A 115,343-nucleotide genomic window follows, 5' to 3' on the forward strand; every position below is an offset into this window, starting at 1 on the left:
GTTTCTCGAGCGCATCGGCGCGGACCGCGGCTATGGAACGGCGGCGGTAGCCGGAGTGCTGATCGCGCTCGGTTTCGTCAACCTCATTCCGGCGCCGCTTGCCGCATTTCTCCAGCGGCGCCTCAACCCGCGCACGGTGCTTCTCTGCGGGCCGCTCCTGCAGGCGGTCCTGGCCCTTCTCATGACGCAAAGCCAGTCTTTCGTCCCTTATGCGGCCGGTGCGATGTTCTTCGCCGCCGTGATGATCTTCACGCATACCTTCGCCTTCGGACTACTGGCTGCGCTCGATCCCAGCGGCCGCGCGGTGGGCGCTACGCCAGCAATGGTGATGATCGGGGCGGCGGTGGGGCCGATCCTCGGCGGGACCATCGTCAAGCTGTCGGGTTATTCCAGCCTGGGCTTTGCCGCGGTGCTCATCGCCGCCTGCGCGGTGGCCTGTTTCCTGCCGCGGCGGTCCGACAATGTGGTGCCGGCGCGTTCCTGACTGGTTCCGGTCGAACGCATCCGGGCCGGGCTCCTTGTCGATGTATCGATGTTTCCGTTAGTTCGAATCGGAAGAAACGATTTTTAAGGCGCATCGTTCGTCGATATGATCATTGCAAGAAAAGTGCTCGTACAGAGCCGATAACGATCCAGGAGACCTCACCATGAAACCATCCCAGCCAAGTACCGGCTGAGCGCAACCAGCACTCGATCACGACAATCCTGGCTGCCCCCCATGGGCCGGCAGTGGCCGCGCCACGTCCGTATGCGGCGTTGACGCGCAACGCAATCTATCGAAACAACGCAGCGGTCCACAAGCTGCGCGGGAATAACCAGACTGGAGACTCCATGCCACACTTAGCAAGCCGTCACGCCTGTTCGACCCCTGGAAAAGCAAATCACGCAGTACTGTTGCTGGCGCTGGCATTCGGCGCACTGCTGACCCTGCAGGACGCCGGCGCTTCCGAAATCGACACCGGGAATCCTGACCTGAAGCTGCGCTGGGATAACACGATCAAGTACAGCGCCGCATTTCGCCTGAAGGACCAGAGCCCCGTGCTGGTGAGCGGGCCGAATGCCACGAACGGGGATGACGGTGACCGCAACTTCGGCAAGGGCCTGATCTCGAATCGCTTCGACCTGCTGTCGGAAATCGACCTGACCTACAAGAACGTCGGCGCCCGCGTCAGTGGCGCCGCGTGGTACGACTCGGTCTACAACCGCGATACCGACAACGATTCGCCGTTCACCTACAACGCCCTGTCGGTGCCGCACACGAAATTCACTGAAGCGACCCGCAAGCTGCACGGCCGCAAGGCGGAGCTGCTCGAAGCCTTTGTGTTCGCCAACGGGGAAATCGGCGGAATGCCGGTTTCGGTGCGGGCAGGGCGCCATGCCCTGGTCTACGGTGAAACGCTGTTCTACGGCATGAACGGGATCGCGGCGGCCCAGCAGCCGATCGACGTGGTCAAGGGGCAATCGGTTCCGAACACCCAGTTCAAGGAATTGATCCGGCCGGTCGGGCAGGTGTCGGGGCAGATCCAGCTTGCCTCGAATCTCACGCTCGGCGGCTATTACCAGTACCAGTGGGAAGAAAACCGGCTGCCGGGTTCCGGCAGTTACTTCAGCACCGGCGATAACATCGGACCCGGCAACGAAAGTCTGATCATTGCTGCGCCGCCCGCCCCGCGCAGCCGCTACCGCGGCGACCTCGATGCCAGGGACTCGGGGCAGGGCGGCATCCAGCTGAAGTGGTCGCCCGAGGGCAGCGATATCGATCTGGGCTTCTACGCCGCCCGCTATCACAGCAAGTCGCCGGACATCGTGCTGTCCCTGGCCCGGACCCCGACCGGACCATTTCCCGCCACGTACCGGTACTTCTACCATGAAGGCATCCGGACCTTCGGGCTCAGCGCCACCCGGACGATTGGCCAGTTCAATGTGTCCGCCGAAGCGTCGGTGCGCCATAACACGCCGCTCAGCCACGCCGGATCGGCCGACCTGTACGGCATCGTGCCCCCGGCATTCGGCGGCCCGGCCGCGCCGGCCGACAACCGCCGCAACACGGTCTATCCTGTGGGCCGGACCGCCCACCTGAATGTCTCGACCCTGGCCGCGCTGGCGCCCAACGTCATTTCGTCCGAATCGATGCTGCTGGCCGAATTTGCCTGGAACCGCGTTACCAGCGTCACCTCGCATGCCGATCACCTCGATCCCAACGCGACGCGTGACGCATGGGGAATGCGGCTGGTCTACACCCCGACCTACCGCCAGGCGAGGCCGGGCCTGGACGTCGATGTTCCGGTGGGCCTCGGCTACACGCCAAAGGGCACTTCAGGCGTATTCGGCTCGGTGTTCGGGCCTGACAAGGGCGGCGACATCAGCGTTGGCATCAACGCTCGCTACGAAGACGCCTGGCATTTCAGTCTCAGCTTTACCCACTACTACGGCGCCGCCGCGCCGACGGCGGTCCCTGACCACGGGGCCGCCGTCTACACCTACAAGCAGGCGCTGAAGGACCGCGACTTCGCCTCGGTGTCGCTGCGCCGTACATTCTGATCAACAGGGAGACACGATATGAACTTCAAGCGAGCAATTGTGACGGCAGGCTTCGGCGGCCTCATGGGCATCCAGGGCATGGCCGGCGCCGCAGTCAGTGCCGACGAAGCCGCACAACTCGGCAAAACGCTGACACCGCTGGGCGCGGAGAAGGCCGGCAACAAGGATGGCAGCATCCCGGCCTGGGACGGTGGACTGACAAGGCCACCGGCCGGTTTCAAAGCCGGTGGTCGGCGCGACCAGGACCCGTACGCGGGCGAAAAGCCGCTGTATTCGATCACCGCGAAGAACATGGACCAGTATGCTGACAAGCTGAGCGACGGGGCCAAGGCCATGCTCAAGAAGCATGCGAGCTACCGGATCGACGTCTACCCGACGCACCGGACGGCGGCGGCTCCCCAATGGGTGTACGAGAACACACTGAAAAACGCCGGCACGGCCAAGCTGAACGACAAGCAGGTTCCGGTGGGGGCCCATGGCGGCATTCCGTTCCCGATTCCGAAGAACGGCGCCGAGGCGATGTGGAACCACCTGCTGTCGTGGCGCGGCGAGAACTGGCAGTTCAACAACCGTGCCTACCTGGTCACCTCCGAAGGAAAGCCGGTGATGACGGTCGATGGCATTGCCGCCCAAAGCATGCCTTACTTCTACAAGGATGCGACGGCGGGATCGGCCAATGGCAATTACTGGAATATACGCCTGGTCAACGCTGGGCCGCCCATCCGGGCCGGAGAAGCCATCCTGGGACGCCAGAACCTGGATCCGGACCGCGATGTCGGCTATGTCTACCTGGCCGGGCAGCGCCGCACCCGCAAGCTGCCCAATGCCTGCTGCGACACCCCGACCCCGGCTACCGCCGGCGTGATGAGCTTCGACGAGATCAGCGTCTTCGCCGGGCGCCTGGACCGTTTTGACTGGAAGCTGGTCGGCAAAAAGGAGATGCTGATCCCCTACAACAGCAACCGTTCGCTGGCGGGCAAGGACATGGACCTGATTAACGGCAGGCACCTCAACCCCGACATGGTGCGCTGGGAGCTGCACCGCGTGTGGGTGGTGGAAGCAAACGTCAAGCCGGGAGTGCGCCACGTTGCGCCGAAAGGCCGGTACTACCTCGATGAGGATACCTGGGTAGCCGTCCTTGGCGACCGCTGGGATGCCAAGGGACAGCTGTGGAAGACCATGTGGCAGCTGCCGGTGACGATGCCGGACCTGCCGGCGACCACCGGTATCACCTTCGGCTTCTATGACCTGCTGTCGAATACCTGGTTCGCCAACCTGGTGCTGAATGAAAAGCCCGAGCAGTACAAGATCATGCCGCGCTACTCGGACGCAACGTTCTCGCCGGATTCACTCAATAGCGGCGTGCGCTGATCCGGACTGGTCGATTGGCGCCGGCGAGGGGTAGAACCATGCCGGCGCATTGTGGAGCAATTCATGCATTTCAAGCGTTTGATCCTTGCATTGGCCGTGGCATGCAGCTGCGCTGCAGCGCCGGCCGCAGCCGCCTCGACTGCGCCGGTTGCCGATCCTGTCATGCGGCCGGCCCAGATGGTGCGCCAGCCGGCAAAAGCGTACCTGACCGGTGTCACCCAGGCCGGCAAGCGCATTGTGGCGGTCGGCGAGCGCGGCATCATCATCCTGTCCGATGACGGTGGTGCCTCGTGGCGTCAGGCCAAGGTGCCTGTGAGCGTGACCCTTGCCGCCGTGCAGTTCCCGACACCTACCCATGGATGGGCCGTCGGCCATTACGGCGTCATCCTGCATAGCCGCGACGGCGGCGAGTCGTGGACCCGGCAGATGGACGGCACCCGGGCCGCGCAACTGATGTTGCGCGACGCCCAGGCGCAGCCGGCTGCTGGCGGTTCGGCCAATGAAGGATATCTCGCCGAGGCGCAGCGCCTGGTGGCGGATGGTCCCGACAAGCCCTTCCTCGACCTGTATTTCAAGGATGCGCAGAATGGGGTCGTCGTCGGGGCCTACAACCTGGCGTTCCGCACCCGCGATGGCGGCAAAACCTGGACCCCGTTCTCGCGCCTGCTGGACAACCCTCGCGGAAACCACATGTACGCAATCAGGGCATCCGGCGACGACGTCTATATCGCGGGCGAGCAGGGCCTGCTGCTGCGCTCGACTGATGGCGGGCAGCGCTTCGAGCGCATCGAGTTGCCCTACAAGGGCAGCTTCTTTGCGCTGGGACTGATAGGCGGCCAGGTCACGGTTGCCGGGCTGGGCGGCAATGCCTTGCGGTCCGGCGACAGGGGGGCAAGCTGGGAGAAGCTTGCAGTGCCGCTGCCCGTGTCGATCACCGCCATGAGCAGCGTGCACGGCGGCACGCTGCTCATGGCCAACCAGGCGGGGATGCTGCTCCGCGCGGCCCCGGGCAAGCCGCTCGCGGCCCTGAAAACACCGCCACTCGCGCCCCTGAGCGACGTGCTCGTCCAGCCCGACGGCGCGATTGTAACAGTCGGCATGTCCGGCGCTGTACGTCTTCCCGCCCCATCGGGCCCGATCCACGATCCCGTCGCCGCAAAATGATGCCCACACCACCGTTTACCCATGGCGCCCCCGGTGCCGCGCCGTTCGATGCGCAGTCCGGTTCATTCCTCGAACGCCTGCTGTTCAACCACCGCCTCGTTGTCGTGCTGCTGTGCGCCATCGTCACCGGCCTGCTCGGCTTCCAGGCGAGCAAGCTGCGCCTGAATGCCAGTTTCGAAAAGGCGATCCCGACCGGGCATCCCTATATCGTCAATTACCTCAAGTACCAGAAAGAGCTGAGCGGCCTGGGCAATGCCGTGCGCATCGTCGTCGAGAACCCGCAGGGCAGCATCTATGATGCGCGCTACCTGGCGACGCTGGCGAAGATCAACGACGCCGTCTTCCTGCTGCCCGGTGTCGATCGTCCGTTCATGAAGTCGCTGTGGACGCCAAACACCCGTTGGGTGGGTGTCACCGAAGAGGGACTTGAAGGCGGGCCGGTCATCCCCGACGGCTACGACGGCTCGGCCGGCAGCATGCGCCAGCTGGCAACCAATGTTGCCCGTTCCGGTGAGAGCGGTCAGACCGTGGCGCATGACGGACGCTCAAGTGTCATCTACGTGCCCTTGCTGTCCAGCGACGCCGAGGGCAAACCGCTTGACTACCAGACGCTGTCGGCTGATCTCGAAAAGATCCGGACGCAATACGAGCCACAGGGAGTACGCATCCACATTACGGGCTTCGCCAAGATCGTCGGCGACCTGATCGACGGGCTACGGCAGGTACTGCTGTTCTTTGCAGCGGCAATCGCCATTGCTGCCGCCATGGTGTTCTGGTACACCCGGTGCGTACGCTCGACCGTGCTGGTGGTGCTCAGTTCCCTGGTCGCGGTGGTGTGGCAGCTGGGCCTGCTGCCGACCCTGGGGTATGCGCTCGACCCGTACTCGATGCTGGTGCCTTTCCTGATCTTTGCGATCGGCATGAGCCATGGCGCCCAGAAAATGAACGGCATCATGCAGGACATTGGGCGCGGCGCGCACAAGCTGGTGGCGGCGCGCTGCACCTTCCGGCGCCTGTTCCTCGCCGGCCTCACGGCACTGCTGGCCGACGCGGTCGGGTTCGCTGTGCTGCTGATGATCGATATCCAGGCGATCAAGGAGCTGGCGATCGCCGCCAGCATCGGCGTCGCGGCGCTTATCTTCACCAACCTGATCCTCTTGCCCATCCTCCTGTCGTACACCGGAGTGAGCGCCAGGGCCGCCCAGCGCAGCCTGCGTACCGAAGACGCCGTTGACACGGGCGGCGCAGGCGGCCGGAAGGAAGGGCTGTGGCGCTTCCTCGACCTGTTCACCCGCAAGCCGTATGCCACCGTGGCCGTCGCCTGTGCCTGCGTGCTCGCGGCCGGAGGCGTTTTGATGAGCCAGCACCTGAAGATCGGCGACCTAGACCCTGGCGCACCGGAATTGCGTCCCGAATCGCGCTATAACCGCGACGTCGCTTTCCTGAGCGCGCACTACGGCGCCAGCAGCGACGTCTTCGCCGTGATGGTGAAAACGCCGGAGAACGGCGGCTGTTCCAGCTTTGACGTGCTCCGGCGGGTCGACGCGCTTGAGTGGCAGCTGCGCCAGCTCGACGGTGTGGAGTCGGTCAACACGCTGGCGCTGCTGAATCGCCGCATGCTGAGCGGCCTGAACGAGGCCAACCCGAAATGGTATGAGCTCGTGAACAACCAGGGCATGCTTAATTCGGTCACGGCCGGCGCGCCGCGCGGCCTGTACAACGAGTCCTGTGGACTGCTCACCATGTACCTCTACCTGCAGGATCACCGCGCCGATACGCTGGCGCGGGTAGTCGATCATGTGGAGCGCTTCGCGGCTGCCAACAACACCGCCGACATCCAGTTCCTGCAGGCCGCGGGTAATGCCGGCATCGAGGCCGCAACCAACATCGTCGTCAAGCGTGCCTGGTACGAGATGCTGTTCCTGGTGTATGGCGCAGTGACCGTGCTCTGCTTTATTACCTTCCGCAGCTGGCGTGCAGTCGTGGTCGCGGTGCTGCCACTGATGCTGACCTCACTTCTGGCGGAAGCCTTGATGGTGGTCCTCGGCATCGGCGTGAAGGTTGCCACGCTACCGGTGATCGCGCTCGGCGTCGGCATCGGGGTCGACTATGCGCTGTACATCCTGAGCGTCATGCAGGCGCGCATGAAAGAGGGAATGAGCCTGTCGGACGCTTACTACCGCGCATTGCTGTTCACGGGAAAGGTCGTGATGCTCACCGGTGTGACCCTGGCAGTTGGTGTCGCGACCTGGGTGTTCTCGCCGATTAAATTCCAGGCTGATATGGGCATCCTGCTCGCCTTCATGTTCCTGCTGAATATGATCGGCGCCCTGGTGCTGTTGCCGGCGCTTGGTCACTTCCTGCTGCGCCCGGTGGGTGCAGCGGCACCTGGGCCGGGCGCCACCGGCCAGACCAAAGGCATTGCGCCTTCACAGGATGGTGTGCTGAACGGACAGGCGTCCATCAGCTGACCGGTCCTCGGACGCAAAAAAAGACGCCGAGGCAGGCGTCTTTTTTTGCGGCATTGTCCCGTCCTGAAATCGGTTGTCTAACTTTGCCTTATTCAAGGAGAGCGAGATGGCGATTGAGGGAAAGCGTACCCAGCGCGACTACACCCTGGCTTTTAAACTAGGGTGGTCGCCTCGGTCGAAAAAGGGGAAATAACCTACGGACAGGCGCAGAAGAAGTTCGGCATCCAGGGTCGAAGTACGGTGCTAGTATGGTTGCGGCGATACGGGCAGCAGGACTGGAGCCCGCTGGCTTTGCAACTGGTACGGGCCCATGCAGACATGACACAGCCTCTCACCCCTGAGCAACGGATCAAGCAGTTGGAAGCGGAGCTGGAGACATCCCGGCAGCAGTCGCTCGTCTACAAGACCATGCTCGATGTCCTGGCCAGGGAGCATGGGGTAACGGTCGTAAAAAAGCCTTCGCCCGAACAACGCAAATCCTCGCGCAAGAGGAAGGCCTGAGCGTCAGTCGGGTCTGTCAGTTGTTCGGGATTAGCCGGCAGGCGCACTACAAGCGCATTCATGCAGAAATTGGACGTGCCGCACGTTACCGTGTTGCCGAGACAATGGTGCAACAGGTGCGGCTGCGTCAGCCCAAAATGGGCACGCGCAAGCTCTACTTTTTACTCAAAGCCCAGTTTGCCAGTGCCGAGCTGAAGCTCGGACGCGACGTGCTGTTCGATGCACTGCGGCGCGCCAGGATGCTGGTGCATCCGAAGCGCTGCTATCGAAAGACAACGAACTCGAAACACTGGATGCACAAACATCCGAATCTGGTGAAGGCACAACCCAGGCCAGCAATGGCTGAACAGTTGTGGGTCGCCGACATCACCTATATCGAAACGCGGGAAACGACGGGCTATCTCAGCCTGGTAACCGATGCTTACTCGCGTCGGATCATGGGGTATCACTTGCACCCCAACCTTCATACCGACGGAGTGCTCAAAGCATGGAACATGGCGCTGCGCTGCCGAAGCACCGAGCGTCAGCTGATCCATCACTCGGACCGCGGCCTGCAGTACTGCTCGGAATCTTACCAGCAGGCCCACCGTCAGCATGGCGTCTTGTGCTCGATGACCGATGGCTACGACTGCTACCAGAACGCTCTGGCCGAACGGGTCAACGGCATCCTGAAGAGCGAGCTCCTGACTACGATGCCTCAAAATCTGGAGCAGGCCACCACCATTGTGCAGCAGGCTGTCCACATCTATAACCATGAGCGCCCGCATACGGCGCTCCAAAACAAAACGCCCGATGCAGTGCATCGGGCGTCAGTGATACAAAATCCAAGGGGTTAACGAAAAAGGCCGTGACCCTGTCAACCTACCTTAGGACGAGACACATACTGTTTCAAAAAGCCTCGGGCGCCTGGCGACACCGCGGCGGCTGCGGCGTCTTTATCGGGAGGTGGTCTCTGCAACACAGGCGTTGCGTTGTTCGCCAAGTCCCGTAATCGACGCTTCCATGACATCGCCATCACGCAGGAAACGCTTGTAATGGATACCGTTCCCGGCCGGCGAACCAGTGCAGATGACATCCCCCGGCCAGAGTTGCACGCGGCTGGAGATGTATTCGATCTGGCGAGCGATATCGAAGATCATGTCGGATGTGCTTTCGTCCTGCATGACCTCGCCATTGAGCTTCAGGACGATCTGGAGCTGCTTCGGATCGGCCACGAAAGCGGCTGGCACCAGATAGGGGCCGAGCGGGAGGAAAGTAGGGGAGTTCTTGCTCGAGACCCAGTCCGTCCCCATGGCCTTCGGCTCTTTGCACCAGATCAGGTCGCGGCTGGTGATGTCATTGGCGATCGTATAGCCTGCGATGTAGTCCGCAGCCTGTTCGCGCCGCACATGGCGCGCCGGTTTGCCGATCACGACCGCCAGTTCCAGTTCCCAGTCGGGCTGGCTGGCCAGGGCAGGCAGGATGACCGGGTCGTATGGCCCGGTGACGGCAGAGGGGAGCTTGCTGAAGACGTAGGGCGAGCCCGTCGTTGCGCGCTCCTGCATCATGTTTTCAGCATAGGTGCGATGTTCCGCAGGCGTCATTCCCTCGGTTCCCGGATGGGCGCCGGGACCCATGCTGACCAGGATATCCACGACGTGCTTGAAGTAGTTGGCGCCAGTGCAGAAGATCTGGCGTGGCAGGTCGACGGGGGCATGTACCTTCAGGCTGGATACCGGTGCCCAGTCGAGCGCGCCCCCCTGGTCGGCCAGCGCGAGCGCGTCGGACAGCGCCGCGAAATTGGTGTGCCAGTTTTGGAGCAGGGCGAACACCGATTCGCTGCCGGTCAGCTGCAACCCGTTGCCATCAGCCAGCTTCTTCAACGTATGCAGGGCAATGACCTGGTCCCCACGGATGAGGCCTGCGAAAGGCTGGGATCCCGCGGCCGAAAAGGTGCCGAGACTGAAGCCGGCCTGGATGTGGGTGTCTGTCATATTACGGATTCCTTCGTTTGTAAGTAATGCTGGATTCGCTGGATTCAGGCGGTTTGATAGCGCCCCAGTATAGGGACGGCGCGGCCTGTTGACGAATGCAGAATTCCGTAAGGACCTTCCTGAAAAACCGATAGGTGGCCCGACGCCGTCAGGCACTCCGGGCGTGCACGACCCATCGGTTCGGCCGATGCCAGTGATCGGAAAAATCATTCCGGCGACAGAGACGGGATCGGTAGAATCGGCCGGATTCGCACCGCCCTCGGGGAGGGTCGCTAGCCAACTCACGACCAGGAGAACACATGCTGTTTCACCAATGTACGCCGCAGTGCCCCAGCGATTGCCCGGCGGGCCACGCCGCCCTCGTGCAGGACCCATTGCGTGGAAAGGCCAGGACCTTCACCGTCGACCTCCACTGCCATGCGCTGTTCCCGGAAGTCGAAAAGCTGGTTGCCGGACTGCCGCAGAAGCTGGCCGAGCCGGAAATGATGCTGCGCGCGATGGGCGCCGCGACGGTGGAGTACAACAACAAGGTAATGCTGCCCCAGGCCGGGCCGAAGCTGACCAGGCTCGATGAGCGCCTGCGCGACATGGACGCGATGGGCGTCGACATGCAGCTGGTGAGTCCGACCTCGACCCAGCACTACTACTGGGCCGAGCCGGAACTGGCTGCCGAGGTGGTACGCATCCAGAACGATGGAATAGCGGAACTATGCGCCACGCATCCGGATCGCTTCCTGGGACTCGGCACACTGGCGCTGCAGCATCCCGCGCTCGCGATCGAACAGCTCGAGCATGCGGTACGCAAGCAGGGCCTGCGCGGCATGGAGATCTCCACGATGGTCGCCGGTAAAGAGCTGGCGGACCCCATGTTCGAGCGCTTCTGGGCCAAGGTCGAGGAACTGGGCTGCATCGTGTTCATCCATCCTTTCGGGACCACGCTGGGGACACGCCTGGACCGCCATTACCTGTCGAACGTGATCGGGCAGCCCATCGAGACCACGATCGCACTGTCTCACCTGATCTTTGGGGGCGTGCTGGACCGCTACCCGGGCGTGAAGATCCTGGCGGCGCACGGCGGCGGCTACCTTCCCTCGTACATCGGGCGCTCCAACCACGCCTGGCATGCACGGCCCGACGCGCGCAGCTGCGCCAAACCGCCGGGTGAGTACCTGCGCCAGATCTGGTTCGACAACCTCGTGTATGAACCCGAGGCGCTGCGGCACCTGATCGAGGAAGCCGGTATCGGCCAGGTGGTGACCGGTACGGACTATCCCTTCGACATGGGCCAGTACGGGCTTGCCGGCCTGCTCGATTCGGTGCCCGGCTTGTCGCAGGAAGACCGTGAGTGCATTGCCTACCGCAACGCAGAGCGCCTGCTGGGCCAGGGCTTGCGGCCTGCAGGCTGGCAGGCGACCGTCCCGTCCTGAGCTCGTTCCGGCAGCGCAGCAGCGCTGCCGACACCAGCACGACCCGCAGCGCCGGAGGGTCGGAGAATCAACATTCCCGCTACATCCTATCGGTAACTCCATTTCAGGCTGAATGGCCTGCGCCGGCGTTCGCGCGCTTGCGGCGCAGGCAGGAGGCGCGCAGCTACTCATGCCAAGGCATTTACCGGGCCGATAGGTTGTATCGGAATAATCCATTTTACGGATCAGGTGCCCCTCCCTACAGTGAGCCATCCCGGCGCTGGCCAGTGCCGGGAACATCACTTCATTGACGAGCCTATTCGAGTACCAATGTTCAAATACTTCCCTACCAACTACGTCTGGAACCTCTCGGTCGACCTGGCCATCGAGATGGGCGCGCGTATCGGCGAAATCGAGGAAATGTGCGCGCCTTTGCAGGAAGCGGCGAAGCAGCCGGACGCCGCCGGGACCCGCGCGTTTCGCGAGACCTGGTCGCAAATGGCCGACAAGCTGTGTGGGCTGGCAGAAGAGGACGAGTCGCGTGGCCGCCTGATTTCGGCCGGCGACAAATATGGCCGTGCCGCGACTTACTACCTGACCGCCGAACGCCTGCAGGCACATGGCGCGCCGGGCCGCTTCGAGCTCTACAAACGCGTCATCGATACCTTCAACCGCGGCATCAAACTGGCTGGCGAAAACTGCGAGCGGATCGAGATCCCCTATGGCGATGCCCATATCTCGGGCCTGTACGTGCGCGCCGATGGCGTGGACGGTCCGGCGCCGATCCTGGTCCAGGTCAATGGCCTCGATTCAACCAAGGAAATGAAATACCGCGTCGGCCTGCCGCAATGGCTGGCCAGGCGCGGCGTGTCGTCGCTCGTCATTGACCAGCCGGGTACCGGCGAAGCGCTGCGGCTGCACGGCATGCCTGCGGTGTTCGACAGCGAGCGCTGGGCCAGCAAGGTGGTCGACTGGCTCGAGACCCGCGCCGACGTCGATGCAAAACGCATCGGGCTGGAAGGGGTGTCGCTGGGCGGCTACTACTGCCCGCGCGCTGTCGCCTTCGAGCCGCGCTTCGCCTGCGGCGTGGTCTGGGGCGCCAACCACGACTGGCGCGACGTCCAGAAGAAGCGCCTGGCGAAGGAAGGCAGCTTCCCGGTGCCGCATTACTGGGAGCACGTGCGCTGGGTCTGGGGCGCGAAGGACCAGGAAGACTTCATGCGCATCGCCGAGAACGTCCATCTGGACGGCGTGCTCGACCGCATCCGTGTGCCCTTCCTGGTCACCCATGGCCAGAAAGACTCGCAGATTCCGCTGCACTGGGCCGAGCGCACCTACGAACAGCTCGTCAACAGCCCGAAGCGCGAGCTGAAGGTCTTTACCGAGCGCGAAGGTGGCGTCCAGCATTCCAGCTTCGATAACTCCGCGAACGCAGGCGCGTGGATCGCCGACTGGGTCGCCGAGACCCTGGGCGGACGCACTGCCTCGTGAACCGCACCATTTCATCATTAAAGGACATCGCATGAATATCATTGGACCAGACGCACTGCTGTTCGGCGTCGACGACGTTGCCGCCTGCGCGCAATACCTGACCGATTACGGCTTGAGGCCCGTCGACGTCGACAGCCGGGGAGGGCGCTTCGAGGCGCTGGATGGCACGGGCATCGTGATCGCCCACAAGGACGACCCGGCGCTGCCGCCCGGCATGGGTACCGCCAGCATGCTGCGCAAGACCGTGTACGGCGTAGCCGACGAAGGCACCCTGGATGCAATCGCCGCGGAACTCGGACGTGACCGCGACGTCCGGCGCCTGCCGGACGGCAGCATCGAATCGATCGACGACATGGGCTTCGTGCTGGGCTTCCAGGTCAGCGTGCGCCGTCCGCTCGACCTGCCCGCCGAGGCGATCAACGCACCCGGGGCGCCTGCCGGGCGCCCAGCCAATGTGGTGGGCGTGGATGAGGAGGCGCTGGCGCTGCCGCGCACGCTGTCGCACGTGGTGTATTTCGTCCCCGATACGGCCAAGGCCGAGGCCTTCTATAAGCGCCTGGGCTTTTTCTGCACCGACCGGCTGCTCGGCGCCGGCCCTTTCCTGAGGCCGGCCGGCAACGCCGACCACCACGCGCTGTTCGTGATCCAGACTCCGCCTTTCATGAAGGGGTGCGAGCACTTCGCCTTCCACATGGGCGGCCCGACCGAGGTGATGCAGGCGGGAACACGCTTCGTCAACAAGGGCTACCAGTCGTTCTGGGGCCCCGGCCGTCACAAGATGGGCTCGAACTGGTTCTGGTATTTCAACAGCCCGCTTGGCTGCCACGTCGAGTACGACGCCGACATGGACATCCACGACGATGCCTGGACCGCGCGCGCCATTCCGATGGACGCCGACGCATCGCAGCTGTTCCTGTTCGAGCAGCGCGACAAGTGGGCGCCGGGCGGCCCCCCTCCGGGCGCGGGAGGCGCCGGTGAGCGCCATTAAGAACGAAACCGTGGCGGCATTCCTGTGCCGTAGTGAGGAACTGGCCGAAGGTCATTCCCGCGGCTTCGACCCATGGGGGGAAGGGCGCGACACGGTGCTGCTGGTGCGCCACGGCGGCGATGTCTATGGCTGGCGCGACGCCTGTCCCCACCACGGCGGCACGCCCATGGCGTGGCGCAAGAACGAATATCTGAACGCGGACCGCAACCGCATTGTGTGCGCAGCACATGGCGCCCAGTTCGACATCGCGAGCGGCAAATGCACGCTCGGACCCTGCCTTGGGCAGTCGCTGCAGCGCGTGGATATCTTCATCTCGACGGAACAACACATTTACATTCGCCGCACAAGCGGAGAGGAGACAGGGCATGACATCCAAGGCTAACAAGATACTCATTATCGGAGGGGGCTTCTCCGGCATGGCGGCGGCAATCGAACTGCGCCGCCAGGGTGTCGACGTCGAAGTGGTCGAGGTGGACCCGGACTGGCGATCGTACGGGGCCGGCATCAGCCTTGGCGGAGCCACCTTGCGCGCATTCCGGCGGCTCGGCGTGCTCGACGCATTCATCGCCCAGGGCGCGGCGACGGACAATGTCGAGATTTTCATCCCGACCGGCGTCAAGGTTGCCACGTTGCCGACGCCGCGCCTCGCCGGGCCTGACGTGCCGGGCAATGGCGGGATCATGCGTCCGGTGCTGGCACGCATCCTGGCCGAAGCGACCCGGGCGGCAGGTGCGACGGTACGGCTGGGCTGCACCTTCACCCACATCGAGCAGGATTCGGACGGCGTCGACGTGACATTCAGCGACGGCAGCTGCGGGCGCTACGACCTGGTGATCGGCGCCGACGGACTGTATTCCAAAGTGCGGGAAACGGTGTTCCCGGATGCACCGAAGCCGAGGTATACCGGCCAGGGCGTGTGGCGCGCGGTGCTGCCGCGGCCCGAGGCAGTCACGGGCACCATGATGTGGGTCGGCCAGAAGGTCAAGACCGGCCTGAATCCGGTGTCGCGCGACGAAATGTACCTGTTCGTGACAGAGGACCGTGCCGAAAATACCTACGTCGCACCGGCGGACTTCCTGGCAAAGCTCAAGGGCCTGCTGGCAGGCTTCCCTGCGCCGATGATGCAACAGGTCGCGCAGCAGCTCGACGAGGGCTCGCAAATCATCTACCGCCCGCTGGAAAGCCTGTTGATGCCACGTCCGTGGTACCAGGGACGCGTGGTGCTGGTAGGCGACAGCGTGCATGCGACGACGCCGCATATGGCCGCCGGCGCCTGCATCGGGATCGAGGACGCGATCGTGCTGGCCGAAGAGGTGGGCAAGGGAGTCACCGTTGCCGAGGCACTGGCGAGCTACCAGGAGCGGCGCTGGGAGCGCTGCCGCATGGTGGTGGAAAACTCGGGCAGGCTGGGCGAGATCGAAATCGCCGGCGGCGACAAGGAAGAACACGGAAAAATCATGCGCGAGACCTTGATGGCGCTCGCCGGCCCGATCTGAAGGAACCAATATGACCCGCCAATTCATCGACCTGTCGATCTTCCTCGAGAACGATGTGCTGTCCGATCCGCCGCCGCTGGCGCCGAAGATCACCTACCAGCAGCATGCCGAAACCTTACCGGGGTTCATGGCCATGATCCCGGGCACTACGCCTGACGATTATCCGGATGGCGAAGCTGCCGCCGCCGAATGGGTGACGATGACCACCCACAGCGGCACCCACCTGGACGCCCCGTACCACTTCCATTCGACGATGGATGCGAAAAACGGCGAGAAGAAGGCCTCGATCACGATCGACGAGGTGCCCCTCGAGTGGTGCTTCCAGCCCGGCGTGAAGCTGGACTTCCGCCATTTCCCCGATGGGTACGTTGCCACGGCGCAGGACGTTGAAACCGAACTGAAACGCATCGGCCACGAGCTGCAGCCACTCGACATCGTCGTGGTCAACACCCGTGCCGGCAGCCGCTACGGCCATACCGATTTCGTCGAGGCCGGTTGCGGCATGGGCTATGAAGCCACCATGTACCTGCTCGAGCGCGGGGTGCGGCTGACAGGCACCGACGCCTGGAGCTGGGACGCGCCGTTCTCGTACACCGCGAAGAAGATTGCGGAAACGGGCGACACGTCGCTGATCTGGGAAGGCCACAAGGCCGGCCGTGACATCGGCTACTGCCACCTCGAGAAGCTGCACAACCTGGAAGCACTGCCGGGCCACGGCTTCTTCATCAGCTGCTTCCCGCACAAGGTGCGCCGCGGCTCGGCCGGCTGGACGCGGGCGGTGGCGATCATCGACGACGCGCTGCTGGCGCTGCCGCGCAACTGAAAGAGATGCCATGAAATTTGCCACTTACCGCAACGGCCACCCCGATGGTTGCCTGATGGTCGTGTCGCGCGATCTTGCCTGGGCGCTCGATGCCAGCGGCCTGGCGCCGAACCTGCTGCAAGCGCTGCAGGACTGGGACATGATCGCCCCTGAACTGGAGCGCCTGTCCGATGCGCTCAACGCGGGACGCAAAGCGAATGCGATGCCCTTCGATCCGGCGCGCTGCATGGCGCCGCTGCCGCGCACCTTCCAGTGGTGCGACGCCTCGGCCTTCCTCAACCATGGCCAGCTGATGGAACGGGCCTTCAATACCGCGCCGATTCCGGACTTCGACACTATCCCCGTGATGTACCAGGGCGCGTCGGACGATTTCCTCGGACCCTGCGATCCTGTTCCGATGCCGGACGAAGCGCTCGGCATCGATTTCGAGGGCGAGTTCGGTGTCGTGACCGGGCAGGTCGCCATGGGGGCACCCCCTGAAGTCGCCGAGCGCGCCATCCGCCTGGTAGTCCAGCTGAACGACTGGAGCCTGCGCAGCCTCGCCGCACGCGAGATGCGCAGCGGTTTCGGCTTCCTGCAGGCCAAGCCTTCGACCAGCTTCGCCCCCGTCGCCGTGACACCGGATGAACTGGGCGAAGGGTGGCGCGATGGCCGCGTGCAGCTTGACCTGGAAGTGACCTGGAACGAAGAACGTTTCGGCTACCCAAACGGGGGCGAGATGCATTACAGCTTCGGCGAGCTGCTGGCCCATGCGGCGCGCACCCGCAAGCTTGGCGCCGGGACCATCATTGGCACCGGCACGGTATCGAACGCCGGCGGCCACCGGGGCTCGGCTTGCATCACGGAGCGGCGCGTGATCGAGATCCTGGAGCAGGGCGCGCCAGTTACGTCCTTCATGCGCTTCGGCGACCGGGTCCGCATGTGCGCCCGCACGCCGGCCGGGGAGGCGCCATTCGGCGCGATCGACCAGTGTGTCGTGCAGGACAGCGCCGTAGAAGCCGCCTGACAGCCTGCCTTTTTCCCATTGCCGCCCCGGCGCGCCACAGGGCATGCCGGGGCAGTACGCCAACCTATCTGATTCTGCAATCCTACGCATTCGAATTATCGATTGGACACATCGTTGTCCTGCGCATAGGATTTCCCCGGGTGGGAATGGTAGCGGTACCGTGGTCGGCTACAGTATGATGGCCCGACAATAACAGACAGGCGCATGCCTGCGGAGGAGATCACATGGAAGTAGTCCGTTTGCGCGCGCGCCCCCTTGCGTGGGCCGTGTTTTGTCTTGCTGTGCCGGTCCTGAGTGGCTGCGCCGCGCCAGGCACGCCCAGTCAATCCGGACAGCCGGTCATCGGGGTACGCAGCAAGGCGATCCTGGACGTGGATGGTTACCGTTTCCGCGACGCCAACGGGAACGGCCGGCTCGACGCATACGAGGACTGGCGCCTCGGTGCGGATCAGCGCGTTGCCGACCTGCTCCCGCGCATGACGCGCGAACAGAAGGCCGGCATGATGCTGATCGATACCCTGAACGCGGGCTGCGCCGGCGGGCTGGCGGGCACCAAGGCCGCCGACTATGTCCAGAAGCAGAAGATGACGCGCTTCATCTTGCGCAACGTCGCCGGCCCCAGGCCGGATGCCTGCGACGGCAGCGTTAAAGAGAGCCGCGCCGGCTTCACCGTGACGCCGCGCCAGTTCGCGGAATTCCAGAACGGCGTGCAGGCCCTGGCCGAAGCCGAGCCGCTTGGCATCCCGGCGCTGTTCAAGGACAATCCGCGCAACCACTACAACAACGACCCGCGCTTCGGCATTTCCGGCGGTGCAGGCGCGTTCACCGAATTCCCGCGCGAGGCGGGGCTGGCCGCGGCGGCATTGGGCACCGGTGACATGTCGCCCATCCGCTCGCTTACCAAAGTGATGGGGGCCGAGTTCCGTGCGCTCGGCCTGCGTGGCGTCTACGGCTACATGGCCGACCTGGCGACCGAACCGCGCTGGTACAGGATTTCCGAGGCATTCACGGAAAATTCCGACCTGAATGCCGACATCATGCGTGCACTGGTAGGCGGGCTGCAGGGCGGCCCCCTGAATCCGGCTTCGTCGGTCGCGCTGACCATGAAACACTTCCCGGGCGGCGGTCCGCAGGAGCAGGGACTCGATCCGCATTACTCATTCGGAAAGAGGCAGGTCTACCCGGGCGGGAACTTCGGTTATCACCTCAAGCCCTTCAAGGCTGCCATCGATGCCGGGCTGGAGGCAATCATGCCCTACTATGGCGTGCCGATCAACGTGACCTACGAAGGCGTTACCTACGACCAGCTCGGATTCGCCTTCAGCAAGCAGATTGTGAACGACCTGCTGCGCGACAGGCTCGGCTTCAAGGGCTACGTCAACTCCGACACGGGCATCATCAACGAACGCGCCTGGGGACTGGAGGGCAAGACGGTGCCCGAGCGGGCGGCGGCGTCGGTGAATGCGGGCGTCGATGTCCTGTCCGGATTTAACGAGAACAAGGTCGTCCTCGAGCTGGTGGCGCGCGGCCTGGTGCAACAGGAGCGGGTGGACGAAGCAGCGCGCCGCCTGTTGTTGGCGCAGTTCAAACTCGGCCTGTTCGAGAATCCCTACGTGGACGCAGGCCAGGTCGATGGCGTAGTCGGCAGCGCCGCGCATCGCGCCGCGGGACTGCTGGCGCAGAAGCAGTCGGTCGTGCTGCTGCAGAACAGCACGCAGGGCACGGCGGGGCTGTTGCCGCTGGCGGCGGGCAAACGGGTGTACACCATGGGGATGGGCAAGGCCGACGTCGAGCGTTACGGCTACCGGGCTACCGACGGAAACTATACCGCCCCGGGATCGCGTCCGAGCGCGGCGGGACACGACGCGGCAATCATCCGGGTCCAGGTGACCAATCCGATGAAGGTCACGCTTGCTTACCGCACGAAGCAAATGGGAGCCGATGCTTCCAAGCTCAACCCGCGGACCAGGAAAGCCTGGGGCGCGGAGGACCCGTGCATCAGCCACCCCGGGCAGAACGCGAAGTGCGTCGACGATCTCGGCATGCTGTTCGGTGGCTCCTTCCCGTGGGAGGCCGACAAGCTGTCGTTCACGACCATGGCCGCCTCCGAATCTTGGCAGATATCGCCGTCGCTGGCGGATATCCAGGCCGTGATGCGCGAAGTCGGCGCCGAGCGCACGGTCCTCGCCATCTACTTCCGCCAGCCCTATGTGCTCGATGAAGCCAGTGGCCTGAAAAATGCGGGCGCCGTGCTGGGCACCTTCGGCGTGACAGACGTGGCATTGCTGGAAGTCGTCAGCGGCAAGTTCAAGCCCCAGGGCAAACTTCCGTTCGCACTGGCGAACAAGCTCGAGGCGATCGTCAACAAGCAGTCGGATGTGCCGGGTTATTCGGCTGCGGACACGCTGTTCCCCTATGGCTTCGGCCTGAGCTACTAAACCATCGATCTGCCAGGGAGACAGGGATGATCAACAGAAGGCAGTTTCTCGGTGTGGCGGCAGGCCAAGGGGTGCTGGGCGCGCTGGCGGGGCCAGCGTTCGCACAGGCGCCCAAGGCCTTGACCCCCGCCTATGGACTTCAGCTTTTCACGCTGTTCGACGTGCTTGACGCCGATGTGACGGGTACCTTGCGGCAGGTCGCACAGATCGGCTATCGCGACCTGCAGTCCTCGTACAGCAAGCAAGGGGGAATCTACGGCATGACGCCCAGGGCCTTCGCGGCCCTCGTGAATGAACTCGGCATGACGTGGTCGTCGCATCACGTCCCTGGCGGGCCACGCAAGGTCGACCCTAAGGCAGCGCCGCGTCTTGACGCCAGCGGCAAACCGGTGGTCTATCGGAAGTCGCTGAATCTCCGTGACAACCTGCATGAAATCATCGATTACATTGCCGATGGCGGTCCACGCTACCTGGTGTGCGCCGGTGTACCCACCGACACCCTTGCGGAAGTCCATGCCTCGATCGAGATGCTGAACCGCGCCGGGGAGGCTTGTAGGAAGGCCGGGCTGATGCTCTCACTGCACAATCACGAGGCGGAGTTCAAACCGTTGGGAGATACGACCCCCTACGAATTGCTCTTGAAAGGCACTAGTCCGGAGCACCTGACGATGGAACTGGACATCGGCTGGGCGGTCAAGGCCGGGGTCGATCCTGTTGCCTTGTTCAAGCGGTATCCGGGGCGCTTTGGTCTCTGGCATGTCAAAGACATGGACGCCAAGCGCATGCTGCCGACGCCGCTGGGGCAGGGCATGATCGATTTTCGACCCATCTTTGCGCATGCGGCAATAGCCGGCATGCGGCATTACTACGTCGAACACGATTTCCCGGCCGACCCCATGGCCAGCATCACCAGCAGTATGCACTACCTGAAGCGGATTCTCGGAAATGCCTGAGGTATTCCGCTGGCAGGACTTCATTACTAAGGAAACTCAATGATTTTTCAACCCTTCTTTCACCGGGTCGCCGTATTGTTGGCTGCAATCACGCTGTTTGGCGCAGGCGTGCACGCGGCCCCGGCGGCGGCGCCCGCCCCTGTTCCGAGCGGACGGACCGAAACGCCCCTGATGCAGGGCTGGCGCTTCGCTTTCGGGGACGAACATACCGAGAAGTCCGATGGCAGCAACTGGCAGGTCGTTAATCTCCCGCACACCTGGAACCGGATCGGCGGACATTCCACCAAGGCCGCCGATGCGAACGACAAGCGGGGTAAAGGCTGGTACCGCCTCAGCTTCACTGCCGGCGCCGCGGCAGCAAAGCCGCGTCGTTCTTGGCTGCAGTTCGATGGCGCCAGTATCGTCAGCGACGTATGGCTCAACGGCGTGCACCTGGGCCGCCATCACGGTGGCGTATCGGGTTTCCGGTTCGACGTCACTGATGCCCTTCGCACTGGCGATAATCTGCTGGTGGTGCGTACCGATAATACGGCTCCGGACACGAAGGGCGCCGCCACTGCCGAAACGCTGCCGATGGGGGGAGACTGGTTCATGTACGGCGGACTGTACCGCAAGGTGTCGCTGATCACCACGGCTCCCGTCCACATCGAGCTGGGCGACCACGGCGGGCCGGGGGTGTACGCCCGTACTGTGTCCGTGGAGGCTGGGCGCGCGCGCGTGGAGGTCACCGCCAAAGTGCGTCACAACGCCGGTGCCACGCAGGCAGTCCAGGTTCGCACCTCGCTCCTGGATGCCAGGGGCAGGGCGGTTGCGTCCAGCACGCAGCCCCTCGACATGGCGGTTTCGTCGCTGCAGGAAGTCAAGAGCAGCCTCGAAGTAGCAAAGCCCCGCCTGTGGAACGGCGTCGCCGATCCCTACCTGTACACGCTGCGCGTAGACCTGTTATCCGGTGCACGCACGGTGGACACGGTGTCGCAGAACTTCGGCATCCGCACGATGCGATTCGACCCGGACAAGGGCTTCTTCTTGAACGGCAAGCCGTTGGCGCTGCGGGGTGTCAACCGGCACCAGGAAACCGGGGCGAACGGCTGGGCTGCGACGGATGCCGAGCTGGAACGGGACTACGCCATCATCAAGGAAATCGGCGCCAATACGGTGCGGCTGGCACATTACCAGCACCCCAAGGCTGGATATGACCTGGCGGACCGGATGGGTCTTGTGGTCTGGGCGGAAGTGCCGCTGGTACTGTTGTCGGCCCCCTACGGCGAGCCGACCGCGACCCCGGGTTTCATCGCCAATGCGGAACAGCACCTGCGCGAGCTGATACGCCAGAACTTCAACCACCCGTCGATCGCCGTCTGGTCGATCGCGAATGAACCAAATCTCGGCAACGTGTGGATGCGGCCCAAACCGCTGACCGTGCCCCTGCTCAAACGCCTGGCGGCATTGGCCCGGGCGGAAGATCCGTCGCGGGCGCCGGTGCTGGCCAGCTGCTGCGGGAACCTGCCGGGCTCCCTGATGCCGACATCGAAGGGGCCGGGACTCGATTCGCCGCCAGAAGCGGTGGACGTATACGGGGTCAATGTCTACTTTGGCTGGTACTATTCGACCGTTTCCGGCCTCAGCGCGTATCTCGACGAGATGCATGCGTTCTACCCGAACAAGGCCATGAGTGTGACCGAGTATGGCGCTGGCGGCGCGCTGTCCCAGCACACCGACAATCCCCTCGGCGGCCCGATCGTGGCCGGTGGCCGGCCTCACCCGGAGGGCTTCCAGTCGTATATCCACGAACATACCTGGCCCCAGCTGCGCGACAAGCCTTACCTGTGGGGGAGCTGGCTGTGGAACATGTTCGATTTCGGTACCGCGATTCGCATGGAAGGCGACCTCGTCGATACCAATGACAAGGGCATCGTCAGTTTTGACCGGAAAGTGAAAAAAGAGTCCTTTTATTTCTACAAGGCGCACTGGAATCCTGAGCCGATGATCTACCTCGCAGGCCACCGTTACACGGAACGCGCCAGTCCGGTCGCGGACGTCAAGGCCTACACCAATGCGCCGAAGGCGAGCCTGTCCGTCAACGGGCGCGACCTGGGCAGCGTGGACTGCGTCGAACGGATCTGCCTCTGGCGCAACGTCGTGCTGGCAAAGGGCGACAACGACATGCTTGTCAGCGCCTCGGTAAAAGGCAAGACCCTGCGGGACCGTGCGGTATGGCGACGGGCCGATGGTCCGGGCACGTATCGCGTCCTGGCAGGGCAGCTAGGGGTGATGCAAACGAGTGCCGGACTCTACGGTTCAGACAATTTCTTCAACGGCGGCGAAGGGCAACTGCTGAACCCGCCGGCACGCGGCACCCCGCCGCCGCCGAAAGTGGTCGCCGGCGCTGCCGACCAGGCCATGTACCTCGCTTACCGGACCGGCCGCTTCAGTTACGCGCTGCCGCTTCCCAACGGAGAATACAACTTGACGCTGCGCTTTGTCGAGCCTGTGGAGAGCCAGACCGCAGGCAAGCGGGTGTTCGACGTCCGGGTGCAGGGCAGCGTCGCTCTGGCCGACCTGGACATTGCAGGCCAGGCCGGCAGCATGAAGGCACTTGAACGTACTGTTCCGTTGCGCGTGAACGATGGGAAGGCGATGATCGAATTCATTCCCAAAACTGGCGTGGCGATCCTGTCCTCGTTCAGCATCGATCCACGCTGACATGTAGCCGGGAGGAGCGCGCCGGCGGCGACGGCTCCTTCGGGTGGGTGCTTCGCCGCATCCACTGCTGTGCCCGAGGTCCAGCCAATTGCAGATGCCGGCGTCCCGGCCCGGCCACTTCCCGAACATATCCCCGGTTTGCTTGCGTCACGTGGCGCACCGGATAGCGCTACCAATGTGTTGGTCAGCGAGGCGCCCGTGCAGCCGCCAGACGGAAGCACGGTCCTGCGCGGTCAACAAGCGCTGGCCGAGCGCCATTCGACATGCACCGAAAGAGGGCGTTCACCTATCTGATTCCTCAATCCAGTGCATCTGAATTCTCGATTGGACATAGCTCTTCTTCAGCAACTACGATTGCCTTATCCGGTAATGGTACCGGTACCGAAAGAATATGATGTCAATATCCTCCAACCAAATTTCCCGCGGCACGTCGCCTGTCGTCCGTGACATGCGGGTTGTTCCGGTAGCCGGCCGCGACAGTATGCTGCTGAACCTTTCCGGCGCCCACGGTCCTTATTTCACCCGCAACCTGGTCATCCTCACCGACAGCGCGGGCAATACCGGCGTCGGCGAAGTCCCCGGCGGCGAAGCCATCCGCCAGACTCTCGAAGATGCATCTACACTCGTCGTCGGCCAGGCCGTCGGCAATGTCAATGCAATCCTGAACAAGGCGCGCGCCGCTTTTGCCGACCGCGATGCAGGCGGACGCGGCAACCAGACCTTCGACCTGCGCGTGGCGATCCACGCAGTGACGGCGCTCGAAGCCGCCTTGCTCGACCTGCTCGGCCAATTCCTCGGGCTGCCCGTATGCGCGCTGCTGGGCGATGGGCAGCAGCGCGAACAGGTGGAGATGCTGGGCTACCTGTTCTACATCGGCGACCGCGGCGCCACCGATCTTCCCTACGCTAGCGATGCCGACAACAGCGACGCCTGGCTGCGCCTGCGCCACGAAGCTGCCATGACGCCCGAAGCGGTCGTGCGACTGGCGGAAGCGGCGTACGAGCGCTACGGCTTCCGCGACTTCAAGCTGAAAGGCGGTGTGCTGCGCGGCGAAGAGGAAATCACGGCCGTGACCGCGCTGGCCGAGCGTTTCCCCGAGGCCCGCGTGACCCTCGACCCGAACGGGGGCTGGTTGCTGAAAGACGCCATCCGCCTGTGTCGTGACCAGCATCAGGTGCTGGCCTATGCGGAAGACCCGTGCGGGGCAGAGAACGGCTACTCGGGCCGCGAGGTGATGGCCGAATTCCGCCGTACCACCGGCCTGCGGACCGCCACCAACATGATCGCCACCGACTGGCGCGAACTGGGGCATGCAGTGCAGCTGCAGTCGGTCGACATCCCGCTCGCCGATCCGCATTTCTGGACCATGCAAGGTTCGGTGCGCGTAGCACAGCTGTGCCACGAGTGGGGACTAACCTGGGGCTCGCATTCGAATAATCACTTTGATGTATCGCTGGCCATGTTTACCCATGTGGCCGCGGCGGCGCCCGGCAAGATCACTGCGATCGATACGCATTGGATCTGGCAGGACGGCCAGTACCTGACCCGTAACCCGCTGCAGATCCGGGACGGCAAGGTCGATGTACCTGCGGCGCCCGGCCTGGGCGTCACGCTCGACATGGATGCAGTCGAGGCCGCGCACCAGGCCTATCTCAACATGGGCTTGGGCGCGCGCAACGACGCCGTCGCCATGCAGTACTTGATCCCGGGGTGGACCTTCGATCCCAAACGCCCTTGCCTGGTGCGCTGACACGCCGCGCCACCACGCCTACACCAGTAAAACTATTCAAACAGCAGCGCCTTGGAGGAGTCAACAATGAAGCATCATTCGTCCCGCCCCGCAGTGAAGTGTTCGGTCATCGCCATCCATTCGGCACTGGCAGCGCTCGGCGCGCTTGCGCTTTCTGTGCCGGCACATGCACAGACCGAGAGCAGCGCCCCCGCCACACCTGTCGAATCCCAGACCCCCGCCGCGGTTCCCGCGGAGCCGGTACCGGCGCCCGCCGAAGCTGCAGCGCCTGCCACGGGCCCGATGCAGTCGGTGGTCGTGTCCGCCTCGCGTATCTCCCGTGCAGGCTATTCCGCCCCGACGCCCACGACGGTCATCGGCGCCGCGACGCTGGAACAGCGCGCCACCGTCAATATTGGCGACGTGCTCAACGAGATCCCCGCGTTCCGGGGCAGCCAGACGCCCGCGGGCGGCGGGCTCGCTAATTCTGGTCAAACCCTGGCCGACCTCCGTGGCCTCGGCGCAACGCGTACGCTGGTCTTGCTCGATCGTCACCGGCTTCCGCAGACGAATAACGGCGCCGGGATCGACCTGAGCATGATTCCAACCGTCCTGATCCGCACTGTCGACGTGGTGACGGGCGGCGCGTCTGCCTCGTACGGTTCCGACGCAGTTTCCGGTGTCGTCAATATCGTTCTGAACGACTCGCTCGAAGGCGTGAAAGGCAATCTGCAATACGGCGCGACGCGTTACAACGACGCCAGGGACACGTTTGGCGGTCTTGCGTGGGGCGGCAGCTTCGCGGGCGGCAAGGGGCATATCGTCGTCGGCGGGGAGTACAACAAAAACAGCGGCACGGACATCTTCAACGACGAGCGTGAATGGGGCAGAGAGAGCTACATCAACTTTGCGTTTCCAAATCGCGCGGCCGGCGTGGCTGCCAACATCATCGGCAAAAATGGATTAGTGGGCAACGGCACGACCGGCGGTCTGATTCGCACGAACGGTCCTCTGCTAGGCCTCGCATTTGTCAAGGCGCCGAATGGCGCCACGACGACTGCACGATTCTCGCCAGGCCAGTACGGCAATTTCAACACTTCGCAGGATATCTTCACCGATGAGGCAAGGGCCGCCAACGAGGCGGCCGGGATCACTCACCGGTATACAACACAGCTTCGCCCACAGCTGGAGCGTGCAAACTTTCTGACCAAAGTGAGTTACGAGTTCAACGACCGTCTCAGCGCCTACGTCCAGCCATTGTTCTCGCATACGCGAAGCGGCAACATCCTCATTACGCGGCGCGATGGAGCCGGCGCCGGACCAGCGCTGCCGATCGCGCGCGACAACGCCTACCTGGTACAAGCCTTGACGCCGGCGCAGCTGGCGCTCGTTCCTGCCGGGGGTCTTTCGATCGGCTATCTCGGCAATGATTTTGGTCCCGTAGTCAGGGAAACTACGCACGACACCAGCTATATTTCAACCGGCCTGAACGGCAAATTCGGCGAGACTTGGGAATGGGACGTTTCGTATCAGAACGGTCGCGACAAGGCCAATACCGATTACGTGAACAACATGATCAACGCCAATTTCAGAAACGCGATCGATGCGGTTATGGTCAACGGCCAGGTGGTCTGCCGCAATGCTGCGGCTCGCGCTGCCGGATGCGAACCGCTGAACATCCTTGGTCAGGCGAGCGGAACTCCGGGCGCTTTCAACTACATCAGGGGTACTGCATCCGGAAAAACCGTCTCACGACTCAGTGAATTTTCGGCCAACGTGCAAGGCGAGCCGTTCTCGAACTGGGCCGGTCCGGTCTCGGTTGGCGCCGGTCTCGAACGACGTAAGGAATCGCTCGTGACGACGGTCGATCCGCTGTCGCAATCGACTGGCTGGCTGACTGGGGCAGGGGCCAATTTGCAAAAGGCGAGTGTCACTGTCAAGGAAGTGTATGCCGAGACGATCGTGCCCTTGCTGAAGGATGTGCCGTTCGCCAAAACGCTCGATGTCAACGGCGCGGTACGCCGCACCGACTACAGCAGCTCGGGCATGGTCACTACCTGGAAGGGCGGCCTGACGTGGGAGCCGACTGCGGACTTCCGCCTGCGCGGGACCCGCTCGCGCGACATTCGTGCACCCAACCTCGTCGAGCTTTATACGCCGACTGCGCCAAGCTTGCCGCTGCCGGCCGATCCGCGTCCAGGCGTCGCTGCGATCACGAACACAGCCGGCGTCACAGTCGGCGGGAATCCCAACCTGAAACCGGAGATTTCCAACACTGCCACTTTCGGTATTGTGTTCCAGCCCAGTTACCTGAAGCGCCTGAGTGTCTCGGCCGATTATTACCGGATCAACATCGAGGGCGCGATCACCGCCACCGCCACGCAGAACGTGGTGAACAACTGTTTGCTCGGTGGCGTGTACAGCGGGAATTCGTATTGTTCACTGATCAGCTTTGCCAACAACGACGTGGTGAGGGGGCAGATCACCGGGGTTCGGGGAACGACTGCCAACGTGGCGGAGTTCAAAACCCGCGGCGTCGACATGCAGTTGTCGTACAGGCAACCGCTTGGCGAGTGGAGCTCTGCACTCGACGGAACGCTTGGCATCAATATTCAAGGCACGCGTGTACTCGAGTACAGGACTTCGACGGACGTTTCGGCGCTGTACCCGGAGGGAATCAATCGCGCCGGTCAGACGGGGGCCGGTTTCGGAGGCCCTGCCGGCTTGCCGAAGTGGATGTGGACGACGGCGCTCGACTATAAGTGGAAACGCCTGTCGGTGAATGGCCAGGTACGTTACATCAGCCGCAGTCATCAGAACAACGGATTCATTGGTCCTGACGAAGCCGGCTACAGCCCTGCGGCCGTCAACAGCGTTAACAACAACATGGTCCCTTCCTACACACTCGTAAACGTGGGGGCGAGTTACGACTTCGGCGGGGAGTCCGGCCGTCGCGAGCTTTACTTCACGGTCAACAACCTGCTGGATCGCGATCCGCCGCCGCCGGCCAACCAGAACGCCTACTACGATCTCGCCGGACTGACGTTGAAGGCTGGTGTGCGCTTCAGCTTCTAGTAATCCTGATGGGGGCTCGACTGTCCCTGGTCGAGTTCCCACCTCCCACAATGAGGCGTGCTGCCAGGGCTCACAAGACCTGTCTGCCACTACAGGAATAGAAGTGAAGAAGTTAGATCTCGCGATTGCCGCGCTTGCTTGTTGGAAAATTACAGCCAGTGCAGCGCCTGATTTCTATCATGTTTTTAATGTACACCGATGACCAAACCATTCAAGAGAATTTTGTTCACTGGCGCGGCCGGCAACCTGGGCTGCCGGCTACGGGAGCGACTGCACGAACTCGCCGATATCGTGCGCTTGTCAGATATGGCGGACCTGGGGCCGGCCGGTCCGGGCGAGGAGGTGGTCCAGTGCGATCTGGCGAACCGGGACGAGGTTTTCAGGATGTGCCAAGGCGTGGATGCCGTCCTGCATTTTGGGGGCGTCTCCACCGAACTCGAATTCGAGCCGATCATGCAGGCCAACATCCTGGGGCTAGTCAACCTGTATGAGGCGGTCCACACGCTGGGCATACGGCGCGTGGTGTTTGCCAGCACCAACCACACCATGGGGATGTACCGCAGCACCGACAGTGTCGACGCTACCATGCCGACCCGGGCGGACGGTTACTACGGCGTGTCCAAGGTGTTCGGCGAATCACTGTCGCGCTACTACTGGGACCGTTTCGGCATCGAGACCGTGTGCCTGCGCATCGGCTACTGCTGGCCGGAGCCGACCAACTATCGCCAGATGGTAACCTGGCTCGGTCTCGACGACATGGTACAGCTGCTGCGACGCTCCCTGATCACGCCACGCGTTGGACATACCATTGCCTTCGGCGTATCGGACAACCCTGGGCGCTGGTGGGACGATCGTCATTCACGCCATCTGGCTTATCGGCCTACCCAGAGCTCGAGCGCGTTCGCGCACCTTATCCCCGAAGCCGTCGACTGGTCGGACCCGGCGGACATCACGTTGACGCACCAGGGCGGGGTGTTCCTGACAAACGGACCGAAATACAGGCCCTGATACATGACCGACAAGCCAGATTCACCACTGCCACCAACCACGCGACGCCGCCGCAGGCACGGTGGCCTGACGCTGCGCGACGTCGCCAAACTGGCGGGAGTCGCCCCGATCACGGCCTCGCGCGCGCTCAACACCCCTGACGCGGTATCGCCGGAGATCCTGGCCCGCGTGCGCGAAGCGGTCGAACGTACCGGCTATGTGCCGAACATCCTGGCCGGTGGCCTGGCTTCGCGCCAGACGCGGCTGGTGGCAGCGATCGTCCCTACCATCTCCAGCCCGGTATTCCTGGAAATGATCGAGGCCCTGACCCGGTCGCTCACTGCCGCCGGCTACCAGCTGATGCTGGGGCAGAGCGGATATGCCGATTCACGCGAAGAAGAACTGCTGGAAGCGATTATCGGCAGGCGCGCCGATGGCGTAGTGCTGACGGGCGTGTTGCGCTCGCCGCTCGCGCGGCGACGGCTGCTTGCAAGCGGTATCCCGGTCGTGGAGACCTGGGACCTGACACCAACGCCCGTCGACATGCTGGTCGGCTTTTCGCACAGCCGGCTCGGCAGCGCGGTTGCGGCCTACCTGCATGAGCGGGGACGGCGCCGGGTGGCCATCATCAGCGCCACCGACGAGCGGGCTCGCCAGCGCACGGATGCCTTTATCCAGACCGCACAGGCGCTGAAACTGGCCGGCCCCGACGGCCAGGTCCCTGCACGCTACGTCGCCGCGCCGACCACCGTAGGGCATGGCCGCACCGGCCTGCGCGAGCTGCTGGCGGCGCATCCCGACATCGATGCGGTGTTCTGCAGCTCGGACAGTCTCGCCCTGGGCGTCCTTAACGAGGCACACGCTCAGGGCATCGCGGTTCCCGGGCGGCTGGGCGTGATCGGGCTGGGCGACCAGGGCTTCGCGCGGGACCTGTCGCCAGCCCTGACCACCGTGCGCATCGACGGCAACTTGATCGGGGAGACCGCCGCCCATTACATCCTCGAGCGCATTGCGGGACGACAGGTCGCCGAGCCCGTATGCGACATCGGTTTTACCATCGTTGAACGATCCACCATCTGACACATCTCTTTCGGCAACCCGGCCCGCTGCGGCATCGGATGCCACGTTGGTCCAACATTAACAACAGAAAGGTCACACATGCGTCGCTTGAATCACCCGCTCCTCAGAGCATTGGTTACGTCAGTTGCCGCACTGGCCATCGCCAGTCCCCTTGGCGCCCTGGCGCAGCCGGCGGGAACGTCCGCAGGAACGCCTATCGCGGTTCCCACAACACCAGCGGCGATCAGGCTATATCCTGGCGTCGCGCCAGGATCCGAAGGCGCGACCCAGGTCGAGCAATGGACGCAGTTTGCAGACGGACGCCGGGCGCGCAATATCACCGTGCCGGTCCTGATTCCGGTGCTGCCTGCTGCAGGCAAGGCAAATGGTACCGCCGTCATCGTTGCACCGGGTGGCGCTTTCCGCTTGCTGTCCATGGACAACGAGGGCCATGCGGTCGCAGACTGGCTGGCGCAAAGGGGAGTGAGTGCATTCATCCTGAAGTACCGCGTGGTCGAAACGCCGGCAAAGGAAGAAGACTTCATCCGTGAGCGGCGCCGTGGCGTGGCTTCTGGCGGACGCCTCGAGACCTTTCCATTGGCAGTGGATGACGGCCGCCGGGCTGTGCAATTGGTCCGGGAAAACGCCTCCCGCTGGGGGCTGAATGGCGGGCGCATTGGCATGATCGGCTTTTCCGCGGGCGCCATGACCACACTCGAAGTGGTGTCGAGCCCGAACGCTGTCAACCGCCCGGACTTCGCCGCATTGATTTATGGCCCCATTGAGGCGCGGCCCGTTGCCGCGGATGCGCCACCATTATTCATTGGACTGGCGGCAGACGACCCCCTGATTCCGCATGGAGATTTCGGGCTGGTCAGCTCCTGGAAAAAGGCGGGGAGGCCGGTGGAACTGCACTTCTATGAGCGCGGCGCACATGGTTTCGGCATGAAGAAGCTGGGCTTCACCAGCGACATCTGGCCGGAGCAGTTCTGGGCCTGGATGCGGATGCGCGGCCTTGTGGGGCAATAAGCTCGGTACCACCATTCAGGCCATGTGAGCCCAGGCCAGCGCCACTAGTCCACCAGTGGCGCTGGTCCTGCTCGCTACGACGGCGAGCAGCAGGCTGCCCTATTTTCTCTTAGGCCGAGATGCGCTGGCGCGGCAAGGCAAGCACTTGTCCACTGACGGCTGGCTCGACCGATGCGGTTGCCGTATCGTTGCATGGCTCGGTGCCTGCGATCTCGATTAACATGTTGCGCAGCCAGATGTGCGACCGGTCCTGTTCCAGGAAGCGGTTCCACTGCATGGACATTTCAACCTTCGGAAATTCGATCGGCGGCGCAAGCAACCGGATCGGGTAATAGCAGGCCAGCATGCGCGCTAGCCGCGTGTGCATTGTTGCGATGCGGTTGGTGCCGATCACAAAATGTGGCAGGCTGGTGAAGTTGGCCGTCCACACCTCGATGCGGCGGTCGTAACCACTGTCCTTCAGGAAGTGCTCTTCAAAACTCGTGTTCGCCGTGCCGAACCGGGAAGATACGTGGCCAAGCTGCATGTACTCGTCGAGCGACAGTGTCTCGCCGATCAGCTTATTGCCGGTCCAGGCGATGCAGGTATAGGTTTCTTCGAACAGCAATTCGGTTGGCTGTGAATCCGACATGTACCGTTTCGGCAGGATCACGAGCTCGACTTCGCCGCGCTCGAGCTGCTCGGCGGGCGCCGACGTCGCCAGCGAAATGTTGATGGAAATGCCGGGCGCTTCCACGCTGATACGGCGGCCGAGCTCTCCCAGCAGGACAGTCGACACAAAGTCGGAAGCCAGGATACGGAACTCGCGCGTGGCGGTCGCCGGATCGAACTCCGGCTTGACCTCGATGGTGCGCTGGATCTGCAGCAGCACATCCCGTACCGGTTCGATCAGGCTGACGGCGAGCGGGGTGAGGCTCAGGTTGCGCCCCACGGGCATGAGCAGCTCATCCTTGAAATAATCGCGCAGGCGCGCCAGAACGCCGCTGGTGGCCGACTGGCTCAGGTTCAGGCGGCGGGCCGCCCGGGTGATGCTTTTCTCGCTGAGCAGGGCGTCGAGAGCGACGAGAAGGTTGAGGTCTAGGCGGTTGAAACGCATGTTGTCTCCTGGTTCTGGCGCGCGTGTCGTGCCGTGCGCTCTTGTTTTTCGATAATGCCACACACGTGCGCGGACGTCATCGCCTTCAACGGCTTTACAGAAGCGTATCCAATGCTCGTAAGCATTGCATTCTCCGATATCAGGTATCGGTAAAGCCGATACTGAACCGGGCAGCAACTGGCCGGACCCGGCATTGCGGCTTCGTCACGCCGACTCGCGCACCTCCGGCAAGGCCAGCGGCGCCCGGCTTTGCCCATTGTTCTCATTGACCAGCTTCGCCAGCAAGCCCATGAACAGCTCCTGCTCCTGCGTGCCGAGCGGCGCCAGCAGCCGCTGCCTCAAGCGTCGCGCGCCAGGCACGAGGTCGTCCAGCAACTGCCGGCCTGCAGGCGTGATCGTCAGGGCGCGTTGTCGCCGGTTGTGCGGAATGACCTTCCGCTCGAGCAGCCCCTTTTCCTCAAGCCGGGCGCAGACGGTGGCGCCGGTCGAGGTATCGATCGCCGCTATCCCGGCCAGCGATACCTGGTCAATGCCGGGATGCTCGGCCAGTCCACTCAGGATCGCGTACTGCACCGGTGTCAGCGCTCCCCCCATTTCGTCGTGAAACATCGAGACCGAAATCTGCTGGGCCCGCCGCAGCAGGTGGCCCGGGTGCTGGTACAGGACAAGCATCGAACTCCGGTCGTCGAGCACGTTTTCTGTTGGCATATGTCCAGTTGTTCCCCAGTGCGGTGCACCGTTAAAAATACTTGAAAAGATAGTTTACTTCGTACCGCAAACGCGTGATACTTTTCTGACGTTCAGTGTACTTAATATAAATCGAATACAGCAAAGGAGACAAGGATGTTCCCCAAAAATGCGTGGTACGTGGCCTGCACCCCTGACGAGATCGAAGGCAAGCCCCTCGGCCGCCAGGTCTGCGGCGAGAAGATCGTGTTCTATCGCGGCCAAGGCGGCAAGGTAGCCGCCGTCGAGGATTTCTGCCCGCACCGCGGCGCGCCGCTGTCGCTTGGCTTTGTCCGCGACGGCAACCTGGTGTGTGGCTACCACGGCCTGGAGATGGGCTGCGAAGGCAAGACGATCAGCATGCCGGGCCAGCGCGTGCGCGGGTTTCCTTGCATTCGTAGCTATATGGTGGAGGAGCGCTATGGGTTTATCTGGGTCTGGCCCGGCGACCAGGCGCTCGCCGATCCCGCGGCCATCCACCACCTCGAATGGGCGGACAATCCCGAGTGGGCCTACGGCGGCGGCCTGTACCACATCAACTGCGATTACCGCCTGATGGTCGACAACCTGATGGACCTTACCCACGAAACCTATGTCCACGCTTCGAGCATCGGCCAGAAGGAGATCGACGAGGCCCCGGTGACGACCAGGGTCGAGGGCGAGCAGGTGGTGACCAGCCGCTTCATGGAGAACATCATGCCGCCGCCGTTCTGGAAAGCGGCCCTGCGCGGCAACGGCCTGGCCGACAACCTGCCGGTCGACCGCTGGCAGATCTGTCGTTTCAATGCACCGAGCCACGTGATGATCGAAGTCGGCGTCGCACACGCCGGCAAAGGCGGCTATCACGCGGATGCAGCGCATAAGGCGTCGAGCATCGTCGTCGATTTCATCACGCCGGAAACCGAGACCTCGCACTGGTATTTCTGGGGGATGGCGCGCAGCTTCAAGCCGCAGGATGCGGAGCTGACCAACATGATCCGCGAGGGCCAGGGCAAGATCTTCGGTGAAGACCGCGAAATGCTCGAACTGCAGCAGCAGAACATCCTGCGCCACCCTGAGCGCAGGCTGCTGATGTTGAATATCGATGCCGGCGGCGTGCAGTCGCGCCGCATCATCGACGCCTGGCTGGCGCGGGAGCAGCCACAGCCGCAGCCGCAGGAGGTTGCGGCATGAGCACGATCAAGGTGAGGGTCGCCAACAAGGTCATCGAGGCCGATGGCATCTGCAGCTACGAGCTTTTGCCGACGAACGGCGCGGCGCTGCCGGGCTTCGAGGCCGGCGCGCATGTGGACGTTCACCTGCCGGGCAGCCTGGTGCGGCAGTACTCGCTCTGCAACGCCCCGCACGAAACCCATCGCTACCAGATCGGCGTGCTGCGCAACGCCGATTCGCGCGGCGGTTCGCAGGCGATGCACGACCACATCGACGTCGGCTCGGTATTGACCATCAGCGCACCGAAGAACCACTTCCCGCTGGTCGAGGCGAAACGTACGCTGCTGCTTGCGGGCGGGATCGGCGTGACGCCGATCCTGGCGATGGCGGAAGCGCTGGCGAAGAAGGGCGCGGCGTTCGAACTCCACTACTGCGCGCGTTCGCGCGAAAAGGCCGCGTTCAAGGAGCGCCTTGGTGCCTCGCACTTTGCCGGCTGCGTGCAGTTTCACTACGACAGTGACGAGGCTGCACAGAAGCTCGACCTGCCTGCAGTGCTGGGCGCGCCGGACCCGCATACGCACCTGTACGTGTGCGGGCCGCAAGGCTTCATCGACTACGTGCTGGGCACCGCAAAGGCACACGGCTGGCCAGCGCCGCAGCTGCACGTCGAGTATTTCAGCGCGGCGGCGGTGGACACGACCGGCGACCAGGCTTTCGACGTCAAGCTTGCATCCAGCGGCAAGGTGGTGACGGTCCCGCCCGGGAAGTCGGTGATCAAAGTGCTGCTTGATGCCGGCGTTGACATTCCGTACTCATGCGAGGAGGGCGTCTGCGGCACCTGTATGACCCGCATCCTGGAAGGCGTGCCCGAACATCGCGACATGTACCTGACCGAGGAAGAACAGGCCGCGAACGACCAGTTCACGCCATGCTGTTCGCGGGCGAAGACGACGATGCTAGTGCTCGATTTGTGAGGATCGGCACGGTGGGCAGCCGCGACGTCACCGTATCAATTACATCTGATCACGGATCCCTGGTGCGCCAAAAACAGCGAAATTCTAAACAACTGGTTTTGGCGAAACCAATTGCAGCGCGGCGGACTCGGCTCGCGCATTCCGCGGCGTTCCGACGAGCGTAGTGCAGCCTTGTTGCGGTGCGAGGCGGTACTCCTTGGGCGAAACGGCGAAGCGTTTCTTGAACAGGCGCCGCACACCTTGATCCAGTCATGATTTCATTGATCTTTAACGACATTGAAGTGGCGCGCGCCTGGTCGAAGCACTGGCGCGCCAGGCGACCTCCTGCACGGCATGCCAATTACGTACTGTGACCTGCTCACGCTGGCGCTCCCTGCATCCGAAGGACGCCGTCCTTGGCCGCGTAGTAAAGGTGGACATCGGGCCCAAGCTGTTGTTCGTCGAAGGCTTCTGCGCTGCCCGCGAGGCGGGCCGCGTAGAGCCTCTTCACTGGACGACATCGACGATGACGCGTTTGTAGCGTGTAAGTCGTGGTGTGCCGTGGTCAGTCAGCGCCAGGATGATATGTATCGTCCCCGTTCCAGGTGGGCGCACGCGGCCAGTCGGCACGATGAAGAACGCCTTCTGCTGGTCGGAGCCGTTAATCTTTAGCGGTTGGCCCGAGATGGCGCTGGAGACGACGAAAGTGCCGGGCTCAGGATAGTAAAACCAGTTGTACGACAAGGCGTCGCCGTCCGGGTCGCTGCTGCCGACCGCACTCAGGTCGACCCGCTGGCCGCGCTTGGCCGTGATGCGATCCGGATGGCCAAGCGCTGGCAAGGGCGGGTGGTTCGCGCCCGAATAAGGCTTGATGGTCCAGTCCATGCGCGCCGCGAAATCATTCTGAAACGCGCCGCGCCAGCGCCACACTGTCGCGTGGTTACTGGTGTGCCACTTCCCGTCATTGCCCAGAACCTCGTCTTGGGCGTCGGTCCAGATCGGCCGCGTTTCTTCTTGCGTAAACCATCGCTGTTTGCGCGGTGTGTACAGCTCGTAGCGCCCGCCCCAGCCGCCCCAGTCCGGACGTTCCGGGTCGCTCAGGCCGTTTGAGATGAGGTTCAGGAAGGACGGGGTATCGCCCTCCATCAAATATTCCCATTGGGGGTATTCGGCCCCAAGCGGGCCCTTGCGGCGTACACTCCACCCGAGCCATTGGTTCGACACGACAGACGCATCGCCACCGGCAAAGCGACCATGGAAATCATCGCCAGAGATGCCGGACCAGGTGGCGTGGTGGTAGGCGCCTGCCATATCTACGCCGGGGCTCACGATGTAGTGCAAACCGGGGAAGTTCTGGCGCAGCCAAGGGCCGGTGTCGTCTTGGCCGGAGATAGCGTATACGCGCAAGCGCGCAATAAAACGTGCCTGCGCTTGTGGCGTGCGCGTGGCGCGTACCTTCCACAGCGCCTGTGCTAGAACGTTGGGGCCTCCCCACACGGACACCCACAATGGTCGCGGATCTTCGCTGTCCACCGCGCGGATCAACTGCTCTGATGCAGGCGAATCCTTTCCGTCGCCAACGCCCTGCATGCCGAGTAGCGGCAAGCCTGCACTGACCTTGCCCAGCAGGGCCGCGCCGGTGGGGAAGCCTGGTTCATGAAGCTGAAGGTTATCACGTACCTTGCCGTATGCCGTGACGATCCGTGTGATCCGCTCGGGCGCAACACGGCCCGGTTGGTGCACCGAGGTAGTCGCTGCGAGCCCCTCGATATCAAACTGGTTGGCATAGACGAGTAGCCGCACCAGCGACATCGCGTCGTCCGGCTCGTTCTCGATATCGGTTAACACCATCAGGCGCGGTTTTGGTGCAACGGGGTTTGCTGCCGCCTGGCCCGGTGCAGATGAAGCAGCGGGAGCGGCAATGGCCGCGCTGGCAAGCAACAACAGTGGCAATGTGCAGCACTGCAGCATGCTGACCGCTGCTGCCGGGAGCCGGTCAATCCCGCGGGTCACGTGCGCGAGCAGCAGGATCGCATTTCCTCGAATATTCATTGATTTTGCTCCGTTTATTATAGGTATTCTGTCCAGGACGCCAGACGATGGGGCGACGATAGCAGTCTGCCCCCAGCGCAACCAATCGATTTTTTCGAGCATTTGCATTAGCCAATCTGCATGCGGCATCTGCACGGCCGACGGCTGGCATCCACTGCACAGGCTAGGGCGATGGCTGGCCGCTTGGTTGCCGGTCAAGTACTGGCGGCGGGCGCCGGTGCGGCCGGCGTAATGTTGTCCGCAGCGCCCGGTCAGGTAGTGGCTGCAATATGCGCGTGGAAGCTGTCAGGGGGCAACCTGCCCAGCAGGTCGCTCCCCTCGACGCAATGATCGCTTACTGAGGACAGTAGCCCGGCGCCTCCAGCCCGCGTTACAAAGGACCGTGAGCGAATTTGCCGGCTTGCCTGAGCAAGCACTGGCTCCGCAGCAAAGTGGCGTGGGGCATCCGTACTCGACATTGGCAGTAGATGTCTGGCTATCAGAGGCATGTTCATGACGCAGATCTACGACTTCGCGTTGACACGCAGCCATAACAACCATACCGTGCCGTTCACACTCATCCGGGGAATGTATTTTCTCGCGCTTACGCCTGATGCCACCGTGTGCTTGCCGCATTGATCTCGTGCAATAGCGCCCGGGCGCCGGGCGCAAGGAGCGCGCCTTTTCGCGTCATGATGCCGATCGAGCGTTCCAAGCCGGGCATGTCGAAGGGCAGCACGGCAAGTTGCGCCGTTTCGACCTCGTAATGCAACTGGTGTGCCGAGACGACGGTCAGCATGTCGCTCGAGACGAGCAGGCCGCGCAGCAGGGCAAGGTCGCCCGTTTCCACCACCGGCTCGGGCGGCGCCAGCCCCTGGCTCTTGAAGAACTGGACGAGTGATTCGCGCAGCGGCGTACCGGGGCGCGACAGCACCCAGGGGTAGCTCGCCAGATCGCCGATGCGCAGCCGTGTCTTTGCCGCCAGCGGATGTCCGGCCCGTGCCACCAGTGCAGCCTTGTCACCGAACAAGGAGCGCAAGACGAAGGCGCCCCCGGGATCGCTGCGCAGTGCACCGACGATGAAGTCGATCCGGCCGCTGAGCAATCCGGCGGTGAGCTCGCCGTAGGGGCTTTCGAGCGAACTAACGTGCAGGCGCGGGTGGCGCTGCAAGACGGCGGCGATCGCTGCCGGTAACAGCTGGGAGCGCGCCAGCGGCAACGCGCCGATCGTAACCGTGCCCTGCACGACGCCGGCCAGGGCGGCCAAGTCTTCCGGAATATGGCGCAGTTCGGCAAGCGCACGTTCGAAGCGCTCGATCCAGCGCCTCCCGGCGTCGGTGGGCAGCATGCCGTGTGCGGTGCGCACGAACAGCGGCTGGCCGAGCATGTCTTCCAGCCGCGAAATCGCCTGGCTTACCGCTGACTGCGAGGCGCCCATCGCGTGCGCAACGGTCGGCATGTGGTGGACCTCGGCCAGCAGCGCCGCAGCATGCAATCTCCGCTAGTTGAGCAGGGCCTCGATGCCGCCGACCTTGCGTCCGTTCCGGTCCTCCGCGCGTAGCGCATCGTCGCGTACGCCTTGCAGCTCCGCCTCGACACGCTCGGCGCGCAGGCGGACGATCTCGCCAGCGGCGGTGAGCAGCATCCCTCGTCCTTTCCGTTCGAACAACTGAACGTCAAGACTCTCTTCCAGGGTGGCGACGGAGCGCACCACCGCAGATGAGGCGCGGTACAGGGATTCGGACGAGCATCATCTGCCGCCTAGCAGGCAGGTGCGCAGTCCGGTTATACGCCCGTCCATTCGGATCAATCACCGTGTGTGCCAGCTGATGCTCAATCAGGTCCACCCGCTCGCCCAGCACCTCATCCAGGATCGTTCGCGCCATCGCACGGAAACCGTGTCCCGTCATGACCTCCTTCGGATAGCCCATGCTCCGAAGGGCAGCGTTGACAGTGTTCTCGCTCATACCGGCATTGCCAAAGTCGATCTCGGTCCATTCGGCACCACGTAGCTCGCCCGGGCGTACGAAGAAGAGGGCAGACAACTTGAGCGCTGCGGCGGCGTACGGATGGCCGCTGTAGCCGTAGATCGAGCGCATAAGGCCGGCAACCTGATGCGGTTCGGTAATCGCCGCGTAATTCCGCTTCTTCGGTGTGGCGAGGGCGCCTTTCAGGCCGGCGGTCACATCGCGCTCCGCCAGCCCGGCGGCAACGGCAAACCGGAATACCTGGCCGCAGATCTGCTTGACGCGATGCGCGGATTCAAGCGCGCCGCGTGCCTCGATATGCTGCAGGCAGGCCAAGACGTTACGAGGCGTCAACGTAGCGATCGGCACCTCGCCGATATACGGAAAAACGCTGCGCTGTAGCCATCCAGTGACCTTTCTTGGGTAGTAGCCGCGCGTGAGGCAGCGGTCTTCTGCAGCCAGGAACGAGCGACGGTTTCAAAGGTCTGGCTGGCAGCAGCGGCTGCTGCCAATTTGTGCTGGCGTTTGGCGAGATTGGGGTCGACGCCGTCGGCGAGTTGCGCCTGCGCTTCGGCACGCCCCGTGCGGGCTTTGGAGAGGGAAACAGTGGGGTACACGCCAAGGGCGAGGGTCTTGCGCTTGCCGAGGTAACGATAGTCGAGCCGCCAGTATTTACCAGCCGGAGTGACGAACAGGTACATGCCTTCGCCGTCGGAGTATTTCTGTCCTGGCTCACCTTTGGCCTTGACAGTCCTGACGAATGTGTCGGTCAGCGCCATGGCTGCCTCGCGGGTTGTGACGGTATACGCATTTTAAGCCGCCACGTATACCGTCAAACCTACTGCCAGGCGCTTGATCTGATTTGCGCCAAACCGAGACGAACTGAGCCGTTCATCTCCCTATGTCTACGAGGACCAGGAGGCCAAAATGAGACGCTGTGCGATGCTGCGAGATAATTTAATGGTGCCCGGAGCCGGAATCGAACCGGCACGCCCTTGCGAGCACGGGATTTTAAGTCCCGGGTGTCTACCAGTTTCACCATCCGGGCAGCGCGCCGGATTTTAGCACAGGCGCGCTCTTTCAGGTCAGCATTGCAACTTCCACCCGCCCTGGTCCTCTTGTACTCTTTCAGCCCAGCCATCGAATGGTGTAGCATGCCTGCCGGCGCCATGAGGGCGTGAAGAGAAGTACAAGGACCTGAATTGAACATCACCATTAACGACCAACTCCGGGCGTTCGTCGACCCGCTCGCCGACATCGAATACGCTGCGCTCGAGCGCAGCCTGCTGGCCGAGGGCTGCCGCGACGCCCTCGTGTTGTGGCGCGACACCCTGATCGACGGCCACAACCGCTACGACATCTGCCGCAAGCACGACATCCCATTCCGCACCGTCCATAACAACAGCTTCGACTCGATTGAGGACGTGATGCTGTGGATGATCGACAACCACCTGGCGCGCCGCAGCGTGTCGGACTTCCAGCGCGGGTTGCTCGCGCTGCGCAAGAAGGAAATCGTTACCAACCGCTTGGCGCAGCAGATGGCCGAGGCGCCGCCGGCGCCGGATCCCGACGACATGGATTCGCGTCCGCCGCCGCCGTGGAACACGCGCGAGGAAGTGGCCAAGGCGGCGCGGGTGTCGAGTAATACCATCAGCCAGATCGAACGCATCCAGAAAGCTGCTACTCCGCAGTTGGTGGAAGCGGTGCGTTCGGGCACGATTTCGATCAACGCCGCGGCGAATGTGGCCTCGTTGCCGGAATCCGAGCAGATCGCCGCCGTGGCCGGCGGGCGCAAGGAACTCCAGCAGGCCGCGCGCCAGGTGCGCGAGCAAAAGGCGGCGGGCAAGCCGAAGAAGCTCGGGCCGGACGGCGAGCCGGTCGACGAAAAGGCCGCCCTGCGCGCCGAGATCGCCGCCCTGAAGGACCGCATGGCGACGCTGTTGACCGAGAACGAAATCCTGAAGCAGAAGCTGGCGAATGCTGGCAACTGAGGCCGGCGACTGAGATCCCGCGACCGAACACAAGCATAACAACACCGGAGACCACCGCATGTTCCTGCCCCGTACCTTCGCATCGACCCTGGCCGGCGCGCTTCTCGCGACCGCCGCTTTCCCGGCGCTGGCCGAACCGGCGGCAGCAGGCGCACAGGCGGCCAGCGCCCCCAGCGCATCCGCCGCCGACCTGGCGCGCTGGAAGAAGACCGCGGCACGGGTGACGATCATGCGCGACAAGTGGGGCATCCCGCACGTGTTCGGGAAGAACGATGCGGACGCGGTCTTCGGCATGCTGTATGCCCAGGCCGAGGACGACTTCAACCGCGTCGAGCTGAACTACATCAACGCGATGGGACGCCTGGCCGAAGTCGAGGGCGAGAAGGAAATCTGGCGCGACCTGCGCATGAAGATGTATATCCAGCCAGCCGACATGCAGGCCAAGTACGCAGCCAGCCCGGCCTGGCTGAAGGAATTGATGAAGGCCTTTGCCGATGGCCTGAATTTTTATCTGCATACGCATCCGGAAGTGAAGCCAAAGCTTATCACCCGCTTCGAGCCGTGGATGGCGCTGTCGTTCAGCGAGGGCAGCATCGGTGGCGACATCGAGTCGATCGACCTGAAGGAGCTGGAAGCGTTCTATGGCAAGGGCCCCGCACCGCAGTTGGCGCATGAGATTGCAGACAACCGCAACGTGCTCGACGCCGAGCCGCGCGGCTCGAACGGCTTCGCCATCGCCCCCAAGCTGTCCGCCTCCGGACGGCCGCTGCTGCTGATCAATCCGCATACTTCCTTCTACTTCCGCCCCGAAATCCACATGGTGAGCGAGGAGGGCCTGAATGCCTATGGCGCCGTGACCTGGGGCCAGTTCTTCATCTACCAGGGCTTCAACGACAAAACGGGCTGGATGCATACCTCGGGCGGCGGCGACGTCATCGACGAGTACCTGGAAACGGTCGTCGAGCGCGGCGGCAAGTTCTTCTACAAATACGGCAAGGAAGAACGGGCCTTGCGCGCCGTGCCGGTGAACCTGCCGTACAAGACGGCGAACGGCGGCATGGGCAGCCGCACGGTGACCGCGTACTTCAGCCACCACGGTCCGATCGTGCGCGGTGAAAACGGCAAGTGGGTCGCCGTGAAGATGATGGACGAGCCGGTCAAGGCACTAACCCAGTCCTACAGCCGCACCAAGGCGAAGAATTACGCCGCCTTCTACAAGGCGATGGAGTTGCGGACCAACTCGTCGAACAACACCGTGTATGCCGATGCCGACGGCAATATCGCCTACTTCCACGGCAATTTCATTCCGAAGCGCGACCCGCGTTTCGATTGGAACAAACCCGTGGACGGCAGCAACCCCGCCACCGAGTGGCAGGGCCTGCACGCCATCAAGGACACGATCACGCTGTTCAACCCGGCGAGCGGCTATATCTCGAACACGAACAACTGGCCCTTCAGCGCCTCGGGCGCGAACAGCCCGAAGCAGGCCGACTATCCTGCCTACATGTGGTCCCTGCCCGAGAACGCGCGCGGCGTGCATGCCGAACGCGTGCTGAAGAACGCCAAAGGCTTCACCATCGACAGCCTGATTGCCGCCGGCTACGACAGCTACCTCACCGCCTTCGAGCCGCTGGTGCCGCAACTGGCAAAGGACTTCGACGCGCTGCCTGCAGGCGACGCGCGCCGCACGAGCCTGGGCCTGCAGGTGGCCGCCCTGCGCGGCTGGAACCTGCGCTTTGCCCTGGATTCGGTACCGACCGCGCTGGCAGTGTACTGGGGCCAGGAAATGGTGGCGGCAGCCGCACCGAAGGCGCGCGCCGCCGGCGTGCCGACGGTCGACTTCATCACGAAGCACATCGGCCCGGCCGAGCGCCTCGACGCCCTGGCGCGCGCCAGCGCAAAATTGACGGCCGACTTCGGCACCTGGCAAACGCCTTGGGGCGAGATCAACCGCTTCCAGCGCATCAGCGGCGAAGTCGACCAGCAGTACGACGACAGTAAACCAAGCTACCCGGTGGCCTTTACCTCAGCGAACTGGGGCTCGCTCGCCTCGTTCGGCATGGTCGCCAAGCAAAAGACGAAGCGCATCTATGGCGACCGCGGCAACTCCTTTGTCGCCGCCGTCGAGTTCGGCCCGAAAGTGCGGGCCAAGAGCATCCTTGCGGGCGGGCAGAGCAGCAATCCGGCGTCGCCGCACTTCGCCGACCAGGCCGCGATGTACGCCCGCGGTGAGTTCAAGGACGTGCTGTTCTACAAGGAAGACATCGAGAAGGCACTGGAACGCAAGTACCGCCCAGGCGAACGGACCCTGCCATGACGCGTAGCGAGAAGGACAAGATGCTGGCGGGCGAGCTGTTCCACCCGAGCGCGGCAGAGCTCCAGGCCGACCTGGAGGCCTGCGCCGCCTGGCTGGCGCGCTACAACGCGGCCATGGGGGAGGCGTCCGGGGTATGGCATGCGCTCCTGCAGGAGCGGCTGGGCGCGGCGGGGGAGGGGGCCATCGTGCGCCCGCCCTTCTATTGCGACTACGGCTACAACATCCACCTCGGCGCCAACGTTTTCCTCAACTACAACTGCGTCATCCTCGACGGCGGGCGTGTGCGCATCGGCGACGACACGCGCATCGGCCCGGCGGTGCAGATCTACACCGCCGACCATCCGCGCGACCCCGAGGTGCGCCGCAGCGGCCTGGAGTCGGGCCTGCCGGTGACGATCGGCAGCAATGTCTGGATCGGCGGCGGCGCCATCATCCTGCCGGGCGTGACGATCGGCGACGACGCCATCATCGGCGCCGGCAGCGTGGTGACGCGCGACGTGCCCGCGGGCGCCACCGTAGTCGGCAACCCGGCCAGAATCGTGGGCGCTTAAGTCAGCGGCCGCCGCTGGCGCCCCAACCGGTGCGCTTGCTATAATTTCGCGATTCACAATATCGGTTCGCAAGGCAGGCAGTGGCTAAACTCTATTTCAGGTATTCGGCGATGAACGCCGGCAAGTCGACCGCGCTGCTGCAGGTGGCTCACAATTACGAAGAGCAAGGCCAGCAGGTCAAGCTGTACACGGCCGCCATCGACAACCGCTACGGCGTCGGCCTGATCACCTCGCGCCTGGGACCCCAGCGCCAAGTCGACACCTTTGACGGCGGCACCAATTTCCTCGCTGCAGCCCCGGCGGTGGCCTGCGTGCTGGTCGACGAAGCCCAGTTCCTCACCAAGGACCAGGTGCAGCAACTGCACCAGCTGGCCCAGGTGCGCGGCGTGCCGGTCATCTGCTACGGCCTGCGCAGCGATTTCCGAGGCGACCCCTTCCCGGGTTCGGCCTATCTGCTGGCGCTGGCAGACGACATCGAAGAAATCAAGAACATCTGCAGCTGCGGCAAGAAAGCGACGATGAACGTGCGCGTCGACAGCGAAGGCCGGCGCATCCGCGAAGGCGAGCAGGTCAGTATTGGCGGCAACGAAAGCTACCGCCAGGCCTGCGGACGCTGCTTCTACTCCCGCTAAGCGCAATTGATGAGCCTGCCTGCCTGGGCGCCGGCTGCCCTGGGCACGTACGGTGCGCTTTTGCCCGACCTTCTCCTGTACCTGCTGCCGTCGCTGGCGCTCGCCTTCCTGTTCTGGATGCTCTCCAGCCGGCATCCGGCCTTCTTCCTGCTGACTGCGCCCGGCACCCTCTGCCACGAGCTGGCGCATTTTGGCGTTGGTCTATTGACCAACGCAGAGCCCATCGGCATCAACCTGCTCCCGCGCCGCCGCGGCCGGGTCTGGGAGCTCGGTTCCGTCACTTTTGCCAACCTGCGCTGGTACAACGCCGCCCCGGCCGCGCTGGCGCCGCTGCTGGTGCTGCTGGTGCCGCTTGCGGTGGCGGCCTGGCGCACCGGCCCCGGCTGGCGCTTCGGCCCGCTCGACCTGGCGCTTGCCCCGCTGCTAGCACCCCAGTTCCTCTCGTTCTGGCCCTCACCCGTAGATTGGCGCCTGGCAACGCGCTCCTGGCCCTGGCTCGTGATTGCCGCCGGGGCTGGCGCCGTGTTCGAATGGCATGGTCTTCTGTTTCAGTTTGTAAAAACCTGACCACCTGCGCTTAAGCCAGCCTTAATCTGGCACGAACGCCCGGTTGAACCTGCCTCTGCGCGGCGGCGCGTTCCTGTAGAATGGGTTGAAACTATTAGTACCGCACTCCATATCGAAGGTGTTACTGCGCGGCGTTGCCGAGAAGTATCCAGTGCCTTGCAGGCAGACAAATAAGTTCACGTTCGGAGAACGCATACATGAAGAAGCAGATGTTGATGGTTGCCCTGGCGTTTGCCATTTCCGCGCCGGCCGTCACTGCGGTCACCCCGCAGCCGGAAAAAGTCGCGTCCACGCAAATGAAGCCGGTCGCCGCACAGACGCAGGCCGCGCTGTGGGCCTCGCGCGTGCTCGGCCGCTACCACTACAAGGCGGTGCCGCTCGACGACGCGATGTCCCAAAAGATCTTCGACAACTACTTCGAAACGCTCGACGGCGAGAAGCTCTACTTCACGCAGGCCGACATCGACCGCTTCGCGCCCATGCGCACGAAACTCGATGACGCCATCAACAACGAAGACCTGACGATGCCGTTCACGGTCTACAACCTCTACCACCAGCGCTTCGCGGACCGCATGAATTATGCGCGCGGCCTGCTCAAGACCAAGCTCGACTTCACGACCGACGAAACGCTGCAGCTCGACCGTGAAAAGGCGCCCTGGGCGAAGAGCGAGGATGAAGTGCGCGACCTGTGGAGGAAGCGCGTCAAGAACGACTGGTTGCGCCTGAAACTTGCCGGCAAGGAAGAAAAAGCGATCCGCGAGACGCTCGACAAGCGCTACGCCGGCTATGTCACGCGCCTGCAAAAGCTGAACAACGAAGACGTGTTCCAGATGTTCATGAACGCGTACGCCACCGCGATCGAGCCGCACACCAATTACCTCGGCCCGCGCTCGGCCGACAATTTCGACATCGCCATGCGCCTGTCGCTCGAGGGCATTGGTGCTGTGCTGCAGTCGCGCGACGAATACACGGTCATCCGTGAAATCGTTCCCGGCAGCCCGGCCGACAAGTCCGGCAAGCTGAAGGTCGGCGACCGCATCGTCGGCGTGGCCCAGGGCAACGCCCCATTCACCGACGTGCTCGGCTGGCGCATCGACGATGTCGTGCAGCTGGTGCGCGGCGAGAAGGGCACCACCGTGCGCCTCGACGTGATCCCGGGCGACGCCGGCGTCGACGCCAAGCACGTCGCCGTCTCGATGGTGCGCAAGAAGATCAGCATGGAAGAGCAGGCCGCCAAGAAGTCGATCATCCAGGTCAAGGATGGCGGCGCCACGCGCCGCATCGGCGTGATTTCGCTGCCGACCTTCTACCAGGACTTCGAAGCGCGCCGCAAGGGCGACAAGGACTTCAAGAGCGCCACGCGCGACGTCCAGCGCATCCTGGGCGAGCTGAAGAAGGAAAAAGTCGACAACGTCCTGATCGACCTGCGCAACAACGGCGGCGGCTCCCTCATCGAGGCGGTCGAGCTGACCGGCCTGTTCATCGACAAGGGCCCGATCGTGCAGCAGCGCACCGCCGAAGGCCGCGTCGAAGTCGAGAGCGACACGACTGCCGGCCTGGCCTGGGACGGCCCGATGGGCGTCCTGATCAACCGTGGCTCGGCCTCGGCCTCGGAAATCTTTGCCGCCGCGATCCAGGATTACGGTCGCGGCCTCGTGATCGGCGAGCCGAGCTTCGGCAAGGGCACCGTGCAGACGCTGATCGACCTCGACCGCTTCTCGCAGTCCGAAAAGGTGCGTTACGGCGAGCTCAAGATGACGATCGCCCAGTTCTTCCGTGTTAACGGCGGCACCACCCAGCTGCGCGGGGTGACGCCCGACATCAAGCTGCCGGTGACCTCCGACATCGAGCACTTCGGCGAGTCGTCCTTCGACAACGCGCTGCCCTGGGTCTCGATCAAGCCGGCGACCTTCCTGCCGTCGGGCGACCTGAAGGAACTCATCGCGCCGCTGCAACAGCGCCACGAGGCGCGCATCGCCAAGGACAAGGACTTCCAGGAGCTGCGCGAAGACATCGCCGAGGTGATGAAGCTGCGCAAGGAAAATACGATTTCGCTGAACGAAACGGTGCGCCGCAAGGAACGTGACGCCCAGGACGCCAAGGCGAAGATGCGCGAAGCGCGCCTGGCGGGCGCCAAGGGCGCCACGTCGGACGAGCCGGCGGCCGCACCGGGCGGCAAGGAAGCACGCAGCAAGGTGCCGGTGCCGACCAAGCCTGCAAAGGCCGTGGTCGCGGCGCGCAGTTCGCCGTCGCGCGACGACGGCCTGCAGGCCGACGAGCGCGACCTGGCCGCCGAGATCGCTGCCGAGAAGGCGGCCAAGGACGCCAAGGACGTGCTGCTGCAGGAGGCCGCGCACATCCTGGCGGACGAAGCGGCCATGCTGAAAACCGACACCCGGATGGCCTCGCGCGTAATGCCCTACATGGAGCAGCCCGCGCAGATCAGCGCCCGCAAGTAACAAGCAACTAAGCAGTAACAAGCAACCAAGCAGGGATTCACTCCTGCCAAAAAAGCTCCCTGAGGGGAGCTTTTTTCATGGTGGAATCAGCTTGATAATACCCCGGCCTTTTCGGGTACAATTCTCGTGAACGATCGTGCTTTTTCTGAGGGCGCGACGATAACAAGGAGACCGGATGGACCTGAACTATTCCGCCGAGGAGCTGGCATTTCGCGATGAAGTGCGGACCTTCCTCGATGCCAACCTGCCTGCCGACCTGCAGCACAAGGTCCGCAAGCACCTGCGCCTGACAAAAGAAGACAACGTCCGCTGGCACAAGATACTGGCTGAAAAAGGCTGGGTCGCGCCGGGCTGGCCCGTCGAATTCGGCGGCCCGGGCTGGACGCCGGTCCAGCGCCACATCTTCGAGGACGAGTGCGGGCGCGCAGGCACGCCGCGCATCATGCCCTTCGGCGTGGACATGGTGGCGCCGGTCATCATGGCCTTCGGCAGCCAGGCTCAGAAGGATTATTACCTGCCGCGCATCCTGTCCTGCGAGGACTGGTGGTGCCAGGGCTATTCCGAGCCGGGCGCCGGCTCCGACCTGGCCTCGCTGAAGACGACGGCAGTCCGTGATGGCGATGCCTACATCGTCAACGGCCAGAAGACCTGGACCACGCTCGCCCAGCACGCCGACATGATCTTTTGCCTGGTGCGCACCGACAGCGGGGTGCGCAAGCAGGAAGGCATCTCCTTCCTCTTGATCGATATGCACTCGCCGGGCATCACGGTGCGCCCGATCATCATGCTCGACGAAGACCACGAAGTGAACGAAGTCTTCTTCGACAACGTGCGCGTGCCGGTCGGGAACCTGGTTGGACAGGAAAACCGCGGCTGGACCTATGCCAAATACCTGCTCGGCCACGAGCGCACGGGGATTGCCGCCGTCGGCCGCTCCAAGCGCGAACTCGCCTTCCTGAAAAGCCTGGCGCTGCGCGAGCGCAAGAACGGCATGCCCCTGATCGAAGACCCGCCGTTCGCAAGCAAGCTGGCGAGCCTGGAAATCGAGCTGATGGCGCTCGAAATGACGGTGCTGCGCGTGCTGGCACGTGCCGACAAGGCGCCGGGCCCGGAAGCATCAGTGCTGAAGGTGCGCGGCACCGAAATCCAGCAGGCGCTCACCGAATTGATGGTGGAAGCGGCCGGCCCGATGGCGCTGCCCTTCGACCCGGGCTACCTCGAAGGCGAGCGGGATCAGAGCGCGTTTGAGGATGACGATATTGCACCGCTGGCCGCGTACTACTTCAACTATCGCAAAACGTCGATCTACGGCGGCTCGAACGAGATCCAACGAAACATCATCACCCAGATGATCCTGGGGCTGTAAGGAGAGCACATGGACTTCAATTTCAATCCGGACCAGACCCAGTTCGCCGATGCCCTGAAACGCTGGATCGCGCGCGACTACGGTTTCGAGGCGCGCCGTGCAATCATTCGGTCCGAAGCGGGTACCTCCGACGCTGCCTGGGCGACGCTGGCCGAACTGGGCATGACGGCGCTGCCGGTGCCGGAAGAGCAGGGCGGCTTTGCCGGCACGGCGGTCGACATGTTCGTCGTCATGCAGGAGCTCGGACGCGGCCTGGTGGTCGAGCCGTATTTTGCGACCGTGCTGGGCGCCGAATTCCTGCGCCTGGCCGGAACGCACGGCGAGCTGCTCGAGCGGGTTGCGAGCGGCGAGCTCAAACTGGCCTGCGCCCTGGGCGAGCGCCAGTCGCGCCACGACATGTTCGATATCGCCACCCGTGCCGAGCAGAGCGGCGACGGCTGGCTCCTGAACGGCGAGAAGAAGGTCGTGATCCACGGCGCCCAGGCCGGGATGCTGGTCGTGTCCGCGCGCAGCGGCGGCGGGCAGCGGGACGCGGATGGCGTGTCGCTGTTCGTCATGCCGGCAAGCACGCCAGGCATCACCATTACCGATTGCCACACCCTCGACGGCCTGCGCGCGGCCGACGTCCGCTTCGAGAACGTGGCCGCTCCTGCCGGGAGCCTGATCGGCGCGGCCGGCGCGGGCGGGGAGATCCTCGACGCCGCCCTCGACTACGGCGCGGGCCTGCTGTGCTTCGAAGCGCTCGGTGCGATGGAAGCGCTGTTCCAGGCCACGCTCGAGTACCTGAAGACGCGCCAGCAGTTCGGCGCCCCGATCGGCAAATTCCAGGCGCTGCAGCACCGCATGGCCGACATGTACATCCACCTCGAGCAGGCGCGTTCGATGGCGCTGCTGGCGGCGGTGAAGCTCGGTTCCGCCGATACCGGCGAGCGCCGGCGCGCCGTCTCTGCCGCCAAGTACCGCATCAACCAGGCCGCGCGTTTCGTCGGCCAGCAGGCGGTCCAGCTGCACGGCGGCATGGGCGTGACGGACGAGCTGCCGGCCTCGCACTACTTCAAGCGCCTGGCGATGATCGAACTGACGCTCGGCGATGCCGACCACCACCTGGCGCGCTTCATCGCGCAGCCGGGTTTCGCGCAAGCGGAGGCCGCATGACGAAGGGAAGTACAACTGCGCAATGGTATTTCGAAGACTTCCAGCCCGGCCAGGAGATCGACCTCGGCCAGCGTAGCGTCACCGAGGACGAGATCATCGCCTTTGCCACCCAGTTCGATCCGCAGCCCTTCCATATCAACAAGGAAGCGGCAGCGCAGTCCATCTACGGGGAAGTGATCGCCAGCGGCTGGCATACCTGCGCGATGATGATGCGCATGGTGGTCGACGGCATTCCCTGCGCCGAGTCGAGCATGGGTTCGCCCGGCCTGGACGGCATCCGCTGGCTGGCCCCGGTGCGCGCCGGCGACACGCTCTCAGTGCGCTACCTGACGAAGGAGGTCAAGGCGTCGAGCTCGAAGCCGGACCGCGGCGTGGTCTGGTCGACCTGGGTCGCGACCAACCAGAGCGGCGAGACCGTGTGCACGATCGACGGCATGGCGATGTTTCGCCGCAGGCCGGATTGAACGCCGGTTTATCGCTTGCGGGACCTTTGAAGTCGACGTAGGGTGGACGGGGGATTCCAGTCCCCCGGACTGAAATCCCCCGTCCACCCTACGGGACTCGACAGCTCACGCGTACTTGCTCAACTCCAGCTTCGCAATCGCATTCCGATGCACCTCATCCGGCCCATCCGCCAGCCGCAGGGTGCGGTTGCCGGCCCACTGGTAAGCGAGCGGGAAGTCGTCCGACACGCCGGCCGCGCCGTGCGCCTGGATCGCCCAGTCGAGCACGTCTTGGGCCACCGTGGGCGCGAGCACCTTGATCATCGCGATCTCGGCCTGCGCGCCCTTGTTGCCGACGGTGTCCATCATGTAGGCCGTTTTCAGGGTCAGCAGGCGCGCCGTGTCGATGCGGATGCGCGACTCGGCGATGCGCTCGCGCCAGACCCCTTGCTCGGAAATCTTGCGGCCAAAGGCCACCCGGCTGTCGAGGCGCGTGCACATCAACTCCAGGGCCCGCTCGGCCACGCCGATCGCACGCATGCAGTGGTGGATGCGGCCCGGCCCGAGGCGGCCCTGGGCGATCTCGAAGCCGCGGCCTTCGCCAAGCAGCATGTTCGAGGCCGGAACGCGCACGTTCTCGAACAGGATTTCGCAGTGGCCGTGCGGGGCGTCGTCGTAGCCGAACACGGGCAACGGGCGCTTGATGGTGATGCCCGGCGTGTTGGCCGGGACCAGGATCATCGACTGCTGCTGGTGGCGCGGGGCAGCCGGATCGGTCTTGCCCATCACGATGAAGATCTGGCAGCGCGGGTCGCCAGCGCCCGAGATCCACCACTTGTGGCCGTTGATCACGTAGTCGTCGCCGTCATGCTCGATGCGGGTCGCGATGTTGGTCGCGTCCGACGAGGCGACGTCCGGCTCGGTCATGGCAAAGGCCGAGCGCATCTCGCCCCTCAGCAGCGGCTCGAGCCATTGCCCCTTGTGCTCTTCGAGGCCATAGCGCTCCAGCGTTTCCATGTTGCCGGTATCGGGCGCCGAGCAATTGAAAACCTCCGGCGCCCAGGGCACGCGGCCCATGATCTCGCACAGCGGCGCGTAGTCGAGGTTCGACAGGCCCTCGGGGGCGCGTTTCGACTTGGGCAGGAACAGGTTCCACAGGCCCTGGTCGCGCGCCAGCGGTTTCAGGCGCTCGATGAGCTCGAGCGGCACCCAGCGGTTGCCGAGCGCGCCGTTGCGGTCCACTTCTTCCTTGAACGCCTTTTCGTTCGGGTAAATGTGCTCGTCCATGAAGGCGAGCAGGCGCGTGCGCAGTTCCTTGCAGCGGTCGGAATAATCGAAATCCATTGCAGCTTCCTTATCGATTCGCGAATTGCCAGGCCATCTCGGCCATCGGGCGGGCGGCCTTGCCGTTTTCCAGCGCCTGCGCGCTCGAGGCGGTGCCGTCGACATAGCGTTTCATGATGCCCTGCATGATGCCGGCGAGGCGGAACATGTTATAGGCGAGATAAAAATTGAAGTCTTCCGGACGGATCGTCTTGCCGGTGCGTTTGCAGTAACGTGCGATATAGGCGTCCTGGTCCGGAATGCCGAGGCTTGCCAGGTCGAGCCCGGCGATCCCGCGGAATTTGCCCGGCGGGATGTGCCAGCTCATGCAGTGGTAGGAAAAGTCCGCCAGCGGATGGCCAAGGGTCGACAGTTCCCAGTCGAGCACGGCGAGGATGCGGGGCTCCGTCGGGTGGAAGATGATGTTATCGAGCCGGAAGTCGCCGTGCACGATCGACGTATCCTCGCCGGGCGGGATATTGTTGGGCAGCCACGCGATGAGGCGGTCCATGGCCTCGATCGGCTCGGTCTTCGAGGCCTGGTACTGTTTCGTCCAGCGTTCGATCTGGCGCGCGAAATAATTGCCGGGCTTGCCGTAATCGGCCAGCCCAATGGCAGCGTAATCGACCGTATGGAGCAGCGATATCACGCGATTGAGTTCGTCGTAGATGGCCCCGCGCTCGTCAGGCGTCATGCCGGGCAGCGATTGCTCCCACAGCACGCGGCCCTCGACGAATTCCATCAGGAAGAAAGCGCGGCCGATGACCGATTCGTCCAGGCAGAGCGCGATCTGGCGCGGCACCGGGAAACCGGCCCCATGCAGGGCGCTCATGACGCGGAATTCGCGGTCGATGGCGTGCGCCGAAGGCAGCAGCTTCGCCGCCGGGCCGGGCTTGGTGCGCAGCACATACTGGCGATCATTTGCCCCGCCACCCGCGCGCAGTTTAAACGTCGGGTTCGATTGCCCGCCCTTGAATTGCTCGACCTCGAGCGGGCCGCCTGGGTAGTCCGGCACATTGGCGCGCAGCCACTCAGCCAAAGCGCCGACATCGAAGCGCTGGCGTTCGGAAACCGGCTTGGTTCCCATCATCTCTTCATACACTGGCGTCTCCTCCATGTGTTCGTTGTCGAATGATTGTAGCCGATGAGCGAACGACCGTGCTTATTTCGACGCCCGGTTCAGCGCGACCGGCGGTACTGTTCGAATAACTGCTCCATGGTCGTGCTGCGCGCGCCAGGCTGGAGCGGGGAGGGCGGGACGTGGTTGACGAAGCGGACCACCCAGTCCTTGGCTTCGCTCCCGACGTCGAGCGCGTTGATGCAGCCGGCGGCTTGCGCCAGGCCGCCAAGGAACAGGCGCTGGCCGGTCAGTGCGAGCGACAGGATCGCGCAGTTGACGCCGCCATGCAGGACCAGGAGCAGCGTGTCCCAACTCTCATCGGCGCGCAGGCGGGCGATGGCGGGATGGACCCGGTCCATCAGCGCGCCGACCGACTCGCCGCCGAGGAAGCGCTGGTCAGGGTCGACCAGGCCCTCGAAGGCGCCGGTGAAGGCGCGTTTCAGTTCATCGGTGGGAATGCTGGACAGGCGTCCGCCGCGGATCTCGACCAGCTCCGGCCAGGCCTCCGGTTCGATCGCTTGCCCGCTCGCGGCCAGCACGCGGGCAGCCGTTTCGATGGTGCGCGGCAGCCCGGAGACGATCACGCGGTCGAAGCGCACGCCGGCGGCGGCAAAGGCCGCGCCGGCAGCATCGGCCTGCGCGCGGCCATCCTCGTTGAGCGGGACCTGCTCGGGCAGGAAGGGTTTGCCGGCGGCGTCGAAATAGGTGACGCTGCCGTGGCGCATCAGGTAAACGCGCCGGCGGGCGGTGGGTTGGGCGTGCATGTGCGTATCCGTGATCTTTACCGGTGTAGAGCCTTGTCTATCTTACACGGCCCCACTGCAGGGCGCGGCCTTTCAACCACAAAACCAATTCCACCCGTAAATATTGCCCGGTTCTGCCTTAAAATGATTTCCGATTTTCACGATCATTTGCAAAGGGTGTCATGGCAAGGCCAGAAAAAGTCCGACTCGGCGAAATCCTGGTGCAACAGAAGCTGTTGTCCGAGGAGCAGCTCAACCAGGCGCTGGCCGACCAGAAGCGCACCGGGCGCAAGCTGGGGCGGGTGTTCGTCGAAAACGGGTTCGTGACCGAAGAGCAGATTTCGGGTGCGCTGGCGCGACAGCTCAACATCCCCTACATCAACCTCAAGTTCTACAACATCAGCGACGCGCTGGTGCGCCTGCTGCCCGAGACCGCCGCGCGCCGCTTCCGGGCGCTGGTGCTGGAAGACCGGATCGAGACCCTGCTGGTGGGCGTGTCCGACCCGACCGACCTGTTCGCGTACGACGAGATCGCGCGCCTGCTGAAAAAGACCGTCGAGCTGGCCGTGGTCAACGAGACCGAGGTGCTGCACACGATCGACCGCATCTACCGCCGCACCGGCGAGATCACCGACTTCGCACGCGAGGTCGAGGCCGACGTCGGCGACGCCTTTGTCGACTTCGGCGCCATGGCGGCCAACCCCGGCCTGGAAGAGGCACCGGTCGTGAAGCTCCTGCAGTCGGTGTTCGACGATGCGACCCAGGTGCGCGCGTCCGACATCCACATCGAGCCGCAGGAAGGGCGCCTGCAGATCCGCTTCCGCATCGACGGCGTGCTGCACCTGCAGACCGAGGCCGACATCAAGATCGCCACGCCCCTGGCCCTGCGCCTGAAACTGATGGCCGACTTGGACATCTCGGAAAAGCGCCTGCCCCAGGACGGGCGCTTTGCGATGAAAGTGAAGAACCAGCGCATCGACGTGCGTATCTCGACCATGCCGACCCAGTTCGGCGAATCGGTCGTCATGCGACTGCTGAACCAGGCCGGCAATACGCTGCGCCTGGAATCGATCGGCATGCCGCGCAAGATGCTCGAGCGCTTCCGCGCCATCGTGCAGCGCCCGAACGGCCTGGTGCTGGTCACCGGCCCGACCGGCAGCGGAAAGACCACCACGCTCTACAGCGCGCTGGCCGAGCTGAATTCCGTAGAGAAAAAATTGATCACCGTCGAGGACCCGGTCGAATACCGGCTGCAGGGCATCAACCAGGTGCAGGTGAACGAGAAGATCGACCTGTCGTTTGCGCGCGTGCTGCGCTCGGCGCTGCGCCAGGACCCGGACATCGTGCTCGTCGGCGAAATGCGCGACCAGGAAACCGCCCAGATCGGCCTGCGCGCCGCCATGACCGGCCACCTGGTGCTGTCGACCCTGCACACAAACGACGCCGCCTCGACGCCGCTGCGCCTGATGGACATGGGCGTGCCGCGCTACATGGTCGGCGGCTCGCTGCAGGCCGTGCTGGCGCAGCGCCTGGTGCGGGTGATCTGCGAAAGCTGCTCGACCGCCTACCAGCCGACGCCGCCCGAGCAGGCCTGGCTGCGCGCGGAACTGGGCGATGTCGTCGAACAGGCGCAGTTCTTCCACGGGAAAGGCTGCTCGCACTGCAACGGCACCGGTTATCGCGGCCGGACCGGCGTCTACGAGCTGCTGGAAATGACGCGCGCCGTGACGGACGCGGCGAACCACCCGGATCCGTCCCATTTCCTGAAGGTCGCGCACGCGGAAATGCATGGCGAGACGCTGCGCCGCCATGGCGTCCAGCTTGCCGTGCAGGGCCGCACGACGATCGCCGAAGCGATGCGCATCAGTAATCAAACAGACGACTAATGCCATATTTTGCCTACAAGGGCCGCAATGCGCGCGGCGAACTGATGCAGGGTGTGCTCGAGGGGCTCGACGCCGGAGCGGTGGCCGACCAGCTGTTCGGCACCGGCGTCACGCCGGTCGAGATCGTCGCCACGCGCCGGACCAGCGCCAGTGCAGGTGCAAGCGGCGGCTTGGGCGAGACCTGGCGCCGCCTGCGCGAGAAGAAGGTCACGTCGATGGACGTGCAGCTCTTCAGCCGCCAGATGCACACGCTGCTGAAATCGGGCGTGCCGATCATGCGCGGCCTGGGCGGCCTGCAGGAGTCCGCCACCAGCCCGGCCTTTGCGCGCGTCATCAAGGACCTGCGCGAGTCGCTCGACTCGGGGCGCGAACTCTCGGCGGCGATGCGCCGCCACCCCGAATGCTTCAGTAATTTCTACCTGTCGATGGTGCGCGTCGGCGAAATGACGGGCCGCCTGGAAGAGGTGTTCCTGCGCCTGTTCGACCACCTCGAATTCGACCGCGACATGCGCGACCGCGTGAAAGCGGCGCTGCGCTACCCGAGCTTCGTGATGATCGCGATGGTCGCTGCGATGGTCATCGTGAACATGTTCGTCATCCCGCAGTTCGCCAAGGTGTTCGCCAGCCTGCACAGCGAGCTGCCGCTCATGACGCGCATCCTGCTGGCGAGCTCGCAGTTCACGCTGGCCTACTGGCCGCTGCTGGCGGCACTCGCCTTCGGCGGCATGCTGGCCTTCCGCTCCTGGACCGGCACGCCAAAAGGGCGCTACACCTGGGACCGGCGCAAGCTGCTGCTGCCGATCGCCGGCAAGATCCTCCACAAAGCGACGATGTCGCGCTTCGCGCGCAGCTTCGCCCTGTCGATGCGCAGCGGGGTGCCCGTGGTGCAGGTGCTGACGGTGGTGTCGCAGACCGCGGACAATGCCTATCTCGCCGCGCGCATCGAGCAGATGCGCGACGGGGTGGAACGCGGCGAGAGCATCCTGCGCACGTCCACCGCCGCCAACGTCTTCACGCCGATCGTGCTGCAGATGATCGCCGTCGGCGAGGAAACCGGCTCGCTCGACGATCTCATGGACGAGATCGCCCTGATGTACGAGCGCGAAGTCGATTACGAACTCAAGACCCTGTCGGCGCAGATCGAGCCGATCCTGATTACCTTCCTCGGCGTGCTGGTATTGGTCATGGCGCTTGGCATCTTCCTGCCGATCTGGGACCTGGGCCAGGCGGCCCTGCGCCGGTCATGAGACTTACCCGCCAATGCCTGGTGCGCCAGCGCGGCTTCACGCTGCTGGAACTTGCGGTGTCCGCTGGCGTGCTGGCGCTGCTGGGGGGAGTTTTGTTGGAAAAGCTTGTTTCGTATGCTGGGGAGTCCGAGCACGTTGCGGCGAAACAACTAGTTGGGTCGCTACGGACCGCCCTCGCAGTGCGTTCGGCCCGTGCCATTTCGACAAGCGGGAAGGGTGGTTTGTTGGCGCTTTCGCATGAAAACCCCATGGTTTGGTTAACTGAACCACCACAAAACTACCTGGGTGAGTACTACGCACCGAATGAAGCAGACCTCCCAGGCGGGAATTGGTATTTTGACCGGGCTAAATCAATGCTGGTGTACTTGCCTTCAGCCAAAAAAAGTTTTTCTTATGAGACATCGACATTGTTAAGGTTCAAGGTAGAATTGTTGCCCAGGGCCAAGCAAATCGATTCAGTTGCATGGAATGCGGTTACCGAAGGCCTAGAACTCAGCCAAGTCATTGACCAGTCGGTCGCAACATCCAACCAGGTGCCAATCAGGCATTAATCAAGCGGGTCATTTCCCGCAAGCAACGGAGAGAAAATGAACAAGAGCATGAAAATGAATTCCCAAGGCGGCTTCACCCTGATCGAACTGATCGTCGTGATCGTCATCCTGGGCATTCTCGCCGCGACCGCACTGCCACGCTTCACCAACCTGAGCGGCGACGCCCGCCTGGCCAGCCTGAACGCCGCCCGCGGCGCGCTGGTTGCCACCTCGGCCATGACTCACGGTCGTTTCATGATCAATCCGGTGACCCCGCAAAACGTCGAAGGCGCAGTTGTGACCATGGTAAACGGTTACCCGGGCGTCGACCCGATCGCCGCCGCTGCCGAAAACGTCGGCCTGATGCAAGCCGCCGGCCTGGCCGCCGACTACACCATCACCGCGGCAACTGCCACGACGATCACTGTCGTGCCGACCAACATCGTCGGTACCCCGACCGCGGCCACTTGCTTCCTGACCTACACCGAAGCGACCGGCACTGCGGCCGCCCCTGTTCCGCCGACCGTGGTCGTGACCGGCACTGCCAACACCTGCAACTAATTGCTCTCTCCGGGCTAACGTGGCTGGTGTGCATTTCCAACGGTTTATCGCACCCAGCCACCGCTGCGCCCGGCGCCGCTGCGTCCGCCACCATGGCTTCACCATTGTGGAACTGATCCTCGTGATCGTACTGGTCGGCATCGTCTCCGCCGTTGCCATGACCCGTTTCTTCGACCGCGCCACCTTCGACGCCGACACGGCCGCCGAACAGCTGCGCTCGGTCCTGCGTTACGCCCAGAAAACGGCGATCGCCCAGAACCGTCCCGTCTTCGTCCAGCTGGCCCCGAACCGCGTCGCCCTGTGCTTCGCCGCCGCGGAGCCATGCGCTCCCGCCAGCCAGGTGCAGGCCCCGGCCGGCGAAAACAGCGGCAGCGCCGCCACGCGCGAGGCCTGCGCCAACCGCAGCTGGATGTGCGAAGGGCGCCCTGCCGGCATCACCTTCAATGCCAGCACCGCCGTCATCGGCTTCGACGCGCTCGGCCAGCCGTTCAGCGTACCGGCCGCCGCCAGTTTCGGCGGCCTGAACGTGACCATCGCCGGCGGCGGCATCACCCGCAACCTCAGCGTCGCGCAGGAAACCGGCTATGTTTTCTGATCCGCTCCGACAGCCCTCGCGCCAGCGCGGGGTGACGCTGGTCGAGCTGATCATGTTCATTGTGATCGTCGCGGTCGCGCTAGCCGGCATCATCGGCGTCATGCGCATGACGACCGCCAACAGCGCCGACCCGCTGCGCCGCAAGCAGGCGCTGATGATCGCCGAAGGCCTGCTCGAGGAAGTGCGCTCGGCCGCCTTCACCATCTGCGACCCCAGTTCGCCGAATTCCGATACGGCGCTGGCGGCGGCCGATTGCGACATTCCCGAAGCCTGGGGCCAGGCAGCGCCCGAGCCCGCCAACCCGCGCCCCTTCGACAACGTCAACGACTACGTGCCGCGCGCGAATACGGACACGGCCGCCTTCGATACGGGCGGCGTGCTGACCAACGCGGCGGGAACGCCCTTCGGCGTCCAGGGCTACACCGCGCGCGTCAACATCGCGCCGGTGGAATTGTTCGGCGTCGGCGCTGCCGGTGCGGATGCCAATGCCGACGTGCTGCGCATCCGCGTCACGGTCGCCTTCGACGCCGGCCAAAGCGTCGTCCTTGATGGCTACCGCATGCGCTACGCGCGCCCGGGGTTCTGATGGCGCCGCGCAGCCGCCCGTCTGTCCATCGCGCCGTCCAGCGCGGCTTTACCCTGGTCGAAGCGATCATGGTGATCGTCATCCTCGGTATCCTGGGGGCGATCGTGGCCGTCTTCATCCAGGCGCCGGTGCAGGGCTATGCCGATACCGTCGCGCGCGCCGAGGCGACCGACGAAGCCGACCTAGCACTGCGCCGCATGGCGCGCGACATCCGGCTGGCGCTGCCCAACAGCGTGCGCCCTGTCGGCAACGGCACCGGGATCGAGTTCCTGCTGACGCGCACGGGCGGGCGCTACCTGTCCGACGAGGACGAAGTCGCGGACGGCGACGTGCTCTCGTTCGACAATCCGCTCGACCTGAGCTTCTCGGTCGTCGGCCGCCTGACCCAGCCGATCCTGCCGGGCGACTTCATCGCCGTCTTCAACATGGGGGTGGAGGGCGCCGACGCCTGGGCCAACCCGAGCCCGAACATGGCGCGCGTGGCCGCCGACGCCCCCCCGATCCCGGCCGGCACCCAGCATCCCGTGGTCAGGTTGGCAAGCAACCCGTTCGCGCGCGCCGAGCCCATGCCTTCGCCCGACCAGCGCTTCCAGGTCGTCACCGGCCCCGTCACTTACCAGTGCGAGGCGGACAACGGCGGCTTCGTGCTCCGCCGCTACTCGCATTATCCGATCAATGCGGTGGCGGCCCTGCGCCCGGCGAACGCGCGGGTGGCGACCCTGGCCGCGCGCGTGGCCGACTGCAACAACGTCTTCGATACGGCAAACGTGCAGGCCGGCCGCGCCGGACTGGTGATCCTGTCGCTCGCACTGCGCACCCGCAACGACCCGAACACGGTCGTGCGCCTCGTCCACCAGGTCCAGGTCGACAACACGCCATGACGCAGCGCCTTTCCCTTCATTGTCACCATCGCGCCGGCCAGGGCGGCGCCGGGCTGGTCACGGCCATTTTCCTGCTGGTGGTGCTGGCCGCTCTGGCGGTGGCGCTGGTGACGCTCACCGGCGCCCAGCGCCAGTCGGCGGCGCTCGACGAGCAGGGCGCGCGCGCCTACCAGGCCGCGCGCGCCGGCATTGAATGGGCACTCTTGCAGCGCTCGCTTGACCCGGCCAACTACTGCGCCGGCGACGCGCCGACCGTGCGCACCTTCGCCCTGCCGCAGGGAAGCCCGCTGGCGGACTTCGTGGTGACGGTGACCTGCACGCGGGTCGCCGGGCCGGCCTCGGCCAACCCGGCCGTCAACCTGGACCGCTGGAACCTGCGCGCCGCCGCCTGCACCTCGACGGTCGCGCTCGGCTGCCCGAACCCGACCAATGCCGCGGACTATGTCGCCCGCGCGATCGAGGTGCAGATATGATCGGTCCCGTCGTTCGCGCGTGCGCGGCCCTTGTCCTGTTCCTTGCGTTGCTGCCGGCCTGCGCGCCCGCGTTCGCGGACACCGAGCTTAGCCTCCACAAGACCGTCAGCGGCAGCGTCAACTTCACCGGCACGCAAGTGTCGCTGCGCAAGCACGGTAACGCCAAGGATGCCTGCGCGGTGAGCCCGCCGAAGGCGAACCAGCATGCCAGCCTGGTCGTGCCGCCCAACTCGACGGTCCTGTGGGCCCAGCTGTACTGGGCGGGCTCGGGCGCGCCCGACAATACCGTCAGCTTCGAGGGCAAGACCGTTACGGCCACGCGCAAGTACACCTCGAATACCGTGGGCAACGGCATGGCCTATTTCGGCGGCGCGGCCGACGTCACCGCGGCCGTCAAGGCAAGGATGAGCGGCACCTACAGTTTTTCGGGCCTGACGGTCTCGAACGGGCGGCCCTGGTGCGACTCGCAGGCGGTGCTGGGCGCTTTTGCGCTGCTGGTCGTGTACAGCAACCCGGCCGAGCCCGAGCGCGTCCTGAACCTGTACGAGGGTTTCCGCCACCTCCAGAACAGCTCGGTGACGCTGACGGCGTCGAATTTCCGCTGGCCGAAGCTGTGGAAGAGCAGGATCGAGCGCGCCCGCATCGGCCACATCACCTGGGAAGGCGACGCGAACCTGTTATCCGACGGCGAGCGCCTGATCTTCCAGGGCGACGAGGTGACCGACGACATGAACGCGGCGGGCAACCAGTTCAACTCGAAAAGCAACATCAACCGCGACAGCGCCTCGTATGGCGTCGACTTCGATGCCTATGACACCACCGTCGTCATCGGGTACGAAGACAAGCCGACCGTGACCACGACCTACCACACGGGCCAGGACCTGGTGCTGCTCAACGCCGAGATCCTGGTGCTGCCGACGATGCCGGTGTCGGACCTGTCGCTCGAGATGTCCCGCGGCGGCGTCATGGAAGTGGGGCAGAACACTGCCTATACGATCGTGGTGGCGAACCACGGCCCGTTCACCGAAGCCGGAGACGTGACGGTGGTCGACACGCTCCCGGCCGGAATGTCCTTCGTGTCCGGGAGCGGCACCAACTGGACCTGCGCCGCCAGCGGCCAGGTCGTCACCTGCAGCTACAAGGGGGCGCTGGCGCCGGGAACCAGCGCGCCGCCTTTGACCATCATGGCCAGCGTCAACCAGGCCGGCACGATGACCAATACCGCCCAGGTCACCGGCACGGCGGACCAGACGGCCACCAACAACAGCGACAGCGAGACGGCGACCGCCACGGCCAGCAGCGTCGGCAGTGCCGGCTATGCGTTCACGAGCGTCGCTTGTGTGCCGGGCAAGAAACTGGGCTCGAGCGACTGCCCCCGCTACACTGCGACAGTGACCGGCGCGGCGACCGCGAAAATCTATGTCACGGCCGTCAACGGCGACACCGCGGTGGCGCTCGACACGAAGAAGGAAACGGTCGTGTCGATGCAGTTCAGCCAGAGCTGCGTGAATCCGGCGGCAACGGCGCAAGTGAAGGCCCTCTACGCAGAAGCAACGCTGCCGGCGTGCACGGAAGGCGGCGCGGTGCCGGCGGCAGGGGCGACGGCGGCGTGGTCTGCGGCCGTGGGCATGAGATTCGCGGCCGACAGCGCATCGGCCGCGGTCGTGGGGGTGCAATCGAACTTCGTGTATGCGGACGTCGGCGTGGTCGGGCTCAACCTGCTGGCGAACGGCCGCGCCGCCTCGACCCAGTTCATTTCGCGGCCGGCGCAGCTCGGCATCAGGCGCATCACCAACCGGGCCGGCGTGGCCGCGCCCGAGAACCCGACGGTCAGCGGCCCGGGCCTCGCCAGGGCCGGCGAGGACGTGGTCGTGTTCGTCGGCGCGCTGCTGGACAACGGCAGCTACGCGCCGAACTTCGGCAACGAGAAAGTCGTGCCGGCGGTGGTGCTAGTCGCAAGCATTCCGGCCGACGTCAGGACACACATGCCGTCGGACGGCGTGTTGTCGGCGCCGCAGATCGTTTCCCATGGCCAGGGCGCCATCGGCCTGGGTGTCGCCTACAGCGAGGTCGGCATCATCAGCCTGCTGCCGTCGCTGACCGACTACCTGACCACGGGCAGGGTCGACGGGCAGGGCAAGAGCGCCGGCCGCTTCTACCCGGGGTATTTCAACACCGTGGCCGCGGCGCCGATGCCCTGCCTGGCCGCCATGGTCTGCCCGGAGGCGCCAAACAATGTGAGCGGCGCCGTGTATTCCGGCCAGCCGTTCAACGTGACCGTCACCGCGTTCAACATGCAGGGCGTAGAGCTGGATAATTACGTCGGCCCCTGGCGCAAACCCGTGACGCTCACTGCGGTGTCGGCCCCTGGCGGCGGCGCCGCGCCGCGCCTGCTGGCGAACGGCGCCCTCGGCCTCGACGGCGCCGGGGTCCCCCGTCTGGAGGGCACGCCGCACTACGCCTTCGATCCGGCCACCGCCTTCAGCGCCGACACCCCGGCCGCCAACAACTGGATCCGCCCCGCGGCCGTATATGTGCGCGCGACGGCTACCGAGGCCACGGTCGGGGGAGACCGGACCGTGACCTCGCGCCGGGTCGACGACATCTCGGCCGAGGACGGCGTCATGGTGCTGGGCGGCCGCCTGAACGTCGGCAGCGCGCAGGGCGTGGCCACCGCCCGCACGCCAATGCGGCTGCAGACGGAATACTGGACCGGGGCGGCCTGGGTCGCCCACAATGCCCTCGAGGATACCGCCGTCGAACCGGGGCAGGCGGCCTACAGCCGTTGCCTGCTCGGCCTGAGGCGCAGCGGCGCTGCCCTCAACGATCCGAACAATTGCAATCTCGATATTGTCGGGTCGGCCAGCACGGGGCCGATCAATCTGGTGCGCGGGGCTGGCATCTTCTGGTTCCGCGCTCCGGGTGCCGGCCGCAACGGCAGCGCCTGGGTCGAGATGCGCGGCCCGGGCTGGCTGCCAAGTACCCGCGGCCGGATCAGCTTCGGCGCGGCGCGCCGGCCGCTGATTTACGTGCGCGAAGCGTACTGAACTAACCGTTGCCGATCTTCATTAAATTTCCGCGAGCGGGGGGCGATTTTTTGCGCCGCCGCCTTGTACTTGAATATAATCAAGCCTTGATCGCCACACCTGCCGCCCCGACGGGATTCCGCCTGCATGCGTTTTTTTAGAAAAGCAAAGAAAAGAGAAGGCTGGCTCGCCATCGCGCTGCAACGGGACGGTCTCGCCGCCATCAGCATGCAGACCGCGCCCGACATCCGTCCCCAGGTTCGCCAGGCCGTTTTCTACCCGGGCAAGAACGCCGCCGAGCTGCTGGAAAAGGCGGGCCGCGACCTGCACGCGCATGCCTACCGCTCGATCACGGTGCTGTCGAACGGCGAATACCAGATCCTCTCGGTCGATGCGCCGAATGTCGCCGCCGACGAACTGAAGACGGCCGTGCGCTGGCGCCTGAAGGACATGCTCGACTTCCACGTGGACGACGCCACCATCGACGTGCTCGACCTGCCGGTCGACCCGCAGGCCGCCGTGCGCGCCCAGCATTCGATGTTCGCCATCGCCGCGCGCAACAGCGTCATCGAGGCGCGCCAGAAGCTGTTCACGGCGGCCAAGGTTGAGCTGGCGGTGATCGACATCCCCGAGGTCGCGCAACGTAATATTTCTGCCCTGGTCGAGCCGCCGGGGCGGGGCGTGGCGATGCTCTCCTTTGGCGACGAGGGCGGCTTGCTGACCGTGTCCTACCGGGGCGAGCTGTACCTGGCGCGGCGCATCGACCTCGCGCTCGAACAACTGCTCGATGAAGACCTGGAACGGCGCCATGCCGCGTTCGACCGTATCACGCTCGAACTGCAGCGCTCGCTCGACAACTTCGAGCGCCAGTACTCGTTCATCAGCGTGGCCAAGCTGGTGCTGGCGCCATCAAGCGTGAAGGGCCTCGACGACTACCTGTCGAGCAACCTGTACACGCCGGTCGACACGCTCGACCTGGCGACGCTGTTCGACTTCGAACGCGCGCCCGAGTTGCTCGATCCGTTGGCCCAGCAGCGTTTCCTGGTGCCGCTGGGGGCGGCCTTGCGCCACGAGGAGACGGCGCTGTGAGCCAGCAGATCAACCTGTTCAACCCGGTCTTCCTGCAGCAAAAAAAGATCTTTTCGGCGCGCACGATGGCGACGGCGCTGGCCATGCTCGTGCTGGGCGTGGCCGCGCTCCAGCTCTACGGCAGCAGCCGGGTGGCGGCCATGCAAAGCCAGGCCGAGGCCGGCGCTGCCCAGCTGAAGAAAACCGAGGCGCGCCTGGCATTGGCGAAGGCCGAATTCGTCCCTCGCGTAAAGAATCCGGCCGTTGAGGCCGAACTGGCCGAGGCCCAGCGCCAGCTGGCCGCGCTGCGCCATGTGTCGGGCGTGCTCGAGCGCAGGGAACTGGGCAATACCCAGGGCCATGCCGAAACCTTCCGCGCCCTGGCGCGCCAGCACGTGGACGGCCTGTGGCTGACCGGCGTGGATATTGGTAGCAGCGGCAGCGAGATCGGCGTGCGCGGCCGGGCGCTGGACGCCGGGCAGGTGCCCGGTTACCTGAACCGCCTGACGCGCGAGCCGGTCATGCAGGGCAAGGCCTTCGGCAGCATGCAGATCGTCGGCGCGGCACCGGCGGTGGCTGTGGCCGGGGGGGCAAGTGCGGCGCCCGCGTACGTCGAGTTCAGCCTGTCATCCACGGCGGAGGCCCCCAAGCCATGAAAGACGCATTCATCCGGCTGGCTGCCCGCATCGACGCGCTGAGCCTGCGCGAACGTGTGCTGGTGTTCGGCGCGGTCGCCGCCGGCGTCGTGTTCCTGGCCTTTTTCTTCGGGCTCAAGCCCATGTTCGCGAAGCAGGAGGCCTTGCGGCGCCAGATCGTGCAGCAACAGAACCACATCGAAGGCATCGACAGCGAGGTGCGCGTCACGGTCGAGGCTTCCCAGGTCGACCCGGATGCCCCTGCGCGCGAGAAGCTGGCCGCCGTGCGCGCCCAGACCGAGGCGCTCGCGGGCAGCCTGCGCGCGATGCAGAACGGCCTGGTGGCGCCGGAGCGCATGGCGCCGCTGGTCGACGCCATCCTGCGCGCCAATGGCCGCTTGCAGCTGGTCTCGATGCGCACCCTGGCGGCCGAGCCGATCGTTGCCGCCCAGCCGTCCGTGCCGGCGGCCGCGGGGGCAGCGGTGACGCCGGCGCCTGCGCCAGCCGAGGCCTTGCTGTATCGCCATGGCGTCGAAGTCACGGTGCGCGGCAATTACCTGGACATGATCGGCACCATGGCGGCGCTCGAATCGATGCCGACGCAATTGTTCTGGGGCCGCGCCCGGCTCGAGGCGGAAACCTGGCCGTCCTCGCGCCTGACGCTGAACCTGTACACCCTGAGCCTGGATGCGAAATGGATGAAACTGTGAAGCCGGGCCTGTCCGCCTCCGTCCTGCTGATTGGCGGTGCCGTTGCGGCTGCCTGCGCGTCCGCCCAGCCGCTGCAGGACCCGACGCGGCCGCCGGCGAGCGTGCTGGCGCGCCAGCCGGGCGCGGGCGGAACTGCAGGCCTGGCAGCGGCGGCGCCGGAAAAACGCGCGCCGCGCCTGCAGTCAGTGCTGATCGCGCGCCAGCCGGGGGGACGCCACATTGCCGTCGTCGACGGCGAGACGCTGCGCCTCGGCGAGCTCTACAAGGGCGCGCGGGTGACGCGCATCGAACAGAACGCAGTGGAACTCACGCGCGGACGCGCGCGCCAGGTACTGACCCTGCATGCTCCTGCAACGCCAGGCGCCTCTGGAATTGAACGGGTACGAAACGAATGAGGCATATGACAACCCTGCGACCACTCTCCCTTCTTGCGCTCGCCTGTGCCTGCGCGCAGCTGGCCGGCTGCCAGAGCACGCCGCCGCACGCCACCTACGACGCGATCAAGCGCGAGGTGGCCACGGCCAGCGCCGCCAGCCGCGGCGCACCGGCCAGCGAGGATGCGGTGGCCAACGCGCTGCTGCCCCCAAGCGCCAGCCTGGCGCGCGAGCTGCCGAAGGCGCGGCCTGCGCTCGAGGAGCGCTTCAACGTCTCGTTCAACAACGTGCCGGCCCAGCAGTTCTTCCGTTCGATCGTCGCCGGTACCCGCTACAACATGCTGGTGCATCCCGAAGTGAGCGGCAGCATCAGCGCCAACCTGAAGGACGTGACGCTGCTCGAGACCCTGGACGCCGTGCGCGAGATGTATGGCTACGACTACAAAATCGACGGCACCCGGATCACGATCCGCCCGCTGACGATGCAGACGCGCATGTTCCACGTGAACTACCTGGTCGGCAGCCGGCGCGGCTCCTCGAACCTGCGCGTGACCTCGACCTCGGTGGCGAATGCCGGCGCCAACAATACCGGCAACCAGGGCCAGCAGAATGGCCAGCAGAACCAGAACACGCCGAACAACGGCAACAACGGCAACAACGGCAACAACGGCAACAACGGCAACAACGGCAACGGCATGGGGACCCAGGCCGACAGCACCGACGTCAACACGATGTCGACCAACGACTTCTGGGTCGACCTGAAAGCGTCCATCGAGGCCATCGTCGGTTCGAAAGCGGGCGGGCGCAGCGTGGTCCTGAGCCCACAGTCCGGCGTGCTGGTGATCCGCGCCATGCCCGACGAGCTGCGCAATGTCGACATGTACCTGAAGGCGACCCAGCTTTCGGTCGACCGCCAGGTGATCCTGGAAGCGAAGATCCTCGAAGTCGAGCTGAACGACCAGTTCCAGAGCGGCATCAACTGGGCCAGCTTCTCGTCGATCGGCAATTCGAACAACAACCGCGTCGCGACCGGCGTTATTTCGCCCGGCGCCAGCCTGCAGCCGCTGCCCTTTGCCGGCGGCCAGCCGCCAGTCATCAACAATGGACAGGGCCTGGCCGCGAGTACCGGCTTTTCGCTGTCGAATGCGGCCAACGCGGCCGGCGCCCTGTTCGGCTTTGCCTTCCAGACGAATAATTTCGCGGCGCTCATTTCGCTGCTCGAGCAGCAGGGCAGCGTCCACGTGCTGTCGAGCCCGCGCATCGCCGCCGTCAACAACCAGAAGGCCGTGCTGAAGATCGGCACCGACGAGTTCTTCGTCACCGGCGTGACTACCACCACCAGTTCCAGCGCCGCGGGCAATGTCGTCACGCCAAGCGTGACGCTGCAGCCTTTCTTCTCGGGCGTGGTGCTCGATGTGACGCCGCAGATCGACGAGAAGGGCAACATCCTGCTGCACGTGCACCCCTCGGTCAGCCAGGTCACGACCATCATCAAGGGCGTCGACCTCGGTTCGGCCGGTTCGCTGACGCTGCCGCTGGCGGCATCGTCGACCTCGGAACTGGACAGCATCGTGCGTGGGCGCGACGGCCAGGTGGTGGCGATCGGCGGCCTGATGCGCCAGGCGTCGACCGACGACACCAGCCAGCTGCCGGGCGCGGGCCGGGTGCCGGTGCTGGGCGCGCTGTTTCGCAACAAGAACAAGGTCAACCAGAAGCGCGAGCTGGTGGTGCTGATCAAGCCGACCATCGTCGACAGCACGAACAACTGGAGCCAGGACCTGCTGGACGCGACGCGCCGCATCGAGGGGCTGGACCCGCGCACCCTGGAGCGCAAGTAATGTACGCGGAGCACTTCGGCCTGCGCGAACTGCCGTTCGGCATCACGCCGGACACGAGTTTCTTTTTCGGCAGTCCGCGCTCGCAGGAAGCGCTCAACACGCTGCTGGTCGCCGCGCGCAGCGGCGAAGGCTTCATCAAGATCACGGGCGAGGTCGGCACCGGCAAGACCCTGCTGTGCCGCAAGTTCATGGCAACCCTGGGCGACGGTTTCGTGACGGCCTATATCCCGAACCCCTTCCTCGAGCCGCGCACGCTGATGCTGGCACTGGCCGACGAACTGGAGGCGCCCCTGGAGCGCGACGTCGACCAGCACCAGTTGCTCAAATCGATCACGCACCGGCTGCTCGAGCTCGCGGGCCAGGACAAGCGCGTGCTGCTCTGCCTGGACGAAGCCCAGGCCATGCCCGTCGAGAGCCTGGAAGCCCTGCGCCTGCTCACCAACCTGGAGACGGAAAAGCGCAAGCTGCTGCAGATCGTGCTGTTCGGCCAGCCCGAACTGAACCGTAAACTGGAGCTCGACTCGATCCGCCAGCTCGCCCAGCGCATCACCTTCCACTACCACCTCGGTCCCCTCAGCCGCGACGACCTGGATTACTATGTGGCGCACCGCCTGCGCGTGGCGGGCTTTACGGGCGCGCGCCTGTTTTCGAGCGGCGCGATCCGGCGCCTGTACGGCGCCAGCGGCGGCATACCGCGCCTGGTCAACATCCTCGCGCATAAAGCGATGATGCTGTGCTACGGCGAAGGCAGGCAGCTGGTCGGCAGCCACCACGTGGGCGCGGCCGCGCGCGACACGATGGCGGTCAAGCCGCAGGTCCTGCCCTGGCTGGCCGGCACACTGGCGGCGCTGGCGGCCACAGGGGCCGGACTTGCGTGGACCTTTGTACGATGAGCCTGATTAATAAAATGCTGCAGGACCTCGACGCGCGCGGTAATGCGCGTGCCGGGGGCGTGCCCCCGGCAGTCAAGCCGGTGGCACGCCCGGCCGAGGGAGTGGGGCGCCTGCCGCTGCGCCGCATCGCCGCCGTCACGGCGGCGGCGCTGCTGGCCGTGGCCCTGGGTGTCGTCGTCTGGCTCGTCATTCCGAGCAAGGGCAAGACCTACGATCCCAGGCCTGTTGTAACGGTGGCGCCCGCTGCGGCGCCCGCGGCGCCCGAGCCGGCGCCCGTCACCGTTGCCGAGGTCGCGCCACCCGCAGCGCCCGTGGCTGTGGCTGAGGAAGAGGCGCCAGTGCCTGCGAGTCCTGCGCCCCGCGCCGCGCCGGCGCCTGTCGAGAAACCAGCATCCGTCAGCAGGCAGCCCGCGCAAGCGCCGGCAATGCGGCCCGCGCCCGCGCCGGCCTCCGAGACATCCTGGGCCGTCGCCAGCGAGCGGGCCCGGGCCGAGGAAGCGCGGCTGGTCAAGCGCTGGCGCGCCGAGGAAGCGCGCATCGCGGCCTTGCCTGCCGGCGAGCGCGCCGGCGCCGAACAACGCCTGCGCGAACAGCAGGCGCGGGAGGCAGCACGGACGCAAGCGGATGCCGCCTGGGTGGCGGCCTTGAAACGCAAGGAAAGCGCCGCCGGCGCCGCGCCCGAGGATGCGCCGGCTGCCAGGGCGCAAGGCCGCGTCGAAACCACGTCACAGAGCGCGGAAAACAGCTACCGCCGGGCGCTGGGGTACTTGCAGGACGGCCGCGTGAACGAGGCGATCGCCGGCCTGCACGAAACGCTGCGCGCGCACCCGCATCACGAGGCGGCGCGCCAGACCCTGGTTGGTTTGCTGATCGAAAGTAAGCGCGGCGACGAAGCCATGGTCCAGCTGCAGCAGGCGCTGGCCCTGGATGCGCGCCAGCCAGCGCTGGCGATGCTGCTGGCACGCCTGCAGATCGAGCGCGGCAAGAGCGGCATCGACACGCTGCTGCGTACCTTGCCGTATGCCTCGGGCAACGGCGACTATCACGCCTTCCTGGCCGGCGCGCTGCAGCGCCAGGCGCGTTACGGCGAGGCGGTGGAACACTACCAGACCGCGCTGCGCAGCGCGCCCGGCAATGCCGTCTGGTGGATGGGACTCGGAATTGCTTTGCAGGCGGACAAGCGCAACGCCGAGGCGCTCGGCGCCTTCCGCCAGGCCAAGGCGCTCGGCAGCCTCTCGGGCGAGCTGCAAGCCTTTGTCGATCGCAAGCTGCAGCAACTCGCGCGCTAGCAGGCTCTACAACTTCGCCTTACAGCTTATTGAGGCGTTCCAGCGCCAGCGCCAGCGTCTCGTCGCCCTTGGCGAAGCAGAAGCGCACGATACGGGATTCCTTGCCGCCGCTGTAGAAGGCCGAGACGGGAATCGCCGCAACCTTCAATTCCGTCGTCAGCCAGGCTGCGAACTGCGCTTCCGGCATGTCCGAAATCTCCTCGTAACCGACGCACTGGAAATAGGTGCCGTCCGCCGGGAGCAGGCGCAGGCGCGTGCCTGCGAGCCCGGCGCGGAACAGGTCGCGCTTCCTCTGGTAAAAGGCCGGCAAGTCGAGGTAGGGGGCGGGGTCTTCCATGTAACGCGCGATGCCGTGCTGCATCGGCGTGTTCACGGTGAAGACGTTGTACTGGTGCACCTTGCGGAACTCGGCGCTCAAGGGGGCCGGGGCGGCGACGTAGCCGACCTTCCAGCCCGTCACATGATAGGTCTTGCCGAAGCTCGAGACGACGAATGCCCGGTCGACCAGTTGCGGATGGCTCGACACCGACGCGTGCCGCTCGCCGTCGTACACCATGTGCTCGTAGACCTCGTCCGACAGGACCAGGATGTCGGTGCCGTCGACGATGGCCGCAAGCTGGTCCAGGTCGGCGCGGCGCAGGATCGAGCCGGTCGGATTGTGTGGCGAGTTGATGACGATCAGGCGCGTGCGCGCCGTCACCGCGGCGGCGACCTGTTGCCAGGGCACGCTGTAGCCGTTTTCCCCCATTTCCATCGAGACCGGCACCATGACCCCGCCGGCCAGCGCAATGGCCGGCGTATAGCTGTCGTAGGCTGGTTCGATGACGATGGCTTCCTCGCCCGGATGCACGCAGCACAGGATGGCGGTGGTGAGCGCCTGGGTGGCACCGGCGGTGACGGTAATTTCGGAGGCGGCGTCGTAGCTGTGGCCGTAGAGCTTGCCGATCTTGGCGGCGACGGCCTCGCGCAGTGCCGGCACGCCCGTCATCGGGGGATACTGGTTGTGGCCGGCGCGCATGGCGTCGTTGACGTAGTCGAGCAGGCGCGGGTCGCAGCCGAAGTCGGGAAAGCCCTGACCGAGGTTGACGGCGCCATGTTGGCTTGCCAGCGCAGACATGGTGGTGAAGACAGTGGTCCCGACGGCGGGCAGGCGCGATGGCAGGGCAGGGCTGGTCATGGTGCGGCGGGCTTGGGTAAGTAAAGGGTTGGTGACCCCTTATTCTATCGCGGCCGCCAGATGTGCCTTGACCCAGGCCTCGGGCAGCATGATGCGGAACAGGCCGGCTTGAAGCGTCTTGCGACCGAGCTTGAGCAAGGCCTTGTCCTTGGTGATGAGGACGCCGGCGCCGGCGTCGCGCGCGAGCTCGAGGAATTTCTGGTCGTCGCGGTCGCTGCAGACGGGCAGGCGGATCGGGCGGGTGTCGGGCGCAACGACCCGGACCAGGGCGTCGAAGCGCTGCGCCGCGACCAGGCGGCGCTCGTCGTCGAGCGGCAGGTGCGGGTAGTGCAGCACCGCCAGGTATTCGTCGCGGCAGTCGGCGCGGGTGACGGCCTGCACTTCGGCGCGCTCGAGCGCCTGCAATAAGGCGTCCCAGCGCGGGTCGTGGAAAACGAACAGGTCGAGGCAGACGTTGGTATCGACGACGATGGATTGCACAGAAGCAGGTATCATAGAGGAAATTTTATTTGCTTTGAGTATTATGCTGATTGTCTTATCGCCCGCCAAATCCCTCGACCTCGACACTCCGACTCCCACCCAGGAACACACGCTCCCGGCCTTCGCCGACCGCGCCGCGCAATTGATTGGCGTATTGCGCGACCTGTCGCCCGGCCAGGTTGGCGACCTGATGCACATTTCCGACCAGCTTGCTGTGCTCAACGTTGCGCGCTACGCCAGCTGGACGCCTGAGCACAGCGAGGGCCACCAGGCCGTGATGGCCTTCAACGGCGACGTGTATGCCGGCTTCGATGCGCGCAGCCTGGATGCGGCGGCGCTCGCTTACACCGGGCGCCACCTGCGTATCCTCTCAGGCCTCTACGGCCTGCTGCGCCCGCTCGACCTGATCCATCCCTACCGGCTCGAAATGGGCACCCGGCTGGCCAATCCTGCTGGCCGCGACCTGTACACCTTCTGGGGCGACACCATCACGCGCGCCCTGAACCTGGAAGTAGCCGCAACCGGTTCGAGCGCGCTGGTGAACCTGGCCTCGGAAGAATACTTCAAATCGGTCAAACCGAAGCTGCTCGACGTACCGGTCATCACGCCGGTGTTCGAAGACTGGAAGAACGGGAAATACAAGATCATCTCGTTCTTCGCCAAGCGCGCGCGCGGAATGATGGCGCGTTATGCGGCGCTGAACGGGATCACGGATGCGGAAGCGTTGAAGGAATTCGACGTGGATGGGTATGCGTTCGTGCCGGGGGAGTCGACGGAGCGGAAGTGGTTGTTCCGGCGAAAGGTCTTGGCCTGAAGCGAAGGGCGTCGGGTGGGCGGCGAAGCCGCCGACCCGACGCGGTACATTATTTCAACACATCCTTCGGCGCCGACTTCGTCCAGAACTTCCACCACGGCGTATCGCCGCCGGCGTTCGGGTTCAGGAAGCGGCTGTTCGGGTAATTGAGCGTGAAGACGCGCTGGGCGTCGTCGCGCAGTGCGAGGTTGCCGAGCTTGTCGTACGACCGGATCATGATGAACAGCGCTTCCTCGCGCGCCGGCGACTCCGGGTACTCGGCCACGGCGTTTTGCGCACGGTTGACGGCGGCCAGGTAGGCGCCGCGGCGGTAGTAGTAATTCGCCACATGCACTTCATAGGCGGCCATCGCATTGATCAGGTAGTTCATGCGCGCGATCGCATCCGGCGCGTATTTGCTGTTCGGGAACTTGTCGACGAGCGCCTTGAACGCGGCGAAGGCTTCGCGCGTCGCTTTCGGGTCGCGCTCGGTCGGGTCCTGGGAGTAGATGACGCTCAGGAAGCCGATCTGGTCGTTGAAGTTCACCAGCCCGCGCAGGTAGTACATGTAGTCGACCTGCGGATGGTTCGGGTGCAGCTTGATGAAGCGCTCCACCGCGGCCATCGCTTCGGCCTGGTCCTGCGCCTTATAATGGGCGTAGGCGATTTCCATCTGCGCCTGGGTGGCGTAGGTGCCGAACGGATAATTCGATTCGAGGCGCTGGAACAGCTTGATGGCTGCCTCATATTGGCCGCTGCTCATCTCCCCGCGTGCCTCAGCGTATAATTTCTCCGCTGACCACTTCTGGGTCTCGTCAGTACGTTCCGGCAGAATGCCGCAACCGGACAGGCCCAGCAGGACGCTTGTAGCAACCACCACCAACAGTTTTTTTTGCATAGCTTTTTGCAGAAAAGTTTTACCGAGATTCAACGAACGGCTGATTATAGCCGATGGGACTGACGTGATATTAACAACTACGCCGAATTCGGCGGATTTGCCCCTGGACCCCGATTTCGACGATGAAATCGATGCCGAGTTTCCTGAACTTGCCGGCATTGCCAGCGGCATTGACCTGTCCCCGATCACCTTGCGCCTGGGCGAAGAGGCCTGCGGACAGCGCCTCGACAAGGTCGTGGCAGGCCTGGTGCCGCAGTTTTCGCGCAGCCGCCTGCAGATGTGGTTTGACCAGGGCAACGTCCTGGTCGACGGCAAGCCGGCACGCGGCAAGGATACCGCCTATGGCGACGAAACCATCGTCGTCGCGCCCCAGCCCGCGCCCGAAGATACTGCTTTCGCTCCGGAAGCAATTGCTTTGAATATTGTCTTCGAGGACGAGCATATCCTCGTGATCAACAAGCCGGCCGGCCTGGTCGTGCACCCGGGCGCCGGCAACTGGACCGGCACGCTCCTCAACGGCCTGCTGCACCATGCGCCGCAACTGGCCTCGGTGCCGCGCGCCGGCATCGTGCACCGCCTCGACAAGGACACGAGCGGCCTGATGGTGGTCGGCAAGACGCTGGCTGCGCAGACCGACCTCGTGCGCCAGCTGCAGGCACGCACCGTCAAGCGCGAATACCTCGCCCTGGTCTGGGGCACGCCGCAACTGTCCGGCACCATCGACGCGCCTATGGGGCGCCACCCGAAGGACCGCGTCAAGATGGCGGTCTCGAGCAGCCTGGGCGCCAAGCCGGCAATCACGCACTACACGCGTATCGCGGAAGGCATGCTCGACCGCCGTCCGGTGAGCCTGGTGCAGTGCCGGCTCGAAACCGGCCGTACCCACCAGATCCGCGTGCACATGCTGTCGATCGGCTTCGGGCTGGTGGGCGATTCGGTGTATGGCAAGACGCACCTGAGCCCGGTATTCCATCGGCAGGCCCTGCAGGCGCGCCGCCTCGGCCTGGTGCACCCGGCCACCGGCGAAGCCTGTGAATGGGTGGTCCCGCTGGCCCAGGATTTCGCCGAGCTGATCGCGCGCGCCGGGATCGCCGAACCGGACGCTGTGTAATGGACTGCGCGCACCTGATGTTCCCCGACTGGCCGGACGCCCCAGGCAACATCGGCGCGCTGGCCACCACGCGCCAGGGCGGGGTCTCGAACGCGCCCTACGACGACGGGCGCGGCGGGGGCGGGTTCAACCTTGGGTTGCACGTGGGCGACGACCCGGCGGCCGTGCTTGACAACCGGGCGCGCCTCCAGGCGCACCTGCCCGGCCGCCCGGCCTGGATCTCGCAGGTGCACGGCGCGGACGTGGTCGATGCCGCCACGGTCGGCCCCGGCCAACCGACCCGCACCGGCGACGCCAGCATCGCCACTGCGCCGGGCGTGGTCTGCGCCATCCTGACAGCCGACTGCCTGCCGGTGCTGTTTGCCGATCGTGACGGCAAGGTTGTCGGCGCCGCCCACGCCGGCTGGCGCGGCCTGGCCGGTGGTGTGCTGGGGCAAACGGTGGCCGCCATGCGCGCCGCCGGGGCCGGCGAGATCACGGCCTGGATGGGGCCGGCCATCGGGCCGACGGCCTTCGAGGTCGGGCAGGACGTATTCGACAGTTTTGCCCGGGCACTCCCAGGGCACGACATCGGTTTCGCGTTTGTCCGCCATCCCGAGCGCGGCGGCAAGTACACGGCCGACATGTTCGCCCTGGCGCGCCTGATGCTGGAAAAGGATGCCGTCACCAGCGTGGCAGGGGGCCTGCACTGCACGGCCGTGGAGCGCGACCGCTTCTATTCGTACCGCCGCGATGGCGTGACCGGCCGCCAGGCGAGTTTGATCTGGCTCAAGTGACGCATCCCGGCGTCCTGAATACTTTAGTCCCCTCCATCGCCGCCGGCATCATTGCCTGCGTCCGCGCCGCCCGGTGCTTTCGTCGCTGCGGGGCTTGCCGGGGCTGCCGAACCGTCGTCATGCTTCGTACCTGCCTGCTGGGCCGCGATGCGCCTTGCATGGCGCCGCTTTGACCCGGTCAGGTAAAAAAGTATAGACAGGGGTATCATGCAGTAAATTAAAAATGTCATCACCCCGGCAATGACGGACGTTTCCGTCGCCGCCATCAGGATGACGACATAAATCCAGCCAATCGCAACAATCCACATGCTTTTCTCCAGTTGACAACCCGATTCTAACAACGGACGCCGACATGAATATGCCCGACCCCCAAGCTTTTGCCGCCACCTGGATGACCCAGCTCTCCGACCCGACCGCCTGGCAGGGATGGATGACGCCCCAGGCCGGCGCACTCCAGGGCGCCGCGCCCAATCCGCTCGCCGGCGTGTTCAAGGACTTCGGCGTCACCCTGTCGCAGGGCAGGCTCGACGCGCTGCGCCAGGACTACCTGCAAACAGCCGGCCGCCTGTGGCAGGATTTCATGTCGGGCAAGACCCCGGAAATCCATGACAAGCGCTTCTCGAGCTCGGAGTGGACGGCCAGCCCGTTCTCGGCCTTCACCGCCGCGTCCTACCTTCTGAACGGCGAATTCATGCTGGCCCTGGCCGATGCGGTCGAGGCCGGTCCGCGTGAACGCCAGAAAATCCGCTTCGCGGTACAGCAGATGGTCGACGCAATGTCACCCGCCAACTTCCTGGCCACGAATCCGGAAGTCCACGCCAAGCTCATCGAGACCAAGGGCGAAAGCCTGACCAAGGGTTTGCAGAACATGCTGGCGGACCTGCAGAAGGGCCGCATTTCGCAGTCCGATGAATCGGCCTTCGAAGTCGGCGTGAACGTCGGCACCGCGCCCGGCCATGTCGTCTACGAGAACGACCTGTTCCAGCTGATCCAGTACAGCCCGTCGACGCCGAACGTGCACGCGGTGCCGCTGCTGATGATTCCGCCGTGCATCAACAAATTCTACATCCTCGACCTCCAACCGGAAAATTCGCTGGTGCGTTACGTGGTTGACCAGGGCAATACCGTATTCATGGTCTCGTGGCGCAATCCCGACAAGTCGATGGGCTCGCTCACCTGGGACGACTATGTCGAGCGCGGCGCGATCGAGGCGATCGATGTGGCGCGCGAAATCAGCGGCCAGGAGAAGGTGCACGTGTTCGGCTTCTGCGTCGGCGGCACGATCGCCGCCTCGGCGCTGTCGGTACTGGCCGCGCGCGACCGCCAGCCGGCCGCGAGCCTGTCCCTGCTCACGACCCTGCTCGATTTTTCCGACGCCGGCGTGCTCGAGGTGTTCATCGATGAAACCCAGGTGGCGCTGCGCGAGCAGAAGCTGGCCAAGGGCGGCATCATGCCGGGCGGCGACCTGGCAAGCACCTTCTCGGCCCTGCGCCCGAACGACCTGGTGTGGAACTACGTCCAGCAGAACTACCTGAAGGGCAAGACGCCGCCGGCATTCGACCTGCTGTACTGGAACGCCGACAGCACCAACCTGCCGGGCCCGATGTTTTGCTCCTACCTGCGTAACATGTATCTCGAGGACAAGCTCAAGCAGCCGGGCGCGATGACCGTGTGCGGCGTGCCGGTCGACCTCGGCCGCATCGACTGCCCGACCTTCATCTACGGTTCGAAGGAAGACCACATCGTGCCGTGGCAGGCCGCGTTCGCCTCGGTGAACCTGCTCAACCCGAAGAAGCCGAAGGCGAACCGCTTCGTGCTGGGCGCTTCGGGTCACATTGCCGGGGTGATCAACCCGGCCTCGAAGAACAAGCGCAGCCACTGGGTGAATGAGGCGCGCGATGTGGGCGAAAAGAGCGAAAAGAACGACAAGCGCGGTAAGGGCGGCAAAGGCGAAAAGAACATCATCCCGCTGACGGCCGAGGGCTGGTTTGCCGGCGCAGAAGAGCGCAAGGGCAGCTGGTGGCCGGAGTGGGCGCGCTTCCTGCAAGAAAACGGTGGCGCCGAGGTGCCGGCACCTGCCCAGCCGGGCAACGACCGTTATCAGCCGACCGAACCGGCGCCGGGACGGTATGTCAAGGTGAGGGCGGAGGGATTGTAGAGTGAAGGGCAAGGCAGCGTAATAATTGCTGCACCTGCGCAACGAACGTGGTATTTTTAGTTGGTTTGGCCGGGCGGCGCCATGGCGCCGCCCGGACATAATCGACGCCGGCTTTTTGGTAATTATTCAAAAGCGTTCCGCCCATGCATGGCAGCGACGCAATTTATGGAACCTGAGATGAGCAGTGGAAAAAACAGTACCGAACGCCTGATCAAGAAATACCCGAACCGTCGCCTCTACGACACCCAGACCAGTTCCTACATTACCTTGACAGACGTAAAGCAACTCGTCCTCGACGCCGACGAGTTTACCGTCGTCGACGCCAAGACGAGCGAAGACCTGACCCGCAGCATCCTGTTGCAGATCATCCTGGAAGAGGAAGCCAACGGCGCGCCGATGTTTACCAGCCCGGTGCTGGCGCAGATCATCCGTTACTACGGCCATGCCATGCAGGGCATGATGGGTTCCTACCTGGAAAAGAACGTGCAGGCGTTCACCGACATCCAGAACAAGTTCACCAGCAACGCCGCCGGCGCCATCGAAGGCAAGCCCTTCAGTCCAGAAATGTGGGCGCAGTTCATGAACGTGCAGGGCCCGATGATGCAGGGCATGATGAACAACTACATCGACCAGAGCAAGAACCTGTTCGTGCAGATGCAGGAGCAGATGCAGAACCAGAGCAAGGCGCTGTTCAGCGCGTTCCCGTTCCCGCCGACAACGACCACGACGCCGACAGACAAGAAGTGATTGCGTAGGCGGGGCGTCCGCGTCCCGTTTCGCTGAATGCCCGGCCCTGTGCCGGGCATTTTGTTTTTGAGGCAACGGCCGCGTTGCACAATGGCCCGCCTGGCACCCAAAACGGTCCATCCGGTGTCCTGCCAGCCCCGCTTCAGGTACAATCGCAGATTGCCCAGAATGTTTACCTTCCCGCCGCTCATGCTCGAACTCCGCCGTAATCCCGCACCTGTTACTACCGCTACCCCTGCTGAAGTCGCCGCTGCTGTCGCCGCTGCCCCGAAGGTCGGTTTCGTCTCGCTCGGCTGCCCGAAGGCGCTGGTCGACTCGGAGCAGATCCTGACCCAGCTGCGTGCCGAGGGCTACCAGACCGCCAAGTCGTATGACGGGGCCGACCTCGTCATCGTCAACACCTGCGGCTTCATCGATGCCGCGGTGCAGGAGTCGCTCGACGCGATCGGCGAAGCGCTGGCCGAGAACGGCAAAGTCATCGTCACCGGCTGCCTGGGCGCGAAGAAGGATGCGGCGGGCGAAGATATTATTACCAAGGTCCACCCGAAGGTGCTGGCCGTGACCGGCCCGCATGCGATGGCAGAGGTGATGGAGTCGGTGCACCTGCACCTGCCGATGACGCACAACCCGTTCATCGACCTGATGCCGGACCACGGCGTCAAGCTCACGCCAAAGCATTACGCCTACCTGAAGATTTCCGAGGGCTGCAATCACCGCTGCAGCTTCTGCATCATCCCGTCGATGCGCGGCGACCTGGTGTCGCGTCCGATCCACGACGTGCTGAAGGAAGCGGAAAACCTGTTCAAAGCCGGCGTCAAGGAATTGCTGGTGATTTCGCAGGACACGAGCGCGTATGGCGTGGACGTCAAGTTCCGCACCGGTTTCTGGAACGGCCGCCCGATCAAGACCCACATGACCCAGCTGACCGAAGCGCTGGGCCAGCTCGCGCGCCAGTACGACGCCTGGGTGCGCCTGCACTACGTCTATCCGTACCCGCACGTCGACCAGGTCATTCCGCTGATGGGCGACGGCCACGTGCTGCCTTACCTCGACATCCCGATGCAGCACGCCCATCCTGACGTCCTGAAGCGCATGAAGCGCCCCGCAAGCGGCGAAAAAAACCTCGACCGCATCCTGGCCTGGCGCGCGATGAATCCGGACCTGACGATCCGCTCGACCTTCATTGCCGGCTTCCCCGGTGAAACCGAAGCCGAGTTCGAATACCTGCTCGAGTTCCTGAAGGAAGCGCAGATCGACCGCCTGGGCTGCTTCGCTTACTCGCCTGTGGAAGGCGCGACGGCCAACCTGCTGGCCAATCCGGTGCCGGAAGCAGTACGTGAAGAGCGCCGCGCGCGCGTCATGCTGCTGCAGGAGGAAATCTCGCTCAAGCGCCTGCAGGCAAAAGTCGGCAAGACGATTCGCGTGCTGATCGACGAAGTCACGCCGCGCGAAGCGATCGGCCGCTCGAGCGCGGACGCGCCGGAAATCGACGGCGTGGTCCACATCAAGCGCTCGCTCATTCCCGGCAAGGCCAAGCTGGCCGTGGGCCAGTTCGCCGACGTCGTCGTCACCAAGGCCGATGCGCACGACCTCTGGGCCAGCGTAGTGTAAAAGGGCGGGGGAAGGCCATGACCACGAAGTTGCTCCCGAAGTTACTCGCAAAGTCGCTCCAGACCACCATCGTCCACACCGATTACACGGCGCCCGGCGGCTTTGCCGCCTACCCGCCGGCGATCCACCACGCGTCCACCGTGCTGTTCGAGAATGTGGCGGCGATGCGCTCCGGCCAGTGGAAGGACAAAACGGCCTATACCTATGGCCTGCACGGCACGCCGACCACTTTCACGCTGGAAGCGCGCCTGGCCGAGATCGAAGGCGGCAGCCATTGCCTGCTGGCGCCTTCCGGACTGGCGGCGATCGCGATGGTCGACTTCGCCCTGTTGAAAACGGGCGACGATGTGCTGCTGCCGGATAACGTCTACAACCCGAACCGCGAGCTGGGGCGCTGGCTCACGAACGATTTCGGCATCACCGCACGTTACTATGACCCCCTGATCGGCGCAGGCATCGCCGACCTGATCCAGCCGAATACCAGGCTGATCTGGACCGAGGCGCCGGGTTCGGTGTCGATGGAAGTGCCGGACTTGCCAGCCATCTGCGCCGCGGCGCATGCGCGCGGCGTACTCGTCGCGCTCGACAACACATGGTCGGCCGGGCTCGCACTGCGCGGTTTCGAGCTCGGCGTCGACATCGTCATGCACGCGCTGACCAAATACCAGTCGGGCGGCTCCGACGTGCTGATGGGCGCCCTGATCACCCGCGACCGGGCCGTGCACGACCGGCTCGCCATGGCGCACATGCGCCTGGGGATGGGCGTGAGCGCGGACGATGCCTATCTCGTGATGCGCGGCCTGCCGACCATGAAGCTGCGTTTCGAAGCGCACGATGCCGCGGCGCGCAAGGTTGCCGCCTGGCTGAAAAGCCGCCCGGAAATCACGACGGTGCTGCACCCGGCCTTCGAGGATTGCCCGGGGCACGCCATCTGGCGCCGCGATTTTACCGGCGCCGGCGGCCTGTTCTCGGTCATTTTCGACGAGCGCTATACCGAAGAGCAAACCGACCGCTTCGTCGATTCGCTCACCCTGTTCGGACTCGGCTACAGCTGGGGCGGCGCGAACAGCCTGGTGATGCCGTACCGGATGACGGCGATTCGCCGCAACTGGCAGGGCAGGGGCGTGCTGGTGCGCTTCAACATTGGCCTGGAAGAGCCGGATGACCTGATCGCCGACATGGCGCAGGCATTGGACCGGCTGAACTAGCCCGTCTGCGGCGCCAGCAGGCGTCACGCGCAGCCAACAGCCACCGCAATGCGGTGGTTTTTTTTCGCCTGTCGACAGCCTTAGTTGATCTAATGCAACACGGTTCAGCCCGGGCATGCTGCCGAATTGAATAGTTTTGCGCTTTCCCGTTTCCCCGCGGCAACATACGTGATAAACTTTTTCTTTGTGGAAATACTGGTGACGGATTCATAAGATCAGCGCACCTTCAACACTACGGGAAAAACGGTTTATGTCGCTTACCGACACTGTTCGGCGTGAAGAAGTCATATGGGCCCTGGGGAGCCTGTGCGGTTTCTATCGCATTCCCTTCGACAGTGCCCTGGTCGCCCAGCAGTTCCCGCCTCCCTACAACCTGGGCAGCTTCCACGAGATGGCCCGTTCGCTCGGCATCAAGAGCGGCAGCTGCGATCTTGCCGGCGTCGACTGGCAACAGCTCTCCCTGCCTGCGGTCGCTTTCCTGCGTGCCGAACAGCCAGAGGCCGGCACGAGCGCCGTCCTGGTCGTAAAGGCCGATGGCAAGCTGCTGAGCGTCTTTCGCGCCGGCAGCGACACACCCGAGTCGATCACGGTCGAGGAAGCCGCGCTGCGCTTCGCCCCGAGCATCCTGTTGTTCGGCAAGGAGCCCGATGTCGGCAGCACGGACGGCGACGAGGAAATCGCCGGCTTCACTCAGGAAAAAAAGGCGTTCGGCTTCCGCTGGTTCGTCCCCGAACTCCTGAAGCACAAGTCGATCTGGCGCGATGTCCTGCTGGCCTCGCTGGCGATCCAGCTGGTCGGCCTGGCCACGCCTCTATTCACCCAAGCCATCATCGACAAGGTGGTGGTGCACCAGACCAAGAACACGCTGCTCGTGCTCGGCATCGGCCTCTTGATGTTCATGCTGTTTACCTCCGTCATGACCTGGCTGCGCCAATACCTGGTGCTGCACACCGGCAACCGCATCGACGCCGTATTGGGGAGCGAAGTGTTCCGCCACATGCTGCGCCTGCCGCTGCCGTATTTCGAGCAGCGCCCGACCGGCACCCTGGTCGCGCGCCTGCAGGGCGTCGAGACCATCCGCGAATTCATTTCCGGCGCGGCCGTCACCCTGATCCTCGACCTGCCATTCCTGCTCATTTTCCTGGGCGTCATGTTCAGCTACAGCTGGCAGCTGTCCCTGATCGCGGTCGGGCTGCTCGGGGTGATTGCCCTGATGAGCGTGCTGGTGACGCCGCTGTTTCGCGAGCGCCTCAACCAGCAGTTCATGCTGGGCGCGCGCAACCAGGCTTTTCTCACCGAATACCTGGCCGGCATGGGCACCGTCAAGTCGCTGCAGATGGAGCCGGACGTCGACCGCAAGTACAGCGACCTGCTGGCCCAGTACCTGGCCGCCGGCTTTTCCACCAAGCAGGTCGGCAATACTTATAACGTGGCCGCCAACGCAGTCGAGCAGGTGATGACGCTGTCGATCCTGCTGGTCGGCGCCGTGCTGGTGATGGGGAATGACGGCTTCACCGTCGGCATGCTGGTTGCCTTCCAGATGTTTGCCGGCCGCATGAGCCAGCCGATGCTGCGGCTGTCCGGCCTGTGGCAGGAATTCCAGCAGGCGAATATTGCCGTCAAGCGCCTGGGCGACATGATGGACATGCCGGCCGAGCCGTATGCGCTGGTGCCGAGCCGCGAAGCGAAGGCGCAGGGGCAGCTGGAGCTGGTGAACGTGTCCTTCCGTTATTCCGAGCACCATCCCTGGCTGTACCGCAACCTGAACCTCGCCTTCAAGCCGGGCCGCCTCAGTGTGCTGATGGGCCCGTCCGGCTGCGGCAAGAGCACGCTGGCCAAGCTGATGCTCGGTTTTTACCAGCCCAGCGACGGGCGGGTAGAGCTCGACGGGCGCGACATCCGCTTCCTCGCCGCGAACGAGCTGCGGCAAGTGTTCGGCGTGGTGCCGCAGGAAACGGTGCTGTTTTCCGGGACGATCTACGACAACCTGGTCATGGCCTACCCACATGCCAGTTTCGAGGACGTGATCGCCGCCTGTAAGGCCGCCGAAATCCACGAGACGATCGACAAGCTGCCGCAGGGATACCAGACCGAGATCGGCGAGCGCGGCACCGGCCTGTCCGGCGGCCAGCGCCAGCGCCTGGCGATCGCACGCGCGCTGCTGCGCAAGCCGGGCATCCTGATTTTCGACGAGGCCGTCTCGAACCTCGACCAGCACACCGCCGAGCAGTTCGCCCGCACCGTGAACTCGCTCAAGGGGAAGGTCACGATGGTATTCATCACCCACCAGATTCCGCGCGGCCTGCAGGTCGACGAAGTATTCAGCTTCGACAAGTCTGCGCAGGCGACCAGGCAGGCCGCACCCAAAATGCAGGTCGTGCCGCCATCCACCCCGGCTCCGGCCGCCCGAACCAATCCCTGAACGCGAACTGACCGCAGTTCGCCCCGCTAAAAAGAGGAAATGCAATGACAACTGTAAACTCGTCCGTGACCACCACGCTGGCCTCGAATGTCAACGACCTGGTCCTGACCGGCACAGCCGACATCGACGGCACCGGCAACGCGCTGCACAATACGATCACCGGCAACGCCGGCGCCAACGTACTGGACGGCCGCAGCGGTGCGGACACGCTGGTCGGCGGTGCGGGCAACGATACCTATGTTGTCGACCATGCGCTCGACCGGGTGGTGGAAAATGCGGACGAAGGAACGGACACGGTCCAGTCGAGCGTCACCCATACCCTGGCGGACGGTGTCGAGCACCTCACGCTGACGGGTTCGGGCAGCATCGACGGCACCGGCAACGCGCTCGGTAACGTCATTACCGGCAATATCGGCATCAACACCCTGAGGGGCCTGGAAGGCAACGACACGCTGCTCGGCAACCTGGGCGCGGACACCCTCGACGGCGGCGCCGGCGACGACAACATGCAGGGCGGCCTGGGCGACGACAGCTATGTGGTCGACTCCGTGGGCGACGTCGTGGTCGAGGTCGCGAATGGCGGCGCGGATACTGTTCGTTCAGCCATTTCGTACGCGCTCGGCGACAACCTCGAGCACCTGACCCTGACGGGCGCGCTGGATATCGACGGCGCCGGTAACGGACTGAACAACATCATCACCGGCAACAGCGGCGCCAACACGATTGCGGCCGGCGCAGGCGCCGACACCGTGCATGCGGGCGGCGGCAACGATACCGCCTTCGGCGGCGACGGCAACGACGCGATCAACGGCGACGCCGGCGACGATGCGCTGTACGGCGAGGCCGGCAACGATACCGTCAACGGCGGCAGCGGCGCCGACCGGATGGAAGGCGGCATCGGCGACGATACCTATGTCGTCGACGACGCGGGCGACCTCGTCGTCGAAGCGCAGGGCGCCGGCACCGATCTCGTGCAGTCCAGCATTTCGACCACGCTGACGGAGAACGTCGAGAACCTGACCTTGACCGGCACGGCTTCCACCGACGGCACCGGCAACACGCTCGATAACGTCATCAACGGCAGCGGCGCCGCGAATACGCTGCACGGCCTGGAAGGCAACGATATTCTGAATGGCCACGGCGGCGACGACCGCCTGCTTGGTGGGGACGGCAACGACACCCTCGACGGCGGGGCCGGCGCTGACGCGCTGCAGGGCGACAGTGGCGACGACACCTATATCGTCGACAACGTCCTCGATACGGTGGTCGAACTGGAAGGCAAGGGCATCGACAAGGTCGTGGCAGGCGTGAGCTACACGCTGGCCGCCAACGTCGAGAACCTGACGCTCGGCAGCGCTGCCCTGAACGGCTCGGGCAACGAACTCGACAACGTCGTTACCGGCAGCAACGCCAGCAACGTACTGAAGGGCCTCGACGGCAACGACACGCTGATCGGCAACGCCGGCAACGACACGCTCGACGGCGGCAGCGGCGCCGACGACATGCAGGGCGGCGTCGGCGACGACACCTATGTCGTCGACCAGGCCGGCGACAAGGTCAGCGAGGCGGCAGGCGCCGGCAGCGACACGGTCCAATCCGGCATCACGTACACGCTGGGCGACAACTTCGAGAACCTGGTCCTGACCGGCGCCGACAGCCTCGACGGCACGGGCAATGCGCTGAATAACGCGATGACTGGCAATACCGGCAACAACAGCTTCGCCGGCGGCGCCGGCGACGACAAGCTCAATGGTGAGGCGGGCGACGACACCCTGTTTGGCGAGGCCGGCAACGACACCATTGATGGCGGCAGCGGCGCCGACCGCATGGAAGGCGGCGCCGGCAACGACGTGTACGTCCTCGATCATGTTGGCGACCTGGTGGTCGAAGCCGGCAATGCCGGCAGCGACCTGGTCAATTCAAGCATCACCTACACGCTGACCGATCACGTCGAGAACCTGACCCTGACCGGCACGGCCGACATCGACGGCACCGGCAACGAGCTGGACAACACCATTAACGGCAACACGGGCGCCAACGTTCTCGACGGCCGCGCCGGCAACGACACGATCAACGGCAACCTCGGTGCCGACCTGCTCATCGGCGACGAGGGCAACGACCTGCTCAACGGCGACGCCGGCGACGACCGCCTGCAGGGCGACGGCGGCAACGACAGGCTCAACGGCGGCATCGGCCTCGACCACATGGCCGGCGGCACGGGCGACGACACCTATGTCGTCGACAACGCGGGCGACCAGGTCCTGGAGAACGGCGGCGAGGGCATCGACCTGGTCGAATCAAGCATCGACTACAGCCTGACGGCCAATGTCGAGAACCTGACGCTGACCGGCGGGGCGTATACGGCCGGTTTCGGTAATGAACTCGACAACGTCATCACCGGCAACGGCGGCAACAACCTGCTGTCCGGACAGGACGGCGCGGACACGCTGGCCGGCATGAGTGGCAACGACTCGCTCGACGGCGGCCTTGGCGCCGACCTGATGCAGGGTGGCCACGGCAACGACAGCTATATGGTCGAGAATGCCGGCGACATCGTCGAGGAAAGCCTCGGCCAGGGCACGGACACCGTGTTCTCGGATATCGACTACACGCTCACCGCTAACGTCGAGAACCTGATGCTGGATGGTTCGGACGACCTGGTCGGCAACGGCAACGCGCTGAACAACTTCATCAGGGGCAACCGAGGCAACAACACGATCAGCGCCGGCGACGGCGCCGACACCGTCAATGCGGGCCTCGGCGATGACGCTGTTTCCGGCGGCAACGGTGACGACAGCCTGAACGGCCAGGATGGCAGCGACCGCCTGTCGGGCGACGCCGGCAACGACACCATCGACGGCGGCACCGGCGCCGATGTGATGGCTGGCGGCCTGGGCGACGACACTTTCATGGTGGATGACGACGGCGACCTGGTGGTCGAGGCGGCTGGCGAAGGTACCGACCTCGTGAAATCGAACATCACCGACACGCTGACCGACAATGTCGAGAACCTGACCCTCACGGGCAGCGCGCACATCGACGGTACCGGTAATGAACTGGCCAACAGGATCGTGGGCAATGAGGGCGGGAACGTCCTTGACGGCCGCGCCGGTGACGACCTCATCTATGCCTACAACGGCAACGATACCCTCATCGGCGGCGACGGCAACGACAGCCTGCACGGCGAAGCCGGAAACGATGTCCTGCAGGGCGACGCGGGCAACGACTTGCTGAACGGCGGTGTGGGGAGCGACGCCATGGCCGGCGGCAGCGGCGACGACACCTATGTGGTCGACCAGGCGGGCGACCTGGTGATCGAAAACGTGGGCGAGGGCAAGGACACGGTCCAGTCCTCGGTCAACTACGCTTTGACCGGCAATGTCGAGAACCTGCTCCTGACCGGTGGCGGCAACATCAGCGGCACCGGCAACGCGCTCGACAACGTCATCACCGGCAACTACGCCAACAACGTGCTCAATGGCGAAGCGGGCAACGACACGCTGTTCGGCGACTACGGCGACGACACGCTCGACGGCGGCAGCGGCGCCGACAACATGCAGGGCGGCTTCGGCAGCGATACCTATATCGTCGACGACGCCAACGATGTCGTCAGCGAGGCGGCGGGCAGCGGCATCGATACCGTACGCTCGTCGCTCAGCCACACGCTCTCGGCCAATGTCGAGAACCTGACCCTGACCGGCAGTGAGCACCTGTCCGGCACCGGCAACGCGCTGGGCAACACGATCACCGGCAATGCCGGCAACAACCTGATCGATGGCGGTGCAGGCGCCGACACGATGACCGGCGGCGCGGGCGACGACACGTATATCGTCGACGCCACCGGCGACCTGGTCAGTGAAACGGCCGGCGCCGGTGTCGACATCGTCTACGCCAGCGCGACCCATACGCTGTCCGCCAACGTCGAGCACCTGGTCCTGACGGGCACGGGCGCCATCAACGGCAGCGGCAACGCCCAGGACAACACCATCACCGGCAACGGGGCCAGCAACCTGCTCAGCGGCATGGCCGGCAACGACTTCATCACCGCTGGCGCGGGCAACGACACGCTCGACGGCGGCCTCGGCGCCGATACGCTGCTGGGCGGTACCGGCAACGACACCTATGTCGTGGACGACGCGGCCGACAGCGTGATCGAACACGCGGGCGAGGGCGTCGATACGGTCCAGTCGAGCATCAGCACGACGCTCGGCGCGCACCTCGAACACCTGACCCTGACCGGTTCCGCGCACCTCGCCGGCACCGGCAATGCGTTCGATAACCTCATCACCGGCAACAGCGGCAACAATGTGCTGGACGGCGGCGACGGCAACGACACGCTGGTGGGCGGTCTTGGTGCCGACACCCTCATCGGCGGTCTCGGCGCCGACAGCCTGCAGGGCGGCGCGGGCGACGACACTTACCTCGTCGACGCGAACGACACGGTGGTCGAAGCGGCCGGCGCCGGCATCGATACGGTGCACTCGAACGCGACCTACCTGCTCGGCGCGAACCTCGAAAACCTGGTGCTGACGGGTAGCGACAACGTCAACGGCTCCGGCAACGCGCTCGTCAACAACATCCTGGGCAACAGCGGTAACAACGTGCTCAGCGGCGGCGCCGGGGCCGATACCCTGGCCGGCGGCGCAGGCGACGACACTTATTTTGTCGACAACTCGGGCGACATCGTGAACGAAGCCGGCGGCGAGGGCGACGATACGGTCATCGCCAGCGCGAATTACCTGCTGTCGGCCAACGTGGAGACCCTGGTCCTGAGCGGCAGCGCGAACATCAGTGGCACCGGTAACGCGGGCAACAACATCATCCGCGGCAACAGCGGCGCCAACCTGCTCGACGGCGGCGCGGGTGACGACGCCCTGGGCGGCAGCGCCGGCAACGACACCCTGAACGGCGGCGACGGCAACGACACCCTCGACGGCGGCCTCGACGCCGACATGATGCAGGGCGGCGCCGGCGACGACACGTATATCGTCGACAATGCCGGTGATACCGTCAATGAGGCGGCCGGCAACGGCGTGGATACCGTACTGGCCAGCGCGAGCCACGCCATGGGAGCCAACGTCGAGAACCTGGTCCTGACGGGTAGCGCGAACATCACGGGCAGCGGCAACGCCCTGGACAACGCCCTCACCGGCAATAGCGGCGACAACCAGCTCTCCGGCATGGACGGCAACGACCTGCTCGCGGGCGGCACCGGCAACGACGAGCTGCTGGGCGGCGCGGGCGACGACACCTATGTATTCGGCGCCGGCGACGGCCATGAGCGAATCATCGACGCGCAAGGCAAGGGCACGCTGAGCATCCGAGGCGGCCTGAGCGTGAACGACCTGCACGCCGAGCAGGCCGGCAATGACCTGGTGCTCACCATCGTGGCAACCGGCGACAGCGTGGTGCTGGTCGACTGGCTGGTCCAGGGCGAGGGCGTGACGCAAATCGTCTTCGAGGACGGCAGCACGATCGATCAGGGCGGCATGGCCGCGCTGCTCAATGCCGCCCCGACCGCATTTGACGACGGTGTCGCCGTATTCGAGGACGGGGGCCTGGTCAACGTGCCGGTAACCCAGCTGCTGGCGAACGACACCGATCCCGATGCGGGCGACGTCCTGACCGTGATTACAGTGGGCGAATCGGCCATCGGCGCGTCCATCAGCCTGGACGGCGACGACATCAGCTACGACATCGGCGAGCGCTTCCAGGAGCTGGCGCAGGGCGAAGTCGTGAACGACAGCTTCAGCTACACGATCACGGACGAGATGGGCGAAACCTCGACGGCCGTCGTGAACGTCCAGGTCATCGGCGTCAACGATGCGGCCGTGACCGGGCTTGACGCGGCCGCGATGCTTGAGGACAGCGCGACCACGGTGAGCGGCAACGTGCTGGCCAACGACAGCGACGTCGACAACGGCACCGTGCTCCAGGTGGCAGCCCCGGGCACCATTGCCGGCATCTACGGCAGCCTGACGATAGCGCAGGACGGCAGCTACACGTATAGCCTGAACGATGGCGCGGCCAACGTGCAGGGCCTGAACGCGGGCGAAGTCGTGCTCGATTCGTTCGCCTACGTCGCTACCGACGGCATCGAGGGCGTCGCTTCCACGCTGGACATCACGGTCACCGGCACCAACGATGCACCGGTGGTGAGCAGCGACGCGGCCCAGGTGCAGGAAGACGGCCAGATCGCCGCCAGCGGCAACGTCCTGGCGAACGACCGTGACCTCGACAGCGGCACTGCCCTGGCCGTGGCGGTGCCGGGCGTCTACACCGGCGCCTATGGCACCCTGACGCTGGCCGCGGACGGCAGCTATACCTATAGCCTGGATAACGGCGCGGCAAACGTGCAGTCGCTGGCCGAAGGCCAGTCGGTGGTCGACAGCTTCGGCTACTCGGCGACCGACGGCACGGCAGCGGTCGCGTCGACGCTGGACATCACGATCACCGGCAGCAACGACGCGCCGGTGCTGGCGGCCGACACCGCGCGGGTGGAAGAGGATGCAGCCGGCATCGCCGGCAACCTGCTGGCGAACGACGGCGACGTTGACGCCGGCGCCGTCCTGGCGGTGAGCGCCCGCACGACGCAAGGCAGCCATGGCGCCTTGACTGTCAATGCCGACGGCAGCTACGTGTACCAGCTCGATGCCGCCGTGGTGCAGTCGATGGGCCGGGATGCTTCCGCCTTCGAGCGCTTCAGCTACGGTGCGACCGACGGCATGGCCAGCGGCAGCGCGACGCTCGACATCACGGTCGCCGGCGCCAACGACGCACCTATCGTCGTGACGCCGCTCGCCGACAAGGCGCTCACCTTTAACAAGGCGTTCTCGTTCAAGCTGCCGGCCGACAGCTTCCGCGACCTCGACCAGGGCGACACGCTGACCTATGCAGCGACCCTGGCCGATGGCTCGAAGCTGCCGGACTGGCTGAAGTTCGACGCGGCTACCGGCACCTTTGCCGGCACCTCACCGAAGCAGCTGGGTTCGATCGACGTGCGCGTCACCGCGACTGACGCGGTAGCCGCCACCGGCAGCACCGCCGGCAGCCTGTCCGCGTCGGACGTGTTCACCGTGTCGGTCAGCCACGGCAACGAAGGCGTCGGTAACGGCGAGGATGCGGCGCCACCCGGCCACGATGTCGACCAGAACGATGGCCCGGGCACCGGCCCGGGTAATCCGGGCTCGAAGGGCGGCAGCAAATTGAACTTGTCGCTCGGCGTCAGCGCGCCGAACAACGCAACAAACGGTGCAGCGACCGTGTCGGTTGCCGCCACGGCGGAGGCGCCGAATGCGCTGGGCGTCCCGGCCCTGCTCAGCGCCAGCAAGATCGTCGAGTTCAGCCAGCCGGCCGGCAGCATCGGCAACACCACCTCGGCGCAGAGCTTCGGCGCCTGGCTGAAGGTGGACCTGGCGGTGTCGGAAGCGCTGGCGGCCAAGCAGACGCTGACCTGGCTCGACGATCGCAACGGCGCCGATACCGGCGCCCTGGCCAAGGCGACCTTCGGCTTCCTCGGCTCGAGCACCGCCTTCGGCGGGGGCGGCCTGTCGCTGTCGGGCAGCGGCGGCGTCGAGCTGAAGGGCTTCGAGGGCCTGGGCAAGGGTACGAAGAAGCTCAAGTAAGACGGTGAACAGCCGTAAACAGAAGTAATAGAGGAAGGCGGCGTGCCCGAACCGGATCACCGGTTTCGGGCACGTCCCGTTTAATCGAAATGAGCCCATTGAGTTCCCCATCGTGAAAAAATCCACGGCCAAAGCGTCCAGCGCACTCGACTTTTCGCCGCCACTGCTGCGCCTGCAGGCCTCGAGTCCGAATCCGCTCGGCCGCAAGGTCGTGTGGGCGCTGCTCATCCTGCTGGTGCTGCTGGCCGTCTGGATGGTGGCCGGCCGGCTCGACATCGTCGCGGTGGCCGAGGGCAAGCTGGTCCCGCAGAGCTATGTCAAGATTGTCCAGCCGGCCGAATCGGGCATCGTCAAGGAAATACTGGTGAAGGAGGGCGATACCGTGCGCGCCGGGCAAGTCCTGATGCGCATGGATACCCTGATCACCGACGCCGACGCCAACTCGATCGCGGCCGACTTGCAGGGCAAGCGCCTGGCGCTGCGCCGGGTCGATGCCGAGCTGGCCGACGCCGCGTTCCAGGCCCAGCCTGGCGACTCGCCGCACCTGCTGGCCGCCGCCCAGTCCCAGTACCGCGCCAACCGCGCCGCCTTCCAGGCCGCGCTGGCCGAAGAAAAAAGCCGGCTGGCCAAGGCCAGGCAGGACCTGGCGGCGGCGCTCGAGATCCAGCGCAAGTTCAGCGCCGTGCTGCCGCACTACCGCGAGCAGGAAAAGGCCTTCGAGAAGCTCGGCAAGGATGGTTTCGCAGGCGGTGTGCTGGTCAGCGACAAGCGGCGCGAGCGCATCGAGAAGGAGCAGGAGCTGGCGACCCAGGACCACATGATCGAGTCGGCCAAGGCCGGCGTGCAGCAGTCGGAGATGAAGCTGGTCCAGATCGATTCGGACTACCGCCGCCAGCTGCATGTCGAGCGCGGGGAAGCGCAGCGCGCTTTCGACCAGCTGTCGCAGGAACTGGCGAAGCAGACGCACCGCAAGGAACTGCTCGAGCTGAAAGCGACGCAGGACAGCGTCGTCAAGGAGCTGGCCACGCATTCGGTCGGTACCGTGGTCCAGCCGGGAACGGTCCTGCTGACGCTGGTGCCGAACGACGAAACCCTGCGCGCCGAGGTATGGCTCACGAACGACGACATCGGTTTCGTCAGGCAGGGCCAGACCGTGCGCCTGAAGTTCGCGGCCTTCCCGTTCCAGAAGTACGGCATGCTGGAGGGGACGGTCGAGCACATCGGCGCCGACTCGGTCGAGAGCGGGCAGAACGCCGGCGCCCAGGCCACGCCGGGGGCGACGCAGCCCTCCACCTTCAAGGCGCTGGTGACCCTGAAGAGCGCCTCGCTCGAAGCCAACGGTACGCGCTTCCCCTTGAGCGCCGGCATGCAGGCCAACGCCGAAATCCTGCTGGGCACGCGCACCGTGCTCGAATACCTGCTCTCGCCGATGCAGAAGGCCTGGCACGAGGCGGCCCGCGAACGCTGATGGGATGGTGGCAGGGCGTAAAAAAGGGAGCCGAGGCTCCCTTTTTTTATGGATGAGAACTACTGCCGCAAGCTTTATTGTTTCAACACCCGGCGCAGCGTGCTCGACAGGTCTTCGACCGAGAACTTGGCCACATAGGCGTCGGCCCCGATGTTCTTCACGTGTTCTTCGTTCGTCGTGCCTGACAGCGAGGAGTGAATCACCACCGGCAGGTTCGCCAGTCGCGCGCTCTTCTTGATGTTGCGGGTCAGCGTGAAGCCGTCCATCTCCGGCATCTCGAGGTCGGTCAGCACCAGGGCCACCTTGTCGTAGACGCTCTTGCCTTCGCTCTCGGCGGCATTCGCGATGCTGCCCAGCTGCTCCCAGGCTTCCTTGCCGCTTTTCGTCATCACGAAGGGCAGGCCCATGGCTTCCAGGCCCTGCTCGATGAGCGCGCGCGCCACCACCGAGTCGTCCGCTGCCAGGATGATCGAACCCGGCTTGATCTGGATCCTGGCGCCGACGCTCTGCGGGTTGATCGTCGACCCGGCTTCAGGGTTCATGTTGCGCAGGATGGTTTCGACGTCGAGCACCTGGGCCAGGCGGCCCGGCTCGCCGTTTTCGCCCTCGAGCCGGGCGATGCTGGTGACCATGCCGCTGCCGGCGCTGCTCTCGGCCGACATCACCTGGCTCCAGTCGAGACGCACGATTTCTTCGACGCTCTCCACCGCGAAGGCCTGCGTGGTACGCGCGAATTCGGTGACCAGCATGATGTTCAGGCCGGTCTTCGGCTTGACGCCGGCGATTGCCGGCAGGTCGAGCACCTGGATGATCTGGCCGCGCAGGTTCACCACCCCGAGCACGTGCGCCGGCGAACCGGCAACGGCGGTAATGGCCGGCATCGCCACGATCTCGCGGATCTTGAATACGTTGATGCCGAACAGCTCGTTATGGTTGCCGTTGTCGTCGCCGCCAAGGCGGAAGAGCAGCAGCTCGAATTTGTTGGTACCTGCCAGCGTGCTGCGCTCGTCGACTTCCTGTTGAACCGATTTCATTTTTCGCCCTGAGTGGAGTTAGTTCCTTCAGGAAAGTATTCTAGCTGCGAAAATGGCGAAATGCGTCAAGTGATCGTCAAACTGGCATCGGTTTGTTGCTGTCCAGGTCTAAAAAACCACGAATCAGACGATACGCTTTCCACAACCACGCCAAGCCCCAGATAGCAACGGCGAGCGGGAAGCCGATAATCGTGGCGAATATGATACCGCCGACCACCATCCAGACCATGTAATACCAGAACGAGCGAATCATCCAGGTGTGATGGCTGTAGACCAGGGTGCCGCTGGTGTCCGGGCGCTTGACGTAATTGACGATCAGCGGCAGGAAGGACAGCATGCCCAGCGAAAAGAAGAAGGTACAGGCGTGGACCAGGTAGAGGACGCGCGCCAGTTGTTTGGCGTCTTGCGTCCCACGGTCCAGAACGAGTTGCTGCGACATGGTTGGCTCCTTGGAGTGGCTCCGCACGGGACGACCCCGCCTGGCCCGATTGTAGCAGCGATTTGTGGCGATTTCGCTAACGCTGCCAATCGGGCGCGGGAGCGTCCATGGCGCTAGAGTTTCGACTGCACCCAGGCGACAATGTTGCCGGCGTCCATCGCACCGGGCTGGCGCGCGATTTCCCGGCCGCCCTTGAACAGGGCCAGGGTCGGGATGCTGCGGATCGCGAAGCGCGCCGACAGGTCCTGCGCCAGTTCCGTGTTCACCTTCAGCAGGCGCACCCGCGGTTCCAGCCGGCCCGCCGCCTGCGCATAGGCGGGCGCCATCATCTTGCACGGACCGCACCACTCGGCCCAGAAGTCGACCAGGACCGGGATGTCGTTACGCGAAATGTGGCGTGCGAAGCGCTCGGATGACACGTCGAGCGGGCGCCCGGTGAAGAGCGGCTGGGCGCACTTGCCGCAGACCGGGTTGTCGGCCAGGCGCGCGGGCGCGAGCCGGTTGACGGCATCGCATTGGGGGCAGACGATGTGGATCGGGTCACTCACGATGATGGCTCCTCGGTGGTTGGCACAAACGTATTGTAAGCCGCACGGCGGACGGCCGCCGGCGTGCCCGGCTCAAGCATGCGACGTGGGCCGTTAGCCGCGCGTACAATCGCCCCGAGCATACTTGCAGAATCGCCAATGAAAAAAACGAACGACCCTTGCCCGCATTTGATCGGTTGCGCCGGCTGGAACATCCCCAAGGAAGCGGCCGCCGCCTTCCCGGAGGCGGGGAGTCACCTCGAACGCTATGCCGCCGTGTTCCCGATGGTGGAGATCAACTCGTCGTTCTACAAGCCGCACCGCCCGCAAACCTATGCGCGCTGGGCCGAGAGCGTGCCGCGCGACTTCCGCTTCGCGGTCAAGGTGCCGCGCGCGATCACGCACGACGCGCAACTCCGCGACATCGACGAGCTGCTCGCCCGGTTCGCCGGCGAGGTCGGCGAATTGAAAGACAAGCTCGGTTGCCTGCTGGTGCAGTTGCCGCCGAAATTCGGCTTCCACGACGAGACGGTGCGCGATTTCTTCCTGCGCCTGCAGGATACCTTCGGCTGCATGATCGCCTGCGAAGGGCGCCACCCGAGCTGGTTCAGCGACACCGCCACCGAACTGCTGCGCGAGCGCGGCGTCACCCGCGTGATCGCCGACCCGGCGGCCGGCCAGCCCGGCCCGCACGTGCCGACGACAAACGACGTCTACATGCGCCTGCACGGCGCGCCGCGCATTTATTACTCGTCCTATTCGCGCGACTACCTGGCCGCGCTGGTGCGCGAGCTGGAGGAGCACAAGGCCGCCGGGCGCACCGTCTGGTGCATCTTCGACAATACGGCGGCGGGCGAAGCGGTGCCGAATGCCCTCGACGTGTTGCGCGCATGCCGGGACGGCGTACCTCTTTAAAGGTGATACTGGCGGCATGGTCACGGCGACGTTTCGCTTTTACGAGGAGCTGAACGATTTCCTGCCGCGCGAGCGGCGCGGATGCGCGTTCACGGTTCCCTGCGCCCGTGCCGCGACGACGAAACACATGATCGAGGCGCTCGGCGTGCCGCACACCGAGGTCGAGCTGATCCTCGTAAACGGCGAGTCGAGCGGCCTGGATCGCCTGCTGCTTGAGGGCGACCGCGTCGCGGTCTACCCGAAATTCGAGACCTTCGACGTCGCGCCGCTGCTACGGATACGCGACAGGCCCCTGCGCCACCTGCGCTTCGTCGCCGACGCCCACCTCGGCGGCCTGGCGCGGCTGCTGCGCATGGCCGGCTTCGACACCCTGTACGACAACGGCTTCGATGACGAGGAGATCGTCGTCATCGCCGGCGAACAGGGGCGGGTGGTGCTTACGCGCGACCGCGAACTGCTCAAGCGCCGCAGCGTGACGCACGGCTGCTACCTGCATGCGATCAAGCCGGCGCTGCAGTTCCGCGAGCTGTTCCAGCGGCTCGACCTGGCAGGCATCGCCCAGCCGTTCAGCCTCTGCCTGCACTGCAACCTGCCGCTGCGGCCGGTCCCCAAGGAAGAGGTCGCCCTGCAGTTGCCCGAATCGGTACGCCAGCGGCACAATGAATTCAATACCTGCGACAGTTGCGGGCGCGTGTTCTGGAAGGGCTCGCATCACAGGCGGATGGCGGCGATGCTGGAAGCGGTGACCGTGCCGGCTGCGGTAGAATCAACAGCGCCTCCCCAACCTGGACCCTGGTAGCGTGAGCGATCCCATCCCGAACCTGCCGAATTTGCCGTTCCCGATCCGCGTCGAGTGCCCGCCCGGCGCCTGCGTCTGCGAGCGCAACCGCCTGCTCGCCGAACCGGGCGCGGACGTGCGCCCGCTCGCCATCGACCGCCGCCAGGAGCTGAATTTGATCGCGCGCATCGAGCGCGTCGACAGCTACGAGGACCTGCAGCACGTGCAGGCGCTGATCCGTAAGAACATCGGTGCCGAGCTGCGCATCGAACCCGGACCGAACGAAGTGCGCACCATGCGCGGCATCCTCATCGTGCTCGAGGAAAAACCGGGCCTGTGCAAGAAAGTGCGGCAATCAGTGGCGGCGGCGGTGCGCAAGCGCCTGCAGGAGCGCCCTGAGATCGCTTGGTCGATCCTGAATGCGAACGACCTCTTTGGTTCCGGCTGAAGTCTCGTGCTGGCCAGGGTTCAGATCTTCACGACATATTTGAGGATGATGCCGACCAGCAGCGCCGCCGCCATCGCCAGCGACAGGGCGCCATGCAGCACGTCCGAGCCGATCGACACGTCGCGCGTCATTTCTTCCTTGCTGATCTTCGCGACCCGGCTCAGCACGACGGGACGCAGCAGGCCCTGGATGCCGAGCAGGATCAGGCCGACGCCGCACAGGGTTTCGCCGATCAGGTCGCGCTGCATGCCGTTCCACAAGCCCATGCTGCCGAGGCCCATGCCGAACAGGAACCAGAAAGCGCGCGAGCCGGGGTAGCGGGAAAATTTCGATGTGTCCATGATCAAATGCTAATGGTGAAACTGCACATTATAGCCATGGCGCGAGAGCCGCCGTGGGCGAAAAAAAGGCCGCATGAACGATGCGGCCCTTCCGTCGTGCAGGTGCGCGGGTTAGCGGCGGCGGTAATGGCCGCGGTGACGGTGTCCACCCCAGCTGCGGCCGAAGCTCAAGCCCAGACCGATCGAGACGGGCGGAGTCCAGTAAGGATCCTGGACGTAGACCGGCGGATAGCCATAGCCCGGCCCGTAGAAGGGTTGCGCGCCATACCCCCGCTGCGCCCCATACACAGGCGCGCCCGGCGGGCCCGGATTGACGATGACGTTCGAGCTGGTGACGACCCCGGCGTCCCCGGCGCGCGCACCGGTGCCGAGCGGCACCGGCGTGACCGAGACCACCTGCCACTCGCTCGGGTCGCCCGACTGGGCAACACTGCGGGTGCCGTAATTGGCCGGGCCCGGGCCCGGCGTGGCGCAGCCGGCGAGTGCGGCAAGGCCTGCGATGACGAAGATGAGTTTTTTCATGACGGTCCTCCTGATGTCGCCATGATAGTGACCGCTTATCCATTTTGGCGTGGAATTACAGCTTGTTACACTCGCATCGTCTTGGCGTCCCGCCTTGGTGGAGTCGTTCGTCCGCCTAACCCACATCCGCCCGCGTGCTGCCGGAGACGAAGGGCGCCAGCGGGACGGCATTCGCCATCGCCTGGTAGCCCGCGTCGTTCGGGTGCAGGTGGTCGCCGCTGTCGTAGGCCGGCATGATGCGTACCGGATTCGCCGGGTCGCGCAGGACCGCCTCGACATCGAACAGCGCGTCGAATTCGCCGCTGGCCCGGATCCAGTTGTTGGCCGCGCGCCGCACCGCCTCGCGCGCGGCCGTGTAATACACGAAGCCCTCGAAGGGCGGCAGCGTGGCGCCGATGACCGCAATGTCGCGCGCGTGGGCCCGCGCGATGACCTGGCGCCAGCCGGCTACCAGTTCCGCGACGGGAATCGGGCTGGTGCCGGAGCTGTAGCAGATGTCGTTGATGCCGATGAGTGCGATCAGGTAGCGCACGCCGGCGGTCGCCAGCACGTCGCGGTCGAAGCGCTCGAGCGTGTCGCGCCCGGCGAGCAGGGCGGTCGGATAATCGTTGAGGAGCAGGTTCGCGCTGATGCCGCGGTTGACCACGCCGATGCGCCCGGCCGCGCCGAGGGCGGATTGCAGGCGCCGCGCCAGGTAGTCGGGCCAGCGCCGGTTGGCGTTGCTCGTGCTGCGCGCGCCGTCGGTGATCGAATCACCCAGCGCGACGATGGCGGGCACCGAGGCATCGACGTCGATTTCGGTGAGGAAGGGCCAGGACGAGATCGAGCGCGCTACCGGCAGTGCCAGCGTGGACGTGTAGTCGCCGGCGGCCGACACATAGCTGGTCTGGAAGGCGGCGTCGTGGATGGTGGTGGCCTGCACCGTGCCCGGCAGGTACAGGCTGACGGCGAGATCGGCCTGCGCTGGTACCACCAGGTCCACCGGGTCGGACAGCGCGGGCGCGCCGGCCGGGATGGTAATCGAGGCCACGCCGCCAAAGCTGAGCGGCCGTGGGCTGGCGATCGCGGCGCCGCTCGTGCGCAAGGCGATCGTGGCGCGTCCGATGCGCAGCGGCGTGCTGCCCATCTCGTTGGACACGCGGATGAGTACCCGGCCCCCGCCGATGCTGGCGCGCGCAATCAGCCGCAGGGTCTGGCCGGTAAAGCTCTGCACGCTGGCCGACGGCGGCGGGCCGGCCGGCGCGGTGCCCCAGGTGGCGCACCAGCGCTCCGCTGGGCTGGTCTGGGCCCGAGCGGGCAGCCCGGGAAGCGCCAGTGCGGCGCCCACCGCCGGGCCGGCAAGGAGGAAGCGGCGCCGAGTAGGGGCGGCGCTGGGCGGCTCGGCGGACTGGGCGGGCGAGACGTCTTTCATGATGTGCTCCTGTGGCAAGTTGGCAGGCTCCGCGCATGCGACGTGCATGGCGGGCGCGCCCCAGCCAATCTAAGTCGCCGGCAGGACCGACTCAAGAGGCGCTCGACAGGAGTTCTGCGCTGGCGCAGGAATTGATCAGATACTGCCTGTGCTTGGTTTATCCTCAAGCAATTATTTGCTTAATACAATGTATTTGCAGGGGGGCGGCGGCAGGAGGCGGGCCGCGATCCCCTGCGAGTATGCTAGCCGAGCACCGTCAGCACCCCATCGAGCCCGCTGAAATTGAGCGCGACATCGGCCTGCGCCCGCACCACCGGCTTGGCGCGGAACGCCACCGACAGGCCGGCGACGCTCATCATCTTGAGGTCGTTGGCGCCGTCGCCCATGACGATCGCCTGGCGCGTCCCGACGCCCAGCTCCGCGCACACGCGTTGCACGGTGCGCATCTTCTCCTCGGCGTCGACGATGCCGCCGATCACGCGCCCGGTCAGCCGGCCGTCTTCGACTTCCAGCAGGTTGGCATGCGTGTAGTCGAGGCCCAGCCGGCTTTTCAAGCGGTCGGTGAAGAAGGTGAAGCCGCCGGACACCAGCAGCGTTTTCAGCCCGGCCGCCTGCACGGCGGCGAGCATCGTTTCCGCACCGGGCGAGAGGCGCAGGCGCTCCTCGTACACCCGTTCCAGGCTGGATGCTTCCAGGCCCGCGAGAAGCGCGACGCGGCGCGTGAGGCTGGCGGCGAAATCGAGTTCGCCGCGCATCGCCGCCTCGGTGATCTCGGACACCTCGGCCTTCAGGCCCTGCATGTCGGCGATCTCGTCGATGCATTCGATGGTGATCAGGGTCGAGTCCATGTCCATCGCCACCAGCGCGAAGTCGGCCAGGGTACGGCCGGCTTCGATAAAGGTGGCATCGACCTGCGCGCCCAGGGCCGCCGCGTGCACCGCCTCGATTATGTCTGTCGAATGGGCGACGTCCTCGCCACGCAGGGCCTTGTCGCCGATTGCCGCCGTGCGCGCGGGCCGGGCGAGGGCGGCAACCGCTTCCAGCGTCGCCATGGAAGCATTCGGGCCTTGTACTACCAGATTCATCGTCTTCGTCATTGTCTATGCCAACAATTGTTTGATTGTCTGCTTCACCTGCAGCACGCGTGCCGCCAGGTCCGGCATGGCGGCCGTGATGCGCAGCTTGTCCTGGCCGGCCAGCTTGATGTGGCGGTTCTTCTGGATCAGCGTGATGATCCGGACCGGGTCGATCGGCGGCTTTTCCATGAACTGCAGGCTGGCCGCTTCGCTGTGGGCGTCGATCTTGATGATGCCGACCGTTTTCGCCGCGATGCGCAGGCGGTGGGTCTCGATCAGGGCTTTCACCTGCTCGGGCAGTTTGCCGAAGCGGTCGATCAGCTCTTCCTGCATGTCGTCGACCTTGCCCTGGCTGTCGCAATTGGCCAGGCGCTTGTAGATCGACAGGCGCTCGTGCACATCGCCGCAGAAGTCGGCCGGCAGCAGGGCCGGCACGTGCAGGTTGATTTCGGTGGTGGAGGACAGGGGCGCCGCCAGGTCCGGCTCCTTGCCCGCCTTCAGCGCGCGTACCGCCTCGTTGAGCATGTCCGAGTACAGCTGGAACCCGATTTCCAGCATCTCGCCGGACTGGTTTTCGCCCAGCACTTCGCCGGCGCCGCGGATTTCCAGGTCGTGCATCGCGAGATAAAAACCGCTGCCCAGTTCTTCCATCGCCTGGATCGCGTCGAGGCGGCGCTGCGCCTGCTTGGTCAGGTTTGATACGTCGGAGACCAGCAGGTAGGCATAGGCCTGGTGGTGCGAGCGGCCGACGCGTCCGCGCAGCTGGTGCAGCTGGGCCAGGCCGAATTTATCCGCGCGGTGCATGATGATCGTGTTCGCGGTCGGCACGTCGATGCCGGTCTCGATGATGGTCGTGCACAGCAAAATGTTGAAGCGCTGCGCCACGAAGTCGCGCATCACCTTTTCCAGATCGCGCTCGTGCATCTGGCCGTGGGCCACGCCGATGCGCGCCTCCGGCAGCAGCTCGCGCAGCATCGTGTAGCGGTTTTCGATGGTGTCGACTTCGTTGTGCAGGAAGTAGATCTGGCCGCCGCGTTTCAGCTCGCGCAGGCAGGCTTCGCGGATGACGGAGCCGTCTTCGCTGCGGACAAAAGTCTTGATCGCTAGGCGCTTTTGCGGCGCGGTGGCGATGATCGAAAAGTCGCGCAGGCCTTCCAGCGCCATGCCGAGCGTGCGCGGGATCGGGGTCGCGGTCAGCGTCAGCACGTCGACTTCGGCGCGCAGCGCTTTCAGCGCTTCCTTCTGGCGCACGCCGAAGCGGTGTTCCTCGTCGATGATCACCAGTCCAAGGCGCGTGAACTTCACGTCCGGCGACAGCAGTTTATGAGTGCCGATCACGATGTCGAGCGTGCCGTCGGCCATGCCCTTGATCGCGTTGTTGATCTCCTTGCCGGTCCGAAAGCGCGACAGCTCGGCAATCTTCACTGGCCAGTCGGCGAAGCGGTCGGCAAAGGTCTGCGCGTGCTGCTCCGCGAGCAGGGTGGTCGGCGCCAGGATCGCCACCTGCTTGCCGCCCATGACGGCGATGAAGGCGGCGCGCAGGGCGACTTCGGTCTTGCCGAAGCCGACGTCGCCGCACACCAGGCGGTCCATCGGCCGGCCCGAGGTCATGTCCTTGATGACGTTGCTGATCGCCTCGGCCTGGTCCGGCGTCTCGTCGAAGCCGAAACTCTGGGCGAAGTTCTCGTAGTCGGTGCTCGAATATTCGAAGGAGTGGCCGGTGCGCGCCGCGCGCCGCGCGTACAGGTTGAGCAGCTCGGCGGCGGTGTCGCGCACCTGCTCGGCGGCTTTGCGCTTGGCCTTGTCCCACTGGCCGGAACCGAGGCTGTGCAGCGGTGCGTCTTCCGGCGAGGTGCCCGAATAGCGCGAAATCACATGCAGCTGCGACACCGGCACATACAGCTTGGTGTCCTTGGCGTATTCCAGGTGCAGGAACTCGGTCTCGCCCTCGCCCAGGTCCATGCTGGTCAGGCCCATGTAGCGGCCGATGCCGTGGTTGATGTGCACCACCGGGTCGCCGATTTTGAGCTCCGAGAGGTCGCGCACCATCGATTCGACCTGGCTGGTCGCTTCCTGCTTCTTCTTGCCGGCGCGCCGGCCGGAGCCGGCATAGAGCTCGGTCTCGGTGATGAAGGCGATGCAGCCGCTCGATTCTTCCAGCAGCTCGAACCCGGCCTGCAGCGGCGCCACCCCGAGCGCGACTTTCGCGCTGCTTTCGCGCATGCCCTCGAAGCCCTCGACCGGGGCGATGTCGAGCTTGTACTCGTTGAAGTACTGCTGCAGCGTTTCGCGGCGGCCGTTCGACTCGGCGCAGATCATCACGCGGCAGCCGGTTCGCAGGATGAAGGAGCGCAGGTTGGCCAGCGGGTCTTCCAGGCGGCGGTTTACGGCGATGTCGGGAATCGGCACCGACAATTCGGACGCAGGAGTAGTCGCATCGCGGGCGATGTTCCAGCGGCCGCGCGATTTGGCGCAGGTGAAGAACTGTTCGTTCGAGAGGAACAGCTCGCGCGGCTCGAGCAGCGGGCGGTCGCGGTCGCTCTTCAGGAAGCGGTAGCGCGATTCGGTATCCATCCAGAAGCGGGCAACAGCGGCGTCGATGTCGCCCACGAAGGCCAGCGGGCTCTCGTCCGGCAGGTAATCGAAGAGCGTTGCCGTCTCTTCGAAAAACAGCGGCAGGTAGTATTCGATGCCGGCCGAGGCGATGCCGCTGCCGATGTCCTTGTAGACCGTGGAGCGCGACGGGTCGCCCTCGAAACGCTCGCGCCAGCGGCTGCGGAAACTCGTCCTGGCCGCGTCGTCCATCGGGAATTCGCGGCCCGGCAGCAGGCGCACCTCGCGCACCGGATACAGCGAGCGCTGGGTGTCCGCATCAAAAGTGCGGATGGTTTCGATCTCGTCGCCGAACAGGTCGAGCCGGTAGGGCAAAGCCGACCCCATCGGGAACAGGTCGATCAGGCCGCCGCGCACCGAATATTCGCCCGGCGACATCACCTGCGACACGTGGCTGTAGCCGGCCAGCGTCAGCTGCGCCTTGAGCTTCGCCTCATCGAGCTTTTCGCCCTGGCGGAAGAAGAAGGTGTAGGCAGCGAGGAAGGACGGCGGGGCGAGGCGCACCAGGGCGGTGGTCGCGGGCACGACGAGCACGTCGCACTGGCCGTTGCGGATCTCGTGCAGGGTGGCCAGGCGCTCCGACACCAGGTCCTGGTGCGGCGAAAAGGCGTCGTAGGGCAGGGTTTCCCAGTCCGGCAGCAGGTGGCAGGACAGTTTGCCCTCGGCGAACCACGGGATTTCGTCGAGCAGGCGCTGGCCGTCGCTGGCGTTGGCGACCACGACGGTCAGCATCTGCCGCTCTTTGCCACTGCGCGCCTTGAAGGCGAGGGCGGCTACCGACAGTGCATAGGCGTCGGACGAGCCGGACAGGGCAGGCAGGACGAAACGGGTACCGGGCTTCGGGAGGTGCTTTGTGAGATCGAAAGGCATGCAGGCGGGCAGTGTGCAGTCGGGCCGATGGGTCGTCCATTATAGACGAACCGACCCGCCGCTGCCCCGCCCACCACCCGCACTGCGCGCAGGTCAGCGCCGGCGCATGCTCGAGACCAGCACGCCGGCGATGATGACGCCGAACCCGGCCGCATGATACCCGTGCGGCGCTTCGCCCAGCAGCGGCCAGGCCGCCAGCGTGGCGAACAGCGGAATCAGGTAGACCGACATGCTGGCGCGCGCCGGGCCGGCAACGGCCACCAGCCGGTCGAAGCAGAAATAGGCTCCGAGGCTGGGCACGCCCGCCAGGAAGACCAGCGCCACGTACAGACGCGGGTCGCCGAAGTTGGGCAGGGCGCCGCTCATGCCTTCCAGGGCGGCAAAGGGCAGCAGCACCAGCGCGCCGCCACCGATCAGCGCCGCCAGCTTGACCGTGGCCGGCATGGCGGGCAACGGCAGGCGCCGCCCCAGCACCGTGTACAGGACCCAGCCGCAGGCGGCCAGCACTACCCACAGGTCGCCGGAGCCGAAAGCCAGGCCGCCGAGCGCTCCGGGCTCGCCCTTCGACAGCACGATCAGGATGCCGAGGATCGCCAGCAGCATGCCGCCCGCCTGGTTTTTCGACAGTGGCGCCTTCCAGACCAGCGTTTCCAGCAGCGTCACCAGGGCCGGGCAGGCCGCAAAGATGATCGCGATGTTCGCCGCGCTGGTCTGCCGCGCGCCGACGTATTGCGGACCGACCGCCAGCCCCATGCCCAGGCCTGCAAGCAGCAGGATGCGTGGCCAGTTGGCCCGCAACACACCGCGCAGCGCCCACAGGCGCGGGCCGACCGTCGGCAGCAGGATCGCGAACGCGAGCGCCCAGCGGCCGAAGGCGAGGAACAGCGGGGGAATGGCGGCGCTCTCGGCCCAGCGTGCAACGAGCAGGTTGGCGGCAAACAGAAAGGGGGTGACCAGCATGAGCGGCAGCTCGGCGGAGAATGAATCATCTCCAAGCCCCAGCCCATGCCCCGCCCGTGAAACTGCTTCTGACACAAAGACTCCGAAACGAAATGCTGCGAGCGCAAAAACCGCGGCGTTTCCCCTCACGGGGCATGCCTGAGAGCGGCGCTCATGGCAAAGCGATATTTTACTGCAGCGCACAAAGAATATTCTTTCGTTCCGCGGGGCGTAACGGCCTTTTTCATAAAGGGTCTTCTATGTTTCGGTTAAACTATAGAAGAATCATCCAGAGTACGTAGTAATACTGAGAGGAGTAGTGGGAAATGAAAGACGGAGTGCTCGACGAGATCGACCGCAAGATCCTGCGCACGCTCAGCCAGGACGGTCGCATCAGCAACCAGAAACTGGCCGACACCGTGAACCTGTCGCCTACGCCTTGCTGGCACCGCGTGCGCGCGCTGGAAGAGTCGGGGCACATCAGCGGCTATGCGGCCGTGCTCGACCAGCGCACGCTGGGCCTGCCCGACACGGTCATCATCGAGGTGACGGTCGACCGCCACGATGACGAGATCTTCCAGGCCTTTTCGGACGCGCTGGCCGACCTGCCGGAAGTAATGGAAGCCTACCTGCTGTCCGGGGAATACGATTACCTGATCAAGGTCGCGGTGTCGGGAACAGAGGGTTATGAGCGCTTCCTGCGCCAGAAGCTGTATAAACTGCCGGGTGTGCGCCACACGCGCTCGACGTTCACCTTGCGTTGCCTGAAGCGCACCGTGTCGGTCACGCCATAACGGACGGCTTTAAAGACGACTACTTCAGCTTCTTGCGCAGCGCGTCCAGTTCCATGCGCAGCGCGCCGCGGTCGCTCTTCGCCGCTGCCAACTGCGCTTGCAGGTCCTTGACCTCGGCCGCCAGGCTGTCGCGCGCGGTGGTGGCGCCGACCAGTTCCATCTCGGCGGCCAGGCGCGCATCCGATTGCGTCGCCGAGGCGGCTACGCTGCGCTCGAGCTGGCCGCGCAGATCGGCCAGCTGGGCGTCCTTGCCGTCGATCGCCAGCTGGTCCTTGGCCTTGCTGACCAGGGCGTCCATCGCGACCTGGCGCGCGTTGCGCAGTTCGGCGTTCAGACGCTCGATTTCTTCGTTGCGTTCGTCGGCGATCGCCTGCGCCGCGTCGCGCGCATCGCTGGCGCTCTCGGCTTGTGCCGACAGGTCGGCGCGCTCGGCTTCCAGGCGTTCGCCGGCGGCGATCAAGTCGTCCACGTCCGCTTCAAGACGGGCCAGCGCCGCGCGCTGTCCCGCGCCGGCATCGACGGCGTGTTGCTGGGCCCATTTTGCCAGGTCGGCGACGAGCGCGGCCGGCAAGGTGGCGGGTGGCGCTTCCGGCCGCTGCTCGCGTTCGCGGCGCCACGTGTGCAGGTGGCGCCCGATGGCGCTCGCCGGACCGTCGAGCGCCTCGCGCAGTGCTTCGAGGGTGACGGGCGTGCCGGCGTCCTGCAGGTCGGACGCTGCGGCGGCGACGCATTCGTAAGTGGGGTCCTGGCGTAGCGAATCGGTGGTCATGAAGCGACATGGAGGGTGGTGGTTGGCCCGTATGATACGCGAGCCCCGGCTGTCTCGGCGCTGCAAGAATCGCGGGAACGGCCAACTGGGCCCCGAACCGGGCAGGACTGTGGCATTATTGCCTCAACGTAACATTTCGTCATTATCACGCTGGGACAGGACGCCGCCCGGACACACGTTCAGGCGGCGCCATCGACGGTGAATGCCGCGAAGCCGAACGGATGGTTCTGCGAAGTGACGCGCCAGCGGCTGACCGTGGCGCTGACATCGATCGGTCGCTGCCGAATGGCAGGGGTAGCGGGTGTTCGCTCACGGTTTTCTGGTCAGCATGCAGGAGCGGGAATGATAACCGAGCTCTTGCAGCAGAAACAACAAATCCAGGGAAATGCGCATGCCAGTCAAGGCTGCCGCGCAGGAGCGGCAGTCGCTTCAGGCGTTCGCTACGGCCGCTGCCCGGTTCGCCACCCCGAACGGAACGTGCACCATCGGGATGGTGCCGCCCGGCGAAGCGCGCAGGTGCGTCATCTGGTCATCGAAAAAGATGTGTGGCTTGAACACCGACAGCACGCGCGACTTGTCCATGCCGCCCAGGAAAAAGGTTTCATCGGCCGACACGCCCCAGCTTTTCAGCGTGGTCACCACTCGCTCGTGCGAGGGCGCATTGCGCGCCGTGATGATCGCGATGCGCACGATGCGCCGATAGTCGGCGTCGCGACGCTGGGCGCGCTCTTCCAGGCGCTGCATCATGGACAGCTTCTGGAACATGTTCGCCAGCGGCCCCGGCCCGTGCGGGCGCGTCATGTGCAGGGTTTCGTGGGCGTGGAATTCGTCCAGGTCGTTGTTGCGCTTGAAAACCGACTCCGATTCGTCGTCGGCCAGCACGCCGTCGAAGTCGAAGGCGACGCGCAGTTCGAGATCGTCGTCCTCGTCGGCAATTTGCGACGGCAGGACCAGCCCGGCCGGATAATTCGCGTCGATGGCGCTTTTCACGTCCGCCTCATGCGCGCTGAGGAAGAGCGACGCATTGAAGGCCGGCAGGTAGGAATAGGGCGACTTGCCGGCCATGAATGCCGCACGCGAGATGTCGAGGCCATAGTGGGCGATCGAACGCATGACGCGCAGCCCGGTTTCCGGCGAGTTGCGCGAAAACAGGACAACCTCGACCGGCGACTGGCGCGGGAAGCATTTATTGATGTTCAGGAAGCGCCGGATGAAGGGAAAGGCCACGCCCTTGCCGAGGATGGCGTCGAGATGCTGTTCCTGGTACAGGCGGTACTCGTCCGCGCCCTTGTCGAGATAGACCTGGTGCGATTCGGACAGGTCGAACAGGGCGCTGGAGGCAACGCCGATGACGAGTTTTTGTTCAATCTGAAAAGGCATTCAATTCTCCTGTGGACGCAAACGGATGGCGGCCAGGAGGCGGTGGTGGGGCGCGCTGTCGCTTTCTGCGGCGCGCTTCATCGTGGAGGAGCCTCGGACCTGGGAAATCCGATTCTACCTGACAACGAAGTGGAAAATAGGAGACAGAGAATTGAAGGGGAGGCCGGGAACCCCGGCCCGACGACACGCCGCGAGGCGCGCCGCACCCATGCTGGAAAACTTAGCGGCCGGTGCCGGTGCCGGTCGTGGTGCCGGTCGTACCCGTGGTGCCGGTCGTGCCGGTGGTACCAGTCGTGCCGGTACCGGTGCTGTCGGTCGTGCCCGTGGTGCCGGTCGCGCCGGTGCCCGTGGTGCCCGTGCCCCAGTTGCCCGAGGTGCCTGCACCGGTGGTGCCCGACGAGGTGCCGGCGCCGGTGGTGCCCGAGGCGCCGCCCGAGGTCGTACCCGAGGTGCCGCCGCTGGTGCCCATCGAGCCTGAAGCGCCGCTGCCCGACGAGGTGTCGGTGGCGGTGGACTTGCAGGCTGCCAGGCCCAGGCCCATCAGGCCGGCCAGGATAACGCTCAGAGTGGTGCGTTTCATATTATTTTCCCTCCTTGGTTGTGTGAGGTCTTCATCATGGGAGCGCTCTGTTCCGTTCACCATAGGAAGGGAGCGAGAGTGCGTGTAGGAGATACCGGACAGTTAGTATTCAGTGCGGGTAATAATCAACGACGCTCGCCTGTCGTGGCTGCGCTGGCTCCCTCGACGCTGCCGGCCTTTGGATCGGTGCCGCCCGTGGTGCCGGACGTCGGATTGGCGCCCGGCGCACCGGTGCTGCCGCTCGTCATCGAGCCACTGGAGCTGCCTGACACGCTTGTTTCCATCGAATTACTGCCCGGGGGCGTGCTGCATGCGGCCAGGGCGGCGCAGGCAGCCAGCGAAATGGCTGTCGCGAATCGCTTCATGGTTATCCTCTCGTGGTGATGACAGGTTTTCATGATGCGGCGGCACGATCGGCGGCGCCATAGGAACACCGCCGGTGGCCTTGTAGGACGGATCGGACGCCGCGCGTCGCACGTCGCACGAGACGACGGACTCAGGCCGCGCGCTGTTCCCGGATCCAGTCCACCAACGCATCCGAGACGACGGGCCGGCTGAACAGGTAACCCTGGCCCTTGGCGCAATGCTGGGCGCGCACGGCGTCGAGCTGGGCCGCGGTTTCGATGCCTTCGGCCACGGTGTTCATGCCCAGGCTCTGGGCCACCTTGACGGTTGCCTCGATCAGCACCCGGTGGTGGTGGCTGGTGTCGGCCTTGCAGACGAACGAGCGGTCGATCTTGACGGTGTCGACCGGCAGCAGGTGCAGGCTCGACAGCGAGGAATAGCCGGTGCCGAAATCGTCGAGCGCGAGCTTGATGCCAAGCGCCTTCAGTTCGTGCAGGCGCAGCTGGATATGCTCGTCCTGGGCGGCCAGGCTCTCGGTCACCTCGAGCTGCAGGCAGGCGGGGGGCATGCGCGTACGCGCGAGCGTGGCCGCCACTTTCGCGGTCCAGTCGGGCTGGGCGAGCTGGGCGCGCGACAGGTTGACCGCCATCAGGCGCGGGGCATCAAGCCCGAGCACCGCCTGCCAGCGCATGAAATCGGTGCAGGCGCGCTCGAGCACGAAGTCGCCGATCTGGTCGATCAGCCCGCATTCCTCGGCCACGCCGATGAAGTCGAAGGGGGGCACCAGGCCGCGGGTCGGATGCTGCCAGCGCACCAGGGCCTCGACGCCGGCCGAGTGGTCGGTGCTGCCGTTTGGGTTCAGTCCCACTACCGGCTGGTAGACGACAAACAGCTGTTCCTCGGCCAGGGCCAGGCGCAGCTGGGATTCGATGTCGGCGCGGCGCTCGGCGCGCTCGCGCAGGGCGCGCTCGAACACGACGTGGCGCGCGCCGCCGGCGCGCTTGGCCTCGATCATGGCGATGCTGGCGTCGCGGATCGCATTGTCGGCATCCCCGGCGATGCTATCCGCCCCTGCGCCCCACAGCACCCCAATGCTGGCGCGGCACGCGACCTGGGCGCCGTCTACCTCGTGCGGCCGCGCAAGGGCGTCGAGCAGGCGCACGGCCAGGCGCTCGGCTTCGTCCGGATGGCGCAGGCCGTCCAGCAAGACCACGAACTCGTCGCCGCCGACGCGCGCCACCAGGCCGGCGCCGCCGGCGGACGGATCGATCCTGCCGTGCGGCGCCAGGCCGCCGGCGCGCATGCGGTCGGCCAGCGCGGTGAGGAGCCGGTCGCCGATCGAGGCCAGCAGGCGGTCGCCGGCCGACTGGCCGAGCGTGTCGTTAATCTGGCGGAAACGGTCGCAATTGAGGAACAGCAGGGCGAACGAGTCCCCGCCGCGCTCCGTCCCGGCACTGCGCTCGAGCAAACCCTGCAGCTGGTCGCGCGCCGCCGCGCGGTTCGGCAGGCGCGTCAGCGCGTCGGTGCGGGCAGCGCTGCGCAGGCGCCGGCGCAGGGTTTCCTGCTCGCGCTGGGCATCGAAGGTGGCGTCGGTGATGGCCGCCATCAGGCGCTCGGCGTCGAGTTTCATCAGGCTGATCGATAGCACCTGCGGCGCGCCCGGCGCGCTCTCGCCGCCGACCGGCACGCGCAGCGCGTCGCACACCACGCCCGAAGGCTCGTCGAAGGCGTCGGCCATCTGCCGCACCTGGGGCGCGACCGCCTCGAGCACGGCAAACAGGTTGTCGAGGGCGCCGTCGCGCGCGAGCGGCATCAGGAGGTTCGAGGCCATCGGGTTGAGCATGTCGACCGTGCCCGCGAGGTCGGTCTGCACCAGCCCGATCGGGGCGCGGTACAGGAACTGGACCAGGGCTTCGTAAGCGTCGATCTGCTCAACCTGCATGGCGGCTTCGCTGTGGAGTGTTTTCATGGTTGGGCAGGTCGGGAGTCCAGGCGGCGACGCGGTTGCGCCCGCCGGTTTTCGCAGCGTACAGCGCCTGGTCGGCGCGCTTGATGAGGGCGTCGATGCCATTCGATGCACCCGCGGCCCCGGCGGCGAGCACGGCGACGCCGGCGCTGACGGTATAGGCGATCTCGGCGCCGTCGACGGCCACCAGCCGGGTCGAGACGGCAACGCACAGGCGTTCGGCGATCGCCAGCGCCTGCGCAAGGCCGGTCGACGGCAGCAGCACGGCGAATTCCTCGCCGCCGATGCGCGCCACAGTGTCAACCGCGCGGAAGGTGTCGCGCAGCGCGTTGGCCAGGTCGCACAGGACGCGGTCGCCGGCCGGATGGCCGTGGCGGTCGTTGATGTGCTTGAAGTGGTCGGCGTCGAACACCACCAGCGCCAGCTGGCGCGGCGTGTGCGCGGCGCGGTCCAGTTCGAGGTCCGCCGCCTCGAAGAAGGCGCGGCGGTTGGCCAGGCTGGTCAGGTGGTCGCAGAACGCCGCCTGGCGCCGCTTCTCGCTGGCGGCGCGCTTGTCGCTGATGTCGCGCAGGATCAGGCAGTAGGCGGGCGCGCAGTCGCGATCGTGGTCAACATCCCGGTCGTCGAGGTCGAAAGCCTCGCGGTCGGGCAGGGGTGCGATCAGCGCGCTGCCCCAGAACTGGCTGCCGTCGGCGCGCAGGCGCAGGCCCTCGTCCATGCTCCAGCCGTTGTGATCGGCTTCGCGCAGGCGGTCGAGCAAGTGCTCGGGCGTCATCGCATCCTGGGGATAGAAGACGGAGTAGGGCGAGCCGACTACGTGCTCGCCGAAGCCGGTGACGCGCGCGATGCTGTCGTTCCAGTCGCACAGGCGGCCATGGCGGTCGAGCGCGGCCAGGGCGTAGTCGCTGATGCGGGTCAGGATGGCATTGAGCCAGGCGTCGCTCTGGCGCAGCTGGCGCTCGCGCCGCACTTCGGCGGTGACGTCCTTGATGACCGCCATCAGGCGCGTGTCGTCGAGCTTGAGCAGGGTGAGCGAGAGGATCTGCGGCGTTGCGCGCCCCTGGTCCGACGCGCGCAGGTGAATATGCAGGCCCTCGAATACCATGCCGTGGTTGCTGGGGTATTGCCTGCACTGGAGGCGCAGGTCGGGCGCCACGTCTTCCAGGGCGGCGAACAGGTTCGTCAGGTTGCCGTCCGGCGACAGCGGCATCAGGAGCTGGGCCGAGATCGGGTTGATCATCACGATCTCGCCGTCCATGCCCGCCTGCACCAGCCCGACCGGGGCCAGGTAGAGGAACTGTATCAGCGCCTCGTGCTCGGCGCGGAGCGTCTCCAGGCTCTCGTCGGCTGCGATCACCGGCGCTGGACCAGGACGTAGCGGGTGGCGCCGCCGGCGCTGGCCAGCAGGCGCAGCTTGACCTTGATCGGACGCATGCGCAAGGTCAGCACATAGTCGATTGTGTCGTCGAGCTCGCTACCCTCGTCCGCCGCATCCTCGAAGCGCTGGGCGACCAGAAAATTGTTCAGGCAGGGAGCGACGTTGGTGAACAGCGGCTCGCCGATCACCCGCTGCGGCGACAGGCCGGCGGCCTGCGACTCGACCGCGTTGTAACGCTGCACGACGCTGTCGGCGTCGAAGCCGATCACGCCGAAGCCGAGCGCGTCCAGCTGCTCCTGGTCACAGGCGTCGAGCAGGTCGGCCAGACTGCGGGAATCGAAGGTGGGGGAAGTGCTGGTCATGTAAAGGCCTCGGATAATGCAAATCGTCTTTTAATTGACTTGCGGAAACTAAATGGTGGCATGGGGCCGCCCGGGTGTCAATGTGCGGGCAGCGCGAGTAGGCGATTTTATCGTGCGGTTGACAGAATCGTGTCGAGGCTGTCACGATCCGCGTGACTTATTTGTTGAAATGGAAACGATGGACCCCTTCGAGCGCGCGCAGTGGTGGCGGCATGCACCTTCCCTGGAACGTGTCGTGCGCGACCTCCTGGCCTTCGAACTGGCACAGGCGCGCCCGGGGCGCGTCCTGCCGCTGCAGCCGTGGCCGGCGGAGCTGGACTTGGTGGCCGACCTCGGCGCCGATTCGCTCGACCTGATGGGTGCAGGCACAGCGCTGGGCGACCTGCTGGGTTTCGGCCGCTCGGGCATGATGGATGCGCTGCTGGGGCGCCCGCTGCTGGCAGGCTGGGTCGAGGCTGCCCGCACCAGTCTCGCAGGCCATGACGCCGAACTGGTATTTCGCACCTCGGGCAGCTCGGGCGCCCCGAAGCGCTGCACGCATTCGCTGGCCAGCCTGTGGCGCGAGGTCGACGCGCTGGCGCGGCTGGTGCCGGGCCGGCGCCGCATGCTGTCCGCCGTGCCGGCGCATCATATCTATGGCTTCCTGTTTACCGTGCTGCTGCCGCAGGCGGGCAGGGAAGCCTTGCCGGTGCTGGACCTGCGCGCCCAGTCGCCGGCCTCGCTCGCGGCATGGCTGGAGCCAGGGGACCTGGTCGTGGCCCATCCCGACTTCTGGGCGCAGGTGGCGGCGCTGGGTCCGGAATTCCCGCCGGATGTAACCGGAGTCACCTCGACCGCACCGTGCCCGGACGCTGTCGCCCAGGCCCTGGCAGGGGGCGGCCTGCGTCTGCTGCAGGTCTACGGCAGTTCCGAGACCGCGGGCGTCGGCTGGCGCGATGCGGCCGCCGAGCCGTACCGGCTGTTCCCGTACTGGCGCCGGACGGACATCGACAACACGCTCGAGCGCGACGGTGCCGGCGGGGTAGAGCGCCAGGCGCTGCAGGACCGGCTGGTGTGGAGTGGGCCGGACCGCTTCGTGCCGAACGGGCGCATCGACAGTGCTGTGCAGGTGGGCGGCACCAACGTGTTCCCCGTGTACGTGGCCGAGGTGCTGGCAATGCACCCGGGAGTTGCCGAGTGCGTGGTGCGGCCCATGCGCCCGGATGAGGGCACGCGCCTGAAAGCCTTCGTTGTCCCGAAAGCGGGGGCCCATGACGCGACCGCTCTGCGGGTAACGCTCTCGAGCTGGATCGGCGAACGCCTGGCCCCCGCCGAGTGCCCGGCCGCCTACTCTTTCGGTTCCGCGCTGCCGCGCCAGCCGAGCGGAAAATTAACTGACTGGATCATCGACGCCTGGGACTGATGACGCCGCTGAACGACCTTACCGAGCGGTGGCGGTATCCATCCCGCGGTGCCAGGAACCGGCAAATAGCCGAGGCCTTACATGAACCGGGTCTTCAGGAAGCCCGAATAAAAGTCCTCCGCGGGCAAGGGCCTGCTGATGAGGTAGCCTTGGATGCTGTCGCACTGTGTGCTTTCGAGTAATTTACGCTGTTCAGGAGTTTCGATCCCCTCGCAGACCACGGTCAGATCGAGCGACTTTGCGAGTGCTACGATGCCGGTGATCAGTGGCAGCGCCGTTTTGTCGACGGTGAGTCCCGTCACGAACGAACGGTCGATCTTGATGGCGGTAACGGGCAATCTGCTGATATAGGCGAGGTTCGAGTACCCGGTACCGAAATCGTCGAGCGCGATACGAAAACCCTTCTGCTTGAGGGCTGCCAGCACCTGCGCTGCCGCGTCGAAGTCCTGCGCCAGCATGCTTTCTGTCACTTCGAGCTTGACGAAATGTGCGCTGAGACCGTGGCCCTTGATCGCTTGCTCCATCATCCCGGGCAGGTCGCGGCTCGCGAGCTGGCGCGCCGACACGTTGACCGACATCTGGAGCGAATGCCCGAGCTCCTGCCAATGGCGCAGTTGGCGACACGCTTCATTGAAAACCCATGCACCCATCTCGACGATGAGAGGCGATTCTTCCGCAATCTCCAGGAAGGCCGACGGGCTGAGCAAGCCATATTCGGGGTGTTGCCAGCGGATCAGCGCCTCTGCTCCAACTACGCAGTTGTCCATCAAACTGACCTGGGGCTGGTAGTGCAGGAGAAACTCGCCGTTATGAAGCGCATGCAGCATGTCCTGTCGCAGGCGATGTCGCCGCAGGTTCCAGTTGTTTACGTCGCCGTTAAAGACGGTAATCGCGTGCCGGCCCTTGGATTTCGACAGGTACATGGCGGTGTCGGCCTGGTTGATCAGGTCGTCTGCCGACATGTTGGTTTTGCCCGCCAGGGCTATGCCGATGCTTCCGCCCAGTGTAATTTCCCGCTCCTTTACTACGATGGGAGCGGCAATACTGTCTAGTATCTGCAGGGCCAGGATCCGTACCTTTGCTTCGCCGTCCCCCGTCACGATAATGACGAACTCGTCCCCGCTGATCCTGGACGGATAGCAAGTGTCGGAGGAAAAACCAAGTAGCCTGCGTCCGATCTGCTCGAGTACTTCGTCCCCTGCGGCGTGCCCGAACGCATCGTTGATTTCCTTGAAACGGTCCAGGTCAATGAAGATAACCGCCACTTCTTCCCTGGCCGCGCCGCTTGTGCCAAGTCGTCGACTGAGCGTCTGAAGGCAGGCGCTGCGGTTTGGCAGGTCCGTCAGCGAGTCATGGGTCGCGGAATAGACGAGTGCCAGCTCGTGCTTCTTGCGCTCGGAGATGTCAAGGAAGAATACCGTCAGCCCATCGTCCGATGGATACGCCCTCGCTTCGAGCCACCTTCCGACCGGGGCATAGAAGGCCTCGCACTGGCTGAACTGCTGGGTGCGCATTGCATGATGGTAGGTATCGTAGAACGCGCCGCCTATCGCTTGTGGAAATTCATCCCATAGATTCTTCCCGATGAGGTC

At 65.0% G+C, this 115,343-nt stretch carries 93 protein-coding genes, 1 tRNA gene and 2 pseudogenes (2 of these 96 only partly in view); 63 read left to right on the forward strand and 33 right to left on the reverse strand.

From position 1 onward, the window contains the following. The 6 genes and pseudogenes from ACFPN5_RS12205 to ACFPN5_RS12230 form a co-directional block, all read left to right on the forward strand. Positions 1-484 carry the 3' portion of an MFS transporter gene (locus ACFPN5_RS12205; protein WP_379783554.1) on the forward strand. 662 nt of this gene lie to the left of the window's left edge, so 484 of the gene's 1,146 nt are visible here — the last part of the coding sequence; the start codon falls outside the window, past its left edge; its stop codon occupies positions 482-484. A gap of 347 nt (positions 485-831) precedes the next feature. After that, positions 832-2,541 (forward strand): DUF1302 domain-containing protein, encoded by a 1,710-nt coding sequence (locus ACFPN5_RS12210; RefSeq protein ID WP_379783556.1) that lies wholly within the window; start codon positions 832-834, stop codon positions 2,539-2,541. 18 nt (positions 2,542-2,559) lie between these two features. Next, complete coding sequence (locus ACFPN5_RS12215; protein WP_379783558.1) at positions 2,560-3,912, forward strand: DUF1329 domain-containing protein; 1,353 nt, start codon at positions 2,560-2,562, stop codon at positions 3,910-3,912. Positions 3,913-3,975: 63 nt separating this feature from the next. Beyond that, positions 3,976-5,076, forward strand: a complete 1,101-nt coding sequence (locus ACFPN5_RS12220; protein WP_379783560.1) for a WD40/YVTN/BNR-like repeat-containing protein — start codon at positions 3,976-3,978, stop codon at positions 5,074-5,076. Further along, entirely contained in the window at positions 5,076-7,547 is a 2,472-nt protein-coding gene (locus ACFPN5_RS12225) for an efflux RND transporter permease subunit (protein WP_379783910.1), read from the forward strand. The genes ACFPN5_RS12220 and ACFPN5_RS12225 overlap by 1 nt, the downstream gene beginning before the upstream one ends. Positions 7,548-7,653: 106 nt before the next feature. Continuing rightward, a pseudogene (locus tag ACFPN5_RS12230) lies at positions 7,654-8,884 on the forward strand (IS3 family transposase). 99 nt (positions 8,885-8,983) lie between these two features. Here ACFPN5_RS12230 and ACFPN5_RS12235 read toward each other — a convergent pair. Then, on the reverse strand, positions 8,984-10,021 hold the full coding sequence (locus ACFPN5_RS12235) for a fumarylacetoacetate hydrolase family protein (protein WP_379783562.1): 1,038 nt from the start codon (positions 10,019-10,021) through the stop codon (positions 8,984-8,986). A gap of 299 nt (positions 10,022-10,320) precedes the next feature. Between ACFPN5_RS12235 and ACFPN5_RS12240 the strand changes: the two genes are divergently transcribed. The 15 genes from ACFPN5_RS12240 (at position 10,321) to ACFPN5_RS12310 (ending at position 31,204) form a co-directional block, all read left to right on the forward strand. Further along, positions 10,321-11,448: an amidohydrolase family protein gene (locus ACFPN5_RS12240; RefSeq protein ID WP_379783564.1), complete on the forward strand. Its 1,128-nt coding sequence runs from the start codon at positions 10,321-10,323 to the stop codon at positions 11,446-11,448. 309 nt (positions 11,449-11,757) lie between these two features. Continuing rightward, the gene (locus ACFPN5_RS12245) at positions 11,758-12,918 is read left to right on the forward strand and encodes an alpha/beta hydrolase family protein (RefSeq protein ID WP_379783566.1); all 1,161 of its coding nucleotides are present in this window, start codon (positions 11,758-11,760) and stop codon (positions 12,916-12,918) included. Positions 12,919-12,949: 31 nt separating this feature from the next. Continuing rightward, entirely contained in the window at positions 12,950-13,906 is a 957-nt protein-coding gene (locus ACFPN5_RS12250; RefSeq protein ID WP_379783568.1) for a VOC family protein, read from the forward strand. After that, on the forward strand, positions 13,893-14,288 hold the full coding sequence (locus ACFPN5_RS12255) for a Rieske (2Fe-2S) protein (RefSeq protein WP_379783570.1): 396 nt from the start codon (positions 13,893-13,895) through the stop codon (positions 14,286-14,288). Before ACFPN5_RS12250 ends, ACFPN5_RS12255 begins: the two co-directional genes overlap by 14 nt. Beyond that, positions 14,272-15,402 (forward strand): FAD-dependent oxidoreductase, encoded by a 1,131-nt coding sequence (locus tag ACFPN5_RS12260; protein ID WP_379783572.1) that lies wholly within the window; start codon positions 14,272-14,274, stop codon positions 15,400-15,402. Before ACFPN5_RS12255 ends, ACFPN5_RS12260 begins: the two co-directional genes overlap by 17 nt. 10 nt (positions 15,403-15,412) lie before the next feature. Then, entirely contained in the window at positions 15,413-16,225 is an 813-nt protein-coding gene (locus tag ACFPN5_RS12265; RefSeq protein ID WP_379783574.1) for a cyclase family protein, read from the forward strand. A gap of 10 nt (positions 16,226-16,235) precedes the next feature. Then, entirely contained in the window at positions 16,236-17,231 is a 996-nt protein-coding gene (locus ACFPN5_RS12270) for a fumarylacetoacetate hydrolase family protein (RefSeq protein WP_379783576.1), read from the forward strand. A gap of 224 nt (positions 17,232-17,455) precedes the next feature. Then, complete coding sequence (locus tag ACFPN5_RS12275; RefSeq protein ID WP_379783578.1) at positions 17,456-19,669, forward strand: glycoside hydrolase family 3 protein; 2,214 nt, start codon at positions 17,456-17,458, stop codon at positions 19,667-19,669. Between the two features lie 26 nt (positions 19,670-19,695). Further along, on the forward strand, positions 19,696-20,622 hold the full coding sequence (locus ACFPN5_RS12280; protein ID WP_379783580.1) for a sugar phosphate isomerase/epimerase family protein: 927 nt from the start codon (positions 19,696-19,698) through the stop codon (positions 20,620-20,622). A 39-nt stretch (positions 20,623-20,661) separates the two neighbouring features. Continuing rightward, positions 20,662-23,325, forward strand: coding sequence for a glycoside hydrolase family 2 TIM barrel-domain containing protein (locus ACFPN5_RS12285; protein ID WP_379783582.1), 2,664 nt, complete (start codon positions 20,662-20,664; stop codon positions 23,323-23,325). Between the two features lie 394 nt (positions 23,326-23,719). Continuing rightward, positions 23,720-25,075: a glucarate dehydratase gene (gudD, locus tag ACFPN5_RS12290; RefSeq protein WP_379783912.1), complete on the forward strand. Its 1,356-nt coding sequence runs from the start codon at positions 23,720-23,722 to the stop codon at positions 25,073-25,075. A gap of 66 nt (positions 25,076-25,141) precedes the next feature. Then, positions 25,142-28,129 (forward strand): TonB-dependent receptor plug domain-containing protein, encoded by a 2,988-nt coding sequence (locus ACFPN5_RS12295; RefSeq protein ID WP_379783584.1) that lies wholly within the window; start codon positions 25,142-25,144, stop codon positions 28,127-28,129. A gap of 198 nt (positions 28,130-28,327) precedes the next feature. Next, on the forward strand, positions 28,328-29,137 hold the full coding sequence (locus ACFPN5_RS12300; protein ID WP_379783586.1) for an NAD-dependent epimerase/dehydratase family protein: 810 nt from the start codon (positions 28,328-28,330) through the stop codon (positions 29,135-29,137). A 3-nt stretch (positions 29,138-29,140) separates the two neighbouring features. Beyond that, entirely contained in the window at positions 29,141-30,196 is a 1,056-nt protein-coding gene (locus tag ACFPN5_RS12305) for a LacI family DNA-binding transcriptional regulator (protein WP_379783588.1), read from the forward strand. Between the two features lie 78 nt (positions 30,197-30,274). After that, complete coding sequence (locus tag ACFPN5_RS12310; protein WP_379783590.1) at positions 30,275-31,204, forward strand: alpha/beta hydrolase; 930 nt, start codon at positions 30,275-30,277, stop codon at positions 31,202-31,204. A 109-nt stretch (positions 31,205-31,313) separates the two neighbouring features. Here the strand turns inward: ACFPN5_RS12310 and ACFPN5_RS12315 are convergent, their stop codons facing one another. Both ACFPN5_RS12315 and ACFPN5_RS12320 read right to left on the reverse strand, forming a co-directional pair. Beyond that, a complete protein-coding gene (locus tag ACFPN5_RS12315) occupies positions 31,314-32,300 on the reverse strand; it encodes a LysR family transcriptional regulator (protein WP_379783592.1) in 987 nt (328 codons plus the stop codon). Positions 32,301-32,504: 204 nt separating this feature from the next. Next, the gene (locus ACFPN5_RS12320; protein WP_379783594.1) at positions 32,505-33,008 is read right to left on the reverse strand and encodes a MarR family winged helix-turn-helix transcriptional regulator; all 504 of its coding nucleotides are present in this window, start codon (positions 33,006-33,008) and stop codon (positions 32,505-32,507) included. A 135-nt stretch (positions 33,009-33,143) separates the two neighbouring features. Here ACFPN5_RS12320 and ACFPN5_RS12325 point away from each other — a divergent pair, with 135 nt between their 5' ends. Continuing rightward, entirely contained in the window at positions 33,144-34,199 is a 1,056-nt protein-coding gene (locus ACFPN5_RS12325) for an aromatic ring-hydroxylating dioxygenase subunit alpha (protein ID WP_379783596.1), read from the forward strand. Beyond that, positions 34,196-35,152 (forward strand): PDR/VanB family oxidoreductase, encoded by a 957-nt coding sequence (locus ACFPN5_RS12330; protein ID WP_379783598.1) that lies wholly within the window; start codon positions 34,196-34,198, stop codon positions 35,150-35,152. The genes ACFPN5_RS12325 and ACFPN5_RS12330 overlap by 4 nt, the downstream gene beginning before the upstream one ends. Positions 35,153-35,638: 486 nt before the next feature. On the opposite strand, the gene ACFPN5_RS12335 is transcribed toward ACFPN5_RS12330, so the two are convergent. The 6 genes and pseudogenes from ACFPN5_RS12335 to ACFPN5_RS12360 form a co-directional block, all read right to left on the reverse strand. Then, positions 35,639-37,291: a nucleoside hydrolase-like domain-containing protein gene (locus tag ACFPN5_RS12335; RefSeq protein WP_379783600.1), complete on the reverse strand. Its 1,653-nt coding sequence runs from the start codon at positions 37,289-37,291 to the stop codon at positions 35,639-35,641. A 475-nt stretch (positions 37,292-37,766) separates the two neighbouring features. Continuing rightward, entirely contained in the window at positions 37,767-38,657 is an 891-nt protein-coding gene (locus tag ACFPN5_RS12340; RefSeq protein ID WP_379783602.1) for a LysR family transcriptional regulator, read from the reverse strand. Between the two features lie 6 nt (positions 38,658-38,663). Then, positions 38,664-38,807: a hypothetical protein gene (locus tag ACFPN5_RS12345; protein WP_379783924.1), complete on the reverse strand. Its 144-nt coding sequence runs from the start codon at positions 38,805-38,807 to the stop codon at positions 38,664-38,666. Positions 38,808-39,384: 577 nt separating this feature from the next. Continuing rightward, positions 39,385-39,498, reverse strand: a pseudogene (locus ACFPN5_RS12350) (phage integrase central domain-containing protein); the annotation flags it as partial. Continuing rightward, a complete protein-coding gene (locus tag ACFPN5_RS12355) occupies positions 39,480-39,908 on the reverse strand; it encodes an Arm DNA-binding domain-containing protein (protein ID WP_379783604.1) in 429 nt (142 codons plus the stop codon). The gene ACFPN5_RS12355 and the pseudogene ACFPN5_RS12350, both read right to left, overlap by 19 nt. A gap of 182 nt (positions 39,909-40,090) precedes the next feature. After that, positions 40,091-40,177: transfer RNA gene (locus ACFPN5_RS12360), tRNA-Leu, on the reverse strand. Positions 40,178-40,331: 154 nt separating this feature from the next. On the opposite strand from ACFPN5_RS12360, the gene ACFPN5_RS12365 reads away from it, so the two are divergent. From ACFPN5_RS12365 to ACFPN5_RS12405, 9 genes are all read left to right on the forward strand, one after another. Further along, a complete protein-coding gene (locus ACFPN5_RS12365; RefSeq protein WP_379783606.1) occupies positions 40,332-41,120 on the forward strand; it encodes a hypothetical protein in 789 nt (262 codons plus the stop codon). A gap of 58 nt (positions 41,121-41,178) precedes the next feature. Next, positions 41,179-43,437 (forward strand): penicillin acylase family protein, encoded by a 2,259-nt coding sequence (locus ACFPN5_RS12370; RefSeq protein WP_379783608.1) that lies wholly within the window; start codon positions 41,179-41,181, stop codon positions 43,435-43,437. Beyond that, a complete protein-coding gene (locus ACFPN5_RS12375; RefSeq protein ID WP_379783610.1) occupies positions 43,434-43,988 on the forward strand; it encodes a sugar O-acetyltransferase in 555 nt (184 codons plus the stop codon). The genes ACFPN5_RS12370 and ACFPN5_RS12375 overlap by 4 nt, the downstream gene beginning before the upstream one ends. Positions 43,989-44,068: 80 nt before the next feature. Further along, positions 44,069-44,620: a thymidine kinase gene (locus ACFPN5_RS12380; protein ID WP_379783612.1), complete on the forward strand. Its 552-nt coding sequence runs from the start codon at positions 44,069-44,071 to the stop codon at positions 44,618-44,620. A 9-nt stretch (positions 44,621-44,629) separates the two neighbouring features. Further along, positions 44,630-45,187 carry a hypothetical protein gene (locus tag ACFPN5_RS12385; protein WP_379783614.1) on the forward strand — a complete coding sequence of 186 codons (558 nt, stop codon included), beginning with the start codon at positions 44,630-44,632 and terminating at the stop codon, positions 45,185-45,187. Between the two features lie 197 nt (positions 45,188-45,384). Further along, on the forward strand, positions 45,385-47,646 hold the full coding sequence (locus ACFPN5_RS12390) for a carboxy terminal-processing peptidase (RefSeq protein ID WP_379783616.1): 2,262 nt from the start codon (positions 45,385-45,387) through the stop codon (positions 47,644-47,646). Between the two features lie 175 nt (positions 47,647-47,821). Continuing rightward, positions 47,822-49,012: an acyl-CoA dehydrogenase family protein gene (locus ACFPN5_RS12395; RefSeq protein WP_379783618.1), complete on the forward strand. Its 1,191-nt coding sequence runs from the start codon at positions 47,822-47,824 to the stop codon at positions 49,010-49,012. A gap of 9 nt (positions 49,013-49,021) precedes the next feature. Then, positions 49,022-50,167, forward strand: a complete 1,146-nt coding sequence (locus tag ACFPN5_RS12400; RefSeq protein ID WP_379783620.1) for an acyl-CoA dehydrogenase family protein — start codon at positions 49,022-49,024, stop codon at positions 50,165-50,167. Next, positions 50,164-50,631, forward strand: coding sequence for a MaoC family dehydratase (locus ACFPN5_RS12405; protein ID WP_379783622.1), 468 nt, complete (start codon positions 50,164-50,166; stop codon positions 50,629-50,631). The genes ACFPN5_RS12400 and ACFPN5_RS12405 overlap by 4 nt, the downstream gene beginning before the upstream one ends. 105 nt (positions 50,632-50,736) lie before the next feature. On the opposite strand, the gene ACFPN5_RS12410 is transcribed toward ACFPN5_RS12405, so the two are convergent. From ACFPN5_RS12410 to ACFPN5_RS12420, 3 genes are all read right to left on the reverse strand, one after another. Further along, a complete protein-coding gene (locus tag ACFPN5_RS12410; protein ID WP_379783624.1) occupies positions 50,737-51,954 on the reverse strand; it encodes an acyl-CoA dehydrogenase family protein in 1,218 nt (405 codons plus the stop codon). Positions 51,955-51,964: 10 nt separating this feature from the next. Further along, the gene (locus ACFPN5_RS12415; protein ID WP_379783626.1) at positions 51,965-53,050 is read right to left on the reverse strand and encodes a phosphotransferase; all 1,086 of its coding nucleotides are present in this window, start codon (positions 53,048-53,050) and stop codon (positions 51,965-51,967) included. Positions 53,051-53,112: 62 nt separating this feature from the next. Beyond that, entirely contained in the window at positions 53,113-53,817 is a 705-nt protein-coding gene (locus ACFPN5_RS12420; RefSeq protein WP_379783628.1) for a histidine phosphatase family protein, read from the reverse strand. A 161-nt stretch (positions 53,818-53,978) separates the two neighbouring features. Here ACFPN5_RS12420 and ACFPN5_RS12425 point away from each other — a divergent pair, with 161 nt between their 5' ends. The 16 genes from ACFPN5_RS12425 to ACFPN5_RS12500 all read left to right on the forward strand — a co-directional run bounded on the left by ACFPN5_RS12425 (position 53,979) and on the right by ACFPN5_RS12500 (position 70,388). Next, positions 53,979-55,682 carry a GspE/PulE family protein gene (locus tag ACFPN5_RS12425; protein WP_379783630.1) on the forward strand — a complete coding sequence of 568 codons (1,704 nt, stop codon included), beginning with the start codon at positions 53,979-53,981 and terminating at the stop codon, positions 55,680-55,682. Further along, the gene (locus ACFPN5_RS12430) at positions 55,682-56,929 is read left to right on the forward strand and encodes a type II secretion system F family protein (protein ID WP_379783632.1); all 1,248 of its coding nucleotides are present in this window, start codon (positions 55,682-55,684) and stop codon (positions 56,927-56,929) included. Before ACFPN5_RS12425 ends, ACFPN5_RS12430 begins: the two co-directional genes overlap by 1 nt. Further along, the gene (locus tag ACFPN5_RS12435; RefSeq protein ID WP_379783634.1) at positions 56,926-57,480 is read left to right on the forward strand and encodes a prepilin-type N-terminal cleavage/methylation domain-containing protein; all 555 of its coding nucleotides are present in this window, start codon (positions 56,926-56,928) and stop codon (positions 57,478-57,480) included. Before ACFPN5_RS12430 ends, ACFPN5_RS12435 begins: the two co-directional genes overlap by 4 nt. 48 nt (positions 57,481-57,528) lie before the next feature. Then, a complete protein-coding gene (locus ACFPN5_RS12440; RefSeq protein ID WP_379783636.1) occupies positions 57,529-58,020 on the forward strand; it encodes a type II secretion system protein in 492 nt (163 codons plus the stop codon). 28 nt (positions 58,021-58,048) lie between these two features. Beyond that, positions 58,049-58,615 carry a Tfp pilus assembly protein FimT/FimU gene (locus ACFPN5_RS12445; RefSeq protein WP_379783638.1) on the forward strand — a complete coding sequence of 189 codons (567 nt, stop codon included), beginning with the start codon at positions 58,049-58,051 and terminating at the stop codon, positions 58,613-58,615. Then, positions 58,605-59,201: a prepilin-type N-terminal cleavage/methylation domain-containing protein gene (locus ACFPN5_RS12450; RefSeq protein WP_379783640.1), complete on the forward strand. Its 597-nt coding sequence runs from the start codon at positions 58,605-58,607 to the stop codon at positions 59,199-59,201. The genes ACFPN5_RS12445 and ACFPN5_RS12450 overlap by 11 nt, the downstream gene beginning before the upstream one ends. Beyond that, a complete protein-coding gene (locus tag ACFPN5_RS12455) occupies positions 59,201-60,082 on the forward strand; it encodes a type II secretion system protein (RefSeq protein WP_379783642.1) in 882 nt (293 codons plus the stop codon). The genes ACFPN5_RS12450 and ACFPN5_RS12455 overlap by 1 nt, the downstream gene beginning before the upstream one ends. Next, positions 60,079-60,555, forward strand: a complete 477-nt coding sequence (locus tag ACFPN5_RS12460; RefSeq protein ID WP_379783644.1) for an agglutinin biogenesis protein MshP — start codon at positions 60,079-60,081, stop codon at positions 60,553-60,555. Before ACFPN5_RS12455 ends, ACFPN5_RS12460 begins: the two co-directional genes overlap by 4 nt. Continuing rightward, positions 60,552-63,602 carry a DUF6701 domain-containing protein gene (locus ACFPN5_RS12465; RefSeq protein WP_379783646.1) on the forward strand — a complete coding sequence of 1,017 codons (3,051 nt, stop codon included), beginning with the start codon at positions 60,552-60,554 and terminating at the stop codon, positions 63,600-63,602. The genes ACFPN5_RS12460 and ACFPN5_RS12465 overlap by 4 nt, the downstream gene beginning before the upstream one ends. 126 nt (positions 63,603-63,728) lie before the next feature. Beyond that, complete coding sequence (gene pilM / locus ACFPN5_RS12470; RefSeq protein WP_379783648.1) at positions 63,729-64,670, forward strand: type IV pilus biogenesis protein PilM; 942 nt, start codon at positions 63,729-63,731, stop codon at positions 64,668-64,670. Continuing rightward, complete coding sequence (locus tag ACFPN5_RS12475; protein ID WP_379783650.1) at positions 64,667-65,305, forward strand: hypothetical protein; 639 nt, start codon at positions 64,667-64,669, stop codon at positions 65,303-65,305. The genes pilM and ACFPN5_RS12475 overlap by 4 nt, the downstream gene beginning before the upstream one ends. Further along, a complete protein-coding gene (locus tag ACFPN5_RS12480) occupies positions 65,302-65,994 on the forward strand; it encodes a hypothetical protein (RefSeq protein WP_379783652.1) in 693 nt (230 codons plus the stop codon). The genes ACFPN5_RS12475 and ACFPN5_RS12480 overlap by 4 nt, the downstream gene beginning before the upstream one ends. Then, the gene (locus tag ACFPN5_RS12485; protein ID WP_379783654.1) at positions 65,979-66,389 is read left to right on the forward strand and encodes a hypothetical protein; all 411 of its coding nucleotides are present in this window, start codon (positions 65,979-65,981) and stop codon (positions 66,387-66,389) included. The genes ACFPN5_RS12480 and ACFPN5_RS12485 overlap by 16 nt, the downstream gene beginning before the upstream one ends. 5 nt (positions 66,390-66,394) lie before the next feature. After that, entirely contained in the window at positions 66,395-68,206 is a 1,812-nt protein-coding gene (mshL, locus tag ACFPN5_RS12490; protein ID WP_379783656.1) for a pilus (MSHA type) biogenesis protein MshL, read from the forward strand. After that, positions 68,206-69,099 (forward strand): ExeA family protein, encoded by an 894-nt coding sequence (locus ACFPN5_RS12495; protein ID WP_379783658.1) that lies wholly within the window; start codon positions 68,206-68,208, stop codon positions 69,097-69,099. Before mshL ends, ACFPN5_RS12495 begins: the two co-directional genes overlap by 1 nt. Beyond that, positions 69,096-70,388, forward strand: coding sequence for a tetratricopeptide repeat protein (locus tag ACFPN5_RS12500; protein WP_379783660.1), 1,293 nt, complete (start codon positions 69,096-69,098; stop codon positions 70,386-70,388). Before ACFPN5_RS12495 ends, ACFPN5_RS12500 begins: the two co-directional genes overlap by 4 nt. A gap of 19 nt (positions 70,389-70,407) precedes the next feature. On the opposite strand, the gene ACFPN5_RS12505 is transcribed toward ACFPN5_RS12500, so the two are convergent. Further along, on the reverse strand, positions 70,408-71,565 hold the full coding sequence (locus ACFPN5_RS12505; RefSeq protein ID WP_379783662.1) for a pyridoxal phosphate-dependent aminotransferase: 1,158 nt from the start codon (positions 71,563-71,565) through the stop codon (positions 70,408-70,410). Positions 71,566-71,604: 39 nt separating this feature from the next. Beyond that, a complete protein-coding gene (locus ACFPN5_RS12510) occupies positions 71,605-72,060 on the reverse strand; it encodes a putative toxin-antitoxin system toxin component, PIN family (protein WP_379783664.1) in 456 nt (151 codons plus the stop codon). Positions 72,061-72,088: 28 nt separating this feature from the next. Between ACFPN5_RS12510 and yaaA the strand changes: the two genes are divergently transcribed. After that, a complete protein-coding gene (yaaA, locus tag ACFPN5_RS12515) occupies positions 72,089-72,859 on the forward strand; it encodes a peroxide stress protein YaaA (RefSeq protein WP_379783666.1) in 771 nt (256 codons plus the stop codon). A gap of 49 nt (positions 72,860-72,908) precedes the next feature. Here yaaA and ACFPN5_RS12520 read toward each other — a convergent pair whose 3' ends face one another. Further along, positions 72,909-73,736 (reverse strand): outer membrane protein assembly factor BamD, encoded by an 828-nt coding sequence (locus ACFPN5_RS12520; RefSeq protein WP_379783668.1) that lies wholly within the window; start codon positions 73,734-73,736, stop codon positions 72,909-72,911. Between the two features lie 64 nt (positions 73,737-73,800). On the opposite strand from ACFPN5_RS12520, the gene ACFPN5_RS12525 reads away from it, so the two are divergent. Then, the gene (locus tag ACFPN5_RS12525) at positions 73,801-74,847 is read left to right on the forward strand and encodes an RluA family pseudouridine synthase (RefSeq protein WP_379783670.1); all 1,047 of its coding nucleotides are present in this window, start codon (positions 73,801-73,803) and stop codon (positions 74,845-74,847) included. Beyond that, positions 74,847-75,623, forward strand: a complete 777-nt coding sequence (pgeF, locus tag ACFPN5_RS12530; protein WP_379783672.1) for a peptidoglycan editing factor PgeF — start codon at positions 74,847-74,849, stop codon at positions 75,621-75,623. Before ACFPN5_RS12525 ends, pgeF begins: the two co-directional genes overlap by 1 nt. A gap of 23 nt (positions 75,624-75,646) precedes the next feature. On the opposite strand, the gene ACFPN5_RS12535 is transcribed toward pgeF, so the two are convergent. Continuing rightward, on the reverse strand, positions 75,647-75,931 hold the full coding sequence (locus tag ACFPN5_RS12535) for a hypothetical protein (protein WP_379783674.1): 285 nt from the start codon (positions 75,929-75,931) through the stop codon (positions 75,647-75,649). Positions 75,932-75,975: 44 nt separating this feature from the next. On the opposite strand from ACFPN5_RS12535, the gene phaC reads away from it, so the two are divergent. The 7 genes from phaC to ACFPN5_RS12570 all read left to right on the forward strand — a co-directional run bounded on the left by phaC (position 75,976) and on the right by ACFPN5_RS12570 (position 92,862). After that, positions 75,976-77,781 (forward strand): class I poly(R)-hydroxyalkanoic acid synthase, encoded by a 1,806-nt coding sequence (gene phaC, locus ACFPN5_RS12540; protein ID WP_379783676.1) that lies wholly within the window; start codon positions 75,976-75,978, stop codon positions 77,779-77,781. A 177-nt stretch (positions 77,782-77,958) separates the two neighbouring features. Then, a complete protein-coding gene (phaR, locus tag ACFPN5_RS12545; RefSeq protein ID WP_379783678.1) occupies positions 77,959-78,528 on the forward strand; it encodes a polyhydroxyalkanoate synthesis repressor PhaR in 570 nt (189 codons plus the stop codon). Between the two features lie 189 nt (positions 78,529-78,717). Then, complete coding sequence (gene rimO / locus ACFPN5_RS12550; protein WP_379783914.1) at positions 78,718-80,139, forward strand: 30S ribosomal protein S12 methylthiotransferase RimO; 1,422 nt, start codon at positions 78,718-78,720, stop codon at positions 80,137-80,139. Positions 80,140-80,156: 17 nt separating this feature from the next. Beyond that, on the forward strand, positions 80,157-81,347 hold the full coding sequence (locus tag ACFPN5_RS12555; protein ID WP_379783680.1) for a cystathionine beta-lyase: 1,191 nt from the start codon (positions 80,157-80,159) through the stop codon (positions 81,345-81,347). A 250-nt stretch (positions 81,348-81,597) separates the two neighbouring features. Beyond that, the gene (locus ACFPN5_RS12560) at positions 81,598-83,769 is read left to right on the forward strand and encodes a peptidase domain-containing ABC transporter (protein WP_379783682.1); all 2,172 of its coding nucleotides are present in this window, start codon (positions 81,598-81,600) and stop codon (positions 83,767-83,769) included. Between the two features lie 44 nt (positions 83,770-83,813). Then, on the forward strand, positions 83,814-91,394 hold the full coding sequence (locus tag ACFPN5_RS12565; RefSeq protein ID WP_379783684.1) for a beta strand repeat-containing protein: 7,581 nt from the start codon (positions 83,814-83,816) through the stop codon (positions 91,392-91,394). A gap of 112 nt (positions 91,395-91,506) precedes the next feature. After that, positions 91,507-92,862 (forward strand): HlyD family type I secretion periplasmic adaptor subunit, encoded by a 1,356-nt coding sequence (locus tag ACFPN5_RS12570; protein WP_379783686.1) that lies wholly within the window; start codon positions 91,507-91,509, stop codon positions 92,860-92,862. 74 nt (positions 92,863-92,936) lie between these two features. Here ACFPN5_RS12570 and ACFPN5_RS12575 read toward each other — a convergent pair whose 3' ends face one another. The 3 genes from ACFPN5_RS12575 to trxC all read right to left on the reverse strand — a co-directional run bounded on the left by ACFPN5_RS12575 (position 92,937) and on the right by trxC (position 94,883). Next, entirely contained in the window at positions 92,937-93,896 is a 960-nt protein-coding gene (locus ACFPN5_RS12575; protein WP_379783688.1) for a chemotaxis protein, read from the reverse strand. A 76-nt stretch (positions 93,897-93,972) separates the two neighbouring features. Then, positions 93,973-94,335 carry a DUF4870 family protein gene (locus ACFPN5_RS12580; RefSeq protein ID WP_379783690.1) on the reverse strand — a complete coding sequence of 121 codons (363 nt, stop codon included), beginning with the start codon at positions 94,333-94,335 and terminating at the stop codon, positions 93,973-93,975. 113 nt (positions 94,336-94,448) lie between these two features. After that, entirely contained in the window at positions 94,449-94,883 is a 435-nt protein-coding gene (gene trxC, locus ACFPN5_RS12585) for a thioredoxin TrxC (protein ID WP_379783691.1), read from the reverse strand. Positions 94,884-95,021: 138 nt separating this feature from the next. Here trxC and ACFPN5_RS12590 point away from each other — a divergent pair, with 138 nt between their 5' ends. From ACFPN5_RS12590 to ACFPN5_RS12600, 3 genes are read left to right on the forward strand one after another with little or no spacing between them, the layout of a single operon-like run. Next, positions 95,022-95,777 carry a DUF72 domain-containing protein gene (locus ACFPN5_RS12590; RefSeq protein ID WP_379783693.1) on the forward strand — a complete coding sequence of 252 codons (756 nt, stop codon included), beginning with the start codon at positions 95,022-95,024 and terminating at the stop codon, positions 95,775-95,777. A gap of 16 nt (positions 95,778-95,793) precedes the next feature. Further along, positions 95,794-96,576, forward strand: a complete 783-nt coding sequence (locus ACFPN5_RS12595; RefSeq protein ID WP_379783695.1) for a Mut7-C RNAse domain-containing protein — start codon at positions 95,794-95,796, stop codon at positions 96,574-96,576. 1 nt (position 96,577) lies between these two features. Further along, on the forward strand, positions 96,578-97,003 hold the full coding sequence (locus tag ACFPN5_RS12600; protein WP_379783697.1) for a hypothetical protein: 426 nt from the start codon (positions 96,578-96,580) through the stop codon (positions 97,001-97,003). Between the two features lie 20 nt (positions 97,004-97,023). On the opposite strand, the gene ACFPN5_RS12605 is transcribed toward ACFPN5_RS12600, so the two are convergent. The 6 genes from ACFPN5_RS12605 to ACFPN5_RS12630 form a co-directional block, all read right to left on the reverse strand. Then, positions 97,024-97,344, reverse strand: a complete 321-nt coding sequence (locus ACFPN5_RS12605) for a hypothetical protein (RefSeq protein ID WP_379783698.1) — start codon at positions 97,342-97,344, stop codon at positions 97,024-97,026. Between the two features lie 111 nt (positions 97,345-97,455). Continuing rightward, on the reverse strand, positions 97,456-97,866 hold the full coding sequence (locus ACFPN5_RS12610; protein WP_379783700.1) for a hypothetical protein: 411 nt from the start codon (positions 97,864-97,866) through the stop codon (positions 97,456-97,458). 115 nt (positions 97,867-97,981) lie between these two features. Further along, a complete protein-coding gene (locus ACFPN5_RS12615; protein ID WP_379783702.1) occupies positions 97,982-99,277 on the reverse strand; it encodes an SGNH/GDSL hydrolase family protein in 1,296 nt (431 codons plus the stop codon). Between the two features lie 242 nt (positions 99,278-99,519). Beyond that, complete coding sequence (serB, locus tag ACFPN5_RS12620) at positions 99,520-100,362, reverse strand: phosphoserine phosphatase SerB (RefSeq protein ID WP_379783704.1); 843 nt, start codon at positions 100,360-100,362, stop codon at positions 99,520-99,522. 15 nt (positions 100,363-100,377) lie between these two features. Beyond that, on the reverse strand, positions 100,378-103,836 hold the full coding sequence (gene mfd, locus ACFPN5_RS12625; protein ID WP_379783706.1) for a transcription-repair coupling factor: 3,459 nt from the start codon (positions 103,834-103,836) through the stop codon (positions 100,378-100,380). Positions 103,837-103,929: 93 nt separating this feature from the next. Continuing rightward, the gene (locus tag ACFPN5_RS12630) at positions 103,930-104,796 is read right to left on the reverse strand and encodes a DMT family transporter (RefSeq protein WP_379783708.1); all 867 of its coding nucleotides are present in this window, start codon (positions 104,794-104,796) and stop codon (positions 103,930-103,932) included. A gap of 305 nt (positions 104,797-105,101) precedes the next feature. On the opposite strand from ACFPN5_RS12630, the gene ACFPN5_RS12635 reads away from it, so the two are divergent. After that, on the forward strand, positions 105,102-105,569 hold the full coding sequence (locus ACFPN5_RS12635; RefSeq protein WP_379783710.1) for an Lrp/AsnC family transcriptional regulator: 468 nt from the start codon (positions 105,102-105,104) through the stop codon (positions 105,567-105,569). 19 nt (positions 105,570-105,588) lie between these two features. Here the strand turns inward: ACFPN5_RS12635 and ACFPN5_RS12640 are convergent, their stop codons facing one another. From ACFPN5_RS12640 to ACFPN5_RS12670, 7 genes are all read right to left on the reverse strand, one after another. Then, positions 105,589-106,338, reverse strand: a complete 750-nt coding sequence (locus tag ACFPN5_RS12640) for a DNA-binding protein (protein ID WP_379783712.1) — start codon at positions 106,336-106,338, stop codon at positions 105,589-105,591. A gap of 429 nt (positions 106,339-106,767) precedes the next feature. Then, positions 106,768-107,718: a 5'-nucleotidase gene (locus tag ACFPN5_RS12645; protein ID WP_379783714.1), complete on the reverse strand. Its 951-nt coding sequence runs from the start codon at positions 107,716-107,718 to the stop codon at positions 106,768-106,770. 220 nt (positions 107,719-107,938) lie between these two features. After that, positions 107,939-108,298: a hypothetical protein gene (locus tag ACFPN5_RS12650; RefSeq protein WP_379783716.1), complete on the reverse strand. Its 360-nt coding sequence runs from the start codon at positions 108,296-108,298 to the stop codon at positions 107,939-107,941. A 125-nt stretch (positions 108,299-108,423) separates the two neighbouring features. Further along, positions 108,424-108,663 carry a hypothetical protein gene (locus ACFPN5_RS12655; protein ID WP_379783718.1) on the reverse strand — a complete coding sequence of 80 codons (240 nt, stop codon included), beginning with the start codon at positions 108,661-108,663 and terminating at the stop codon, positions 108,424-108,426. 131 nt (positions 108,664-108,794) lie between these two features. After that, complete coding sequence (locus tag ACFPN5_RS12660) at positions 108,795-110,612, reverse strand: putative bifunctional diguanylate cyclase/phosphodiesterase (RefSeq protein ID WP_379783720.1); 1,818 nt, start codon at positions 110,610-110,612, stop codon at positions 108,795-108,797. Then, positions 110,575-111,966 carry a sensor domain-containing diguanylate cyclase gene (locus tag ACFPN5_RS12665; RefSeq protein ID WP_379783722.1) on the reverse strand — a complete coding sequence of 464 codons (1,392 nt, stop codon included), beginning with the start codon at positions 111,964-111,966 and terminating at the stop codon, positions 110,575-110,577. The genes ACFPN5_RS12660 and ACFPN5_RS12665 overlap by 38 nt, the downstream gene beginning before the upstream one ends. Then, the gene (locus ACFPN5_RS12670; RefSeq protein ID WP_379783724.1) at positions 111,963-112,349 is read right to left on the reverse strand and encodes a PAS domain-containing protein; all 387 of its coding nucleotides are present in this window, start codon (positions 112,347-112,349) and stop codon (positions 111,963-111,965) included. Before ACFPN5_RS12670 ends, ACFPN5_RS12665 begins: the two co-directional genes overlap by 4 nt. A 178-nt stretch (positions 112,350-112,527) precedes the next feature. Here ACFPN5_RS12670 and ACFPN5_RS12675 point away from each other — a divergent pair, with 178 nt between their 5' ends. Further along, complete coding sequence (locus ACFPN5_RS12675) at positions 112,528-113,751, forward strand: AMP-binding enzyme (protein WP_379783726.1); 1,224 nt, start codon at positions 112,528-112,530, stop codon at positions 113,749-113,751. A 77-nt stretch (positions 113,752-113,828) separates the two neighbouring features. Here ACFPN5_RS12675 and ACFPN5_RS12680 read toward each other — a convergent pair whose 3' ends face one another. Continuing rightward, on the reverse strand, positions 113,829-115,343 hold the 3' portion of the coding sequence (locus tag ACFPN5_RS12680; protein ID WP_379783728.1) for a sensor domain-containing protein. 891 nt of this gene lie beyond the right edge of the window; 1,515 of the gene's 2,406 nt are visible here — the last part of the coding sequence; the start codon falls outside the window, past its right edge; the stop codon is at positions 113,829-113,831.

It is taken from the genome of Massilia niabensis (assembly GCF_042655085.1).
Taxonomy (GTDB): Bacteria; Pseudomonadota; Gammaproteobacteria; order Burkholderiales; family Burkholderiaceae_D; genus Telluria; species Telluria niabensis.

Excerpts from the sequence above, each read along its gene's own strand:
- ACFPN5_RS12590 (WP_379783693.1), top strand. The coding sequence starts at position 95,022 with ATGAAAAAAACGAACGACCCTTGCCCGCATTTGATCGGTTGCGCCGGC.
- ACFPN5_RS12505 (WP_379783662.1), bottom strand. The coding sequence starts at position 71,565 with ATGACCAGCCCTGCCCTGCCATCGCGCCTGCCCGCCGTCGGGACCACT.
- ACFPN5_RS12385 (WP_379783614.1), top strand. The coding sequence starts at position 44,630 with ATGAGCCTGCCTGCCTGGGCGCCGGCTGCCCTGGGCACGTACGGTGCG.
- ACFPN5_RS12595 (WP_379783695.1), top strand. The coding sequence starts at position 95,794 with ATGGTCACGGCGACGTTTCGCTTTTACGAGGAGCTGAACGATTTCCTG.
- ACFPN5_RS12670 (WP_379783724.1), bottom strand. The coding sequence starts at position 112,349 with ATGACCAGCACTTCCCCCACCTTCGATTCCCGCAGTCTGGCCGACCTG.
- ACFPN5_RS12405 (WP_379783622.1), top strand. The coding sequence starts at position 50,164 with ATGACGAAGGGAAGTACAACTGCGCAATGGTATTTCGAAGACTTCCAG.
- ACFPN5_RS12310 (WP_379783590.1), top strand. The coding sequence starts at position 30,275 with ATGCGTCGCTTGAATCACCCGCTCCTCAGAGCATTGGTTACGTCAGTT.
- ACFPN5_RS12430 (WP_379783632.1), top strand. The coding sequence starts at position 55,682 with ATGCCATATTTTGCCTACAAGGGCCGCAATGCGCGCGGCGAACTGATG.
- ACFPN5_RS12225 (WP_379783910.1), top strand. The coding sequence starts at position 5,076 with ATGCCCACACCACCGTTTACCCATGGCGCCCCCGGTGCCGCGCCGTTC.
- ACFPN5_RS12660 (WP_379783720.1), bottom strand. The coding sequence starts at position 110,612 with ATGAAAACACTCCACAGCGAAGCCGCCATGCAGGTTGAGCAGATCGAC.
- ACFPN5_RS12495 (WP_379783658.1), top strand. The coding sequence starts at position 68,206 with ATGTACGCGGAGCACTTCGGCCTGCGCGAACTGCCGTTCGGCATCACG.
- ACFPN5_RS12325 (WP_379783596.1), top strand. The coding sequence starts at position 33,144 with ATGTTCCCCAAAAATGCGTGGTACGTGGCCTGCACCCCTGACGAGATC.
- pilM (WP_379783648.1), top strand. The coding sequence starts at position 63,729 with ATGCGTTTTTTTAGAAAAGCAAAGAAAAGAGAAGGCTGGCTCGCCATC.
- ACFPN5_RS12300 (WP_379783586.1), top strand. The coding sequence starts at position 28,328 with ATGACCAAACCATTCAAGAGAATTTTGTTCACTGGCGCGGCCGGCAAC.
- ACFPN5_RS12460 (WP_379783644.1), top strand. The coding sequence starts at position 60,079 with ATGACGCAGCGCCTTTCCCTTCATTGTCACCATCGCGCCGGCCAGGGC.
- ACFPN5_RS12375 (WP_379783610.1), top strand. The coding sequence starts at position 43,434 with ATGACGCGTAGCGAGAAGGACAAGATGCTGGCGGGCGAGCTGTTCCAC.
- ACFPN5_RS12295 (WP_379783584.1), top strand. The coding sequence starts at position 25,142 with ATGAAGCATCATTCGTCCCGCCCCGCAGTGAAGTGTTCGGTCATCGCC.
- ACFPN5_RS12420 (WP_379783628.1), bottom strand. The coding sequence starts at position 53,817 with ATGCACGCCCAACCCACCGCCCGCCGGCGCGTTTACCTGATGCGCCAC.
- ACFPN5_RS12330 (WP_379783598.1), top strand. The coding sequence starts at position 34,196 with ATGAGCACGATCAAGGTGAGGGTCGCCAACAAGGTCATCGAGGCCGAT.
- ACFPN5_RS12210 (WP_379783556.1), top strand. The coding sequence starts at position 832 with ATGCCACACTTAGCAAGCCGTCACGCCTGTTCGACCCCTGGAAAAGCA.
- ACFPN5_RS12280 (WP_379783580.1), top strand. The coding sequence starts at position 19,696 with ATGATCAACAGAAGGCAGTTTCTCGGTGTGGCGGCAGGCCAAGGGGTG.
- gudD (WP_379783912.1), top strand. The coding sequence starts at position 23,720 with ATGTCAATATCCTCCAACCAAATTTCCCGCGGCACGTCGCCTGTCGTC.
- ACFPN5_RS12395 (WP_379783618.1), top strand. The coding sequence starts at position 47,822 with ATGGACCTGAACTATTCCGCCGAGGAGCTGGCATTTCGCGATGAAGTG.
- ACFPN5_RS12415 (WP_379783626.1), bottom strand. The coding sequence starts at position 53,050 with ATGGAGGAGACGCCAGTGTATGAAGAGATGATGGGAACCAAGCCGGTT.
- ACFPN5_RS12215 (WP_379783558.1), top strand. The coding sequence starts at position 2,560 with ATGAACTTCAAGCGAGCAATTGTGACGGCAGGCTTCGGCGGCCTCATG.
- yaaA (WP_379783666.1), top strand. The coding sequence starts at position 72,089 with ATGCTGATTGTCTTATCGCCCGCCAAATCCCTCGACCTCGACACTCCG.
- serB (WP_379783704.1), bottom strand. The coding sequence starts at position 100,362 with ATGAATCTGGTAGTACAAGGCCCGAATGCTTCCATGGCGACGCTGGAA.
- ACFPN5_RS12275 (WP_379783578.1), top strand. The coding sequence starts at position 17,456 with ATGGAAGTAGTCCGTTTGCGCGCGCGCCCCCTTGCGTGGGCCGTGTTT.
- rimO (WP_379783914.1), top strand. The coding sequence starts at position 78,718 with ATGCTCGAACTCCGCCGTAATCCCGCACCTGTTACTACCGCTACCCCT.
- ACFPN5_RS12605 (WP_379783698.1), bottom strand. The coding sequence starts at position 97,344 with ATGGACACATCGAAATTTTCCCGCTACCCCGGCTCGCGCGCTTTCTGG.
- ACFPN5_RS12345 (WP_379783924.1), bottom strand. The coding sequence starts at position 38,807 with ATGCTGCTCACCGCCGCTGGCGAGATCGTCCGCCTGCGCGCCGAGCGT.
- mshL (WP_379783656.1), top strand. The coding sequence starts at position 66,395 with ATGACAACCCTGCGACCACTCTCCCTTCTTGCGCTCGCCTGTGCCTGC.
- ACFPN5_RS12485 (WP_379783654.1), top strand. The coding sequence starts at position 65,979 with ATGGATGAAACTGTGAAGCCGGGCCTGTCCGCCTCCGTCCTGCTGATT.
- ACFPN5_RS12400 (WP_379783620.1), top strand. The coding sequence starts at position 49,022 with ATGGACTTCAATTTCAATCCGGACCAGACCCAGTTCGCCGATGCCCTG.
- ACFPN5_RS12650 (WP_379783716.1), bottom strand. The coding sequence starts at position 108,298 with ATGAAACGCACCACTCTGAGCGTTATCCTGGCCGGCCTGATGGGCCTG.
- ACFPN5_RS12245 (WP_379783566.1), top strand. The coding sequence starts at position 11,758 with ATGTTCAAATACTTCCCTACCAACTACGTCTGGAACCTCTCGGTCGAC.
- ACFPN5_RS12500 (WP_379783660.1), top strand. The coding sequence starts at position 69,096 with ATGAGCCTGATTAATAAAATGCTGCAGGACCTCGACGCGCGCGGTAAT.
- ACFPN5_RS12220 (WP_379783560.1), top strand. The coding sequence starts at position 3,976 with ATGCATTTCAAGCGTTTGATCCTTGCATTGGCCGTGGCATGCAGCTGC.
- ACFPN5_RS12265 (WP_379783574.1), top strand. The coding sequence starts at position 15,413 with ATGACCCGCCAATTCATCGACCTGTCGATCTTCCTCGAGAACGATGTG.
- ACFPN5_RS12410 (WP_379783624.1), bottom strand. The coding sequence starts at position 51,954 with ATGGATTTCGATTATTCCGACCGCTGCAAGGAACTGCGCACGCGCCTG.
- ACFPN5_RS12355 (WP_379783604.1), bottom strand. The coding sequence starts at position 39,908 with ATGGCGCTGACCGACACATTCGTCAGGACTGTCAAGGCCAAAGGTGAG.
- ACFPN5_RS12640 (WP_379783712.1), bottom strand. The coding sequence starts at position 106,338 with ATGACCACCGATTCGCTACGCCAGGACCCCACTTACGAATGCGTCGCC.
- ACFPN5_RS12250 (WP_379783568.1), top strand. The coding sequence starts at position 12,950 with ATGAATATCATTGGACCAGACGCACTGCTGTTCGGCGTCGACGACGTT.
- ACFPN5_RS12320 (WP_379783594.1), bottom strand. The coding sequence starts at position 33,008 with ATGCCAACAGAAAACGTGCTCGACGACCGGAGTTCGATGCTTGTCCTG.
- ACFPN5_RS12465 (WP_379783646.1), top strand. The coding sequence starts at position 60,552 with ATGATCGGTCCCGTCGTTCGCGCGTGCGCGGCCCTTGTCCTGTTCCTT.
- ACFPN5_RS12630 (WP_379783708.1), bottom strand. The coding sequence starts at position 104,796 with ATGCTGGTCACCCCCTTTCTGTTTGCCGCCAACCTGCTCGTTGCACGC.
- mfd (WP_379783706.1), bottom strand. The coding sequence starts at position 103,836 with ATGCCTTTCGATCTCACAAAGCACCTCCCGAAGCCCGGTACCCGTTTC.
- ACFPN5_RS12270 (WP_379783576.1), top strand. The coding sequence starts at position 16,236 with ATGAAATTTGCCACTTACCGCAACGGCCACCCCGATGGTTGCCTGATG.
- ACFPN5_RS12645 (WP_379783714.1), bottom strand. The coding sequence starts at position 107,718 with ATGCCTTTTCAGATTGAACAAAAACTCGTCATCGGCGTTGCCTCCAGC.
- ACFPN5_RS12560 (WP_379783682.1), top strand. The coding sequence starts at position 81,598 with ATGTCGCTTACCGACACTGTTCGGCGTGAAGAAGTCATATGGGCCCTG.
- ACFPN5_RS12450 (WP_379783640.1), top strand. The coding sequence starts at position 58,605 with ATGTTTTCTGATCCGCTCCGACAGCCCTCGCGCCAGCGCGGGGTGACG.
- ACFPN5_RS12240 (WP_379783564.1), top strand. The coding sequence starts at position 10,321 with ATGCTGTTTCACCAATGTACGCCGCAGTGCCCCAGCGATTGCCCGGCG.
- ACFPN5_RS12455 (WP_379783642.1), top strand. The coding sequence starts at position 59,201 with ATGGCGCCGCGCAGCCGCCCGTCTGTCCATCGCGCCGTCCAGCGCGGC.
- ACFPN5_RS12635 (WP_379783710.1), top strand. The coding sequence starts at position 105,102 with ATGAAAGACGGAGTGCTCGACGAGATCGACCGCAAGATCCTGCGCACG.
- phaC (WP_379783676.1), top strand. The coding sequence starts at position 75,976 with ATGAATATGCCCGACCCCCAAGCTTTTGCCGCCACCTGGATGACCCAG.
- ACFPN5_RS12580 (WP_379783690.1), bottom strand. The coding sequence starts at position 94,335 with ATGTCGCAGCAACTCGTTCTGGACCGTGGGACGCAAGACGCCAAACAA.
- ACFPN5_RS12315 (WP_379783592.1), bottom strand. The coding sequence starts at position 32,300 with ATGCGTTTCAACCGCCTAGACCTCAACCTTCTCGTCGCTCTCGACGCC.
- ACFPN5_RS12260 (WP_379783572.1), top strand. The coding sequence starts at position 14,272 with ATGACATCCAAGGCTAACAAGATACTCATTATCGGAGGGGGCTTCTCC.
- ACFPN5_RS12575 (WP_379783688.1), bottom strand. The coding sequence starts at position 93,896 with ATGAAATCGGTTCAACAGGAAGTCGACGAGCGCAGCACGCTGGCAGGT.
- ACFPN5_RS12440 (WP_379783636.1), top strand. The coding sequence starts at position 57,529 with ATGAAAATGAATTCCCAAGGCGGCTTCACCCTGATCGAACTGATCGTC.
- pgeF (WP_379783672.1), top strand. The coding sequence starts at position 74,847 with ATGGACTGCGCGCACCTGATGTTCCCCGACTGGCCGGACGCCCCAGGC.
- ACFPN5_RS12610 (WP_379783700.1), bottom strand. The coding sequence starts at position 97,866 with ATGAAAAAACTCATCTTCGTCATCGCAGGCCTTGCCGCACTCGCCGGC.
- ACFPN5_RS12655 (WP_379783718.1), bottom strand. The coding sequence starts at position 108,663 with ATGAAGCGATTCGCGACAGCCATTTCGCTGGCTGCCTGCGCCGCCCTG.
- ACFPN5_RS12565 (WP_379783684.1), top strand. The coding sequence starts at position 83,814 with ATGACAACTGTAAACTCGTCCGTGACCACCACGCTGGCCTCGAATGTC.
- ACFPN5_RS12235 (WP_379783562.1), bottom strand. The coding sequence starts at position 10,021 with ATGACAGACACCCACATCCAGGCCGGCTTCAGTCTCGGCACCTTTTCG.
- ACFPN5_RS12480 (WP_379783652.1), top strand. The coding sequence starts at position 65,302 with ATGAAAGACGCATTCATCCGGCTGGCTGCCCGCATCGACGCGCTGAGC.
- ACFPN5_RS12435 (WP_379783634.1), top strand. The coding sequence starts at position 56,926 with ATGAGACTTACCCGCCAATGCCTGGTGCGCCAGCGCGGCTTCACGCTG.
- ACFPN5_RS12305 (WP_379783588.1), top strand. The coding sequence starts at position 29,141 with ATGACCGACAAGCCAGATTCACCACTGCCACCAACCACGCGACGCCGC.
- ACFPN5_RS12520 (WP_379783668.1), bottom strand. The coding sequence starts at position 73,736 with ATGCAAAAAAAACTGTTGGTGGTGGTTGCTACAAGCGTCCTGCTGGGC.
- ACFPN5_RS12285 (WP_379783582.1), top strand. The coding sequence starts at position 20,662 with ATGATTTTTCAACCCTTCTTTCACCGGGTCGCCGTATTGTTGGCTGCA.
- ACFPN5_RS12615 (WP_379783702.1), bottom strand. The coding sequence starts at position 99,277 with ATGAAAGACGTCTCGCCCGCCCAGTCCGCCGAGCCGCCCAGCGCCGCC.
- ACFPN5_RS12425 (WP_379783630.1), top strand. The coding sequence starts at position 53,979 with ATGGCAAGGCCAGAAAAAGTCCGACTCGGCGAAATCCTGGTGCAACAG.
- ACFPN5_RS12555 (WP_379783680.1), top strand. The coding sequence starts at position 80,157 with ATGACCACGAAGTTGCTCCCGAAGTTACTCGCAAAGTCGCTCCAGACC.
- ACFPN5_RS12335 (WP_379783600.1), bottom strand. The coding sequence starts at position 37,291 with ATGCAAATGCTCGAAAAAATCGATTGGTTGCGCTGGGGGCAGACTGCT.
- ACFPN5_RS12675 (WP_379783726.1), top strand. The coding sequence starts at position 112,528 with ATGGACCCCTTCGAGCGCGCGCAGTGGTGGCGGCATGCACCTTCCCTG.
- ACFPN5_RS12510 (WP_379783664.1), bottom strand. The coding sequence starts at position 72,060 with ATGATACCTGCTTCTGTGCAATCCATCGTCGTCGATACCAACGTCTGC.
- ACFPN5_RS12370 (WP_379783608.1), top strand. The coding sequence starts at position 41,179 with ATGTTCCTGCCCCGTACCTTCGCATCGACCCTGGCCGGCGCGCTTCTC.
- ACFPN5_RS12535 (WP_379783674.1), bottom strand. The coding sequence starts at position 75,931 with ATGTGGATTGTTGCGATTGGCTGGATTTATGTCGTCATCCTGATGGCG.
- ACFPN5_RS12390 (WP_379783616.1), top strand. The coding sequence starts at position 45,385 with ATGAAGAAGCAGATGTTGATGGTTGCCCTGGCGTTTGCCATTTCCGCG.
- phaR (WP_379783678.1), top strand. The coding sequence starts at position 77,959 with ATGAGCAGTGGAAAAAACAGTACCGAACGCCTGATCAAGAAATACCCG.